At 33.8% G+C, this 97,993-nt stretch carries 82 protein-coding genes, 2 rRNA genes and 1 riboswitch (1 of these 85 cut by a window edge); of the genes, 53 read left to right on the top strand and 31 right to left on the bottom strand.

Annotated elements, in window-relative coordinates:
• The 6 genes from DR980_RS03910 to DR980_RS03880 all read left to right on the top strand — a co-directional run.
• Positions 1-131 (top strand): 23S ribosomal RNA (locus DR980_RS03910); the annotation flags it as partial.
• Between the two features lie 151 nt (positions 132-282).
• Positions 283-392, top strand: a 5S ribosomal RNA gene (gene rrf, locus DR980_RS03905).
• 287 nt (positions 393-679) lie between these two features.
• Entirely contained in the window at positions 680-1,432 is a 753-nt protein-coding gene (locus DR980_RS03900; RefSeq protein WP_113633939.1) for a LytR/AlgR family response regulator transcription factor, read from the top strand.
• A 43-nt stretch (positions 1,433-1,475) separates the two neighbouring features.
• A complete protein-coding gene (locus tag DR980_RS03895; protein WP_244199250.1) occupies positions 1,476-4,412 on the top strand; it encodes a sensor histidine kinase in 2,937 nt (978 codons plus the stop codon).
• 471 nt (positions 4,413-4,883) lie between these two features.
• Entirely contained in the window at positions 4,884-5,435 is a 552-nt protein-coding gene (locus DR980_RS03885; RefSeq protein WP_113633936.1) for a hypothetical protein, read from the top strand.
• Positions 5,436-5,575: 140 nt separating this feature from the next.
• Positions 5,576-7,201, top strand: coding sequence for an amidase (locus tag DR980_RS03880; RefSeq protein ID WP_113633935.1), 1,626 nt, complete (start codon positions 5,576-5,578; stop codon positions 7,199-7,201).
• Positions 7,202-7,237: 36 nt separating this feature from the next.
• On the opposite strand, the gene DR980_RS03875 is transcribed toward DR980_RS03880, so the two are convergent.
• From DR980_RS03875 to DR980_RS03865, 3 genes are read right to left on the bottom strand one after another with little or no spacing between them, the layout of a single operon-like run.
• Positions 7,238-7,885 carry an endonuclease III domain-containing protein gene (locus tag DR980_RS03875; RefSeq protein ID WP_244199249.1) on the bottom strand — a complete coding sequence of 216 codons (648 nt, stop codon included), beginning with the start codon at positions 7,883-7,885 and terminating at the stop codon, positions 7,238-7,240.
• A 1-nt stretch (position 7,886) separates the two neighbouring features.
• The gene (msrB, locus tag DR980_RS03870; RefSeq protein ID WP_113633934.1) at positions 7,887-8,276 is read right to left on the bottom strand and encodes a peptide-methionine (R)-S-oxide reductase MsrB; all 390 of its coding nucleotides are present in this window, start codon (positions 8,274-8,276) and stop codon (positions 7,887-7,889) included.
• A gap of 36 nt (positions 8,277-8,312) precedes the next feature.
• Entirely contained in the window at positions 8,313-9,179 is an 867-nt protein-coding gene (locus DR980_RS03865; RefSeq protein ID WP_113633933.1) for an alpha/beta fold hydrolase, read from the bottom strand.
• Positions 9,180-9,348: 169 nt separating this feature from the next.
• Here DR980_RS03865 and DR980_RS03860 point away from each other — a divergent pair, with 169 nt between their 5' ends.
• From DR980_RS03860 to DR980_RS03830, 7 genes are all read left to right on the top strand, one after another.
• Complete coding sequence (locus DR980_RS03860) at positions 9,349-10,770, top strand: glycogen synthase (RefSeq protein ID WP_113633932.1); 1,422 nt, start codon at positions 9,349-9,351, stop codon at positions 10,768-10,770.
• On the top strand, positions 10,767-12,047 hold the full coding sequence (locus DR980_RS03855; protein ID WP_113633931.1) for a glucose-1-phosphate adenylyltransferase: 1,281 nt from the start codon (positions 10,767-10,769) through the stop codon (positions 12,045-12,047). Before DR980_RS03860 ends, DR980_RS03855 begins: the two co-directional genes overlap by 4 nt.
• 72 nt (positions 12,048-12,119) lie before the next feature.
• Positions 12,120-14,027 (top strand): 1,4-alpha-glucan branching protein GlgB, encoded by a 1,908-nt coding sequence (glgB, locus tag DR980_RS03850; RefSeq protein ID WP_113633930.1) that lies wholly within the window; start codon positions 12,120-12,122, stop codon positions 14,025-14,027.
• A gap of 195 nt (positions 14,028-14,222) precedes the next feature.
• Positions 14,223-14,630 (top strand): GxxExxY protein, encoded by a 408-nt coding sequence (locus DR980_RS03845; protein ID WP_113633929.1) that lies wholly within the window; start codon positions 14,223-14,225, stop codon positions 14,628-14,630.
• Positions 14,631-14,848: 218 nt separating this feature from the next.
• Positions 14,849-17,248, top strand: a complete 2,400-nt coding sequence (locus tag DR980_RS03840; protein WP_113633928.1) for a glycoside hydrolase family 31 protein — start codon at positions 14,849-14,851, stop codon at positions 17,246-17,248.
• Between the two features lie 88 nt (positions 17,249-17,336).
• Positions 17,337-18,152 (top strand): M48 family metallopeptidase, encoded by an 816-nt coding sequence (locus DR980_RS03835; protein WP_113633927.1) that lies wholly within the window; start codon positions 17,337-17,339, stop codon positions 18,150-18,152.
• 195 nt (positions 18,153-18,347) lie between these two features.
• Entirely contained in the window at positions 18,348-19,673 is a 1,326-nt protein-coding gene (locus DR980_RS03830) for an MFS transporter (RefSeq protein ID WP_113633926.1), read from the top strand.
• Positions 19,674-19,707: 34 nt separating this feature from the next.
• On the opposite strand, the gene DR980_RS03825 is transcribed toward DR980_RS03830, so the two are convergent.
• The 4 genes from DR980_RS03825 to DR980_RS03810 are packed head-to-tail and all read right to left on the bottom strand — an operon-like array spanning position 19,708 to position 22,591.
• Positions 19,708-20,442 (bottom strand): head GIN domain-containing protein, encoded by a 735-nt coding sequence (locus DR980_RS03825; RefSeq protein WP_113633925.1) that lies wholly within the window; start codon positions 20,440-20,442, stop codon positions 19,708-19,710.
• 16 nt (positions 20,443-20,458) lie between these two features.
• Positions 20,459-21,520 (bottom strand): hypothetical protein, encoded by a 1,062-nt coding sequence (locus tag DR980_RS03820; RefSeq protein WP_113633924.1) that lies wholly within the window; start codon positions 21,518-21,520, stop codon positions 20,459-20,461.
• Positions 21,504-22,040 (bottom strand): anti-sigma factor, encoded by a 537-nt coding sequence (locus tag DR980_RS03815; RefSeq protein ID WP_113633923.1) that lies wholly within the window; start codon positions 22,038-22,040, stop codon positions 21,504-21,506. The genes DR980_RS03820 and DR980_RS03815 overlap by 17 nt, the downstream gene beginning before the upstream one ends.
• Entirely contained in the window at positions 22,037-22,591 is a 555-nt protein-coding gene (locus DR980_RS03810) for an RNA polymerase sigma factor (protein ID WP_113633922.1), read from the bottom strand. Before DR980_RS03810 ends, DR980_RS03815 begins: the two co-directional genes overlap by 4 nt.
• 308 nt (positions 22,592-22,899) lie before the next feature.
• Between DR980_RS03810 and lon the strand changes: the two genes are divergently transcribed.
• The 6 genes from lon (at position 22,900) to DR980_RS03780 (ending at position 31,642) form a co-directional block, all read left to right on the top strand.
• A complete protein-coding gene (gene lon / locus DR980_RS03805; RefSeq protein ID WP_113633921.1) occupies positions 22,900-25,350 on the top strand; it encodes an endopeptidase La in 2,451 nt (816 codons plus the stop codon).
• 169 nt (positions 25,351-25,519) lie between these two features.
• On the top strand, positions 25,520-26,539 hold the full coding sequence (gene porQ, locus DR980_RS03800) for a type IX secretion system protein PorQ (protein WP_113633920.1): 1,020 nt from the start codon (positions 25,520-25,522) through the stop codon (positions 26,537-26,539).
• Positions 26,540-26,576: 37 nt separating this feature from the next.
• Positions 26,577-27,272 carry a (d)CMP kinase gene (cmk, locus tag DR980_RS03795; protein ID WP_113633919.1) on the top strand — a complete coding sequence of 232 codons (696 nt, stop codon included), beginning with the start codon at positions 26,577-26,579 and terminating at the stop codon, positions 27,270-27,272.
• A 74-nt stretch (positions 27,273-27,346) separates the two neighbouring features.
• A complete protein-coding gene (locus DR980_RS03790) occupies positions 27,347-28,723 on the top strand; it encodes a nucleoside permease (protein WP_113633918.1) in 1,377 nt (458 codons plus the stop codon).
• Positions 28,724-29,082: 359 nt separating this feature from the next.
• The gene (rpsA, locus tag DR980_RS03785) at positions 29,083-30,861 is read left to right on the top strand and encodes a 30S ribosomal protein S1 (RefSeq protein WP_113633917.1); all 1,779 of its coding nucleotides are present in this window, start codon (positions 29,083-29,085) and stop codon (positions 30,859-30,861) included.
• A 226-nt stretch (positions 30,862-31,087) separates the two neighbouring features.
• Entirely contained in the window at positions 31,088-31,642 is a 555-nt protein-coding gene (locus DR980_RS03780) for a fasciclin domain-containing protein (protein WP_113633916.1), read from the top strand.
• A gap of 127 nt (positions 31,643-31,769) precedes the next feature.
• Here the strand turns inward: DR980_RS03780 and pheT are convergent, their stop codons facing one another.
• Positions 31,770-34,190, bottom strand: coding sequence for a phenylalanine--tRNA ligase subunit beta (gene pheT, locus DR980_RS03775; protein WP_113633915.1), 2,421 nt, complete (start codon positions 34,188-34,190; stop codon positions 31,770-31,772).
• 266 nt (positions 34,191-34,456) lie between these two features.
• Between pheT and DR980_RS03770 the strand changes: the two genes are divergently transcribed.
• The 3 genes from DR980_RS03770 (at position 34,457) to DR980_RS03760 (ending at position 37,550) form a co-directional block, all read left to right on the top strand.
• Complete coding sequence (locus DR980_RS03770) at positions 34,457-35,962, top strand: aldehyde dehydrogenase family protein (protein WP_113633914.1); 1,506 nt, start codon at positions 34,457-34,459, stop codon at positions 35,960-35,962.
• Positions 35,963-36,028: 66 nt separating this feature from the next.
• Positions 36,029-37,096 carry a 2,3-butanediol dehydrogenase gene (locus tag DR980_RS03765; protein ID WP_113633913.1) on the top strand — a complete coding sequence of 356 codons (1,068 nt, stop codon included), beginning with the start codon at positions 36,029-36,031 and terminating at the stop codon, positions 37,094-37,096.
• Between the two features lie 79 nt (positions 37,097-37,175).
• Positions 37,176-37,550 (top strand): DUF779 domain-containing protein, encoded by a 375-nt coding sequence (locus DR980_RS03760; protein WP_113633912.1) that lies wholly within the window; start codon positions 37,176-37,178, stop codon positions 37,548-37,550.
• A 2-nt stretch (positions 37,551-37,552) separates the two neighbouring features.
• Here DR980_RS03760 and DR980_RS03755 read toward each other — a convergent pair whose 3' ends face one another.
• The 6 genes from DR980_RS03755 to recG all read right to left on the bottom strand — a co-directional run bounded on the left by DR980_RS03755 (position 37,553) and on the right by recG (position 47,445).
• Entirely contained in the window at positions 37,553-38,479 is a 927-nt protein-coding gene (locus tag DR980_RS03755; RefSeq protein WP_113633911.1) for an AraC family transcriptional regulator, read from the bottom strand.
• Between the two features lie 76 nt (positions 38,480-38,555).
• On the bottom strand, positions 38,556-39,419 hold the full coding sequence (locus DR980_RS03750) for a bestrophin family protein (RefSeq protein WP_113633910.1): 864 nt from the start codon (positions 39,417-39,419) through the stop codon (positions 38,556-38,558).
• A 28-nt stretch (positions 39,420-39,447) separates the two neighbouring features.
• Complete coding sequence (locus tag DR980_RS03745) at positions 39,448-40,761, bottom strand: TolC family protein (protein ID WP_113633909.1); 1,314 nt, start codon at positions 40,759-40,761, stop codon at positions 39,448-39,450.
• A 65-nt stretch (positions 40,762-40,826) separates the two neighbouring features.
• Entirely contained in the window at positions 40,827-43,922 is a 3,096-nt protein-coding gene (locus DR980_RS03740) for an efflux RND transporter permease subunit (protein WP_113633908.1), read from the bottom strand.
• A gap of 68 nt (positions 43,923-43,990) precedes the next feature.
• Entirely contained in the window at positions 43,991-45,049 is a 1,059-nt protein-coding gene (locus tag DR980_RS03735; RefSeq protein ID WP_113633907.1) for an efflux RND transporter periplasmic adaptor subunit, read from the bottom strand.
• Between the two features lie 290 nt (positions 45,050-45,339).
• Positions 45,340-47,445, bottom strand: a complete 2,106-nt coding sequence (gene recG, locus DR980_RS03730; RefSeq protein ID WP_113633906.1) for an ATP-dependent DNA helicase RecG — start codon at positions 47,443-47,445, stop codon at positions 45,340-45,342.
• Positions 47,446-47,946: 501 nt separating this feature from the next.
• Here recG and DR980_RS03725 point away from each other — a divergent pair.
• The 3 genes from DR980_RS03725 to DR980_RS03715 all read left to right on the top strand — a co-directional run bounded on the left by DR980_RS03725 (position 47,947) and on the right by DR980_RS03715 (position 49,873).
• Complete coding sequence (locus tag DR980_RS03725; RefSeq protein ID WP_113633905.1) at positions 47,947-48,459, top strand: DUF2971 domain-containing protein; 513 nt, start codon at positions 47,947-47,949, stop codon at positions 48,457-48,459.
• A 100-nt stretch (positions 48,460-48,559) separates the two neighbouring features.
• Positions 48,560-49,213, top strand: a complete 654-nt coding sequence (locus DR980_RS03720; RefSeq protein ID WP_113633904.1) for a Yip1 family protein — start codon at positions 48,560-48,562, stop codon at positions 49,211-49,213.
• Positions 49,214-49,327: 114 nt separating this feature from the next.
• Complete coding sequence (locus DR980_RS03715; RefSeq protein WP_113633903.1) at positions 49,328-49,873, top strand: DUF1697 domain-containing protein; 546 nt, start codon at positions 49,328-49,330, stop codon at positions 49,871-49,873.
• Positions 49,874-50,294: 421 nt separating this feature from the next.
• On the opposite strand, the gene DR980_RS03710 is transcribed toward DR980_RS03715, so the two are convergent.
• Positions 50,295-51,032 (bottom strand): Dph6-related ATP pyrophosphatase, encoded by a 738-nt coding sequence (locus tag DR980_RS03710; protein WP_113633962.1) that lies wholly within the window; start codon positions 51,030-51,032, stop codon positions 50,295-50,297.
• A gap of 103 nt (positions 51,033-51,135) precedes the next feature.
• On the opposite strand from DR980_RS03710, the gene DR980_RS03705 reads away from it, so the two are divergent.
• Positions 51,136-53,199, top strand: coding sequence for a M1 family metallopeptidase (locus tag DR980_RS03705; protein WP_113633902.1), 2,064 nt, complete (start codon positions 51,136-51,138; stop codon positions 53,197-53,199).
• A gap of 36 nt (positions 53,200-53,235) precedes the next feature.
• Here DR980_RS03705 and DR980_RS03700 read toward each other — a convergent pair whose 3' ends face one another.
• On the bottom strand, positions 53,236-53,757 hold the full coding sequence (locus DR980_RS03700) for a DUF7935 family protein (protein ID WP_113633901.1): 522 nt from the start codon (positions 53,755-53,757) through the stop codon (positions 53,236-53,238).
• A gap of 131 nt (positions 53,758-53,888) precedes the next feature.
• Here DR980_RS03700 and DR980_RS03695 point away from each other — a divergent pair, with 131 nt between their 5' ends.
• The 3 genes from DR980_RS03695 to DR980_RS03685 all read left to right on the top strand — a co-directional run bounded on the left by DR980_RS03695 (position 53,889) and on the right by DR980_RS03685 (position 58,024).
• On the top strand, positions 53,889-54,656 hold the full coding sequence (locus DR980_RS03695) for a sulfite exporter TauE/SafE family protein (RefSeq protein ID WP_113633900.1): 768 nt from the start codon (positions 53,889-53,891) through the stop codon (positions 54,654-54,656).
• 327 nt (positions 54,657-54,983) lie between these two features.
• The gene (locus DR980_RS03690; protein WP_113633961.1) at positions 54,984-57,320 is read left to right on the top strand and encodes an ATP-dependent helicase; all 2,337 of its coding nucleotides are present in this window, start codon (positions 54,984-54,986) and stop codon (positions 57,318-57,320) included.
• A gap of 83 nt (positions 57,321-57,403) precedes the next feature.
• On the top strand, positions 57,404-58,024 hold the full coding sequence (locus DR980_RS03685) for an L-threonylcarbamoyladenylate synthase (RefSeq protein WP_113633899.1): 621 nt from the start codon (positions 57,404-57,406) through the stop codon (positions 58,022-58,024).
• A gap of 277 nt (positions 58,025-58,301) precedes the next feature.
• On the opposite strand, the gene DR980_RS03680 is transcribed toward DR980_RS03685, so the two are convergent.
• From DR980_RS03680 to DR980_RS03670, 3 genes are all read right to left on the bottom strand, one after another.
• Complete coding sequence (locus DR980_RS03680; RefSeq protein WP_113633898.1) at positions 58,302-59,135, bottom strand: OmpA/MotB family protein; 834 nt, start codon at positions 59,133-59,135, stop codon at positions 58,302-58,304.
• 52 nt (positions 59,136-59,187) lie between these two features.
• Positions 59,188-60,189, bottom strand: a complete 1,002-nt coding sequence (locus tag DR980_RS03675; RefSeq protein WP_113633897.1) for a glycosyltransferase family 2 protein — start codon at positions 60,187-60,189, stop codon at positions 59,188-59,190.
• A gap of 66 nt (positions 60,190-60,255) precedes the next feature.
• Positions 60,256-60,702: a type I restriction enzyme HsdR N-terminal domain-containing protein gene (locus DR980_RS03670; protein ID WP_113633896.1), complete on the bottom strand. Its 447-nt coding sequence runs from the start codon at positions 60,700-60,702 to the stop codon at positions 60,256-60,258.
• A 91-nt stretch (positions 60,703-60,793) separates the two neighbouring features.
• Here DR980_RS03670 and holA point away from each other — a divergent pair, with 91 nt between their 5' ends.
• From holA to ettA, 3 genes are all read left to right on the top strand, one after another.
• On the top strand, positions 60,794-61,798 hold the full coding sequence (gene holA, locus DR980_RS03665) for a DNA polymerase III subunit delta (protein WP_113633895.1): 1,005 nt from the start codon (positions 60,794-60,796) through the stop codon (positions 61,796-61,798).
• Between the two features lie 75 nt (positions 61,799-61,873).
• Positions 61,874-62,056: a CAL67264 family membrane protein gene (locus tag DR980_RS03660; RefSeq protein ID WP_113633894.1), complete on the top strand. Its 183-nt coding sequence runs from the start codon at positions 61,874-61,876 to the stop codon at positions 62,054-62,056.
• Between the two features lie 86 nt (positions 62,057-62,142).
• On the top strand, positions 62,143-63,837 hold the full coding sequence (gene ettA / locus DR980_RS03655; protein WP_113633893.1) for an energy-dependent translational throttle protein EttA: 1,695 nt from the start codon (positions 62,143-62,145) through the stop codon (positions 63,835-63,837).
• A gap of 64 nt (positions 63,838-63,901) precedes the next feature.
• Here ettA and DR980_RS16600 read toward each other — a convergent pair whose 3' ends face one another.
• From DR980_RS16600 to DR980_RS03645, 3 genes are all read right to left on the bottom strand, one after another.
• A complete protein-coding gene (locus DR980_RS16600; RefSeq protein WP_256371164.1) occupies positions 63,902-64,027 on the bottom strand; it encodes a hypothetical protein in 126 nt (41 codons plus the stop codon).
• Between the two features lie 79 nt (positions 64,028-64,106).
• Positions 64,107-64,523, bottom strand: coding sequence for a thiol-disulfide oxidoreductase DCC family protein (locus tag DR980_RS03650; protein WP_113633892.1), 417 nt, complete (start codon positions 64,521-64,523; stop codon positions 64,107-64,109).
• A gap of 104 nt (positions 64,524-64,627) precedes the next feature.
• A complete protein-coding gene (locus DR980_RS03645; protein ID WP_113633891.1) occupies positions 64,628-66,793 on the bottom strand; it encodes an endonuclease MutS2 in 2,166 nt (721 codons plus the stop codon).
• 146 nt (positions 66,794-66,939) lie between these two features.
• Between DR980_RS03645 and ung the strand changes: the two genes are divergently transcribed.
• The gene (gene ung / locus DR980_RS03640) at positions 66,940-67,620 is read left to right on the top strand and encodes a uracil-DNA glycosylase (RefSeq protein ID WP_113633890.1); all 681 of its coding nucleotides are present in this window, start codon (positions 66,940-66,942) and stop codon (positions 67,618-67,620) included.
• Positions 67,621-67,840: 220 nt separating this feature from the next.
• Here the strand turns inward: ung and DR980_RS03635 are convergent, their stop codons facing one another.
• From DR980_RS03635 to porX, 5 genes are all read right to left on the bottom strand, one after another.
• The gene (locus DR980_RS03635) at positions 67,841-68,215 is read right to left on the bottom strand and encodes a DUF4258 domain-containing protein (RefSeq protein WP_113633889.1); all 375 of its coding nucleotides are present in this window, start codon (positions 68,213-68,215) and stop codon (positions 67,841-67,843) included.
• Positions 68,216-68,251: 36 nt separating this feature from the next.
• On the bottom strand, positions 68,252-69,451 hold the full coding sequence (locus tag DR980_RS03630; protein WP_165151261.1) for an alanine dehydrogenase: 1,200 nt from the start codon (positions 69,449-69,451) through the stop codon (positions 68,252-68,254).
• A 94-nt stretch (positions 69,452-69,545) separates the two neighbouring features.
• A complete protein-coding gene (locus tag DR980_RS03625) occupies positions 69,546-70,019 on the bottom strand; it encodes a GNAT family N-acetyltransferase (RefSeq protein WP_113633888.1) in 474 nt (157 codons plus the stop codon).
• Positions 70,020-70,027: 8 nt separating this feature from the next.
• The gene (gene tsaE / locus DR980_RS03620) at positions 70,028-70,435 is read right to left on the bottom strand and encodes a tRNA (adenosine(37)-N6)-threonylcarbamoyltransferase complex ATPase subunit type 1 TsaE (protein WP_113633887.1); all 408 of its coding nucleotides are present in this window, start codon (positions 70,433-70,435) and stop codon (positions 70,028-70,030) included.
• A gap of 72 nt (positions 70,436-70,507) precedes the next feature.
• Entirely contained in the window at positions 70,508-72,061 is a 1,554-nt protein-coding gene (gene porX, locus DR980_RS03615) for a T9SS response regulator signal transducer PorX (RefSeq protein ID WP_113633886.1), read from the bottom strand.
• Positions 72,062-72,485: 424 nt separating this feature from the next.
• Here porX and DR980_RS03610 point away from each other — a divergent pair, with 424 nt between their 5' ends.
• The 5 genes from DR980_RS03610 to DR980_RS03590 all read left to right on the top strand — a co-directional run bounded on the left by DR980_RS03610 (position 72,486) and on the right by DR980_RS03590 (position 76,048).
• Positions 72,486-73,517 (top strand): hypothetical protein, encoded by a 1,032-nt coding sequence (locus tag DR980_RS03610; protein ID WP_113633885.1) that lies wholly within the window; start codon positions 72,486-72,488, stop codon positions 73,515-73,517.
• A 57-nt stretch (positions 73,518-73,574) separates the two neighbouring features.
• Positions 73,575-73,913, top strand: coding sequence for a hypothetical protein (locus DR980_RS03605; protein WP_146779212.1), 339 nt, complete (start codon positions 73,575-73,577; stop codon positions 73,911-73,913).
• Between the two features lie 258 nt (positions 73,914-74,171).
• Entirely contained in the window at positions 74,172-74,948 is a 777-nt protein-coding gene (locus tag DR980_RS03600; protein ID WP_317047918.1) for an alpha/beta hydrolase, read from the top strand.
• Positions 74,949-74,997: 49 nt separating this feature from the next.
• Complete coding sequence (locus DR980_RS03595) at positions 74,998-75,537, top strand: GNAT family N-acetyltransferase (protein WP_113633883.1); 540 nt, start codon at positions 74,998-75,000, stop codon at positions 75,535-75,537.
• A 31-nt stretch (positions 75,538-75,568) separates the two neighbouring features.
• Positions 75,569-76,048 (top strand): GyrI-like domain-containing protein, encoded by a 480-nt coding sequence (locus DR980_RS03590; RefSeq protein ID WP_113633882.1) that lies wholly within the window; start codon positions 75,569-75,571, stop codon positions 76,046-76,048.
• Between the two features lie 115 nt (positions 76,049-76,163).
• Here DR980_RS03590 and DR980_RS03585 read toward each other — a convergent pair whose 3' ends face one another.
• From DR980_RS03585 to DR980_RS03570, 4 genes are read right to left on the bottom strand one after another with little or no spacing between them, the layout of a single operon-like run.
• On the bottom strand, positions 76,164-77,564 hold the full coding sequence (locus DR980_RS03585; RefSeq protein ID WP_113633881.1) for an efflux transporter outer membrane subunit: 1,401 nt from the start codon (positions 77,562-77,564) through the stop codon (positions 76,164-76,166).
• Entirely contained in the window at positions 77,554-80,724 is a 3,171-nt protein-coding gene (locus tag DR980_RS03580) for an efflux RND transporter permease subunit (protein WP_113633880.1), read from the bottom strand. The genes DR980_RS03585 and DR980_RS03580 overlap by 11 nt, the downstream gene beginning before the upstream one ends.
• A 33-nt stretch (positions 80,725-80,757) precedes the next feature.
• The gene (locus DR980_RS03575; RefSeq protein WP_113633879.1) at positions 80,758-81,864 is read right to left on the bottom strand and encodes an efflux RND transporter periplasmic adaptor subunit; all 1,107 of its coding nucleotides are present in this window, start codon (positions 81,862-81,864) and stop codon (positions 80,758-80,760) included.
• Between the two features lie 22 nt (positions 81,865-81,886).
• Positions 81,887-82,384 carry a GbsR/MarR family transcriptional regulator gene (locus DR980_RS03570; protein ID WP_113633878.1) on the bottom strand — a complete coding sequence of 166 codons (498 nt, stop codon included), beginning with the start codon at positions 82,382-82,384 and terminating at the stop codon, positions 81,887-81,889.
• Between the two features lie 241 nt (positions 82,385-82,625).
• Here DR980_RS03570 and DR980_RS03565 point away from each other — a divergent pair, with 241 nt between their 5' ends.
• The 15 genes from DR980_RS03565 to DR980_RS03495 all read left to right on the top strand — a co-directional run.
• Positions 82,626-83,420 carry a 3-keto-disaccharide hydrolase gene (locus tag DR980_RS03565; protein WP_113633959.1) on the top strand — a complete coding sequence of 265 codons (795 nt, stop codon included), beginning with the start codon at positions 82,626-82,628 and terminating at the stop codon, positions 83,418-83,420.
• A 120-nt stretch (positions 83,421-83,540) separates the two neighbouring features.
• Positions 83,541-84,770, top strand: a complete 1,230-nt coding sequence (locus tag DR980_RS03560; protein ID WP_113633958.1) for an HD domain-containing protein — start codon at positions 83,541-83,543, stop codon at positions 84,768-84,770.
• Positions 84,771-84,810: 40 nt separating this feature from the next.
• Positions 84,811-85,854: a UDP-3-O-(3-hydroxymyristoyl)glucosamine N-acyltransferase gene (gene lpxD / locus DR980_RS03555; RefSeq protein WP_113633877.1), complete on the top strand. Its 1,044-nt coding sequence runs from the start codon at positions 84,811-84,813 to the stop codon at positions 85,852-85,854.
• Positions 85,847-87,235, top strand: a complete 1,389-nt coding sequence (locus DR980_RS03550; RefSeq protein WP_113633957.1) for a bifunctional UDP-3-O-[3-hydroxymyristoyl] N-acetylglucosamine deacetylase/3-hydroxyacyl-ACP dehydratase — start codon at positions 85,847-85,849, stop codon at positions 87,233-87,235. Before lpxD ends, DR980_RS03550 begins: the two co-directional genes overlap by 8 nt.
• An 85-nt stretch (positions 87,236-87,320) precedes the next feature.
• Complete coding sequence (gene lpxA, locus DR980_RS03545; protein ID WP_113633876.1) at positions 87,321-88,106, top strand: acyl-ACP--UDP-N-acetylglucosamine O-acyltransferase; 786 nt, start codon at positions 87,321-87,323, stop codon at positions 88,104-88,106.
• Positions 88,107-88,279: 173 nt separating this feature from the next.
• Positions 88,280-88,846, top strand: a complete 567-nt coding sequence (gene efp / locus DR980_RS03540; protein ID WP_113633875.1) for an elongation factor P — start codon at positions 88,280-88,282, stop codon at positions 88,844-88,846.
• A 68-nt stretch (positions 88,847-88,914) separates the two neighbouring features.
• The gene (locus DR980_RS03535) at positions 88,915-89,844 is read left to right on the top strand and encodes a UDP-3-O-(3-hydroxymyristoyl)glucosamine N-acyltransferase (protein WP_113633956.1); all 930 of its coding nucleotides are present in this window, start codon (positions 88,915-88,917) and stop codon (positions 89,842-89,844) included.
• 1 nt (position 89,845) lies between these two features.
• A complete protein-coding gene (locus DR980_RS03530; RefSeq protein WP_113633874.1) occupies positions 89,846-90,208 on the top strand; it encodes a nuclear transport factor 2 family protein in 363 nt (120 codons plus the stop codon).
• A 94-nt stretch (positions 90,209-90,302) separates the two neighbouring features.
• A complete protein-coding gene (sucD, locus tag DR980_RS03525; protein WP_035672307.1) occupies positions 90,303-91,175 on the top strand; it encodes a succinate--CoA ligase subunit alpha in 873 nt (290 codons plus the stop codon).
• Between the two features lie 217 nt (positions 91,176-91,392).
• A complete protein-coding gene (locus DR980_RS03520) occupies positions 91,393-91,815 on the top strand; it encodes a hypothetical protein (RefSeq protein ID WP_113633873.1) in 423 nt (140 codons plus the stop codon).
• 123 nt (positions 91,816-91,938) lie between these two features.
• Positions 91,939-92,035, top strand: a riboswitch (SAM-I-IV-variant riboswitch).
• A gap of 54 nt (positions 92,036-92,089) precedes the next feature.
• Positions 92,090-93,412 (top strand): Na+/H+ antiporter NhaC family protein, encoded by a 1,323-nt coding sequence (locus DR980_RS03515; RefSeq protein ID WP_113633872.1) that lies wholly within the window; start codon positions 92,090-92,092, stop codon positions 93,410-93,412.
• Between the two features lie 182 nt (positions 93,413-93,594).
• Positions 93,595-94,341 (top strand): 3-oxoacyl-[acyl-carrier-protein] reductase, encoded by a 747-nt coding sequence (gene fabG, locus DR980_RS03510; protein WP_113633871.1) that lies wholly within the window; start codon positions 93,595-93,597, stop codon positions 94,339-94,341.
• A gap of 101 nt (positions 94,342-94,442) precedes the next feature.
• Positions 94,443-96,470, top strand: a complete 2,028-nt coding sequence (locus tag DR980_RS03505) for a hypothetical protein (RefSeq protein ID WP_113633870.1) — start codon at positions 94,443-94,445, stop codon at positions 96,468-96,470.
• A 14-nt stretch (positions 96,471-96,484) separates the two neighbouring features.
• Positions 96,485-97,381 (top strand): LysR family transcriptional regulator, encoded by an 897-nt coding sequence (locus DR980_RS03500; RefSeq protein WP_113633955.1) that lies wholly within the window; start codon positions 96,485-96,487, stop codon positions 97,379-97,381.
• Between the two features lie 75 nt (positions 97,382-97,456).
• Positions 97,457-97,993, top strand: partial view of a YeiH family protein gene (locus DR980_RS03495; protein ID WP_167400535.1) — the 5' portion only. 441 nt of this gene lie beyond the right edge of the window; the window shows 537 of its 978 coding nt (coding positions 1-537); its start codon is at positions 97,457-97,459; the stop codon falls past the right edge of the window.

The following is a 97,993-nucleotide window of genomic DNA, read 5'->3' as shown; positions in this document are numbered from 1 at the left end:
ATAAGCGCGAAACCCACCACAAGATGAGATTTCTTTTAAGGGTCGTGGGAGATGACCACGTTGATAGGCTATAGATGTAAAGGCAGTAATGTCATAGTCGAGTAGTACTAATAACCCGTAAGCTTATGTACGCTTTTCTCCCGTCTTTCGGGACGGGAGAAGAAACTTTCTCAAAACTTTTTATTTTCTTTATCTCAGTATGTTAAGATATTATTGCAATTTTTAATTTTTAATTGAAAATTTTTAATTGCAAAATAATTGCCCAAAGCAATTATAACCTCTTAAGGTGGTTATTGCGGCGGGGCTCACCTCTTCCCATCCCGAACAGAGTAGTTAAGCCCGCCTGCGCAGATGGTACTGCAGTTATGTGGGAGAGTATGTCGTCGCCTTTCTTTAATTTGAACTAGTTTCAGATTCTATTAAATCCTCATCATTCATTTGATGAGGATTTTTTGTTTTATAACTTTCCGAAGTGTTCGGAAAACGCCTCGGCTGGTCGCCTTTCTTTAATTTGAACTAGTTTCAGATTCTATTAAATCCTCATCATTTATTTGATGAGGATTTTTTTGTATAATGAAAACGTAGTTTTCATCCTTTTTTCATTAATTGTATTTTTTAAAATTAATAATGATAGATTTGCTGTTGAATATGTAGTATTTTAGCTTAAATTTCCCATTTAATGAAACTAAAAGTAATTATAGTTGACGATGAATCTCATGCACGTAGTTTTTTAAAGAAATTATGTCTGCATTTATACAATGATCTAATAGAAATTGTTGATGAATGTGACTCTGTTAAAAAAGCAGTTACTTCCATTAAAAAATATAATCCAGATATAGTTTTCTTAGATATTCAAATGCCGGAAGAAAATGGGTTTGAACTTTTTAAGTATTTTGAAACGATTACATTTGAAATTATTTTTACAACAGCGCATAAAGAATATGCTGTAAATGCGATTAAAAATAGTGCTTTAGATTATCTCATTAAACCGATAAACATTTCCGATTTTCAATTGGCTATTGCTCGTGTTGTAAAAGCGAAATCTCATAAAACTGATTTTGATCGTTATAAATTATTAGCGGAAAATATAAACAATCAAAATACGGGAAAAGAGAGAATAGTTTTTCCTTCAAAAACTGGTTTTGAAGTAGTTCAAGTCAATACAATTGTTTTTTGTAAATCAGATGGTGCTTACACATCAGTTCATACTTTGGATAAAAAATATTTTACTTCCAAATCTTTTAAAGAAACTTGCGAATTACTTCATTTATCAAATTTTTTGAGAGTTCACAGAAGTTTTCTAATTAATATCAATTTTGTAGTTAGTTTCAAGTCTGATGAGTTTATCTTGGAAATGATCACTGGTGATAAAATTCCCGTTTCAGATAAATCATTTACTAAAAAAGAATTGATTGATGCGATTTCTAAATAAGTTAATCCTTTTTTTCAGCCTTCTGTTTTTCCCAAATCTTATTTTGGGACAATATTTTCCTTCCAAGAATTATTCTACTACAGATGGATTACCTAATAATGCTGTTCGTTCTTTGTTTTTGGATTCAAAAAATATTTTGTGGATTGGAACTGAAAATGGTGTTTCCAGGATGGAGAATGGTTCATTTTCTAATCTAGATGAAACTGATGGTTTGGGACACAACAGCTGTTGGGATATTAATCAAGATAGAAATGGAAGCATGTGGTTTGCCAGTTATGGTGGAGGAATCAGTAAATATGATGGTAAAAAGTTTACTGTTTTCACAACAAAAAATGGTTTATTAGCGGATAAAACCCGAAAAGTATTTCCTTTTAAAAATAAAATGTACGTAGGTACAGAACAAGGAGTTTCGATTATTGATATTAATACTAATAAAGTAGTCACTCCAAAAGTTCCACCTCACAAAGAGGATTTTATTAGTATTTCTTTTTTCGAATATAAAGACGAAGTTTACTTTGCCACTATTTTTGACGGTTTGTTTAAAATTGACGAATCAGGCTCATCTCCAAAAAATATCCCTATTTTTTTGCATAAAAACACTTATGAATTAACACTTTATGGATCAACGCTTTATAGCAGTAATGAAGGGTTTATAGATAAATTTTTTATTAATGATATTTTAAAAGGCAAGTCATCCTCAGTTAAATTTGGTAAATCGATGGTTTGGCAATATGCAAAAGATAAGAGAAACTCAATTTTTGCAGCTGCTTGGGGAGTTTACAAGCCAGATGGCGGACTTTATAAAGTTGAGAATGACAAAATGCTTGATGTTTCGGAATTTTATGGAATAGATTCTAAAGTTTTGCTAAATGTAGTGTATGATAAATCCAAGGATATATTATATGTAGGTTCTAATGATAAAGGAATTTATGAAGTTCGCTTAGACAAAATAATTGATTACAATTTATTTGATTCTAAAGCAGTTATAGATTTTGAAAATTTAGAGAAACAGAAATTAATTTTGCACAATAAAGGTTTGACTATTTTAGATTCAAATAAGAAAATTTCAAAAATAATTTCACTTGTGGATTTTAAGAATTTCGAAGTAAATTTTTTAAATAAAGCGAACAAAGTTGGAACTAAACAAGGAATTGAATCGAGAGATTTTGAATTAGATTTTACTATCCCGGCCAGCGGTATTGAATTTTATGAAATTGTAAAAAAAAATAATTCTTTTTGGATAGGAAGTAATATAGGAATATTTGAAATCAATAGTTTAGGAAATATTATAAATTACTTGCCTAAACACAGTTTGAAAATTGGTTTTACATACAACGGTAAATTCATAGAAACAATAACTTATGCAGGTACTAGACTATATGACAATGTTCATAGTCTGGTAAATAAACATTTTTCAAAGTTTAAAAAAAACACTCCTCAGTATATTGTTAAGATTCTTACTAACAAAGATAAAACGTATTTACTTTCTGTTTTTAATGGATTGTATGTCTATAAAAATAATCAGTTTCATTCTTATTTGGCCGAAGGGATTTGGAAAGAGAAAAAGTTTAAACATATTGCAATTAACAATAAAGGACAACTTATTTTGGCTGCAGAATTTGGAAATGTTTTTATTGTTGATGATTCAAAAGCTTTTAAAATTTTAAAAACTATTTCTAAAAAAGAGATTGTAGGTAACACGATTTTGTTTTTAGAATCGTACAAAAATTTTATTCTCATCGGAACCGAAAAAGGAATTAACCTCTATAAAGATGGAGTCGTCCGATTGATAGACAAGGAACAAGGGCTAAAAGATGCAACGGTTACCACTTCAAGAATTTTTGACAATCAACTGTGGTTAGGGACCAAAAAAGGATATTATACCATTAATTTAAATCGATTAACAGCGCCGCAAATGACCGTGTCGGAGATTGCAGTTTCATCCATTGCAGTCAATAATATACCCATCAGTTCAAGTAATTATAAATGGTTTCGTTTTAATTCCAAAGAATTAATTTGTGACTATAAAGACAATTCTTTTTCTATTGATTTTATCCCAAAAGGACATGCTTTTTCTAATAAATTAAAATTTCGATATCGTCTAAAAAGTACTAATCGATGGAGTCCATATAGTGAAAAAACAAACTTATTTTTACCTTACTTACCTTATGGCACCTACAATTTAGAAGTAGAAGTTTTTGATTCCAATGCAGGAAAAGCCACTATTTTTAAATTATTAAAAATTCAAATTAAATCTCCATTTTGGATGACCTGGTGGTTTATTGCTTTAATTATTCTAGTTGTGTTTAATGTTTTAGTGTATTTGATTTTTAAATCTAAAAAGAAATCCAGAGAAAAGGCTGTGATACAAAAACGTATTGCAGAAACTAAACTGGAAGCGTTGTTAAGTCAGATGAATCCTCATTTTACCTTTAATGCGATGAATGCTATTCAGGATTATATTATCAGTAATGACATTGATAACTCGTTAAAATATATAGGAGAGTTTTCACAGTTAATTCGGAAAACATTGGAAAATTCTTCTAAACAAACGATAACTATTGAAGAAGAAGTGGAGTATTTGAAGTCTTATATCAGTATTGAAAACATGCGTTTTGATAACCGAATTGTAACGGAATTCAATATCGATAATAATGTGGATGTTTATCATTCAAAAATACCAACCATGTTGCTGCAGCCTTTTGTTGAAAATGTTTTTGTTCACGCCTTTAACGCTTTACATCCTGCTCCAAAACTGACAATCTCTTTTGAAATGTTTTCTAAAAACGTTATGGAATGTAAAATTATCGATAACGGAATGAGCTTAAAAGCTTTAGAAAAAAGTAAAATACATCAGTCGAAAGGCATTCAGTTAACAAAAGAAAGACTTTCACTGTTGCAAAATTCTAATGTAAATCCGATAGATATTCAATTTACAGAAAATAATGGAACGACCGTTACCATAAGACTGACGGTATAATACTTATAAATGAATACCCACTAAGACTCTTATCCAATTTTGGATAGGAGTCTTTTGCGTTTACAAACCAATTGAGCGCTTTCATAGCCTTAAAAGCACCTTTAATAAGACGTCTTTATTGTACTTATATTAATCCTATATTTTTGTTTCAAAGTAGATAAATTAAAGTCTAAATAGCATGCAAAAGTATTATTGTGAAAATTGTGGTTCCAAAAGTAATAGTATTTTAAGTCTTACAGAAAAGTCCTGTTATCGACATCCACTTGGAAGCGGTAATGGTAAACATGTAGTTTATCAAGGTTCTGAAAAGGCGCAGTACTCTTGTAAATACTGTGGTGGAACATCTTCTTCGATTTTTAGTTTGACAAGCTTTCCGTGTCCGCAACATCCTAATGGGAATAATGAGGGCAGGCATTTGCCTCTCTTTTAAAAAATTACTCCATTGTAAATTGAAATATAACAATTGTAATTATGGATTCTATTTTTTTGCATCTGCAAAATTTCACTCTTGTTTCTTATATCACTTTTGGACTGGTTGTGGCAAGTTTTTTTGTTGAAACAAAATCTAATTCACCCTACAAATCGCTATTACTTTCTAATATTGGATTTGTAATATACAATTTTACCTTAGCGAATGGAGCTGATATAGATTTTCCAATTTATTTTATATTGCTCAGTTTTTTGATTTGTTCTTGGTTTTTTGTTTTAAAAAATATCGAAGAGGAAGAAGATGAAGATAGAGGCTATTTGAGTATAGATTATAGCATTTATAGAGATAGTTTTGCTACTCTTCAAGATGAAAATAAAGATGAAATTTCATCAATGAAAAAAGGTTTCTTTTATATTTTTCCAAATATCTTACGTACTTTATTTGCAAAAATGTTTGAAAACAAAACGATGTTGTTTGTTAGAGATCTTCTAAAAAATGACACTGTTCACTACGAACATCCCCAACGAAAGTTTGTATATGTTTCTACGTATCTAATTTTGATTTCCATTTTAGTTTCGTTTTTCTATGTTTAGGAATTTTAATTTTTATTACCACTCAGCGCACAAACTAAACTTTAACATTTGTTCCAATTAACAGCGTGTTGTATTTAGCGAAAAAAAACTAATTTAGGACATTATTATGCGAATTTTTAGCCAAATAAATGATTTAACCTATGAAAAGAAGATCTTTTTTAACCACTGCAACACTTGCCTCAGCAGGTTTAACCACACTTTTGATTACAGGTTGTACTTCAAATACAAAGAAAAAGGATGAAGAAACAGTATCAGTCGAAGAGACTAATGAAGCCTTTGAACTGGATGAAGAAACAATCGGGAGTTTAAGAGAGAAATTAACTTCTGGAAAATATACTTCGGAACAATTAGTTCAGTTGTACTTGAAACGCATCGAAGCTATTGATGCTTCTAGACCACAATTGAATTCGGTAATCGAAATCAATCCTGATGCAGTTGCTATTGCAGTGGCAATGGATAATGAGTTGAAGGCAGGCAAGAGTAGAGGACCTTTACATGGAATTCCTGTTTTAATAAAAGACAATATAGACACAGCCGATAAAATGCAAACAACAGCTGGTTCTCTTGCAATGGAAGGGAATATTGCGTCAAAAGATGCCTTTGTGGTAAAAAAGCTCAGAGAAGCTGGAGCTATAATCATTGGGAAAACAAATTTGAGCGAATGGGCTAATTTTCGTTCTACACAGTCATGTTCCGGATGGAGCAGCAGAGGTGGCCAAACTAAAAATCCTTATATTTTAGATCACAATCCTTGTGGTTCTAGTGCTGGATCAGGAACTGCAGTTTCAGCGAATCTTTGTGTAGCTGCTGTTGGAACCGAAACCGACGGTTCTATTGTGTGTCCAGCATCGGTAAACGGAATTGTGGGTATTAAACCAACAGTAGGTTTGGTTAGTCGCTCTGGAATTATTCCAATATCAAAAACGCAAGATACGGCAGGTCCAATGGCGAGAACGGTAACTGATGCAGCTATTTTACTAGCAGCAATAACGGCGATTGACGAAGATGATTCAGTAACTCTCGAAAGTAAAGGAAAATCACAGACGGATTACACAAGGTTTTTAGATGCAAATGCTTTGAAAGGCAAACGCATTGGTATTGAGAAAAAACCACAAGGAAATAATAAATATATTAACGCACTTTTAACTGATGCCATAAAGCTTCTTAAAAAGCAAGGTGCAACAATTGTTGAAATCGATTATTTAGATAAAATTAATGCTGCAGGTCAGGCTGAATTTGAAGTTTTGCAATATGAATTTAAAGATGGTTTGAATAGCTACTTGGCTACAGCCAATGCAAAAGTGAAAAATTTAAAAGAAGTTATTGATTTTAATATTACTAATGAAGATAAAGCAATGCCATATTTTAAACAAGAAACATTGGAGAGTTCTAATGCAAAAAAAGGACTTAATGATAAAAAATATACAGAAGCATTGACTGCGAGTTTTGAAGGAAGTAAAGCTATTTTAAATGCTGTTTTTAAAACAAATAAATTAGATGCTATTTGCGGAATAACTATGGGGCCTTCTTGTAGTATTGATATGATTTACGGCGATCGTTGGGGCAGTTACTCATTGACTTCGCCAGCTGCGGCAAGTGGTTATCCGCATATTACAGTTCCTTGCGGAATGGCTTATGATTTGCCTGTTGGGTTGTCATTTTTTGGAACCCCATATACAGAAGGGGAATTAATAGGATTAGGATTTGCTTATGAACAAGCTTCTAAAAAGCGTTTAAAACCTAACTTTAAGCCTTCTTTTTTATAATAAAACATTTTAAAAGGGTAATAAGTGATTCACTTTTTACCCTTTTATTTTTTTATAATACTCACAAATCGAGTTAATAGGACATTCAGGACATTTAGGTTGTGGGCGGCAAATTTCTCTTCCCAAAAATGAAATAGCCATCCCAATTTCGCTCCAAATTTCTTTTGGGAGCAATTGCATCAACTGTTTTTCGGCTTTAATTCCGTCTTTGGTTTCTGAGATTAATCCAATTCTGGGTGCAACTCTGATAACATGTAAATCGGCTATAATTCCTTCTGCTGGAATTTGTGCTTCTCGCATAATTACGTTGGCTGATTTTCTTCCAATTCCTTTTAATGCAACTAAACCTTCGATTGTGAGTGGAATATTTACATCATTTTGGATGGTTTTCGCTATTTCCAAAAGCCATTTTGCTTTGGTTCCAAAATTCCTCACTTTAGAAATATACGGAAATAATGCTTCCTCATTAGCAACGGCTAAACTTTCCATATTTGGATATGCATCAAATAAAGCAGGAGTAATTTTATTGATATTAGCATCAGAATCCTGAGCAGAAAGTACCACCATTACCATAAGTTGGTATAAATTATGGTAGTCCAGCGGATGTTTTCGTCCTTTATATTTCTTTACAATAGGTTTTAGTTTTTCAGCCCAATCAGTAGAATTCCCAAATAAATCCATCATATTATTCTTTAAAATCTACGGATAAAGAGTTTACGCAATAGCGTTGTCCGGTTTTAGTAGGTCCGTCATCAAATACATGTCCTAAATGGCTGCCGCAATTAGCGCACAAAATTTCAGTACGTTTCATCCCATGAGAAACATCTGAAATGTATTTTACTTTTCCAGGAATGGATTCATCAAATGAAGGCCAACCGCAATGTGCATCAAATTTTGAATTACTTTCAAATAAAGGTTCTCCGCACGCACCACAACAATAAGTTCCTTTTTCGTAATGCAAATTATAAGTTCCCGTATGAGGATATTCTGTACCCTTTTGTCTAAGAATTCGGTAACGTTCTTCTCCCAATTGTTCTTTCCATTCTTGTTCTGTTTTTTCTAAAGGATATTTCATGATCTATTTTTTTAACTAATTATAAAATGTTAAGTTCTATTTATTTTGAATGAATTGAACCGTTTTTTCAATTACTTTAGAATTGCCAAGAATTTTGCGATGCCCTAAACCATCGGTTAATAGTAGCTCCCCATTTTTTAGATACTTATGAATATGAATTCCCGCTTTTACAGGAACTTCAGGGTCATTATTATCATGAATTACTAAAATTGGAATCGCTGTTTCTTTTGCCGCTAAAAAAGCAGAATAACTGTTCATTTTCTCTCCATATTTTTTTTCGAAATGCAAACGCAAAAGAGTGCTCACAGTTGGTTTGAGACCTAATTTTGTTACAAAATCATCTATGATATCTTCAACGATATCACCACTGCCGATAACTACGGCATGATTCACTTTTAAACCTTTTTTTATTGCATTTAAAACTGACATTCCACCTAATGAATGACCAATTGCAGCTTCGAAGGGACCAAATTGTTTCTCTATTTCTAAAATTGTAGCGATAAAATCGACCATGATAGTATCTTTTCCCGGTGATTTCCCGTGGGCTGGAGCATCAAAACTAACGGTTGAATAACCTGCTTTAAGCAATTCATCGGCTATTTTGAATAATTGTGTTCCGCGACCTGACCATCCGTGTACTAATAAAACTTTCTTCTCGCTTTTGCCATATTCGTATACAACAACTTCTTTGCCAATTGCAGGAATCAAAACTAATTTTTGGAGACTGTTTCTATCCATTTCTAATTCTCGTTTTGGAATTTTATGTTTTATAGGTGTCGTAAACAGTTTAGCAGCAAATAATGTAATTAATTTTGGCGAAATAAAAGAGATTAATTTACTGGTTAATAAAATAATCTTAGGAATTTTCAATGATTGGGTATGATTAGCAGATTTTTTTGTCATTTCAATAAATTTTCAAGCGGGTTATTATATTATAATTTTTTTAGTAAATTTAGAAAAACATAAAAGTAGTATTTTTTATAAAGTTTTTATGGGTATTAACATAAAAGACGGAAATATTAAAAATTAATCGAGTAGTATTACAATACTCAAAAACATCAAAATTTCATACATGGAAATATTTCATATCAGTGCAGAGTGTTATCCCGTTGCAAAAGTAGGAGGTTTAGCAGATGTAGTTGGCGCGTTACCAAAATATCAAAATAATGCAGGACACCTTGTAAGAGTCGTAATGCCGTGTTATGACACCAAATTCAAAAAAGACAATGATTTTGAATGTGTTCATTGGGGTCATGTAAAATTGGGTAATTTTAATTTTCCTTTCAATATTTTAAAAGAAAAAACGGACCACCTTGGATTTGAATTGTATTTGGTCGAAATTCCAGAATTGTTTGATAGAAAAGATGTTTATGGATATAAAGATGATATTGAACGATTTTTGTCTTTCCAAATTGCCGCTTTGGATTGGATAATTGGTAGAAAAGACATTCCAGATGTTATCAATTGTCACGATCATCACACAGGTTTGATTCCATTTATGATGTTGTACTGCCATAAATATGAAAAACTGCGCAATACACCGTCTATGATTACAATTCATAATGGTTTGTACCAAGGTCAGTTTGGATTTGATAAATTGTATTATTTGCCCGAATTTGATTTAGCGCACGTAAAAGTTTTAGAATGGGATAATTGTATTAATTCATTGGCAGTAGCCGTAAAATGCGCTTGGGCTGTAACTACTGTTTCGCCAAGTTATCTAAACGAAATTAATTATTCTTCAAATGGATTGGAATCCTTATTTAATTTGGTACGCTATAAATCCAAAGGAATTCTAAACGGAATCGATATTGAGGTTTGGGATCCGGCCAAGGATATGATGTTAGAAAAAAATTATTCGATTACAAATTTTGAAAAAGGAAAACAAGAAAATAAAGATAAATTGTGCAACCTTTTTAATTTAGATCCAACAAAACCACTTTTTAGTTTCATTGGAAGATTATTAGAAGAAAAAGGAGGAGATTTATTGCCACACGCAGCAGCTCTAGCCTTATCAGAGAATTATCAGCAAATAAATATTTTGATTTTAGGCTCAGGAAATACTGCCATAGAAAATCAATTGAATAGTTTGTTACAAGATTACAAAGGGAATTACAACACATTTATAGGTTATAATGAAGAACTAGCGCACTTAATTTATGCTGGTTCTGATTTTTTACTAATGCCTTCCAGAGTGGAACCTTGTGGTTTGAACCAAATGTATTCCTTTCGTTACGGGACCATTCCCATTGTCCGTAGAACGGGCGGATTACGAGATACGGTAATTGATTTTGGCGATGATGGAAATGGTATTTGTCATGATCAAGCCACAGTTGGTGATATTTGTTATTCGATTCAGAGAGCAGTCGATTTATACGATGATAAAAAACATCTGAATAAAATTAGAAAAATAGGAATGAACACGGACCATTCTTGGGAGCGTGTTTGTCAAGAATATATAGAAATGTACAAACTAATAATTAACAAGAAATGAAAGCCAAAAAGAAAAATGTAATTGCAATTATTTTAGGTGGAGGACAAGGTTCCAGATTATATCCTTTGACAGAATCAAGATCAAAACCGGCTGTACCAATAGGAGGAAAATACAGATTGGTGGACATTCCGATATCAAATTGTATGAATTCAGATATTTACAGAATGTTTGTATTGACACAATTTAATTCGGCTTCCCTAAATGCGCATATAAAAAACACCTATAACTTTAGTATTTTTAGCCATGCTTTTGTTGATATTCTTGCTGCTGAACAAACTCCTGATAACCCAACTTGGTTTCAAGGAACTGCTGATGCGGTAAGACAATGTATGCCTCATTTCTTGAATCATGATTTTGATTATGCTTTGATACTTTCAGGAGATCAGTTGTACCAAATGGATTTTAACGATATGGTAGAAGAACATATCAAGAGAGAAGCTGATATTACCATTGCGACATTACCCGTAAATGCAAAAGATGCACCTGAATTTGGAATTTTGAAAACAAACTCCGAAAGTTGTATTGAATCTTTCATTGAAAAACCAGCGAAGGAATTATTGCCAGACTGGGAATCAGATGTAAGTGAACAAATGAAAAGCGAAGGCAAACATTATTTGGCTTCAATGGGAATCTATATTTTCAATAGAAAATTGTTAGTGGATATCATGTCTAACAAAGAAACCAAAGATTTTGGTAAAGAAATTATTCCGCAGGCTGTAGGAAACAAAAAGATTTTAAGTTATCAATATGAAGGATATTGGACAGATATTGGTAATATTGATTCCTTTTTTGAAGCTAATATTGGGTTAACTGATGACTTACCTAAATTTAATTTATTCGACAACGATAATAAAATTTTCACCAGACCTAGATTGCTTCCACCATCTAAATTCCAAAAAACAATGATTGATAAATCATTGATTTCAGAAGGTTGTATTTTGAACGCAAAAGAAATAAATCGCTCCGTTATTGGGATCCGATCCAGAATAGGCGAGGGAACCATTATTCAGAATTGTTATGTCATGGGGAATGATTTCTATCAGAATATTGATGACATGAATGAAGATCTTAAAACCGGGAGACAACTAGTGGGAATTGGAGAAAGATGTTTTATAAGCAATGCTCTCGTGGATAAAAACTGTCGAATTGGGAATGATGTTTACATTAACGGAGGCAGTCATTTAGAAGATTTCTCGAATGAGTTGTATGCCATAAAAGATGGAATTGTTGTCATTAAAAAAGGAGCAACTATACCGGATAATTACATCATAAAATAAATTTTTAAACTGTTTTTTCTTAAAAATAATATTCTATTCTGTTTCTAAAAAGTAGAATTATACAATTGTTATATGAGTAAAGTTATTACGCATTCTCTTTTTACCGATTTCGATATCGATTTATTTAAAGCTGGGAAACATTTCCGACTGTACGAAAAACTTGGGGCACATCTTATTTCAGTTGATGGAGTAGACGGCGTTTATTTTGCAGTTTGGGCTCCTACGGCACATTCGGTATCAGTGGTTGGGGATTTCAACTTTTGGACACAAGGCGAACATTTGTTAGAAGTTCGTTGGGATTCATCCGGAATTTGGGAAGGTTTTATTCCAAATGTCAAAAAAGGTACAACCTACAAATATAAAATACAATCTAATAATGGTGGAATTGTAACTGAGAAAGCAGATCCTTTTGCTTTTTACTGTGAAAAACCTCCTCATACGGCGTCAGTTGTTTGGGATTTAGATTATAAGTGGAAAGACAAAAAGTGGATGGAAACACGTCAAAATCATAATGGTTTAGACAAACCTTATTCCGTTTATGAAGTCCATTTAGGGTCATGGAAACGGCATACAAATGAAAATCGTTTTTTGACGTATCTGGAATTCGCAGAAGATTTAGTAAACTATATAAAAGAAACCGGATTTACGCATGTTGAGTTTATGCCTATTATGGAATATCCTTACGATCCGTCTTGGGGATATCAATTAGTGGGATATTTTGCGCCAACCTCCCGTTTTGGGAATCCGCAAGAATTTATGCATTTAGTAGACAAATTACACGAAGCCGGAATTGGAGTAATTCTCGACTGGGTTCCTTCTCATTTTCCTGACGATGCTCATGGTTTAGGATTTTTTGACGGATCGAATCTTTTTGAACATCCGGATCGCAGAAAAGGATATCATCCCGATTGGAAAAGTTTAGTTTTTAATTATGGTCGAAATGAAGTACGTTCCTTTTTAATAAGTAATGCTTTGTTTTGGTTACATCATTATCACGCCGATGCATTACGCGTAGATGCTGTTGCTTCGATGTTGTATTTGGATTATTCCAGAAATGATGGTGAATGGGAACCTAATATTTACGGTGGAAGAGAAAATTTGGACACGATAAGTTTTCTGAAAGAATTTAATGAAGCTGTTTATTCTAATTATGAAGGCGTACAAACCATCGCCGAAGAAAGTACATCTTTCCCAATGGTCTCCAGACCTACATCCATTGGTGGTTTGGGTTTTGGAATGAAGTGGATGATGGGTTGGATGCACGATACGTTAGAATATTTTCAGAAAGATACCGTATATAGAAAATACCATCAAAATGATTTGACTTTCTCGATGACATACACTTTTTCTGAAAATTTTATGTTACCGCTTTCTCACGATGAAGTGGTTTACGGAAAAAAATCCATTGCGGGAAGAATGCCCGGAGATGAATGGCAAAAATTCGCGAATCTACGATTACTCTATGGCTATATGTTTATGCATCCCGGAACAAAATTGTTGTTTATGGGAAGTGAATTTGGACAAAGTAGCGAGTGGAATTTTGAAGGAAGTTTAGATTGGCATCTTTTGCAATATCCGTTTCATGCTGGAGTCAAAAAATTAATTACTGATTTGAACAAATTATATAAAACCCAGCCTGCCTTGCATGAAAAACAATTCAGTGCAGATGGTTTTGAATGGATTAATTATTCAGATCATCAAAACGCTGTAATGTCCTTTATCCGAAAAGGAAATGATCCAAAAAATGATGTCATTATTGTGTGCAATTTTACACAAATAGTACGATCTAATTATCGTATTGGTTTACCCAAAAAAGGAAAATTGACAGAAATTTTTAATAGTGACGCTTCAAATTATGGAGGAAGCGGAGTTTCAAACGCAAAAAAAATTGCAATTGAAGCCATGCCTTATGATGGAAGAGATTATTCAACAGAATTACTTTTGCCACCTTTAAGTGTTACTGTTTTTAAAATCGGATAATTTTTACAAAGAGATTTAGAGGTCAAGAGAAGTTATGACTACAAAAAATTAGAGATATTTGGTAAGGAATTTAATTATTCGGACTCATTACTCCTAATCTCTAATTCTCTTTGTTTTAAAAAAGATTATAACTTAGTTTGAAAAAGTTGAATTTAACAAATATTCTTTTGAAGAGAACAGAAAAACAATAATCATATGGTTACAAAACAATTTGTAGATGATTTGAGTTATGAAATTTTTTCTTCAATTATTGAAGTTCATAAAAATTTAGGGCCAGGTATGATAGAAAGTATTTACCATAAATGCTTGGCTCATGAATTAAAATTGAGAAATATTAAGTTTACTTCAGAAGCTTTATTTGATTTCAGCTACAAAGATTTAAATTTAACCACAGATTTTAGATGTGATCTATTTGTAGAAGATTGTGTTATGCTAGAATTAAAAGCAGTTCAGGAGGTTATTCCATATTTTAAAGCAAAATTAATCAGCCAAATGAAAATCGCAAAAGTACCAAAAGGAATTCTTATAAATTTTAATGTTAAAAATATAATGTCAGAAGGAAAATTTGTATTTCTAAATGAGCATTACAACCAATTGCCCTGAATGAATTGATTATTATTAACTGTTAAACAATACTGTTTAAAAAGTTACATATAAAATTTTTCCATTTTACAATAAGTAAATCAATAACTCTTAATCTCTAAATCTCATTGTAAAATTACTACAACGTTATCGTGAATAAAACTCACATATTTAACGGTTTACAAAGTAATTTTGTAAGTTTGAATTTTAGATAAAGATTAAAGTAAATACCATAAAATATGATTACAAATACAGAATTAGAATATAAAGGAGATTTATACCCTACCAAAATAGTCTCTTTTGAGCATGAAGTTGATTCCATAAGTTTCCATACTGATAATAGTGTCATATTAAAAGTAACCGTATTGAGAGATAGTTTAATTCGGTTTAGATTTACTACAAAAGGATATTTCAGTAACGATTTTTCTTATGCTGTAGATAAAAATCATTCCCATGGATATAACCACCTAGAAGTTTCAGAAGTTGAGGATTATTATCAGATAAAAACCAGTAAAGTAAAGTGCAGGATCCAAAAAAATGACATGCGGTTGTCAATTTATGATTTAGAGGACACTATTATTTTAGAAGATGAGTTGGGATTTCATTGGGAAGAAAGCTATGAATACGGTGGAAATATCGTAAAAATGAGTAAATCTTCTAAGGATGGAGAATGTTTTTACGGACTTGGCGATAAAGCAACCCAAATGAATCTTAAAGGTAAGAGATTAGAAAATTTTGCCACAGATCAATATGCTTTTCAAAAAGACCAAGAACCTTTGTACAAAGTAGTTCCGTTTTATATTGGATTACAAAACAAACAATCTTACGGTATTTTCTTTGATAATACTTTTAGAACCTATTTTGATTTTTGTCACGAACGAAGAAATGTAACCAGTTTTTGGGCTGAAGGAGGAGAAATGAATTATTACTTCATTTACGGTCCTGAAATGCAGGATGTCGTTACAACCTATACACATTTGACGGGTAAACCGGAGCTACCGCCGCTTTGGGCACTTGGATATCACCAATGTAAATGGAGCTATTATCCGGAAAGTAATCTAAAAGAAGTTGCTGCAAAATTCAGAGAATTGAAAATCCCTTGTGATGCTTTGTATTTGGATATTGATTACATGGAAGGTTTTCGATGTTTCACTTGGAACAAAGAATATTTCCCCGATCCTAAAAGAATGGTGGCTGAATTAGCCGAGGACGGTTTTAAAACTGTGGTAATTATTGATCCGGGAATCAAGATTGATAAAGAATATTCAATTTATAAAGAAGCTTTAGAGAAAGATTATTTCTGTAAAAGAGCTGATGGTCCTTACATGAAAGGGAAAGTTTGGCCGGGAGAATGTAACTTCCCGGATTATACAAATCCTGCTGTAAGAGAGTGGTGGGCAGGATTATTCAAGGAATTAATATCAGATATTGGGGTAAAAGGAGTGTGGAACGATATGAACGAACCAGCTGTTATGGAGGTTCCTAATAAAACGTTTCCTATGGATGTACGTCACGATTACGATGGAAATCCTTGCAGTCATAGAAAAGCGCACAATATTTACGGAACACAAATGGCCAGAGCAACGTATCACGGTGTGAAACGTTTTGCGTATCCAAAAAGACCTTTTGTAATAACGAGGTCAGCGTATGCAGGCGCGCAACGCTACACATCATCTTGGACTGGAGATAATGTCGCCACTTGGGAACATTTGTGGATAGCAAATATTCAGGTTCAACGCATGTCTATTTCAGGAATGGGTTTCACAGGATCTGATATTGGTGGATTTGCAGAGCAACCTTCAGGCGAGTTATATGCACGCTGGATTCAATTGGGCGTTTTTCATCCATTTTGCAGAACACACTCATCCGGAGATCACGGAGATCAGGAGCCATGGGCTTTTGACGAAGAAGTTATCGATATCACTAGAAAATTTGTCAATTTGAGATATCAATTATTACCTTACTTATATACCATGTTTTGGCAGTATATTGAGGAAGGAATTCCTATGCTCAAACCATTGGTTTATTATGATCAAGAAGATATTCAAACGCATTACAGAAATGATGAATTTGTTTTTGGAAATCAAATATTAGTTTGTCCTATTTTAGAACCAAATTCTTTGGGACGACGAATGTATATTCCTCGTGGACAATGGTATAATTATTGGACGAATGAAGAAGTAAAAGGCGGTAAAGAAATTTGGGTGGACACTAAATTTGATCAGATTCCAATTTTTGTAAAAGCGGGAGCAATTATTCCTAAATATCCAGTGCAACAATATGTAGGTGAGTTGGAATTTGATGAACTGACTTTAGATATTTATTATAAAGAAGGTAAAGAAAAATCAGTAGTGTATGAGGATGCTCAAGATGGTTATGACTATAAAAAAGGACGTTATAGCTTTTTATCATTTCAAGCAACCGGTAGAGAAAACGAACTAATCATTCAATTGCATAAAGAAGGAAAATACGATACGAATTATTCTAAGTACAAAATAAATCTTATTGGATTACCATTTAAGGTAAAAACAATCGAAATCGATAATGTAGAAGTCCCGTTTGACAGCATTACTTTAGAAAATGACAACTATTTAATTGTTGATAAGGAGTTTACAGCATTGCATATCATTGGAGAATAACAATAAAGTTGAAACTTTTATATTTAATTATGTAAATATTAAACTTTAGAATACGTGTATTTTTGTTAAATATTTAATATTTAAAATTATGAAAAAGCATTTATTAATAGGGATTTTTGCGGCAGGATTGGTTTATTCTTGTGCTACTAATCCAATAACAGGGAAAAAAAGTTTAAATTTTGTTTCTAACAGTGAACTGTTTCCAACATCTTTTCAACAATACGGTACTTTTTTAAAGGAAAATAAAGTAATTACCGGAACTGCAGATGCTAGAAAAGTGGAAGCAGTTGGGATGCGAATTAAGGCTGCTGCAGAAAAATATTTAATTTATTTAGGGCAATCACAATATTTAGCGGACTACCGTTGGGAATATAAATTAATTGATAATAAAGAAGTGAATGCTTGGTGTATGCCAGGAGGGAAAATTGTTGTTTATTCAGGAATTTTGCCAATTACTAAAGATGATGCAGGTTTAGCTACTGTAATGGGACATGAAGTTTCTCACGCCTTAGCAAATCACGGTGCGCAACGTATGAGTGCATCTCAATTGCAACAATTAGGTGCTGTAGGAGTAGCAGTAGCCACTGGAGGTAAAAGTGAACAAACACAACAAATATGGAGTCAAGCATATGGCATTGGTTCTCAAGGCTTAGGTATACTTCCTTTTAGTAGAGGTCATGAAACGGAAGCGGATAAAATTGGTCTTACTCTAATGGCAATTGCAGGATATAATCCAGAACAATCAATTACCTTCTGGCAAAGAATGTCTGCGCAATCTTCAGGTCAAGCACCGCCAGAATTTATGAGTACACACCCTTCTGATGCAACAAGAATTGCAAATTTGAAAGCATTAATTCCAGAAGCTAAAGCTTTAGCTGCTAAAGTTGGAGTTATTTACAAATAACAATTTGAAATTATAATGTTCTTTTTCGAACATTTAGAAAGGCTATTCTCATGTGAGAGTAGCCTTTTTTGTTATACTATTTTGCGACTTTTAAATACATTGCAATTATGACGCAATTTGTTAATATGAAATAAAGCTGTTTTTTGGATTTTATCAATAAAAATTAAATAAATTCGCAACATAAATAAAATAAACATGGCTGATTTACCTAAAGGAAGTAAAAAATTATTGAATGCTTGGGCTTTTTATGATTGGGCAAATTCCGTTTATACACTTACTATTGCATCTGCAGTATTTCCAATTTTTTATGAAGCTTTGTTTTCTGAACGAGATCATTACATTGATGTTTTTGGCTTACATCTCAAAAATTCAGCTTTAATTAGTTTTGTTACCGCTTTTGCATTTTTATTGGTGGCTTTTATTTCTCCATTATTGTCTGGTATTGCTGATTATGTGGGAGATAAAAAATCATTTATGAAATTCTTTTGTTATTTGGGAGCTTTGTCCTGCATGGGATTGTATTGGTTCAATCTTGACAATATATACGTTGGTTTAGCATTTTATTTTCTAGGATTGATTGGATATTGGGGCAGTTTAGTTTTTTATAATTCTTATCTACCAGATATTGCTTTTGTAGAGCAACAAGATAAAATTAGTGCCAAAGGATATTCCTTAGGATATATAGGAAGTGTAATTTTATTAATTATCAATTTAGCGATGATTATGAAACCAAAGCTTTTTGGGATTTCTGGGACTGATGGTGAAGCAGCTATGAAAGCCATGCGATATTCCTTTGTAATGGTAGGTGTTTGGTGGGTTTTATTCAGTCAGTACACGTATTATTTTTTACCAAAAGGAAATAAAAACGCAAACAGTAAAGTAACGCACCATGTTGTATTGAATGGTTTTAAAGAGTTAAAAAAAGTATGGTTTTTATTAAAAAAAAATATTGCATTGAAACGATATTTAGGAGGTTTTTTTGTTTCTAGTATGGCAGTGCAAACTGTAATGCTTGTCGCCACTTACTTTGGTGCACAAGAAATTGCTTGGTCTTCTAAAGCAGAGAGTACAACGGGTTTAATTATTTGTATTTTAATCATTCAATTAGTTGCCGTTCTTGGTGCAGTTCTAACTTCCAGAGCCTCAGAAAAATTTGGTAATATTCCAACTTTGATTTTTATTAATTGTATTTGGGCAGTTTTTTGTGCACTTGCATTTTTTATCGCTTTACCAATACATTTTTATGCTATGGCAGGAATTGCAGGACTTGTAATGGGAGGGATTCAAGCTTTATCACGTTCAACTTATTCTAAATTATTGCCAGAAACGCAGGATACAGCTTCTTTTTTTAGTTTTTATGATGTTGCAGAAAAAATTGGAATCGTAATAGGAATGTTAGTGTACGGAATTATTGATCAGATTACTGGCAGTCCTAGACTTGCCATTGTATTTCTGGGAGTATTTTTTGTGATAGCTGTTATTTTGTTGAAACGAGTACCAAAAAAAGGCGTTTTAAATTAATAAAACACCTTATTATATAATGTTAAATTCGAAGTTAAGACTTTGAAATATTACCTGAACCAGTAACCTTGGTATCTTTTTTCTTAGGATCGCCTTTATATTCAATATCTCCTGAACCTGAAACTCTGGCATGAAGGCTCTCACTGCAGAAAACTGTATTATCTCCTGATCCAGAAACGGTCGCTGTTACGTTTTTAGCTTTTAAATTTGCTGCATCTATATCGCCTGATCCGTTTAAATTACTGTTTAAATTTACTGTTGTTCCGGTTAATTTTAAGTCTCCGGAACCGCTTAAATTAGCGTCAAGATCATCTGTTTCTACTTCTAAATTCATGTCGCCGGAGCCAATTAGTTTAGCTGAAAATGATTTTGATTGGATACGATTTTTAGTCAATACATCTCCGGAACCGGTCAAAGAAACTTGATTAATACTTTCGAAAGGAACAGTTATAATAATTTGTTTTCCTTTACTGCTGCTAAAGTATTTGTTCTTTTCTGAATAAATTTTCAAAACTTGATTCACAACTTCAATTTTGATGTAAGGCAGTAAATTTTCTTCTCCTTTTACAGTTATGTTTCCTTCATTTCCCGAAACTAATTCCACATCAAAAAAGCCTATTACAGCAATTTCATTATAAGAAGATGTTGTTCTTTTTTCAGACACAACAGTTCCATTACCAGTTATTTTAGCTTTATTGGACCATTGTGCTTGAGCCAACGACGTGATTAATACTGCGCAACTGACAAATAATTGAATTGATTTTTTCATAAGTTTTGTTTTTAGGTTATTGGTTTTTAGTTAATGTTACGTTTCCATAATCTGAAATTATATTCAAATTATTAAGTCCTTTTTTCTTGTGAAAACCGCTGTATTTTTTAGAATTTGATACTTCTTCTTTAGAATCAATTTCTAAATCAGAGTCATATTTAAAGGTAGCGTATTTTAAAAGAACATTAAAATCAAAAGCAAAATTAGTCTGGTAACCAATATTGATTCCGGTATATCCGGCAACTACAGTAACCGAATTTGCCTTTGCATTAATCGATTGAACGGCTAAAGAACTGTATTTTGTGTTCAGTTTTAAATAATCAAACACTTCTCCGATTTTTATCGTCAAATAATTTCCTGATGCGTCTAAGGTTTTTACATTTTGAATTCTGATTTTCCCATATTTACTGTTGTATTTAATGGCATCACTTTGCTCAATTTCGATATCCGTGTAATCCGAAATTAAATCTAACTTAGTTGTTTCGCCAATTTTTAGATTCGAATATTTGGCTGTTACCATTCCATTTTTTAGAAATACAATACTCGAGTTGGAGCAATATTCCATTTGAATACTGCTGTTTCCAGACAATCTCCCCAAGGTTATTTTTCCATATTTACATTTGATATCCGCTTCTGCAAATAAATCAGAGGTGCTGATATTGCCGTATTTGTTATTGAGTTTTACACTTCCATTCTTTGGAATTTTGAGCGTATAATTTATCTCAAAACTATTGTTTTTACCTTGACCTTTATAACTGGAATTTCCCAGAATTGTTTTGGCAGAAATCATTCCTTTCAAAGCGACTATATCAACAGCAATGGTTTCAATGCGCTGGTTGACCCAATTCTCATTATCACCGCTAACTTTGATACTTATGTCAAGTTCAATTTTGTCTTCGTTCCAAGTTGTTACTGAAATAGTACCGTACGAATTGTCAATCGAAAGCGTTGCGTCAGGATTTACATAATATGCTTTTTTAATATTTTTTTCTTTGGAATGCAGGAAATCATTGTCAATTGCATGTCCAAAAAATGGAATTAAAATAAATAAAATCAGTATTTTACATTGTTTTTTCATCAGTTATGTTTATTTTTTGTTCCTTATTTTCAATATGTTGCAGTACACTTTGCAAAAAAGAAATCCGCGTCTGAAGATTGCTGATCATTGCATAAATAATCTGTTTACTTTCTCCATTGATTTCGAGTTCCTTAATTATTTTGTCGTAGTCATTGTCCAATATTCGCATTTGTTTGAGTGCATCAGCGATGATTTTTTCGTTTTCAGGTGATTTTTTTTCTTTTATTTTTTCTAATTCCTTTTCGATTAAAATAGTAAAAATCGAATCTGTTTGTTTCGTTTCTTTTGATGCAAATTGTAATTCCTCAGTTTTTTTAGGAGTAGTATTGAAAATTGAAAGTCCTAATATAAGTACTATAGAAGCAGCGATTCCAATAGAAACAAAACGTTTCCAATTCGATTTCTTAGATTTTAATTTTTGTACAAATCGTTGCTCATGATTACTTTCTAGTAACTCGACATCCCATTGATTTTCAAATTTTTCAAATAATTGGTCTAGTTTTTTATTTTCCTTTTTCATATTTCCTCTAGTTTTTTTCGCAAACAATCTTTGGCTCTGCTCAGTGTAGTTCTGCAATTGGCATAACTGATATTCAAAATTTCGCTAATTTCTTCCTGGTCGTATCCTTCAATGAAAAATAGTGTTAAAACCATTCTGTAATTGTATTTCAATGAAGTGATGGTGTCTAAAATTTGTTTTACTTTTAAATCTTTGAAAGAAGTGCTTTCTAAAATGCCATTTTCTGTTTCTTCGATTTTATAAAGTGTCGCATCAAAATCTTCTGGTTTGAATTGGTTGTTCTTTTTATAAAAATCAATACTGCAATTCACCACAATTCTTTTTAGCCAAGCGCCAAAAGCAACTTCTTGCTTGTAATCATCTATTCGCGTGAATGCTTTTAAGAAACTTTCCTGCATTACATCCTCTGCAAAATGGCTGTCTTTTACGATTCGTTGCGAGACATTATACATGGCTTTTGCATAGCGATTGTAAATTTCGCATTGTGCTTTTTGATTTTTTTGCTTGCAGAGCAAAATCAATTCTTCGATATTATGTTGATTTACATTCAAACAGCTGCTAGTAATTTAATAGTAAGGACTTGTTAATTTTTTCTTTGTTACACTTTTATAAAAATAAAACTAAAATTTTCATTTGATTGCTCCTGCAGTGATTAATTTGTTGCTGTTTTCATGGTCTGTATTTTTACTTTCTGATGAAAAATAGGATAAAGATAGTTTCTTTTGGCACAAAGATTGACTCTTTTACCGTTATGCAAATTTTGAGGATTAAACATCGCTTTTATATAAAAAGACTATTTTGAAACCTTATATTTGCTTAAAGAATGAATTTTTTAATGACAAAAAGACTTAAATAATATATGTCAAATCATAAAATACTTACTATTGACAATCTGTCACTTCAGGAATTTGATTCGGAAGCAGATTTAATTCCACTTTTGACTCCCGAGGACGAGGAGGAAATGAATAATGAGGCTTTACCGGAATTATTGGCGATTTTACCTTTGCGAAATATGGTTTTATTTCCAGGAGTTGTAATACCAATTACTGCGGGACGTGATAAATCAATTAAATTGATTAATGACGCCAATGCCGCTGGAAAAACGATTGGAGTTGTTGCTCAAATCAATGAAGAGGATGAAGATCCAACCAAAGATGATATTCATAAAATAGGTACTGTTGCTCGTATTTTGCGCGTGCTAAAAATGCCTGATGGGAATGTAACGGTAATTCTTCAAGGTAAAAAGCGTTTCGAAATTGATGCTGTTATTGATGAAACGCCCTATATCACTGCGAAAATCAAGGAAGTTCCTGAAAAAAGACCAAAGAAAAATGATACTGAATTTGTAGCGATTCTGGATTCAATCAAAGAATTAGCGATTCAAATTATTAAAGAAAGTCCAAACATTCCCAGTGAAGCTACTTTTGCCATTAAGAATATTGAAAGCCAATCATTTTTAGTCAATTTTGTGACTTCTAATATGAATCTTTCTGTTAAAGAGAAACAAGACTTGTTGGCTATTAATGAATTGAAAGAAAGAGCTTTAGAGACGCTTCGTTATATGAATATTGAGTTGCAAAAACTCGAATTGAAAAATGATATTCAGTCCAAAGTTCGTTTCGATTTAGACCAACAACAACGTGAATATTTCTTGCACCAACAAATGAAAACCATTCAAGAAGAATTGGGTGGTGTTTCTCAGGAAGAGGAAATGGACGAAATGTTGCAAAAGTCTTTGACCAAAAAATGGGATGAGAAAACCAAAAAACATTTCGAAAAAGAATTGTCTAAAATGCGCCGCATGAATCCACAAGCGCCTGATTTTGGAATTCAAAGAAATTACTTAGAGTTGTTCTTGGAATTGCCTTGGAACGAATATTCTAAAGATAATTTCGATTTAAAAAGAGCTCAGAAAATATTGGACAGAGATCATTTTGGTCTTGAAGATGTGAAGAAAAGAATGATAGAACATTTGGCAGTTTTAAAATTGCGAAATGATATGAAGTCGCCAATTATTTGTTTGACAGGTCCTCCTGGAGTTGGTAAAACTTCAATTGGACGCTCCATTGCAGAAGCATTAGGTAGAAAATATGTTAGAATTTCTCTTGGTGGATTGCGTGATGAAGCGGAAATTCGCGGACACAGAAAAACCTATATTGGTGCCATGCCGGGAAGAATTATTCAAAGTTTGAAAAAAGCGGGAACTTCGAATCCAGTTTTTGTTTTGGATGAAATCGATAAACTATCTAACAGTAATCAAGGTGATCCTTCATCTGCATTATTGGAGGTTTTAGATCCGGAACAAAACAATTCGTTTTATGATAACTTCCTTGAAATGGGATATGATTTATCTAAAGTGATGTTTATTGCCACTTCTAATAATATGGCTGCCATCCAACCTGCGTTGAAAGACAGAATGGAAATCATCAAAATGTCAGGCTATACGATTGAAGAAAAGGTAGAGATTGCGCGTCAGCATTTGTTTCCAAGACAATTGAAAGAGCATGGTTTGACAACTAAAGATTTGACCATTGGAAAAAAACAATTGGAGAAAATTGTTGAAGGATATACACGTGAATCTGGAGTTCGTGGTTTAGAAGCTAAAATTGCTCAAGTTATCCGTAACGCAGCCAAATCAGTTGCGATGGAAGAGGAGTATAACAAAAAAGTAACGGACGAAGATATCATAAAAACTCTTGGTGTTCCCAGATTAGAAAGAGATAAATACGAGAACAACGATGTTGCCGGAGTGGTAACTGGTTTGGCTTGGACCTCTGTTGGTGGTGATATTCTGTTTATAGAATCGTTGCTTTCTCCTGGAAAGGGAACCATGACTATTACTGGAAATTTAGGTACGGTCATGAAAGAATCTGCAACAATTGCTTTAGAATATATCAAGGCCAATGCAAAACTTTTAGGATTGGATTCTGAGATTCTTTCTAAATACAATATTCACTTGCACGTTCCGGAGGGAGCTACTCCAAAAGACGGTCCAAGTGCAGGGATTGCAATGCTAACTTCGTTGGTTTCTTTGTTTACACAAAAACGAGTGAAGAAAAATTTGGCGATGACAGGAGAAATCACGTTGCGTGGAAAAGTGTTGCCAGTAGGTGGAATCAAAGAAAAAATTCTGGCTGCAAAGAGAGCGAATATCAAAGAAATTATTCTGTGTCATGAAAATAAGAGTGATATTGATGAAATAAAACCGGAATATTTGGAAGGACTTTCTTTTCACTATGTAAAAGAAATGAGCGAAGTATTAAAATATGCTTTGACTGATCAGAAAGTAAAAAATGCCAAGGATTTGTAGTAAATAACAAATTATAAATATCAAAAATCCAAATTTCAAAACTTGATTTTCAAGAGATGAAATTTGGATTTTTTATTTGCAATTACGAGTTTTAAAGTTGCAATTTATTGTATTTATAATTTTATCTTCGCAGTTGCGTTTTTATTTTACACCAACTGCAATTTAAAGCATGTTAAAAAAACTTCTACTATACTGTTTCCTTATTATTTGTGCTGTTTCTTACAGTCAAATAGGAGGGAAGTATACCTATCAGTTTTTGAATTTGGTGACTTCGCCAAGACAGGCAGCTTTGGGAGGAAAAGTAATCACGATTTATGATGATGACGTCAATCAGGTTCATTTTAATCCGGCAACAATAAATGCTGAAATGGACAACCATTTGGCTTTAAATTATGGCAGTTATTATAAAGAAGTAACTTATGGAACGGCTTCCTACGCCTATACTTACGACCGGCATTTGCAAACTTTTCAGGCCGGAGTAAATTATGTTAACTATGGTAATTTTGAAGGTTTTGACGAAAACGGCCAACCTACATCTGAATTTACAGGAAGCGAAATAGCCCTTTCTTTTGGGTATGCTTATAATATTCCCTACACTGATATTCATATAGGAGCGAGTGCAAAACTGATTTCTTCCACTTTGGAAACCTATCATTCTTTTGGCGGAGCGCTTGATATTGGGGCTTTATTTATTGATGAAAGAAACGATGTAAATTGGGCGTTGGCTATTCGAAATATTGGAACTCAGTTTTCAACTTATAATGGTACAAATGAGAAACTGCCGCTTGAAATCATTGCGGGAGTTTCACAGGAATTGGAAAACGTTCCTATTCGGTGGCATCTTACATTAGAAAATTTACAACAATGGAATATTGCCTTTTCAAATCCAGCCAGAGCAGAATCTTCTTTTGATGGTGAATCCACCGAAGAAAAAGTGTCCTTTGTGAATAATGCTTTGCGGCACGTAATTGTGGGTGTAGAACTTTTTCCGAAAAAAGCATTTAATCTGCGAGTAGGATATAACTTTAGAAGAGCAGAGGAATTACGCCTTGAAGAACAAAGGAATTTTTCCGGAGTTTCATTAGGTTTCGGACTCAAATTAAATAAACTGAAATTCAATTATTCGTATTCCAGATACACATTAGCCGGAAATACCAGTCTATTTGGACTGACAGTTAATTTCCAGTAATAATTTTGATATAACATAGAACTTTAAATTTTACATTTTGAATAAAAAAATTACTATCGCCATTGACGGTTTCTCTTCTACAGGAAAAAGTACTTTAGCAAAACAACTCGCCAATCATTTGGGATATGTTTATGTAGATACGGGAGCGATGTATCGTGCCGTGACGTTTTTTGCCATGCAAAACGGTTACATAAATGCGGAATCTTTTGATAAACAAACCTTGATTAATAGTTTGCCAAATATAAAATTGCAATTCAAATTCAACGCGGATTTGGGCTTTGGCGAAATGTATTTAAATGATGTGAATGTTGAAACCGAAATCAGAACGATTGAAGTTTCCAGTTTTGTGAGTAAAGTTGCCGAAGTTTCTGAGGTTCGTGCCAAATTAGTTGAACAGCAAAAAGAAATGGGAAAAGACAAAGGAATTGTAATGGATGGCAGAGATATTGGTACTGTTGTTTTTCCGAATGCGGAACTTAAAATATTTATGACTGCAAGTGCAACCACTAGAGCACAAAGACGTTATGACGAATTGGTCGCAAAAGGTAACACTGTAACATTTGAAGAAGTTTTGGCAAATGTAGAAGAGCGCGATTACATTGATACGCACCGTGAAGATTCTCCTTTAGTCATGGCTGAAGATGCTATAGAAATAGATAATTCACATTTGAATCGTGAGGAACAATTCAAGCTTGTTTTAGAATTGGTAAATGAAATTACTAAAACGATATAATTATTTGCAGATCTCATTTTTAATAGTAGATTTACGCCCTGTTAATTTTTAAAAAATAAATAACAATTCATCTCATGGGAATTAAAAATAGATTGGTAATAATGAGCTTTCTTCAGTTTTTTGTTTGGGGAGCTTGGTTGATTACCATTGCGAATTACTGGTTTGGCACCAAGAATTGGGAGGGAACTCAGTTTGGGTTGGTTTTTGGAACAATGGGAATTGCTTCTTTATTTATGCCAACACTGACCGGAATTATCGCTGACAGATGGGTAAATGCTGAAAAACTATACGGAATTCTTCATATTTTATATGCTGGGGTTCTATTCTATATTCCACAAGTTTCCACGCCGGAAACCTTTATTTACATTATGCTTTTGGCAATGTGTTTTTACATGCCAACGATTGCCTTGAGTAATTCAATATCCTATACAGCTTTAAAATTAAACAATAAAGATGTGATCAAGAATTTCCCGCCTATTAGGGTTTGGGGAACAATCGGTTTTATTGTTGCAATGTGGATTACCAATTTAACTGGAAATAAAGCAACTGAATATCAGTTTTATATTGCCGGTTTAGCGGCAATTGTTCTGGGAATTTATTCTTTTACTTTACCAAAATGTAAACCGCAACGTTTATCTAAAGAGAATGCATCTGTAATGGAAACGTTAGGATTAGAGTCTTTCAAGTTATTTGCCGATTACAAAATGGCTTTGTTTTTTGTTTTTTCTATGTTTTTGGGAGGCGCTTTACAACTGACAAATGCTTACGGAGATGTTTTCTTGGATGAATTTAAACATTTTCCAAAATATGCGGATTCGTTCGTGGTTGAATATTCAACGATTATCATGTCAATTTCTCAAATATCGGAGACTTTATTTATTCTTGCAATTCCTTTCTTTTTAAGACGTTTTGGAATCAAACAGGTTATGTTGATTAGTATGTTGGCTTGGGTATTGCGTTTTGGATTATTTGCTTACGGAAATCCAACAAGCGGATTATGGATGATTATTATGTCTTGCGTGGTATACGGAATGGCATTTGATTTCTTTAATATATCAGGATCATTATTTGTGGAAACGAATACAGATCCAAAAAATCGTTCTTCAGCACAAGGTTTGTTTATGATGATGACCAATGGTTTTGGAGCGGTTTTGGGAAGTTTTACTTCCGGATGGGCAATTGATAAATATTTTACAAAATCATTTAACAATACCACTGAGTTAGCTGGTTTTTTGGAAACAGAAACGACAAATTCAAAAATGTTAGAATTTGTTACTGGTCAAGGGAATTCAATAGGAGCTGATGGATTGTTCAGCAAAGTGGTTTTAATGAAAGACTGGCATACGATTTGGCTGGCTTTTGCAATATATGCGTTGATAATTGCGGTTGCATTTGCGGTACTTTTCAAACACAAACACAACCCTTTGGATGTTGAAAATATAAGTCATTAAAAAGCAACAGAAAAATAAATAGAACCCGATAACTGAAAAATAGCTATCGGGTTTTTTTATGTTGAAAAACCAATTGAAGTTAATTAGCCCCGATTGAAGCGGCATCCCACGCTTTTGGGCGTGGATACAGCGGAAAGCGGGAGCAGAGTTTATAAAAACCCCAAAATGTTCTGCTCCTAATAATCAATCGATTATGGCAACATAAATATTTTGTTATTTAATATAAAAGTGTTACTTTTGCAGTCCTTTTGGTGAATAAGAGTTTCCTTTGGGGTTCAATTAATTATACAAACAACTTCTGCTGTTTTCTGGCACATTAAGAAACTCGAGAGAATACAGAATACAAATTTTTAATCAGCATGTCTGAACAAGTAAAATCACAAGAAGAGTTTTTAGCAAATTTTAACTGGCACAATTTCGAAGAAGGTATTGATGCTGTTGATGAGAAAAACTTATTAGAATTCGAAGAACTAGTTTCGAAAACATTTATCGCTACTGATCAAGAAGAAGTGGTTGATGGTACAGTTGTTAGAATTACAGATAGAGACGTTATTGTTGATATCAACGCAAAATCGGAAGGTGTTATTTCATTGAACGAATTCCGTTACAACCCAAACTTAAAAGTAGGTGATACTGTTGAAGTATTAATTGACATCCGTGAGGACAAAACTGGTCAATTAGTTTTATCTCACAGAAAAGCACGTACTATCAAATCATGGGATAGAGTTATTTCGGCTAACGAAACAGGAGAAATCGTTAATGGTTTTGTAAAATGCAGAACTAAAGGTGGTATGATCGTTGACGTTTTCGGAATTGAAGCTTTCTTACCAGGATCTCAAATTGATGTTAAACCAATTAGAGACTACGATGTATATGTAAACAAAATGATGGAATTCAAAGTGGTAAAAATTAACCACGAATTCAAAAATGTTGTTGTTTCTCATAAAGCGCTTATTGAAGCGGATATCGAAATCCAGAAAAAAGAAATCATCGGTCAATTACAAAAAGGACAAGTATTAGAAGGTGTTGTTAAAAACATTACTTCTTATGGTGTCTTTATTGACTTAGGTGGAGTTGATGGATTGATTCACATTACTGACCTTTCTTGGTCAAGAATCAACCACCCATCTGAAGTTCTTGAATTAGATCAAAAATTAAATGTTGTAATCCTTGATTTCGATGACGAAAAAACAAGAATACAATTAGGATTGAAACAATTAAACGCTCACCCTTGGGATGCTCTAGATGCTAAATTAGCTATTGGAGACAAAGTAAAAGGCAAAGTAGTTGTAATCGCTGACTACGGTGCTTTCATCGAAGTTGCTGAAGGTGTTGAAGGTTTGATCCACGTTTCTGAAATGTCTTGGTCTACTCATTTACGTTCTGCTCAAGATTTCGTAAAAGTAGGTGATGTTGTTGAAGCAGTTATCTTAACTTTAGACAGAGATGACCGTAAAATGTCATTAGGTATCAAACAATTGTCTCAAGATCCTTGGACTGATATCACTTCTAAATATCCTGTAGGTTCTAAACATTCAGGTATCGTTAGAAACTTTACAAACTTTGGTATTTTCGTAGAATTAGAAGAAGGAATTGATGGATTAATTTACATCTCTGACTTATCTTGGACTAAGAAAATCAAACACCCATCTGAATTTGTAAATGTTGGTGAAAAATTAGACGTAGTAGTATTAGAATTAGATGTTGATGGACGTAAATTATCTTTAGGTCACAAACAAACTACTGCTAATCCTTGGGATCAATATGAAGATTCTTTCGCAGTTGGAACTATCCACACAGGTGAAATTTCTGAAATCGTTGACAAAGGAGCTACTGTAGAATTTGGAGATGATATCGTTGCTTTCATTCCTACTCGTCACCTTGAAAAAGAAGACGGAAAGAAATTGAAAAAAGGTGATTCAGCTGATTTCAAAGTAATCGAATTCAACAAAGAATTCAAAAGAGTAGTTGCATCTCACACTGCTATCTTCCGTGAAGAAGAAGAGAAAAATGTGAAAACAGCTACTGAAAATACTTCATCTAACTCATCTACAAATGCACCAGCTGCAACTTTAGGTGACAACAATGATATGTTAGCTGCATTGAAAGCTAAAATGGAAAAATCAGAGAAAAAATAATTTCTTGAAATTTTTTGAATATAGAAAGCCTCGCAATTTGCGAGGCTTTTTTTGTTTAAAAGTTTTAGCAGCAGAACATTTTTACTTCATCTCATTTTCACAATAGTAAAAAAAATAGCTTTCAAATAGTTTAAAATCAGTATTTTAAAAAATATTTTAATTTTTTTAAAACCAAAAGTTCTTATTGTGCGTAAATGCTTTTATATAACTTAAAAAAACAGATTTTATGAAAACTAGAAAATTTTTATCAATTGCATTTATGGCATTAGTATTCGGAGCAACTTCTTTCGCTCAAAAAACAGTAATGGTTGGAGGAGCTGCTATGTATCCGTCTAAAAACATTGTTGAGAACGCAGTAAATTCTAAAGATCATACTACTTTAGTTGCAGCAGTAAAAGCAGCTGGATTAGTTGAAACATTACAAAGTAAAGGACCATTCACCGTTTTTGCCCCAACAAATGCCGCGTTCGATAAATTACCTGCAGGAACTGTAACTACATTGCTAAAACCAGAAAACTTAAAAATGTTACAAACTATACTTACGTATCATGTTGTTGCAGGAAAAATGAATGCTTCGGATATTGCAAAAGCAATTAAAATGGGCAACGGAAAAGCTACAATGAAAACAGTTAGCGGTGGAACTTTGACAGCTTGGATGAAAGGTAAAGATTTATATATTACTGATGAAAATGGTGGGAAATCTAAAGTAACAATTGCTGATGTGAACCAATCGAATGGTGTGATTCATGTTGTTGATACAGTTGTTTTACCTAAACAATAATTTTTGATAAGAGGTTGATATTTTGTTAGTCTTAAGAGCCCTGCTATTTGCAGGGTTCTTTTGTTATAAAAAAATCCCGATACTAAATTTTTTTAGTATCGGGATTATATTTTAGATAAAATTGCACTTATCTCAAAGTAGCTCCGAGTTCAGTTACAAAATTATTTTGCAGTTTGCCCATAATTTTATCAATTTGTGCATCCGTCAGTGTTTTAGAACTGTCTTGAATTGTAAAACTTAAAGCGTACGATTTTTTACCTTCAGGAAGATTTTCTCCTTCATAAACATCGAATAAATTAATATCTTTCAAAAGTGCTTTCTCAGTTTGACGAGCAATGTTGTAAATACTGTCATACGTTATACTTTTATCAATTAACAACGCTAAATCCCTGCGAACTTCAGGATATTTAGGAATTTCAATATATTTGATTTTTGTGGAGATTTTCTTTAGAATCGTATCCCAATCAAAATCAGCATAAAAAACTTCTTGTTTGATTCCAAAATGTTTTAGAATAGATTTTTTTACAACTCCAAATTCTAAAATAGTTTCATTTCCAATCGAAATAGCTATTCCTTCAGAAAAAACATCTGAAGTTACCGGAGTGTTTTGTGTTTTTTCTAAACCTAATCTTGAAAGTATTCCTAAAATATATCCTTTGAACAGAAAGAAATCAGATGGCTTATGCGTAGCGGTCCAGTTTTCTTGATTTCTATTACCGGTAAGGAATAAACTCAAATGTTTTTTCTCTTCGTAACCGGCAAGGTAATTATGATAGGTTTTGCCAAATTCAAATAATTTTAAATCTGCATTCTTACGATTGATGTTATACGATACAGCTTCCAGTCCTGAAAATAATAAAGATTGACGCATTGTGGATAAATCAGCACTCAAAGGATTAAGCATCGTCACATTGTGTGCAACATTCAATTCATCTGAAAGCGCAGCATAAGCAGCAGTAGTCAATGAATTTGCCATCATTTCATGAAAACCTTGAGAATTCAATTGTGTAGCAATCGTATTTTGAATTTTATAATCTTCGTTTCTAGGTGAATTCGAAACCGTAGCATTTAATTTTTTTGAAAAATTAATGTTGTTGTATCCGTATACTCTCAATATTTCCTCAATTACATCAATTTCTCTTTGTACATCCACACGATAAGAAGGAATAGTTAATCCTAATCCTGCATCTGAAACACTATTCACTTTAATATCTAATGAAACTAATATTTTCTTAATCGTATCTTTTGGAATTTCCTGACCAATAATTTTTGCGACTTTACTAAAGTTTAAAAAAACAGAAAAATCTTCAATTTTCTTAGGATACATATTCATAACATCAGATGTTATTTCGCCTCCAGCAACTTCTTGAATTAATAAAGCAGCACGTTTCAATGCATATTCTGTAATAGTTGGGTCAATTCCTCTTTCAAAACGGAAAGAAGCATCCGTATTTAGTTGATGTCTTTTGGCTGTTTTGCGAATACTTATCGGATTGAAATAAGCGCTTTCTAAAAATATAGAATTGGTGCTTTCTGAAACTCCTGATTTTTTCCCGCCAAAAACTCCTGCAATACACAAAGGTCCTTTTTCGTCACAAATCATTAAATCTTCTTCATGTAATGTTCTTTCCACATCATCCAGAGTAGTAAATTTGGTTCCAGCAGGAAGAGTTTGAACTATTATTTTACCGTTAATTTTTGAAGCATCAAAGGCGTGAAGTGGTTGACCTAATTCATGTAAAACATAATTAGTCACATCAACAATATTATTTTTTGGATTTAATCCAATCGCTTTTAATCTATTTTGTAACCAAGCTGGAGATGGTTTTACTTCAATTCCAGAAATAGTCACACCACAATATCTAGGAGCAAGTTTCGATTCTTTTACATCGATGTCAATTTTTAGAGTTCTTTTGTCGACTCTAAAATTACTTACAGATGGCGTGATCAACTCTACGTTGACACCACTTTGCAGCATTCCGGCTCTTAAATCACGAGCAGTTCCTAAATGGCTCATTGCATCAGCACGATTGGGTGTTAGTCCAATTTCGAAAACCTCGTCATTTTCAATTTTGAAAACCGTTGCCGCTGGAGTTCCAGGTAATAAGGCATCATCCAATATCATAATTCCGTCATGACTTTCACCAAGACCTAATTCGTCTTCGGCACAAATCATTCCGTGACTTTCCTGTCCGCGAATTTTTCCTTTTTTTATTGAAAAAGCGGCTCCTTCTTTGTCATATAATGTTGTTCCAATGGTAGCTACGGGAACTTTTTGTCCTGCAGCAACATTACTGGCACCACATACAATTTGAACAGGAACACCATTTCCTAAATCAACGGTAGTTATTTTTAGTCGGTCAGCATCCGGATGTTGAATACAAGTAAGTACATGTCCCACAACAATGCCTTCTAATCCGCCTTTTACCGATTGGTATTTGTCAACAATCTCTACTTCCAGACCTAAATCAGTCAGTAATGCTGCAGTTTCCTCGGATTTCCAGTCTATTTTAATGAATTGTTTTAACCAGTTGTAAGATATTTTCATCTGTTAATTTTAATGAGACTGCAAATATAAGGATTGCAGGTTGGAGTAAGAAACAATTTTTTTGGTTTTTTTGCGTCAGATTTGGTCTAAACTACATCGGAATAAAATGTTAATATTATAGTAGAAAACATAATTAAATGTGAATTAAACAATAAAATTAGGTTAAAAAAAAATATATGAAAATTTAATGCTATTAGTTGAATGAATTGTGCTATAAAAAGAAGAATTAGGAAACTAACTTTGAGAAAATATAAAAATTTAACAATATGGATAACGTAGTAAAAAGACCTGAATTTAAGGCTAAATATGATAATTATATAGGTGGAAAATTTGTTGCACCAGTAAATGGTAACTATTTTGATGTAGTTTCTCCTATTGATGGAAAAGTATTTACACAAGCGGCGCATTCTAGTAAAGAAGATTTAGAGCTGGCTGTTGATAAAGCACACGAAGCTTTTCAAACTTGGGGAAAAACATCTGTAACGGAACGTAGTAACTTATTGAATAAAATTGCTCAGGTTATTGAAGATAACTTGGAATACCTTGCAACTGTTGAGACGATTGATAACGGAAAAGCAATTCGGGAGACATTAGCAGCAGATATGCCTTTAGCAATTGATCACTTCCGCTACTTTGCTGGAGTTATTCGTGCGGAGGAAAGTTCGATTACCGAATTGGATTCACAAACTGTTTCTATCGCTTTGAGCGAGCCTTTAGGTGTAATTGCTCAAATTATTCCTTGGAATTTCCCAATTTTAATGGCTGTTTGGAAACTTGCTCCGGCATTAGCAGCTGGAAATACTGTAGTTTTAAAACCAGCAGAAAGTACCCCAATTTCTATTTTAGTTTTAATGGAATTAATTGGCGATATCCTTCCTCCTGGAGTTATAAATATTGTTAATGGTTTTGGATCTGAACTTGGAAGAGCTTTGGTAACGAACAAAAAAGTGTCGAAAGCAGCTTTTACCGGTTCTACGCCAACAGGTCGTTTAGTAATGCAATATGCTACCGAAAATATTATTCCAGTAACCTTAGAATTAGGTGGAAAATCTCCAAATATTTTCATGAAATCAGTATGTGATGCTGATGATGATTTCTTCGATAAAGCAATTGAAGGAGCGGTAATGTTTGCTTTAAACCAAGGTGAAATTTGTACTTGTCCTTCACGTTTATTAGTTCACGAGGATATTTATGATAAATTTATTGCCCGAGTAATTGAAAGAACCGAAGCGATAAAAATGGGAAATCCTTTGGACAGAACAACAATGATGGGTGCGCAAACTTCTTTGGTTCAAAAAGAGAAAATTCTATCGTATATAAAATTAGGAAAAGAAGAGGGTGCAGAAGTTCTAACGGGTGGTGAAGAAAATCATCTAGAAGGGAATTTAGCGGAAGGATATTATATCAAACCGACACTTTTCAAAGGGCATAACAAAATGCGTATTTTTCAGGAAGAAATTTTTGGACCCGTTTTAGCTGTTACTACTTTCAAAACAACTGAAGAAGCGATTGCTATTGCAAATGATACGATGTATGGTTTAGGAGCTGGACTTTGGACACGTGATGCACATGAAATTTATCAGGTTCCAAGAGCGATTCAGTCAGGTCGTGTTTGGATTAATCAATACCATTCTTATCCTGCAGGAGCACCTTTTGGTGGATACAAACAATCTGGAATTGGTCGTGAAAATCATAAAATGATGTTAGGTCATTACCGCCAAACAAAAAATATGCTGATTTCTTATGATAAAAAGAGATTAGGTTTCTTTTAGAGATGAAATAAAAATTAAAAAAAGGTAAGTTATAAAGCTTACCTTTTTTTTATAAATCAAAATACTATGTCACCAAAAACAATGAAAGCTGCCCGCTGGCATGCTGCAAAAGATATTAGAGTAGAAGAAACAGAAATCCCAACAACAGGTTCAAACCAAGTTAAAATTGAAGTTCAATTTGCAGGAATTTGTGGTTCAGATCTTCACGAATACACACATGGTCCCATGCTGATTCCAGTTGAAAAACCGTATCCTTTAAACGGTCATCAAGGCACAACTACTTTAGGACACGAATTTGCAGGAATAATTTGTGAACTTGGGGAAGATGTAAAACATTTAAAAATAGGAGACAGAGTGGTGGTAGAACCGCTTTTCAAAAACCCCGATAGTCCATTCATTACTAATGGAGAATATAATCTGTCTGAACCACTTGGTTTTATTGGGTTGACTTCTAATGGTGGTTTTGCAAAATATACGGTTGTAGAGGATTATATGGTCCACAAAATACCGGATTCAATGAGTTTTGAACAAGGTGCTTTGGTAGAACCTGCTGCAGTTGCCGTGTATGCTGTTTTGCAAAGTGGTTTAAAAATGGGACAATCTTGTTTGATTTATGGTGCTGGACCAATTGGACTTTTATGTGTTCAGGCTGCTATTGCTGCCGGAGCAGCAGAAATTATTGTTGTTGATATCGCTGAAAAACGTTTGGAAAAAGCCAAAGAAATTGGCGCAACAACTATCATCAACGGTAAAAGTGAAAATATTCCGCAACAAATTAAAGACTTGATTGCTGGTGGTGTTGATATTTTTCTTGATGCTGCAGGTGTTCAAGCCTCATATGATGGAGGAATTGCCAGTTTAAAAAATGGTGGAACTGCTGTTTTAGTTGCTTTATTTGGAAAACCGGTAACTCACGATGCTTTTGATCAGGTAGTTCGCGAAATTACAATCAAAGGGATTATTGCCTACAGAAATATATTTCCTCAAGTTATAAAATTAATTGACCTTGGACGTATGCCGGTTGAAAAATTAGTAACTAAAAGAATTACATTAGATGAAATTGTTACGGAAGGATTTGAAGTATTGGTTTCGAATCCTTCTCAAGTTAAAATTTTGATTGATATTAACGGATAGAATGAATCCGTTATTAATTTAATAAAATTATACAGCCATAATTTTCAATAATTATGGTTGTATTTTTAAATCACAAACTATGATAAAAAGAATTGATGCCACAGATAAAGCAATAGAATTAATCAAAATTTTAAAGGAAAAGCATGGAGATTTGATGTTTTACCAGGCTGGAGGTTGTTGTGAAGGAACGCAACCGCAATGTTTTGAAAAAGGAGGTTTCTATCAAAGATTGGGTGATGTTTGTATTGGTACAATCGAAAATACGGAGTTCTGGGTAGACAAGGATTTATTCGAATACTGGAAACACGCTCATTTTACTTTGGATGTGATTGATGCATTTGGGGTTGGAGGATTTTCATTGGAAACACCTTTGAAAAAAACATTCCGAATCGAATATAGAATTTTCACTCCTGAAGAAGAATTATCGCTTGAACCCGTAACGTATATTGAATAAATCTAATTGATTACGTACAATAATTGGTATTGTTTGGGAGTAATTCCTTCGTGTTTTTTAAACAAACGAATAAAGTAATTGGAATCTTCAAATCCGGATAAGTAGCAAACTTCATTAATTTGTATTGTAGGATTTTTAAGTAACTGTTTGGCGCATCTTATTTTCTCGCCAATGACAAATTCGATAGGACTCATACCTAATTCTCTTTTGAAAAGTCTATAGAACGAAGTAGAGCTCATACATGCTTTTTCGCTCAGATTTTTCATGCTGATATTTTCCTTTAAATTCAAGCGGATAAATTCTACCACTTGTGTAATGGGATTTTTTGGGTCGGCAAATAAACCATCATCTATTGCTTTTGCAGTTTGAGTTTGAATAATCCGAATCAGTAATTCCTGCAAAGTCAAATCGGCCAAGGCATCTTTTGTAATCGAAGTACTCATGCATTCTTTGATTAACTTATTTATCGTCGTGGCTAATTCCACATTATTATAAAAGAAATAATTTTGGTAATCCAATTGCCAGAATTGGTTTTTCCCTTCTTTTGGATAACGTTCATTCAAAAACTGTAATGTATCGGTAATTTTAGTTTGGTCTATCGCCAAAGCCAAACACTGCGTAGGATTATTTTTTGAAGCTTCCGGAAAATCTATTTTCATTTCCACATTTGAAGGAATCACAACGGTTTCTCCCGGTAAATAAACAAAACCAGGATCGTCAAAAAGATGCATTACTTTTTTGCCTCGTAACATGCTGGTGACCACAAAGTCATTAAATTTCAAAGGAACTAATGCCGTAGATTCATAAGTTTCAAAAAGATTCAGCTCGCAATGATTCAACGAGTAAACTGTTCTATTTTCAACTAATGTTTTTAATGATTTCTCGTTAGATAAAAGAGGTGGATTTATAAACGCGCGGTTACTATTCATATATTTTAAACTTTAAAAAAGGCAAAGCTTAAATTTAATAAAAAATAATTAGAATCAGAGCACGGTTTAACAAAATTTAAAGTAACTCTTCGACATGTTTTTTGATGTTCTCCGCAATTTTATGTGTAGGTAAATCATTTTCGTCAGCTCCAAAAGGATCTTCAATTTCCTCAGCAATTAACTCTAAACTCGCTAAAACATAAAAAATGAATACTACAACAGGAACTACATAATACCCAAGGCTAAAAGCATATCCAAAAGGTAAAGTCATCACATAAAAGAAAATAAATTTCTTCAAAAAAGCGCTGTAAGAGTAGGGAATAGGAGTGTTTTTTATTCTTTCACAAGCTCCGCAAATATCGGTAAAGGATTTTACTTCTTCGTTTAAAATAATCAGTTGATCACCCGTTATTTTTTTGGAATCGTATAAATCATTGATCTTTTGAAACAACATTTTTGCAACCTGATTCGGCTTGTGTTTGTGATGATCAATTTCTAAATCAACATCGTCAAATAGCTGTTTACTGGTTTCCTCATCTTTTAAATGTTTGTTTAAAATAGAAGCATAGCTGGGAATTAATTTTCTGAAATAAGCTAAGTCTTTTTCATCTGTTAAAATCACAGAAAGTTTAATGGCAAAATTTCGGCTGTTATTCACTAAAGCGCCCCACATTTTTCGTCCTTCCCACCAACGGTCGTAAGCAGTATTAGTTCTGAAAACCAGCAATAATGAAATCACAAAACCAAGCATTCCATGCATGATTGTAATATTCTTTACATAACTGTTATCCGCTAATTTCCAATATTCAACTTCTAAATAACCTATAATTCCGGAATATAGCCCAATAGCCAACATTATTGGCAATAATGTTCTAAAAGTGTCCGCTTTGTGAAAGCGAAATATGAAAGTGAACCAGTCTTTTGTATTGTATGAAACCATTTAAGATGCTTTTTTTAACAAAAGTAAATTAAAAAATAAGATTTCCAGCCAATTCTCGTAATGCGATTTCAGATAATTTTCCTTGAAATTGTGCATTGCTATAACGAACTTTGGCATTCACATAATTCAATTGTGCAGTTCTGAATTCTAAAGTAGTTATGGTTCCAATGCGGAATTTGTCTAAAGTTATGTTCAAATTTTGCTTGGCAATTGATTCATTTTTTTCTTCCAAAGCAATCAATTCTAAATTCGTCAAATAGGTTTGATAAGAAGTTGCCAATTGTGAGTTTAAAGCTAAATTTTGCTGATCAATATTTAATTTGGAATTTTCAATTTGAATCTTGGCGATTTTCTCATTTCGGTTTTGTGCAAAACCATCAAATAAATTTAATGAAGCACTAAAACCATAATTAAAACCTCTCGATTGTGATTGTGCGACAAAACCAAGGCTAGATTGACTTTCTGAAAAATTGTAGGCAGTATTTACGCGAAGAGTAGGATAACGTGCCGCTTTTATTTGCTTTAATTCTAATTCGGCCACTCTTTTATTAATAATTTGAGTTTCTAATTGCGGATTTTGTTTTTCGGCTAAAGCTTTAAGTTCCGGCAATAATAGTAAGGAATCTACTTCAAGCTGATCAATTACTTTGAAATCTGTAGAAACATCTCTGGCCATCAATTGATTTAATAAAATTTTACTGTTAGCGTACAATTCCTTTTGTCTTAATAATGCAACCTGATCCGTATTCAAATCCACTTGGGCATTCAAAACTTCTAATTTTGAAGCTTTTCCAATCGTAAATCTGTTTTGTGCCAAAGTCAATCGCTGGTTTGAAATAACGATTGTCGTATCCAATGCCGCTAATTGTTGTTGTTGCTGAACCAAATCATAATACGCAGCATTCACGTCACTGATTCTTGTAATTACGGTCAACTTTAATTGTGCTTCACCCAGTTTTTGCAATTCTTTCAACTGATTCATTCGTGCAAACATGCGCATACCATCAAAAATGGTCCAATCCAGTCCAACGCCATAGGTCAAACTATTGTTTTTGGCATTGTCTAATTCAGTTTCTGTCCCGTCCTGACGCGTTTGTGAACTATTTTGAATACTGTTATTATCAACTACATTAGCAGTAACAGTAGGCAACATTCCAGCGTTTCCGATAGCAACATTTGTTTTTTGAATGGTCAAATTATTGGTAGCAATCTTTATTTCGTAATTGTTCTCCAAAGCTATTTTAACAGCGCTTTCTAAAGTTAGCACTTCCTGAGCACTAGCTGTTTCAACGCAGAACAAGATTAGTATAAAGCTTTGAAAAAGTATTTTAGTATGTGTCATAGTTGTATTTTTTTGATTCGGATTAAAGAATCTCTTTAATCTCAATCATCAACGTTCCTTTAAAATTAGTTGAAATCTTTTTCATATTCTTCGATATGATCAAATTCAGGATAGTGTTTTCTGGCTTTGGACCACATCAAGTACATTGCTGGAATAACGAATAATGTTAATACCAATGAGAAAATAGTTCCTCCTACAATTACAACTCCCATCCCAATTCTACTCGTTGATGCCGCTCCAAGAGACATTGCAATTGGCAAAGCTCCTAGTGAAATCGCCAAACTCGTCATTAAAATTGGGCGTAATCGTGCTTCCGAAGCTTCTAATATGGCTTCTAATTTTGGTTTGCCTTGTTCCCGCAGCTGGTTCGCAAACTCAACAATCAGAATTCCGTTTTTGGTTACCAAACCAATAAGCATTACAGTCCCAATTTGGCTGAAAATATTCCACGTTTGGTCAAACAACCACAAGGAGAACAAAGCTCCTGCAACAGCCATTGGCACTGTCAGAATAATAATGAAAGGATCGATGAAACTTTCAAATTGTGCCGCCAAAATTAAAAATATCAACAGTAAAGCCAAACCAAATGCAAAAGCAGTATTCGAACTACTTTCAACAAAATCCCTGGATTCTCCACCTAAATCAGTGGTAAACGTATCGTCAAGAACTTTGGCTTTTATTTCGTTCATTGCATCAATTCCATCGCTGATACTTTTGCCCGGAGCAAGACCAGCAGAAACAGTTGCCGCCATATAGCGATTGTTGTGGTACAATTGTGGCGGATTACTTTTTTCTTCAATCGTTACAACATTATCCATTTGGATTAATTGTCCCATATTATTTTTAACAAACATAGAGGTTAAATCCAGTGGTTTTGAACGGTCTTTTTGGTCAAATTGTCCAATAACCTGATACTGTTTTCCATTTCTCATGAAATAACCAAAACGTTGTCCGCTTAATGAAAGTTGTAACGTTTGTGCAATATCAATCACTGAAATTCCTAGACTTTCCGCTTTTTCTCGGTCAATGGTTACATTAACTTCTGGTTTATTGAATTTTAAATTCACATCACTAACCGCAAAAGTGGGGTTTTTAGCAACTTCATCCATGAAAACAGGAATTTTTTCTTCCAGTTTTTTAAAGTTTGGAGCTTGAATAATGTATTGAATCGGCAATCCACCGCGTCGGTTTACGGCGATAGTTGGTTGCTCAATTACGGATGTTTTTGCGTCGGGATATTGCTTCGTCCATTTGGTCAGTTTCTCTGCAATTTCTTTTTGGGAATCGGTTCTTTCATTTGGTTGTACCAATGAAACCCGAATAAAACCACTGTTTACTGATGAAGATCCAAAACCAGGAGATGTAATTACCAAGGCTACTTTTTTGCCCGGAATCGAATCATCAACTAATTTTGACACTTCCTGCATGAAGCGATCCGTATATTCATAGGAGGAACCTTCAGGTGTTGTCATTCTTAAAACAAAACCACTTCGGTCATCATAAGGTGCTGTTTCTTTTTGCAAAAGGTTGAAAAACAAATAAATTAATCCAAAACAAGCAATTAAGATAGGGAAACTCAACCATTTTTTCTTCATAAAACGACTTAATGCACTAGCATAGCCACTATTTAATTGTTGAAAGTAAGGTTCCGTTCGAATGTAGAATTTTGATTTTTTTTGTTCGCCGCCTTTCATTAAATAAGCGTTCAACATTGGGGTTAATGTCAACGATACAAATGCCGAAATCAGTACAGCTGCGCCAATGACGACGCCAAATTCCCTAAACAGTCGCCCGACAAATCCTTCGAGGAAAATTACAGGAAGAAATACCGCTGCTAAGGTGATCGAAATCGAAATTACAGCAAAGAATATTTCGTTAGATCCTTTGATGGCTGCCTCGATAGGCGTCATGCCTTCTTCTACTTTTTTGAAAATATTCTCGGTGACCACAATTCCATCATCGACCACTAGTCCCGTTGCCAAAACGATTGCCAATAAAGTCAATACGTTTATAGAAAAACCAAAAAGCCACATGATAAAGAAAGTAGCGATTAACGAAACAGGAATATCAATCAACGGTCTAAAAGCAATCGCCCAATCCCGGAAGAATAAATAGATAATCAAGATTACCAGAACAATTGAAATTCCTAATGTTTCCGCTACTTCAATAACCGATTTTTTTACAAAAATAGTATTGTCAATGGCGATATTCAGTTTAATATCTTTAGGTAAATCCTTTTTTAATTTTTCGAATTCCTTATAAAAAGCTGTAGAAATATCTAAATAATTAGCTCCTGGAAGTGGCACAATGGCGACACCAACTAATGGCGTTCCAGATTGTGTCATTTTGGTTTCTGTGTTTTCTGGTCCAAGGCTCGCTAATCCTACATCGCTGAAACGTACTACTTTTTCACCTTCAGTACGGATAATGATATTGTTAAATTCTTCAGCAGTAGAAAGGTTTCCAACTGTTTTTACCGTCAATTCGGTATTGTCACCAGTTAGTTTTCCTGAAGGTAACTCTACATTTTGCTTATTCAACGCATCTCTCACTTCCGATACGGTACATCCATAAGAAGCCAGTTTAACCGGATCAATCCACAAACGCATCGCGTATCTTTTTTGTCCCCAAATTTGGACACCACTTACGCCAGGAATAGTCTCCAAACGTTGTGAAATTACATTTTCGGCATAATCACTCAGTTCTAATGCATTTCTCGTATCACTTTGTACGGTCATCGAAATGATGGCATCGCCATTCGCATCCGCTTTAGAAACTACTGGCGGAGAATCGATATCCTGAGGCAGGTTTCTTACCGCTTGCGATACTTTATCACGGACATCATTTGCTGCATCTTCCAGATTTTTATCCAGATTAAATTCGATAGTTATATTACTGCTTCCTTGCGCACTGGAAGAAGTTACATTTCTAATTCCGTCAATGGAATTGATTGCTTTTTCAAGCGGTTCTGTAATTTGAGATTCGATGATATCAGCATTTGCACCGGCATAATTCGTACGAATAGACACTTGAGCGGGATCAATCGATGGAAATTCTCGAACTCCCAGAAAAGTGTAACCAATTAAGCCAAACAAAACGATGGCTAAATTGATTACTATGGTAAATACGGGTCTTCTAATACTTGTTGTGGATAAACTCATTTAGATTTTAGATTTTTGATTGCTAATTTTAGATTTTTGATTGCTAGGAACGAATCTAATATCTCAATCTATTTTATTAGAACTTTTACAGGAGTTTCGTTTTTTAATGACATAACACCACTTGTAATCACTGTATCACCTGCTTTCAAACCAGAAAGTACAAGTATAGAAGCATCAGTTCTTGTAGCAGTTTCTATCATCACTTCTTTAGCTTGACCATTACTGGAAACGAAAACTTTTTTACCGTTTTGAACTGGAATAATGGCTTCAGTAGGAACAATAATAGCATCTTTTATGATATCCAAAGGCAATTCGACATCAGCAAAAGTTCCTGGTAATAATTTTCCGTTTTTGTTTTCCGCAATCGCTCGAACTTGTAATGTTCTGGTAGCAACAGCCACTTCCGGTTCAATTGCATATACTTTAGCAGTGTATTTTTCATCAGAACCAGCGACTTTAAATGTTAAGGTTGTATTTGTTTTTACCTGACTGGCGTATTTTTCAGGAATAGAAAAAGTAATTTTTAATTTTCCGGTGTTCACTAATTTTGCCACTAAAATGGCTGGTGTGATGTAGGTTCCCGGTGAAATAGAACGCAATCCTATTCTTCCTGAGAATGGCGCTCTAACAGATGTTTTTGCGATTTGCGCTTTTATCAATTGACTTTGGGCTTGTGCTGATTTTAAATCGGCTCTGGCCAAATCATATTCTTCCTGGCTTATAGCTTCTTTTTGCAGTAATAATTTGGCTCTTCTTTCGTTTTCCGAAGCCAATCCTTCTCTGGTTGAAGTTTGTCTCAATTGGGCTCTTAACTCTAAATCATTGACTTTAAAAAGCACTTGACCTTTACTCACATTACTACCTTCCTGAAAATAAATACCTTCTACAATTCCGGAAACTTCACTGCGAATTTCTACTTGTTCATTCGCTTCAATAGAACCGGAAAGAGACAAGTTATTATCAAAAGTTTGATATTCAACTACGATTCCGTTTACGCTCATCGATTTGCCTTTTCCTTTTGGGTCTTTTGAATCTTCATTTTTACTTTTGTTTTCTGAGATTCTGTAACCGATAAATCCAATGATTCCAATTGTTAGCACGGCATAAACTAGGTATTTAATTTTCATGGGTTTAATATAAAGTAGGATTAGTTTTCAATAATTTTAGTTAAAACAAATTTAGGTTTTAGAAACGGAAATTGTGATGTTGTTAATTTTTATTTAACGTTTGTACATACAAATATTAACATAAAAAAATGTATATGTTATAAATAGATGCATTCCATTACAAATAATAAAAATTAGGACTCCTAAAAATGCAAATGGTTTAATCAAGAATTGAAAAAAAAGAGCTTTTTTTAAGAAAATAAATTTGGTAGCGTAATTTTAAACAGATAAAAAAACATTTATAATGACACTTAACTAATGTAATTCCAGATGTTTTTCTTTTTGGTCATTTCGATAAAAACAGCTCTCAAAGCTGCGTGTTCAGGTTTTTGCATTCCTGCATCTTCTTTAAGAAGTTTTAAAGCATAATTTCTGGCTAATGCCAAAGTATCTCTGTCCCGAACTAAATCGGCAATTTGTAGATTAAGTACGCCGCTTTGTTGCGTTCCCATTAAATCTCCCGGACCACGAAGCTTCAAGTCGACTTCGGCAATTTCGAAACCATCATTCGTTTGTACCATCGTTTCCATTCGGGTTTTACTGTCGGAACTCAATTTATGGCTCGTCATCAGGATACAATAACTTTGTTCTGCACCACGACCCACGCGACCGCGTAGTTGATGGAGTTGCGATAATCCAAAACGTTCCGCACTTTCGATAATCATTACACTGGCGTTAGGAACATTCACTCCAACTTCAATTACGGTTGTGGCCACCATAATATTGGTTTTTCCTTCCGAAAAACGTTTCATTTCGGCATCTTTTTCCGCTGGTTTCATCTTTCCGTGAAGTATGGAAATTGAATACTGTGGCAACGGAAAATCTCTGGAAACACTTTCGTAACCATCCATTAAATCCTTGAAATCCATTTTTTCCGATTCTTGAATCAACGGATACACAATATATATTTGGCGACCCAAAGCGATTTCATCCCGAAGGAATTTCCAAACTTTCAATCGGTTGCTGTCAAAACGATGTACGGTCTGAATTGGTTTTCGTCCCGGAGGCAGTTCATCAATCACCGAAATGTCTAAATCGCCATACAAACTCATCGCCAAAGTTCGCGGAATAGGCGTGGCGGTCATTACCAAAACGTGTGGCGGAATCACATTTTTCTTCCACAATTTAGAGCGTTGTTCTACGCCAAAACGATGTTGTTCATCAATTACAGCGAGTCCTAAATTCTTGAATTTTACTTTGTCTTCGAGTAAAGCATGCGTTCCGATGAGGATGTGTAACGTTCCGTTTTCCAGTTCTTCATGGATAATTCTGCGCTGTGCTATTTTGGTGGAACCCGATAGGATTCTGATATTTATATTTAAGGTTTCGGCTAATTCAGATAAACCGATAAAATGCTGGTTTGCCAAGATTTCCGTAGGCGCCATCAAACACGCTTGGAAACCATTATCAAGTGCCAAAAGCATGCTCATAAAAGCTACAATAGTTTTCCCGGAACCCACATCACCTTGCAGTAATCGGTTCATTTGGGCGTTGCTGCCCATGTCGGTTCGGATTTCTTTGATGACTCTTTTTTGGGCATTGGTCAGTTGAAAAGGCAAATGATGCTGATAAAAATCATTGAAATTTTCGCCTACCGTTGCAAACGGATGTCCTTTTATTTTATGTTTCCGAATAAGATTCTTCGTGATTAATTGCAATTGAATAAAGAACAATTCTTCGAAGATTAATCGGAATTTGGCTTTCGCCAAAACTTCGGTGCTTTTTGGAAAATGGATGTTGAATAAAGCCGCTTTTTTAGGAATCAGTTTCAATTCGTTGATTAAATAATCTGGCAAAGTTTCCGTAAACAACGCTTGCGTTTCCAGGAACAATTGTTGCATCAGTTTATTAATCACCCGGTTTGAAATCCCACGATTTGTCAAGGTTTCTGTCGAAGGATACACGGGTTGCATGGCTGAACGCAGACTTTTTTCATGCTCGCTCAGCAATTCAATTTCCGGATGCGCCATATTGAATGTACTTCCAAAAGACGTGCATTTCCCAAAAATCACACACATTTCATTCAGTTTTAAACTCTCCCGAATCCATTTGTGACCTTGAAACCAAACGAGTTCCATTTGGCCCGTATCATCTACAAAAGTCGCGACCAATCGTTTTTGGTTTCTGCCAAATTCCACAGTTTTGATGTTGATGATTTTACCGATAATCTGAACCTCGGCAATGTTGTTTTGCAGTTCATTAATCTTGTAATAGCGTGTTCTATCAATGTATCTGTTTGGAAAAAAATTAACTAAATCCACATACTTATGAATTCCCAATTCCTTTCGAAGCAATTCGCCCCGATTGGGACCAACGCCTTTGAGGTATTCAATGGGAGTGAGTAGTAGGTTGCTCATTTAGTTTTTTTTGGACACGGATGAAACGGATTTGTTTCTCTCGACTTCGCTCGAGATGGCAAAAACGCAGATTAAAACGGATTTTAATTTGATGGAGCGAAGATAGTTTTTTGTTTGGAAATTTGGAAATGAGATTGTTTGGAAATGGAGTAGGAAAATATGTATATTTGAAAAACAACTATTTCTATTCGGAGATTATAGTAAAAAAAATTATCTATCACTTAAAAAGAAAAAAATGCCAATATTAGAGTTTAATCAATATTCAGCTCCAGTGATATATCCAAAAGAGAATATAAAGTTTATAAGTATTTTGATATCATAAAATTCATTTCGTTATTACAGCGTAAATCGCTTTTCTTTTGTCGTTTAGATAAGCTCGAGGATAAATTTGAAGGTTCTTCACCAAAACTTAATATTGAGTACAGAAAAAAATATTATGAGCAAATTCACAACGAATTACTTTCAATAAATTCAAAAATAGAAGTTTCTTTAGAAAAAGATTTGAAAGTTCGTCAAGGTTTCGAAGAAGAATTTAAAAAACTAAATTGTGTATGTTGTTGGAATAAAAGTAAATCTGAATCTTATGCTCTTTGGAAAATATATTCTGAAATGAATAAAGGTATCATGGTGACATCACAAATTGACAAATTAATCAATTCATTAAAAAATAATTTGACGGATGATATTCAAATTAGTGAAATTAAATATATTGATTTTGAAACTGAAATGATTCCTGATGGAAATTTAAATTATCAAATAATACATAAACATAAGGCATACTCTTATGAAGATGAATTAAGATTAATCTACAAAGTTCCTGAAGTGAAGCGTATAGATTTTGATTGGGAAAAAGAAGATAATAATTCAGGAATAAACATAAAATTAGATTTGAATATATTGATTGATGATATAGTTTTGAGCCCATATTCTCCTGAATGGTTCACGGAATTAGTTCAAGACTTAATGTTCAAATATGGTTTAAATAAACAAATAAGAAAATCAATTATTAAATAAATTGGTTTAGTAGCGTTTCTTATGTAAATTATTTTTTAATTACTAAATCTTAAAAAAATCTATAATAATATCCAAAACATACACATATATCTTAATAAAAATGAATGAATTAGAACATCCACTTGAAAGGACTCAAATCTCTGAGAAAGATATTTTTATAAAATTATTGACATCTCCAAGAGAAGCTTTTAAATTTATAAATGATTACAAATATGAGAAACATTTGTACATTTTATTATTTCTTGCCGGTATGGATAGAACTTTTGATAGAGCTTCCACGAAAAATATGGGTGACAACTATTCCATTTGGACGATAATAGCAATTTGTGTGATTTTCGGAGGATTTTTTGGATGGATTACTTATTATATCTATTCTGCTTTGATAAGTTGGACTGGTAGTTGGATGAATGGAAAGGGAAATACGCAATCCGTATTAAGAGTTTTTGCTTATGCTTTTTTTCCTTCGATTTTTATTTTAATATTACTGATACCTCAAATAGCAATTTATGGCAATGAACTATTTAAATCAGATAATGACTTGTACAGTTTAGCTTCGATGGAAAGTATTGTATTATATGTTATACTTTTTGTTGAGTTTGCACTTGGAATTTGGTCGCTTATATTGTGCGTAATTGGAATATCAGAAGTACAGAAATTATCTATCGGTAAATCAATTTTAAACTTATTATTACCTGCAATTTTATTTGTTTTTATGATTTTGGTTTTAGTTTTACTATTTCAAGTTATAGATTAGGTAACTCAGTTTTATTTAAAACCAGAAATTTTTAGACAAAGTATTTATATTAAGTAAGAATTCCAAAAAAGTTCCTCCAAACACAATACCTTCGCAAAATAAAAAGCTTAAAAAATGACAACTCATCTCGCATTGCTTCGTGGCATCAATGTTTCCGGTCACAGTATGATAAAAATGGAAGCACTAAAAACGACTTTGGAAGCTATTGGTTTTCAAAATGTGCAAACCTATATTCAATCCGGGAATGTTTTTGTGGATACCGAGGAGGAAAATCCTGCGGCTGTTGGTTTCAAAATAAAGCAGGAGATTTTCAAGGCTTTTGGTCATGAAGTGCCTGTTGTGGTGATTTGTTCTGCAGATTTAGAAGCGTGTTTCAAGAACAATCCTTTCTTGAAGGAAAAAGATATTGATACTAAGAAGTTATATGTGGCTTTTATTTCTACCACGTTGCAAAGTACCAGTATGAATGATTTGAAAATTAGCCAATTCAAACCGGATGAAGCGAGTATTGATGGCAACAGAATTTTTATAAAATATGCTGTTGGCGTCGGAAAGACCAGATTCGACCAAAAATACATTGAGAAAAAACTGAATGTTATTGCAACAATCCGCAATTGGAATACAGTTACGCAACTGCTTAAAATGTACGAGGAAAGATAAGTTTAACTCTTCACAATTGAAAATTTTAGCCACGGATTCACAGATTTTTAAATCAGTGAATCCGTGGCTATTTAATTATTTATAATTGTAAAACGTTTGAGATTATCGGTTTAACAATGTTTATTCTTTAGAAAAAAAAACATTTATAACTTGACGCAACCTTTTTAAAGAAGTAGCATCTTAAGGATGTATGCATAAAAAATGATATACTATTTTTAGTTTTTAGTAATTAAGTTAATTATAAGTGCTTATTGAACATTTTCATAAGGTTTAGTTTTGGTTAATTTTAGGATTATGAAGCACTTTAGCTAAAGAGTACTCAGAAGTTGAAAAACTTTTGATGCTCTTTTTCTATTTTCAAACCCTAATTAAAAAAATTAAGACAATCCTAAAGTGTAGAGCTTATTAACTATTAAATTAATTATTTCCCAACCAAATCACAATACCAAAATCCATAATCAAAAGCATCAGAAGCGCTCGTATCGCAGGCGGTATCTGAGGAATCTTCTTTTTCTGGTTTTTCATATTTTCGATACACAACTTCACCAATTTCAAAATTAATTGGTTTCGAAAAAATAGGACCGTCAAAAGTGAAGGTGTGAAATTCACCGTTTTCGCCACAAACATCTACATTTTCAGGTAAATCATTGATGAAATTTTGGTCAATCACACGACCAACAAAGCTTTTATCCAAGAATCGTTCGTTTACGCAAACTACAATTGTTTTAAAACCTAAAGCTAGGAATTCTTGAATGATTTCGTGAGTTGGGATTTTCCAAAGCGGAAAAATCCCTTCAAAACCCATTTCGGCTAATTTATCTTCACGGTATTTACGTAAATCTTCCAGAAAAATATCACCAAAAATAGAATGGGTTACACCTTTGTTTTTTAGTTTGGCCAATGTTTCTCGCATAACGTTTTCATAGGCTTCCATGGTTGGCATTTCAGGAATTTGCATGATTTCAAGTGGTAATCCAATGCTTTCGGCTTGTTGTTGCAATAATTCAACTCTTACACCATGCATAGAAATACGCTGATGTTGTTGGTTTACACTGGTTAATAAACAGACAATTTCAATTTCGGGATTTTGGAGGCTTTTATATAAGGCCAGCGCAGAATCTTTTCCGCTGCTCCAATTAAATAAGGCTTTCTTTTTCAAAGTAATTATCTTCTGATTTTCTGGAGGTAAACTTACAAAATTAGTCTGATTAGTTAGGGAAACCTTTGTAACTTTGGAAATTACAGCATTAAATGCCTTCCTAATGAAATACCTATTCTTTTTTATTTCCACGTTCACATTTGCCCAACAAACCCAATTTGTAGATTTTAAATCGGTTTTAGGAAAAATTGTAGTAAATCCAAGTGAAAAAACAGTTTATGGAGATGTCGATTATGATTTTGACGTTTTTAAATCAATTGATACCATTAAAATTGATGCACAAAATATGGAATTTTCAGATTTGAAATTGAACGGGAAATCCATTAAATTTCTCAATACACAAAAACAACTACAAATTGTATTTCCGTTTAAAAAAGGAAAAAATAATCTGACTTTTCAGTATTTAGCTAAGCCAAAACAAACGATGTATTTCGTTGGTTCAGAAGCAAATGACAATGTACAAATTTGGACACAGGGACAAGGAAAATATACCAGTCATTGGTTTCCAAGTTTTGATGATGTGAATGAAAAAGTGGTTTTCAATTTGAATATTGTATGCAATAAAGAGTATCAGGTAATTTCAAATGGAATATTGAAATTTAAATCAACACTTGATGGACTTTCGGTTTGGCAATACCAAATGCAAAAACCGATGAGTTCTTATTTATTGATGCTTACCATTGGTAAATTCGAAAAAAACATACAAAAATCAAATTCGGGAATTCCTTTAGAAATGTATTTGGAACCAAAAGACGTTTCCAAGTTTGCACCTACCTATCGCCATTCTAAAATGATGTTTGATTTCTTAGAAAAGGAAATAGGAGTAAAGTATCCTTGGGAAATTTATAAACAAGCGCCTGTTCGAGATTTCTTGTACGCCGGAATGGAAAATACATCAGCAACGCTTTTCAACACGCGTTATGTGGTCGATTCTACAGGTTTTGAGGACAGAAGTTACACAAATGTCAATGCACATGAATTAGCGCATCAGTGGTTTGGGAATTTAATCACTGCCGAAAGTGGAAAACATCATTGGTTGCAGGAAGGTTTTGCAACGTATTATGCATTACTGGCCGAAAAGGAAATATATGGAGAAGATTATTTTTATTCCAAATTATATGAGTCGGCATCACAGTTAAAATACGCTTCCCGAACGGATACCATTCCTGTTTTGAATGCCAAAGCCAGTTCGTTGACTTTCTATCAAAAAGGCGCTTGGTCACTTTTTGTTTTACATGAAGAAATAGGGGATAAGGCGTTTAAAAAAGCGGTAAAAAACTATTTGAAAAAACATGCGTTTCAGAGTGTGAATACACAAGATTTCTTTGCTGAAATCAAAAAAGTATCAAGTTATGATTTAGATAGTTTTAGTAAAGTATGGCTTGAAACTACGGTTTTCAATGCACAACAAGCCAATAATTTATTGCTTAAAAATAAAGCAATTCAGACGCTGTTTGAAGTTGATAAATTAAAAAATAAACCGTTGTCAGAGAAAAGAGATTTTTTGGAAAAAACAATGCAATCTGAGGTTTATTTTTCGGTAAAAGAAGCGGTTCTGAATCAATTGAAAAATGAAAAATGGGAAGATAAAAAGAGTCTTTTTATTTTAGCTTTAGAAACTAAAAATGTACAATTACACCAAACAGTTGCTGCAGCATTGAATGAAATTCCGGAGAGTTTCAGAACGCAATATGAAACTTTATTAGAGGATAAATCATATCAAACACAAGAACTTGCGCTCTATAATTTATGGAATAATTTTCCAGAGCAACGCATTCAATATTTGAATAAATCAAAATCGTGGATGGGTTTCAATGATTACAATTTGAGGACTTTGTGGCTGACTTTAGCACTTTCAACACCAAATTATCCTATTGACAAACAAGCTTTGGAAACCGAATTAATGCAATATTCATCAATTGATTATGAAGCGAATACCAGACAAAATGCTTTAGAAAAATTACTTGCTTTCAAAATAATTAATGATATTGTTTTGAAAAATCTCGTAAATGCTACCACGCATCACATGTGGCAATTCTCAAAGTTTGGTAGAGACAATATAAGAAAATTATTGAAAGCTCCTGAGATGAGAGCCTCATTGGAACGAATAGTTCCAAATTTAAATGAAGCCGAACAATTTCAGCTGAACCGATTATTGAAAGAATAAGTTTTGAATCAAAAGGGATTTAACAACCTTATATGTTTACCACATTTGGCTCACTTCGTTTTTGATGTAAGCTAAAGCTGCATTACTAGGAGATTGCTTTTCCATTAAATCACTTAAAAGCACTTCTCGCAATTTATCGGCATTGTCAACACGATCACTCATATTCGCTTTTCGAATCATTTGAATAGTACTATTTTTTGCTGTGACAATGATCGTCCAGCATTCGTCTGACATGTATATTTGCTGCGTCAAATTATGCTCATATTCCTGTTCGATTTGTGCAATTATCAAATTTTCATAATCGTTTTTATCATTAGAAATAGGAGCAATCCGAATCAATAATTTAGTGGGATTGATGCGTTCCATAAATAAAACCATACGCTCGTAGGCCTGTAAACGCAGTGGTAAAGCTTCTTTTTGAGCATCTTTTTGTAATAACCAGCGTCTTGTATTTTGTTGGTCTTTAAAATAAGAGTTGAACAAATGATAAGCTACTCCTCCGGTAATTAGTGAAGGTATAGTATAAGCCAGAATTTCTATGATTTTTGTTGAGTCCATTTTGTTGTAAAAATTTAAAAAGCAAAAATATACTTTTTTGAGTACAAATCAATTTCTATTTAATAGCAATAAATGAAACCGAATAGTATTTTTGCTCCTTGTAACAGCACTATTTAAAATTGAATATCATAATGGAGACCTATGTTCTGGTTTTACTTTGTTTAGCGGCCTTTGCTGCCGGATTTATTGACGCAATTGTGGGCGGTGGCGGATTGATTCAAACACCAATGGGATTGATTTTGTTACCTAATCTTCCTGTTTCAACCGTAATTGGAACTTTGAAAGTTCCTGCTTTTAGTGGTACTTCCTTTGCAGCATATCAATATCTGAAAAAGGTAGATATGAACTGGAAACTATTGTCGATTATGATGCTTTTGGCCTTTCCATCGGCATTTTTAGGTTCTACTTTATTGACGTATGTCAGTAACGATTTCATGAAACCGTTATTGTTGGTCGTTCTTTCATTTTTAGTGGTTTACACCTACGCAAAGAAAAATTTTGGACAACACATTGAAAAAACACATTCTCCAAGAACTCAAATCCTTAATGCGATTGCAATCAGTTTTGTAGTTGGTTTGTACGATGGATTTATTGGTCCGGGAACAGGCAGCTTTTTGGTGGTTGCATTTATTGCCATTATGGGATTTGATTTTTTGCACGCTTCCGCAAATGCTAAAATGGTGAATCTTTCGACAAATTTTGGTTCTATATGTTTGTTTATTTTAAAAGGAAAAATCATTTGGGCAATAGCACTTCCTATGGCTGCCAGTAATGCTTTGGGCGGTTGGATTGGTGCAAAACTGGCTATTAACAAAGGAAACAGCTTCATTCGGGTTTTCTTTTTGGTTGTAGTTGTGGGGACTTTAATCCGTTTTGCGTATGATGTGTTTTTTAAATGAGTACAGTTGTTAAACATATAAGTCAGATAAGTTTTTAATTTGAATGTAGATTAGAAATTCTAGTAGTTTATTGTGACAAAACAACCCTTTACAAAGAGCGATTTAGCTTACATTACCAATAAAATCAATTATTTAAAAATTAGTTTCTCTAACTTACATGACTTATATGTTGAAAATCAAATTTGGTTTTTTATAAAATATAGTCCTAAAACGTATTGCTATTTCTTATCTGGTTCAAGAAATAAAGAATGGTTTTTTAGCTTCATATAAAATTACACTTTTACATCTTTAATGCTTATTTTTGCATACAATACTATAAAAATTTCCATGCACAAATATATCGATCAACTTAATGAAGCCCAACGCGAACCCGTTCTCCAAAAAGACGGACCCATGATAATTATTGCGGGTGCAGGTTCCGGTAAAACGCGGGTGTTGACTATTAGAATTGCTTATTTGATGAGTCAGGGTATCGATGCGTTCAGTATCCTATCGCTTACATTTACCAACAAGGCGGCCCGAGAAATGAAAAAACGTATCTCGGATATTGTAGGTGCTGGTGAGGCAAAAAATCTTTGGATGGGAACATTTCATTCCGTTTTTGCTCGAATTTTACGCTCGGAAGCGGAACATCTTGGCTATCCTTCTAACTTTACCATATATGATTCTCAGGATTCATTGCGTGCCATTTCCGGTATCATCAAAGAAATGCAATTGGATCGCGATGTGTACAAACCAAAACAGGTTTTAGGGCGTATTTCGAATTTTAAGAATAGTTTGATTACCGTAAAAGCGTATTTCAACAATCCAGATCTACAAGAAGCGGATGCGATGTCCAAAAAGCCTCGAATGGGTGAAATATATCAAAATTATGTGGACCGCTGTTTCAAAGCAGGCGCCATGGATTTTGATGATTTACTTTTAAAAACTAACGAATTACTGACTCGTTTTCCAGAAGTTTTGGCCAAATATCAAAACCGTTTTCGTTATATTTTGGTGGATGAGTACCAAGATACGAATCACTCACAGTATTTAATCGTGCGGGCTTTGTCTGATAAATTTCAGAATATTTGTGTGGTAGGCGATGATGCGCAAAGTATCTATGCCTTTCGTGGTGCAAACATCAATAATATCCTAAATTTCCAGAAAGATTATGAAGGAGTGAAAACCTTTAGATTGGAACAAAACTATCGCTCCACAAAAAATATTGTCGAAGCAGCAAATACCATTATTGACAAAAATAAAGTAAAACTGGATAAAATCGTGTGGACCGCGAATGATTTTGGTCCAAAGATAAAAGTACACCGCAGTTTAACGGATAATGAAGAAGGCCGTTTTGTGGCAAGTACTATTTGGGAACAAAAAATGCAAAATCAGTTGCCTAATGGCGCTTTTGCTATTTTGTACCGTACCAATGCACAATCCCGCGCAATGGAAGACGCACTTAGGAAAAGAGATATTCCGTACCGAATTTATGGCGGACTTTCTTTTTACCAAAGAAAAGAGGTGAAGGATGTTTTGTGCTATTTGCGATTGGTTATCAATCCAAAAGATGAAGAAGCGTTGGTTCGTGTGATTAATTATCCGGCACGTGGAATTGGTAATACAACGATCGAAAAACTGACTATTGCAGCCAATCACTACAAGCGATCGATTTTTGAAGTGATGCAAAACATAGAACGAATCGACTTGAAACTGAATTCGGGAACCAAGCAAAAACTACTCGATTTTGTTACGATGATTCAGAGTTTTCAGGCTATAAATGAAAACCAGGATGCGTTCTATCTTGCTGATCATGTTGCCAAAAAAACAGGATTGATTCAGGAATTAAAAAAAGATGCTACTCCGGAAGGAATGGCTAAAATTCAGAATATTGAGGAATTATTAAACGGAATCAAAGATTTCACCGATGGCCAAAAAGAAGTGGATGGAGCTCGTGGCGCTTTGTCTGAATTTATGGAAGATGTAGCTCTGGCAACTGATTTAGATAAAGATACCAGTGATGAAGATCGTGTGGCGTTGATGACCATTCACTTGGCAAAAGGATTAGAGTTTCCTCATGTTTTTGTGGTAGGAATGGAAGAAGATTTGTTCCCAAGCGCCATGAGTATGAGTACAAGAAGCGAACTCGAGGAAGAACGTCGTTTGTTTTATGTAGCTTTGACCCGAGCAGAGCACCAAGCGTATTTGACTTACGCACAATCACGATACCGTTGGGGGAAATTGACCGACAGTGAACCTTCCCGTTTTATTGAAGAAATCGACAGTCAATATCTGGAATATATGACACCTCCTGAAAATAATTACAGGTACAAACCGATGATTGACAGTGATATTTTTGGAGATGTGGATAAGTCTAAATTGCGTCTGGCAAAACCTGCGAATGGAACTCCGCCAACCAAATATAGTTCAGATAATGAACCCAAATTAGAGATAAATATTCGTAAATTGAAGCCTGTCAGCAATAATGCTGCTTCAGGAAGTGCTAATTTATTTGACAACAAACTCGTTGCCGGGAATATTGTAATGCACGAACGTTTTGGAAAAGGCGAAGTTTTAAACCTTGAAGGAGTGGGAGCAGATAAAAAAGCCGAAATCAAATTTGAAGTTGGCGGAATCAAAAAATTACTGTTGCGTTTTGCGAAACTGGATATTATAGGGTAAAAATTTGTTTCAAGTTTAAGGTTTAAAGTTGTCAGTTAAAAGAACTTTAAGCCTTAAACATTTTAAACTTTAAACTAAAAAAAATGGCTCAATTTATAAAAATATACGAAGACAAACCCAATGAAGCGGCAATTGCCAAAGTGGTTAAGGTTTTAAAAGAAGGTGGTTTGGTAATTTATCCAACTGATACAGTGTACGGTTTGGGTTGTGATATTACCAATACCAAAGCTTTGGAACGCATTGCAAAGATCAAAGGAGTGAAGCTCGACAAAGCTAATTTTTCCTTCGTTTGCCATGATTTGAGCAATATCTCTGATTATGTGAGACAAATTGACACAACGACTTTTAAAATCTTAAAAAGAGCATTACCGGGACCATATACCTTTATTTTACCGGGAAATAATAACTTACCTAAGGAATTCAAAAAGAAAACGACTGTCGGAATCAGGGTTCCTGATAATGCGATTGCTTTAGAAATTGTAAAGTTGCTAGGGAATCCTATTGTTTCTACCTCAATTCATGATGATGATGATGTGATCGAATACACCACTGATCCGGAACTTATTTTTGAGAAATGGCAAAACTTGGTTGATTTGGTAATTGACGGTGGTTATGGTGATAATGTTGGATCTACTATTATAGATTTATCGGGTGATGAACCAATTGTAGTAAGAGAAGGAAAAGGAAGTTTAGATATTTTGTAAAATTTAAATTTTTGGCAAAATATTTGCTTATATTTTATAAATTTTTATATTTACCTAGAATTTACATTATATCGCTTACATAATATTAGCATGTTATTCTTAATTATATTTAATTGGTTGTTAAAGAAAAATTGAGGATACATAAAGGCAGGTCTTTGGACCTGCTTTTTTCGTTTATATATTGGTCGAATTTAAACAATTGGTTAATTTAAATAAACTTAAGCATAAAAAAAACGCCTCAATTTTGAGGCGTTTGCATTTAAATATAAAGACAAAATTACGGTCTTTGTTTTTTCATTTCTTTTTCAATCATTTCGTAGAATTGATCAATTTTAGGTAAAACTACGATACGAGTTCTTCTGTTGCGAGATCTGTTTTCAGCAGAATCATTTGCTACTAAAGGAATGTAAGAACTTCTTCCTGCAGCGATTAATTGCTCTGGTTTAACACCTAATTGATTCGTTAATACACGAATGATAGAAGTAGAACGTTTCACACTTAAATCCCAGTTGTCTAATAAAACACCTGTACCATTGTAAGGAACGTTATCTGTATGTCCTTCAACCATACATTCAAAATCAGGTTTATCATTCACTACTTTTGCAACTTTCGCCAAAACCATTTTAGCTCTGTCTGTTACCTCGTAGCTTCCGCTTTTGAATAATAATTTATCAGCAATAGAGATAAAAACAACTCCTTTTTCAACATTTATTTCGATATCCGGATCAGAAATTCCTACTGAACTTTTTAAACTAGTTACTAATGCAAGTGTTACACTGTCTTTTTTAGTTAAAGCATCCTGCATTCTGCTTATTTTTAAATCTTTCTCTTTGATAGACTCTAAAGCTTTTTCAATGTTTTGAGCACCCTTAGTTGACAATACAGTCATGTCTTTCGAAACGCTGATTAAACCTTGATTTTGCTCTTTTAAAGTAGCCGCTGTTGCTGCAAGACCTGCTTTTTCTTCTAAGCAAGTATTTAATTTTACAGTTGCTGTATTTAGTAAATCTTGAGTTTCTTTGTTTCTAGCTTCTAATTCAGTGTATTTCTTTTTAGAAACACATGAAGTTAAAAGGGCCATTACTGATAAGGCAATTACGATTTTTTTCATAAATTTTTTAAATTTAGATTAAAGGTTAAGGACAAATTTAGCTTTTTAAAATTTATTTGATTCTAAATAAATCGTTAAAAACTTTTAATTTTCTAATGAAGTATAAGTAAACGATACTTTTAACGGTATAGTATGCTGATTCTTGAAATTCATCTCTTTTTTTATAATTATCAGAAAAATGGCTATAAAAAGACCCATGTGCTTTCAATATTGCCCAAAAATGTTTGAACTTTCCTTGGGTTAAAAACTGAATTCCTGCAATTCCGTCCAAAATCATTCTGCTTAAAAGTATCTTGTATAGTTGCTCTTTCGGAAGATTTTTGGTCAGCATCAATAAAGAGTTTCTAAAATTCAAAAACGTTTTCATTGGATGGCCTTGCTGCAAAGTCGCACCACCTACATGATAAACCACTGATTCCGATGTGTATTTTATTTTGTAACCCTTATTAATGGCGCGCCAACATAAGTCAATTTCTTCCTGATGCGCAAAAAAATCATCATCAAAACCGTTTAGAGTCTTAAAAACAGAACTTCGGATAAAAAAACAAGCTCCTGATGCCCAAAATATTTCACGAGTATCATCATATTGACCGTTATCTTTTTCTAAAGTATCAAAAATACGGCCCCGACAAAAAGGATAACCATATTCGTCAATAAATCCACCAGCAGCACCAGCATATTCAAAGTATTCTTTACGTTTATAATCTAATATTTTGGGTTGAATAATAGCAGTTTTTGGTTCGTTCTCGAAAGTATCAAGAATAGGTTGCAGCCAATTCTCGGTCACTTCGATATCCGAGTTTACTAATGCATATATTTCAGCATCAATATGTTTTAAAGCTTCATTGTAGCCACTTGCAAAACCAAGGTTACTTTCGTTTTTTATAATTTGTACTGATGGAAAAAAAGCCTTGATGTAGGAAATAGAATCATCTGTAGAAGCATTATCAGCAACATAAATTGAAGCTTGTGGAGAATAATTAACTACAGATGGAAGAAACTTTTCAAGCAATAAAATTCCATTCCAATTTAGTATGACAACAGCTATATTCATTTTTGTTTTTATATTTTCAGATTTTAGACTTTATAGATTTTAAAATTTCAAGAAGTCTAAAGTAAGCTAATTATTATAATTTGGCAGATTCTCTAGAAATGCATATTTCTCGTTTTCAAAATCCATTTGGCAAAAGTAATGATTCAATCCATTGGTTACCATTAGGAATTGGGCTTTCATCGTCATGTTATAACGGGCAATTTGGTCGAAAGTAGCTTGTGCAATTTTGATTTCTGGAGCTTTGCATTCAATTAAGATGAAAATAGAACCATCGGGATTGAAAACCACGACATCGTATCTTTTGCGCAAGCCATTGACTTTTAAAACTTTCTCGACATTAATCAATGATTTTGGATATTTTTTTTCTTCCAATAAAAACTGAACTACATGTTGACGAACCCATTCTTCGGGAGTAAGAATGATAAATTTTTTCCTGATTTCATCAAAAATGGATACTTTATTTTCGCTATTTTTGAACCGAAAGTTATAAAGTTGAAAATTTAGTTTTTGCATAAAGCAAAAGTATTAAATAAGTTTAAAATTTAAAGTTTAAAGTTTCATCCGAAGCAACAATCTTTAAACTTCAAACTTAAAACAAAAAGGAATGGACGAGGTTTTAAAAATTGTAAATGATATAAAAAGCGGCAACATCAAACCAATCTATTTTTTGATGGGCGAAGAACCGTATTATATTGATAAACTATCAGATTATATTGAAGAAAAAGTCTTATCCGAAGAGGAAAAAGGTTTCAATCAAACGGTTTTATACGGAAGAGACGTCACTATCGAAGATATTATTTCGACAGCCAAACGCTATCCAATGATGGCAGAACGTCAAGTAGTCATCGTAAAAGAAGCTCAGGATTTAATCCGGACCATCGATAAACTGGAAAGTTATGCAGACAATCCGATGCTTACCACCGTTTTGGTTTTTTGCTATAAATACAAAACGTTGGATAAACGCAAAAAAGTAACCAAGTTATTAGCGAAAAACGGTGTCGTTTATGAAAGTAAAAAACTATATGAGAACCAAGTAGGAGATTGGATCAAACGTGTTTTGTCAGGCAAAAAATATTTAATTGAGCCTAAAGCAAATGCGATGCTGGTGGAATTTCTTGGGACAGATTTGAGTAAAATAAACAATGAACTGGAAAAATTACAAATTATTTTGCCAGTTGGAAGTACGATAACTCCCAAACACATTGAGGAAAATATAGGGTTTAGCAAAGATTTTAATGTGTTTGAATTGCGAAAAGCACTTGGCGAACGCAATCAATTAAAAGCCTATACTATTGCTGAAAATTTTGCGCAAAATCCAAAAGATAATCCAATGGTAGTAACGACGAGTCTAGTTTTTAGTTTCTTTATTCAATTATTGAAATACCATGGTTTGAAAGACAAAAATCCCAAGAATGTAGCAGCAGTTATTGGTGTAAATCCATTCTTTTTGAAAGAGTATGATGTGGCTTTGAAAAATTATCCAATGAAAAAAGTCAGTCAAATTGTAGGTGCTTTAAGAGACATTGATGTCAAAAGTAAAGGAGTTGGCGCAAATGCGATGTCCCAATCTGATTTATTAAGAGAAATCCTTTATAAAATATTTAATTAAAAGGACAAAAAATCCGATATTTGCACTCCCGTTCCGAGGCTTCGGAATTGGATCATTAAAATAAATTCCACAATTATGTCAATGAATAAAAATACGATTCTGGGTTGGGCCACTCTGATAATGATAACCATGGGCTTATTGCTTATTGCATTAGGTGCTTTTAGATATGATGATGTAGCAGGATGGGGCTTTGCAGCAGTAGGTGTTGGCTTTTTAGCTAATGCGTGGGTGTTTAGTTCACTCAAGGGAAGACTTTAGTTAATCAAAAATTACGAATTTAAAATTGAAAAAATTAGATAAGAACTAATTATCTAAAAGTATAATAATCAGAAAATCTATAAAAAATGGCAGACGATAAAAAAGTGATATTCTCAATGTCAAAATTGAGCAAGACCTATCAAGGAGCAGATAAACCAGTACTTAAAAACATCTATTTGAGTTTCTTTTACGGGGCTAAGATTGGTATTTTGGGATTAAATGGTTCTGGAAAATCTTCCTTATTAAAAATTATTGCAGGTGTTGATAAAAACTACCAAGGTGATGTAGTATTTGCACCAGGTTATACAGTAGGTTATTTAGAACAAGAACCTATTTTAGATGATAGTAAAACGGTTATTGAAATTGTAAGAGAAGGTGTCGCTGAAACGATGGCAGTTCTTGATGAATTCAATAAAATCAACGATAGTTTTGGTTTACCTGAAGTCTATGAAAATGCTGATAAAATGGAGCAATTGATGGATCGTCAAGCGCTTTTGCAAGATAAAATTGATGCATTGGGAGCTTGGGAAATTGATACCAAACTCGAAATCGCCATGGATGCGTTGCGTACTCCGGAAGGTGACACGCCAATCAAAAATTTATCTGGTGGAGAACGTCGTCGTGTAGCTTTATGTCGTTTGTTGTTGCAACAACCTGATGTATTGCTTTTGGATGAGCCTACGAATCACTTGGATGCCGAAAGTGTACTTTGGTTAGAACAACATTTAGCACAATATGCCGGAACTGTAATTGCAGTAACGCACGATAGATATTTCTTGGATAATGTTGCCGGTTGGATTTTAGAATTGGACAGAGGTGAAGGTATTCCTTGGAAAGGGAATTATTCTTCTTGGTTGGACCAAAAATCAAGCCGTATGGCATTAGAAGAAAAAGTAGCTTCTAAACGTAGAAAAAACTTAGAACGTGAGTTGGACTGGGTTCGTCAAGGTGCCAAAGGACGTCAAACGAAACAAAAAGCGCGTTTGCAGAACTACGATAAATTATTGAATGAAGACCAAAAACAATTGGATGAAAATCTGGAAATTTATATTCCAAATGGTCCACGTTTAGGAACGAATGTAATTGAAGCTAAAAATGTTGCTAAAGCATTTGGGGATAAATTACTGTATGATAATTTAAATTTCACGTTGCCACAAGCAGGAATTGTTGGGATTATTGGACCAAACGGTGCTGGTAAATCAACTATTTTCAAAATGATAATGGGTGAAGAAAAGCCAGATTCAGGTGAGTTCTCAATAGGAGATACTGTAAAAATCGCTTATGTAGATCAAGCACACTCAAACATAGATCCTAATAAATCAATTTGGGAAAACTTCGCTGACGGTCAGGAATTGATTATGATGGGTGGAAAGCAAGTAAATTCAAGAGCTTATTTGTCACGATTTAATTTTGGTGGCGGAGAACAAAACAAGAAAGTTTCTATGCTTTCCGGTGGAGAACGTAACCGTTTGCACCTTGCGATGACTTTGAAAGAAGAAGGAAACGTACTTTTGCTTGATGAGCCTACGAATGATTTGGATATCAATACACTTCGTGCATTAGAAGAAGGTTTGGAGAGTTTTGCAGGTTGTGCTGTAGTTATTTCTCACGACAGATGGTTCTTAGACAGAATTTGTACGCACATTCTAGCTTTTGAAGGTAACTCTGAGGTGTATTGTTTTGAAGGTGGTTTTTCTGAATATGAAGAAAATAAAAAGAAACGTTTGGGTGGTGATTTAACACCAAAACGATTGAAATACAGAAAATTAATCAGAAGTTAGTTTTTCTAATTATAGATAATAGCAGCAAGAGGATGTCCATAAAGGCATCCTCTTTTTTATGCTGTTATTTTTTTCTGTCGGAATTCATCATAATGAAAACTGCTGAAATAATTCCTACGATGACTAATCCGAATACGACAACCATTATAAAGGTTCCGTTATCCCAAGAAAAAAGTGTGGTGTCTTTCATGATCCATTTATTTTTTAAGATTGTTCAAATATATTATTCCTGCAAAATAAAAGGTATGATAATTATCATGATTGGGTGTTTAATCTAAAAATTTGGCTTGTAGCTCCTTTGTGGGAATCAGGCAAGTTTCCTTTTTTCCATACCATTTGTACCTATTCTTAGCGATATAATCATAAATATAGTTACTGAAAGAAGTGGGTAATATTGAAAATAGTGAAGCAAAATAAAATATACCTCCTAAATTTTTAGCAATTTCTAAGGCAGCTTCGGATTTATAATAGTATGCAAAACCCGGCTGATACAAAATAATACTATCTGTTTTTTGTGTGTCAATACCCAAGTGTTTGATTATTTTTTGACCTAAATCAGATTGCAAAGCTACAAATCGGAAAACATCTTTAGTATCATGCTTAATAATCGTTTGCACCGCGGAATCACACAGATTGCAAACGCCATCAAAGAGGATAATTTTTTTGTCTTTAGGAATATTGAGCATTTTTTTGTTTTGTTATGTCATTTTGAGGAACGAAGCAATCGCATTTAGTTGCTCAACTTATATCTTGTTAGTGCGATTGCTTCGTTACTCGTAATGACTTTAGTTTACTTCTTCCCGGCTTCCACAAATTCCAGTGCTTCCAGACTCACTTTTGAAGTGAATACACCATAGTTTACGGTTGCTTTATTTTTTTCAATAGAATCAATCGTTCCCACCGCTTTTCCATCAAACATTCGCACGCGATCGCCCACTTTTAGAACTGGTTTTGGTTTTTCAACCACGACTTTCAATTTCTTCTCTTTCTTTTCTTTTCTTATTTCCTCCACCTGAACAGTCACTTCTTGAATGACTTCTTTCTTCTTTTCAATCAGCGCTTTCGACTCTTTGGTTGTAGCTTTCTTGCGCTTTGAATTTTCGATTTCAATTATTTTCAAAAATTCACCAAGTAGCTCTTTCTTATTCTTATTGTTGAAATATTTCTCCGAAATGTCTTCAATTTTTTGTCCAATGTAAATCGTTTTTTGGTTGCTGTCGTACAATTCTTGATAGCTTTCCAGTTTTTGTTTGATTTTTACATTAATAGTTTCCATTTTCTTGCCTTCTTCACGCGCTTTTGTTTCCTCTTCTTTAAGCGTTTGCGAAGTTTTCTCCATTTTAGAACGTTCTTTCTGAAGGGTAGCAATAGTTTTATCAAAACGTACTTTTCCGACTTCAATTTTCTTTTTGGCTCGATTTATTAAGCTGAAAGGAATTCCGTTTTTCAAAGCCACTTCAAACGTAAAGGAACTTCCGGCTTGACCTAGAGCTAATTTGTACATTGGTTCCAATGATTTTTCATCAAAGAGCATGTTGGCATTAGTGGCAAAAGGTAATTCGTTAGCCAAAATTTTTAGATTTGAATAATGCGTTGTAATAATCCCGAAAGCTTCCCGATGGTAGAATTCTTCCAAGAAAATTTCGGCTAAAGCGCCTCCTAATTCTGGATCAGAACCGGTACCAAATTCATCAATAAGGAACATGGTTTTTCTATTGCACTTCTTTAGAAAGTAGTTCATGTTCTTTAATCGGTAACTGTATGTACTTAGATGATTTTCAATAGATTGATTATCACCAATATCTGTTAAAATTCTATCGAATAAAAACGTTTCACTGCGTTCGTGCACCGGAATCAACATTCCGGATTGCAACATTAATTGCAGTAGTCCTACGGTTTTTAATGAAATAGTTTTCCCTCCGGCATTAGGTCCTGAAATCACTATGATTCTACTTTCCTGGCTTAATTCAATAGTTTGCGGATGCGTAATTTCGTTTTTCTGTTTGTTGTTCAAATACAGAATAGGATGGAAGGCATCTCTAAAATAAAGACGGCGTTCTTCTGTAATTGTTGGTAAAATTCCATTGATTTTATTGGCATATTTTGCTTTCGCAGCAATTACATCAATATCACTAAGAAAATCCTGGTATTTGATTAAAAGCGGTAAATATGGGCGAATATAATTGGATAACTGTTTTAAAATTCGGGTAATTTCTTCTTTCTCTTCGTATTCAAGATTACTCAATTCACGGGAATATTGTAAAGTAGCTTCGGGTTCAATATAAGCAATACTTCCTGTTTTGGAACTGCCTAAAATAGATCCTTTTACTTTACGACGATACATCGCTAAAACTGCTAAGACGCGTCGATTTTGAACAAAACTTTCTTTAATATCGTCTAGATATCCCAATGAATTGTATTGCGTTAGTGCAGTACCAAAACTTTGATTGACTTTTCCGCGAACAGCGTTCATACTGCGACGAATGTTCAATAAATCCGGGGAGGCATTGTCTTTAATTTCGCCATATTTATCGACTACTTCGTCCACCATTGTGATGATTTCTTTGGTCAGTTCGACTTGGTTTGCTCTTGCATTTATATTTGGATAATAATCCTCGAATTTTCTCAAAAAACTCAACAAGAAATTTACCGTTGAAGAAATTGTAGCAATTTTTCTAAAACTGCCCACTTCTAAGAAACTGTCTTCGATGGCCAGGAATTTTATCTCATGCGTGATAGCATCAAAACCATGATTGGGAATGGCATTATTATTTTGGAAAGACGAAACATATTCCGAGGTTTGCATTAATGCTTGCATCAATGTTTCCTTGTCTTTAAAAGGGGTTATTTCTAATGCTTTTTGTTTTCCAATGTCAGTATTACAAATGGTCGAAATGGTTTCGAGAACCGTTGGAAATTGTAAATCTTGTAATGTTTTTTCAGTGATGGATATCATTTATAGTATAATTCTTTTCAACACAAAAATAGCTAATAGTTAAGACTATTTAACAGACTTTCACAAAGAATTAATGAATGTTTATTATCCTTTTTATGTTTCAAAAAAAATATTCTCTCTGTATCTTTGCGTTCTAATATTTAATTATGCAGATCAATCTCAATACCACTTGGCAATCCATTTTATCAGATGAAATCCAGAAACCCTATTTTCAGGAATTAATGGAAACGGTTGAGGAGGAGTACAAAAATCATACCTGTTATCCTCCAAAAGAATTGATTTTTGCTGCATTTAACTATTGCAGTTTCAAAGATGTAAAAGTGGTTATCATTGGTCAAGACCCGTATCATGGGAAAGGCGAAGCGAATGGTTTGTGTTTCTCTGTGAATGATGGAGTGCGAATTCCGCCCTCGTTACGCAATATTTTCCGCGAAATGAGTGAGGATTTGGAAACTATTTTCATGCCCACTTCCGGTAATTTAGAAGCTTGGGCAAAGCAGGGCGTTTTGTTGTTGAATGCCTCGCTGACCGTGAGAGAAGACAATGCGAATAGTCATAAACACTTAAAATGGAATGTTTTCACTGATGCTGTAATCCAGAAAATTTCGGAAGAAAAAGAGCATGTTGTTTTCTTGCTTTGGGGAAATTTTGCTCATAAAAAAGGACTCAAAATTGACCGAAACAAACATTTGGTTTTAGAATCCGGGCATCCTTCGCCTATGAGCGCCAATCAAGGAAAATGGTTCGGGAATAAACATTTTAGTAAGACGAATGCGTATTTAAAACAAAACGGATTGGAATTAATTAATTGGATTTCAGTAGATTAATTGTGTTTTTTGAAAACGTAAATAGGTATTTTACCTGCTTTGCGTGAGTGATGGAAGTGGAGCTCTTTTTTGAGAGGCGTTTCAGCCTCCAAAAAATGCGGGAACGTACAGCACGACCCGAAGTTGCGAGGAGGAACGACTAAGCAATCTGCAGGGTCACGCCCAAATTAAAATAGTGTTATTGAAAAAATTCAACCACAAATAAGACTAATTAAAGCGCCTATTTTTTTATTATATCTTCTAAAACAGCTTTATCAGCGTAATTAATGACTTTCAAAGTTACCTCTTGGTTTTTGATTGTTTTTCCTTCGATGATATATAGCTTTCCTTTTTTAAGTTCGATATTACTGTTGTCAAAATCTACGTCACCAAATTGCAATGTGTTTTTAATATCGGCAGTGTCAATCCATTTTTCAGCCAAAATCATTGAAGCTTTATCCGAATAATAAAACGGTTTGTTTCTCAAATCATTTAAAACTCTTGCATTTGGAAAATAGTTACAACGGGTATCTTTACCACTAAAAACTAAGGCTACAAAAAATAATCCGATAACTAAACCTACTAGATAATAAGCAAAACGATGTATAAACTTCATGAATTAAATTTTTGGCAAAGGTAGAAGAAAGTTTTCTTAAAAAACAATTAAATTGATGTCGTTATAAGGCAAATCAAACCATTCGCCTATGGATGTATTAGTGAGGATTCCGTGGTACATATAAACGCCATTTTTCAACCCTTTATCGCAACGAATAGCACTTTCAATGCCGCCATCTTCAGCAATTTTCATCAGGTAAGGGGAAATTATGTTGCTTATAGAAAGTGATGCCGTTTTAGAATATCGGGAAGGTATATTCGGCACGCAATAATGCAAAACATTGTTTTTTATAAACGTTGGTTTCTCATGTGACGTCACTTCTGAAGTCTCAAAACAACCGCCGGTATCAATACTTACATCCACAATTACGGCTCCATTTTTCATGTGCTCCACCATCGTTTCTGTAACTATAACAGGACAACGTTCTTTGCCTCGCATGGCGCCAATGGCTACATCACAACGTCTTAACGCTTTTAGTAACGCTTTTGGTTGTATCGTGGAAGTGAAAATACGTTGGTTTAAATTATTTTGTAAACGCCGCAATTTGGTAATAGAATTATCAAAAACTTTCACACTGGCGCCTAAACCAATTGCGGTTTTAGCAGCAAATTCCCCAACGGTTCCTGCGCCCAAAATAACCACATCAGTAGGAGGGACGCCGGTAATGTTCCCGAATAATAATCCTTTTCCAAATTCGTTGGTAATCATCAACTCAGCAGCGATAAGAATGGATGCTGTTCCGGCAATTTCGCTCAAGGATTTCACCGCAGGATACGTTCCGTCTTCGTCCTTGATGTATTCAAAAGCTAAAGCAGTAATTTTCTTTTTCGTTAACGCCTCAAAATATGTTTTCTTTCGGGTTTTCAATTGAATGGCGGACAGCAGAATTGTCTGCGGGTTCATCATTTCAATTTCGGCAAGTGTAGCTGGTTCCACTTTCAAAATCATGGGGCAACTGAATACTTTTTTGGTGTCATTAGTAATTTCGGCACCTGCATCAGAATATTCTTTGTCGGTATAACTCGAACTCAATCCCGCTCCCGCTTCAATCATCACGCGATGGCCATGATAGGTAAGCGAGTTAACAGCATCTGGGGTAAGACAAATTCGGCGTTCCTGATAACTCGTTTCTTTTGGAATCCCAATAAAAAGTTCGCTTTTTTGTCTTGCAATTTCCAGTTTTTCCTCCTGTGGTAAAAGCTGTTGTTTTGTGAATGGCGTTATAGTTATTGACATTGATGTTGTTAAATTAAGGGTACAATTTACGTAAAAAGTTTTATAAACAGTACAAATTCAATCTTCTTAAATTCATTTGTAATGCTGCTAAATCTCAGCGAATAATTCTTTCCATTTTTATATCGGCTCGTTCATAAACGCCATCTTCCAACGGTACTTCTACGAAACCAAATTTTTCATACAAATGAATAGCCGACAGTAATTTCCGGTTCGAATATAAAATCACTTTCTCCATTCCTTTTGCTTCAGCAACAGCAAGACAATGCAACATTAGTTTCTTGCCAATTCCTAATCCTTGTACACCATCTGTAACTGCCATTTTACTCAGTTCGAAAGTCGTATCGTCAATTTTTATTAAGGAAACCGTTCCTACGATTTCATCTTTGTATTTCGCGTAAAAAATCATTCCTCCTTTGTCTATTATCTGACCTTGCGGATCCGAAAGCACAAGTTCATCTTTGGGTTCAACCTTAAAATGTTTTTGCAACCATTCCAGATTTAAAGTTTTTATAGCTTCTTTATATGTCGGAGAAAAAGGTATAATTTCAATAGTATTGTCTACACTCATGTTTACTTTCAGCTTAAAGTTAAAGAACGTTTCCCATCAGCGAGCAGCGAAATATTGATAACCGAATGTACCTCGGGAATCAAATTTGGAATCTTCTCCGCCCATTCTATAAAGCACCAATTACCGGAATATAAATAATCATCAATACCCATATCCATAGCTTCTTCCTCTTTGTTTAATCGATAAAAATCAAAATGATAAACCAGCTGATTATCATCGGCTTCATATTCGTTAACTAAAGAAAAAGTTGGACTGCTCGTTGCTCCGGTTACGCCAAGTGTTTTACACAATTGCTTTATTAATGTCGTTTTTCCAACGCCCATTTCACCGTGAAAAAGAATCACTTTTTTAGGTTTATTGGCAATAATTTGCTGCGCCACTTCTTCGAGCTGGTCTATAGAAAAAATGATATTCATTCTTATAAAATTGTTTAAAGTTTAAAGTTTAAGGTTCTTGCCGTAAGCTGAAAACTGAGACTGACTACTTTTTTATTTCGGGTTAAAAACTAAAAACGGAATAATCATTTCTTCCAATGAAATTCCACCGTGCTGATACGTGTTTTTGTAATAACTCACATAATGATTGTAATTGTTGACATAGGCCAAGAACAAATCATTTTTTGCAAAAATATAAGAACTACTCATATTTATGGTAGGCAAACCAATATTTTTCGGTTCTTTAACCGCATAAACATCTTTGTGTTCGTACGTCAAACTGCGTCCGGTTTTATAACGTAAATTCAAACTCGTGTTTTTGTCACCTACCACTTTCGATGGATTTTTTACATTTATTGTACCGTGATCAGTGGTTAAAATCAATTTGAAACCCATTTTTTGGGCCTGTTGAATAATTTCTAAAAGTGGGGAATTCTTAAACCAACTCAACGTCAGCGAGCGATACGCTTTATCATCTGAGGCCAGTTCTTTTACCACATCCATCTCCGTTTTGGCATGCGAAAGCATATCTACAAAGTTGTATACCACGGTCACTAAATCATTATCTTTTAAGGCTTTGAAGCTTTCGGCTAATTTTTTTCCGCCGGCAAGACTGGTAATTTTAAAATAATCTTCCTTTATATTCAAGCCCAATCGTTTCAATTGCGCCGTCAAAAATTCTGCTTCAAAAAGGTTTTTTCCGCCTTCTTCCGGGTCATTTTTCCAGTATTGCGGAAACTGTTTCTCCATTTCCAGTGGCGTTAAACCAGAGAAAATGGCGTTTCTTGCATATTGCGTCGCCGTAGGAAGAATAGAGTAGTATGGCACCTCTTTTTCCAGTTTATAATAATTTCCCACTACACTTTCAAAGGTTTTCCATTGGTCGTAACGAAGGTTGTCAATCACGACAAACAAAATGGGCTTGTCTTTTTTCTTTAGTTCAGGAAGTACTAATTCTTTGAATAATGTGTGCGATTGAACCGGTTTATCGGCTTTTGGTGCAAACCAATCCTCGTAATTGCGCTCAATGAATTTTCCAAATTGGGAATTGGCTTCTGTTTTTTGAGATTCCAAAATTTCAATCATGCTCTGGTCATCGATATTTTCCAATTCCAGTTCCCAAAAAATCAATTTCTTGTACAACTCAATCCAGTCTTCATAGGAATTCACCATCGCCATTTCCATGGTAATTTTTCTAAATTCCTTCTGATAATCCAGCGTAGTTTTTTGCGAAATCAATCGGGAATGATCCAGATTTTTCTTCAAACTCAACAAAATCTGGTTCGGATTCACGGGTTTAATCAAATAATCGGCAATTTTAGAACCTATGGCTTCCTCCATAATGTATTCTTCCTCACTTTTCGTAATCATAATCATAGGAACCGAAGATTTTTTCTCCTTCATTTCTGACAGCGTTTCCAAGCCGCTCATTCCGGGCATATTTTCATCCAAAAAAACAATATCAAAATTATTTTCCTCAAAAATTCCAATGGCGTCAAGTCCGTTGTTACAGGTTGTTACTTCGTAATTTTTCTTTTCCAGAAATAATATATGTGGTTTCAAAAGGTCGATTTCATCATCTACCCAAAGTATTTTTATTTTATCCATAATTGTATCAACAAGAGTTCTAACGTACTAAATTAAAGTGCCAAATTACATTTTTTTGTAACGGCTACCTGCTAATATTATGATAATTTTTTAACACACTTTCGCTGCATTTTACAAAATTAGGATTCGCTTTCGGTTTGTTTTAGATTTGTTTCTGGGCGTGCCCCATCCTAGGAAAACTCCGTCCGGGTCGGGCTGTACGCTGTATCTTTCCTTTTTAAAGAAAAAAGGAAAGGATGCCGCTTCCATCCCTCACGCACTTGAAAGAATTGTTGGGTTTTACAAGAACTTTTGAGAAGATGAGTTTTTGGTAATATAAAATACATTTGATTATTTGTAGTTTTTATTTTATATTTTCGTTTAAAAATAATGATAGATGTTTAATAGACAAAGCCGCACATATAAATAAGTTAGCAGACATTTAATGAAACCCAATTGGCAACAAAAATTTAAAGATTTTCCTGAAATTCCTCCAAAAAAAAGATGGCAGGAGAACTTGCATATGTCACCTGAACAAGAAATTGCGATGAAATTCATAAATCAGCAACCTGTTTCTAAAAAGGAAGAGGAAACTTTTAAAGAATTTCTCGAATTTTATAAAGTTCTAAACGAGAGATTAGAAAGTTTAGATTATTCATCTTTATCGGATGTTGAAAGAGAATTATTTAAAGAATATATTTTATATGCATTTAATTATCTACCAATTGTTTCAAACAATCTAACGATTTTTTCAACTTATCGCATGGTAATAAATGAGTCAGTTTTAGGTGAAAATGAAAGAATTACTAACGCAAAATATTTAAAACACCCTACATTAGAAATTGTCCAAAAGATAGGACGTTATAATAGAGCAAATTCAATAAATACAACTGTTTTTTATTCATCTGAGTCAATTGATACAAACCTTAAGGAGTTAAGACCTCCTCTTAATAAACCTATAACAATAGGAGTTTGGCGTCCAAAAATTAATCGTAAATTCCTATCATATGCGATTTCGCATGGAAAAGAAGCGATTAAAAATAATGTGGGTGTTGCTAAAGCAACTAAAGCATTTGAAGAACTTAAATCATATAATTCTCCTCTATTTATCGAATACATTGAAAATTATTTTAATTTACTTGGTAGAGAATTTTCGAAAACCGTTTCTCACCATTCAGAATATTTAATGAGTTCAATTATGTCAGAACTAATACTTCATGGGAAGGGAAGTGATACTAATTTTGAATGCATAATCTATCCTAGTGTCGGCAATAATTTCAAAACTGATAATATTGCTATGCGTACAGATGTATTTGAGAACGACTTTTATTTGGAGAAAGTAATTGAATTCGAGGTAACAGAAGCATTTTATGATGATCCATCCATTGCTGACGAAGCTGATGAGATTACAATAGCAGATGTCACAAAAGTTTCTATTTCAACTGAAATTGATAAAGATGGCAATATTAAATGGTAGGAGAACGTAGTGGCAAGCAACCTGAAATTGAGAGAAAATTTAATAATTAAAATATACGTGAAGAAAATAATAAAATATTTGCTCAATTTTACTGCATTAAGTTTTATGATTTTTTATTCTTATTTCTCTTATGCAATAATAGTTAGAGTTCCAAATATTGATAGGCTTATGAATTTAATTTATAGTCAAGTAGAAAAGCTCACACTAGTTTCAATTGCATTTATTATAATTATAACTTTTATAAATTATGTTTTTGAAAGAAAAATTGAGAAAAGAAAAACTTCATATGAATTTACTTGGCTATTGCTCATTCACATTATCATTTTAATTTTAGCTATTGCTTATTATTCAAATGATTTTTATAAACAATTTATAAAACATCCAGAATATTTTTAAAACTGAAGCCAGCCACTAAAAGCGACACAACTCAAAACAGTAATATATAAAGGCTAGTGCAAGCGTCCCGCTCCAGACCACAAACGAAATTGATTAGAATAATAAAAAAATGAACCATATAGAAGAATGTCAAACACATTCGAATAAAAAAAAAGAAGAAAAATAAAATGATGAAACCAATATTGATTTTAATACTGCTCTTTTTTACAACAGTTTCTAATTCGCAAAATAGTAAGTCAAAAGAGAATAGTAAACCTTTTGTTCTGGGAAGCATCGAAGAAATACATTCAAAAGTATTATCCGAAAAAAAGAATACTAAACATTTGTTTACCAGAAGGATATCAACAAAATGATACCATCACTTATCCGGTAATCTATTTACTAGATGGTTCTGCAGACGAAGATTTTATTCACGTTGTTGGGCTTTTTCAATTCAACAGCTTTTCTTGGATAAATAGAGTTCCAAAATCAATTGTTGTGGGAATTGCAAATGTGGATCGTAAAAGAGATTTTACATATCAAAGCACTATCGAAGCGGACCAAAAAAGATATGCAACTGCGGGGAAATCGGCAAATTTCATTTCATTTTTAGAAAAAGAATTACAGCCGTATATTGAAAAGAAATACAAAACAAACGATTCAAAAACCATTATTGGACAATCATTAGGCGGACTTTTGGCTACTGAAATTTTACTTCAGAAACCCAATTTATTCAATAAATACATCATCATAAGTCCAAGTTTGTGGTGGGATAATGGCTCTTTATTGCGTCAAAATTCAGTTATTTATCAAGAAAATTTTAATAAAAAAATTGATATTTACATAGGAGTTGGCAAAGAAGGACTTGCACCAAGTGAGATTCCGCATGTTATGGAAGTAGATGCAAATCTCTTAACAGAAAAATTAAAATCTACAAAGTCTAAAACAATACAAGTCAATTTTGACTATTTGCCGCATGAAGACCACGCCACGATAACGCATCAAGCTATTTTTAACGCTTTGAGAATTTTGTATCCGATGAGCACGGAAAAGTAAAAGATACTTTTATAATTGGACTGACTGTATTAATTTAAAAAAACAAAAAATGAACATCGTAATTCTCAAAACAGAACGATTGATTTTACGACCAATTACTGTAATGGATTTGGATTATATTCACGAATTGCATTCTTTGAAAGAAACAGATGAATTCAATACGTTAGGAATTCCGGCAAATATCGAAGAAACAAAACTTCTGTTAGAAAAGTGGATTTCTGAAAACAATAAAGAACCTACGACCCATTTTACTTTTGCGGTCGAATTAAAAACCGGAAACCAAATTATAGGATTAATTGGAATCAATTTGGGGAAAGTGAAATATAAAAATGCTGAAGTTTGGTTCAAATTTCACAAAGACCATTGGAACAAAGGCTACGCTACAGAATCTTTAAAAGAAATTCTCCGTTTTGGTTTCAATGAACTGAATTTGCATCGGATTGAAGCAGGTTGTGCCGCAGGAAATATAGGTTCTATTAGTGTTTTGGAGAAATCTGAAATGACAAGAGAAGCCCACACGCGAAAATTATTACCATTGTCATCCGGTTGGTCTGATAATTACGGCTATGCTATTTTAGCAACCGATTAGTCATTTGTTCAATCTAAAGAAGCAACGTTGTATGAATCCCAGAATTGAAATATTACCAGAGAAACAATTAATTGGCAAAAGAATTACACTTTCATTATCCAATAATAAAACGGCTGAACTGTGGAAAAGTTTTATGCCCAGACGAAAGGAATTTCAAAATAGTATTGGAACCGATTTGTATTCTATGCAAAAATATGATATGTCCTATTTTAAAACTTTTAATCCCAATACTGAATTCGAAAAATGGGCCGCCATTGCTGTAACGGATTTTGATGAAATCCCAGAAGGAATGGAACCAATTATTTTGGCTGGAGGATTGTATGCAGTTTTTATTCATAAAGGAGATGTGACGATTGCTTCAAAAACATTTGAGTATATTTTCGGAACTTGGTTGCCCAACTCTGAATACGTTCTTGATGATAGAATGCATTTTGAATTATTAGGAGAAAAGTACAAGAACAATGATCCAGATTCCGAAGAGGAAATTTGGATTCCAATCCAACTGAAATAAAAATTTTGATTAATTATCAAAAGAACAATTGCTATAAAAGACAAAACCACTGCCGGTACAAAGAGCAGTGGTTTTGAAGAAACAGGAATCAATAATAATTAGTCAAGCAACCTCATTATTGCCAGCCACCACCGAGGGCTCTGTACAATTGAATTATCGCTTTGTATTGTTGAAATTTATTGTCTATCAAGCTTAGTTCAGCATTCAAAGCATTGTCTTTTACCGTCAAAACTTCTAAATAATTGGCTAAACCGTACGTCAATAATTCATCCGAATAATCGGTGGCTTTATTCAACGCATCGACTTGTTTTTCTCTAACTGTAAGTTTATACGTCTCATTATTGTATTGTGCCAAAGCATCCGAAACTTCTTTTCCAGCAGTCAATAATGACTGTTCAAATTGAAGATAGGCTTTTTCCTGATTGGCTTTTGCAATTTCAAACCTCGTTTTAATTTGGCGTTGATTGAAAATAGGTTGTGTCAATCCCGTAATTACATTGGCGAAAATTGAATTGGCACTAAACCATTCTTTCAAATCGATACTCTGAAGTCCGCCAGTTGCAGTAACTTTCAATGTTGGATAAAAATTACTTTTGGCAACATTAGTCTGTTCAAAGTTTGAAATTAAATTGTATTCAGCTGCAATTACGTCAGGTCTGTTTCGTAGTAAAGTTGCAGGAACCCCAAGTGTAATTGTAGGTTGCATGGATTGAGACTCGAATGTGCTTCTTTCAATTTTTGCAGGACCTTCACCCATAAGAATACTGATGGTGTTTTCAAGAATAATGATGCTATTTTTTAAATCGGCAATGATGATTTGAGTAGCATATTTCTGTGCTTCGGTTTGTTTAACGCCAACTTCGGTTACATTTCCCGCTTTTTTCAATGCTACAATAGTTTCAACACTTTTGTCTCTGTTTACCAAGGTTTTCTCCGCTAATTTTATTTGCGCATCAACCGAAAGCAATTGATAATAAGTAGCGGCAATGTTAGCAATCAACTGAGTTTTTACGGCTTGATTGGCAGTAGTTGTTTGCAAATATGCAGCGTTTGCAGCGCGCTTGTTGCTTCTTATTTTTCCCCAAATATCAGCTTCCCAAGAAAGATTTCCTGTTAGCTGATATTGATTGGTACTTCTGTCTTGCAACAATGCACCAAACTGACTATTCCTAGAAAGTTCCTGATGCGTCCAATCGGCACCGGCAGAAAGAGTAGGGAAGTACCCTGCTTTTCCTTGCTTCATCGATGCTTCTGCCGCTGCAATATTTTGCATGGCAATTTTGATATCCAAATTATTTTCTAATCCTTTCTTGATATATTCCTGCAAAAGCGGATCCGTGAAAACGTTCTCCCAGGCAACATTTGCAAGTGAAATGGTATCGGTTGAAACAATTTCGTTTCGGTATAAATTTTCCGTTTTTAATTCCGGTCGTTCGTATTCTTTGGCAACAAAGCACGATTGCATTACAGTTGCGGTTACAACAAGTACTGCTATTTTGGCTAACTTATTCTTCATTTTCTTTGTTTAAAAGTGCGACATCTGAATCCTGATTTTCTACAGGAAGTGGTTTTGTAGAAATTTTTTCCTGTAAGGTTTGGAAAACAATAAACAATACCGGTATAACAAAAACTCCAAAAATAGTTCCTATTAACATTCCACCAATAGCCCCAGTTCCAATAGCATTGTTTCCAATAGCTCCAGCACCTTTAGCTAACATTAAAGGCAATAATCCAAAGATAAATGCAAATGATGTCATTAATATTGGACGCAAACGCGCAACTGCTCCATGAATAGCAGCTTGTGTAATACTCATTCCTTTTTTTCTGGAATCTACAGAAAACTCGACAATCAAAATGGCGTTCTTAGCGAGTAATCCAATAAGCATAATAAGTGTTATTTGTAAGTAAATATTATTACTCACATCGAATAAATAAGCAAATAAGTACGCTCCTGCTAAACCAATTGGTAATGAAATTAATACGGCAAAAGGCAACATATAACTCTCGTATTGAGCGGCTAATAAGAAATATACAAATACCAAACACAATAGGAAAATATACAAGGTTTGACCACCTGCACTTATTTCCTCTCGGGTCATTCCTGAAAACTCATAACCATAACCAATAGGTAAGTTTTGACTTGCCACTTCCTCGACTGCTTTGATGGCATCACCAGAACTGAAACCTTCGTTTGGTGCACCAGTGATTTTTACAGAAGTAAACAAATTGAAACGCTCTATAGCTTGAGGACCAAATACTTTTACTAACGTCACAAATTGTGAAATAGGAGCCATCTGACCGTTTTTATTTCTGACCAATACTTGATTTAGTGATTCGGGATTACTTCTAAATTCGGGTTCAGATTGGTAAACTACACGAAATTGTTTTCCAAATTTGTTAAAATTAGATGCATAAACCCCACCATAATATCCTTGCATCGTTCCTAAAACATCGGTAACTGTTAAACCTGATTTTTTTATGGAAGCAACATTCAAATCAATTCGGTACTGCGGATAATTTGGAGAAAAAGAAGTAGTCGCATATTTGATTTCAGGACGACTGTTTAAAGCTGCTAAGAATTTATTATTTACTTCACTTAATTCCGAAATTGTTCCTCCTTTTTGATCTTGTAATTGAAATTCAAAACCATTGGTAAAACCAAAACCAACAAGTGTAGGACGAGCAAAATAAAGTACTTTTGCATCTTTTACGGAAGCGGTTCGCTTAAATAATTCCTGTACAACTGCATTTATTTCTTGATTTGATTCTTTACGTTCTTCCCAAGTTTTTAATTTCACGATTACCATTCCGTAGTTACTACCGGTACCACTTAGTAAACTTCGACCTGATATACGAAGCACTTCTTTTATTTCAGGAATGTCTTTAACTTTATTTTCAATTTGTAATAAAACCTCTTCTGTTCTTTCCAATGACGTTCCTGGCGGAAGGGAAACATCCGAAAGAATCGCACCTGTATCTTCACCTGGAACAAAAGCCTTTGGAGTAATATTTAACAATAAAATAAAAATCCCTGCAAAGATGGCAATTCCTAAAAATGCCAACCATTTTCGTTTTATAAAAAACTCAACAGACCTTTTGTATTTAGCGGTTGTAGTTTCAAATCCAACATTAAATGCGGTATAAAAACGTTCTGCAAAACCTTTTTTCTTGGCACTTTTATCGTGTTCTTTTAAGAAAATGGCACATAAAGCTGGGGAAAGCGTCAAGGCATTAATAGCTGATAATACAATTGAAACAGCTAAAGTTATTCCAAACTGCTTGTAGAAAACTCCCGCAGATCCACTGATAAACGAAACTGGAATAAATACCGCCGACATAACTAGCGTAATGGAAATAATTGCACTACTAATATCTTGCATGGCACTGTGAGCCGCTTTTTTGGGATCATGTTCCCCAGCTTCCATTTTGGCATGGACGGCCTCAACGACGACAATGGCATCATCGACAACAATTCCGACAGCGAGTACTAAGGCAAAAAGCGTTAGTAAATTTATGGTAAAGCCAAATAAACTTAGGAAAAAGAACGTTCCCACAATTGCAACAGGAACTGATATTGCAGGTATAAGAGTTGATCTCCAGTCTTGTAAGAAGATAAAAACTACGATGAATACTAATATAAAGGCCTCAATTAAGGTATGAATTACTTTAGTAATAGATTCGTCCAGGAAGTCGTTTGCATTAATTAAAGTGGCATATTTTACTCCTTTCGGGAAATTTACTTCCGCTTCATCCAATACTTTTAAGGAACCTTCAATTACTTCTTGTGCATTAGATCCTGCAGTTTGAGCAATTGCAATCGCAATGGATTTGTTTCCATTTGTGTAAGCATTACTGGCATAGTTTACAGCTCCCAATTCAATTTTTGCAACATCGCCTAACTTAAGGATTTCTCCATTTTCCGTTGAACGAACAATAATTTCTTCGAACTCTTTTACATTTTGTAAACGCCCTTTATATTTTAAAGCATATTGAAAAGATTGGTCTCCACTTTCACCTAATTGCCCTGGAGCGGCCTCAATATTCTGCTCAGCCAATAAAGCTGTAATGTCTGAAGGAACAAGTCCATAAGCTCCCATTACATCTGGCTTAAGCCAAATACGCATGGAGTAGTCTTTTTGTCCAAAAATCATTGCTTCTCCAACTCCAGCTACACGTTTTATTTTTGGTAAAATATTAATGTTAGCATAATTTTGAAGAAAAGTATCATCATAATCGGGGTTGTCACTATATAATGATAAAATCAAGATATTATCGCTCTGTCTCTTTGAAGTTGTTACACCAGCTCTTGTAACTTCTTGCGGTAACAAAGGTGTAGCACGTGAAACACGATTTTGCACATTTACAGCTGCTAAATCTGGATTTGTGCCTAATTTAAAGTAAATATTAATGGCTGCCGAACCATCATTATTTGATGTAGAAGTCATGTAAGTCATGTCTTCAACACCGTTAATTTGTTCTTCTAATGGAATTACCACCGAGCTCATTACCACTTCGGCACTGGCACCTTGATAATTTGCTGATACAGTTACCGTAGGTGGCGCTATTTCTGGATATTGTGAAACTGGAAGTGAGATTAACCCTAAAACTCCCAAAATTACGATGATAATAGAAATCACCGTTGACAATACCGGTCTGTCAATGAATTTTGAAAACATATTTTATTATTTATTCAATAGTTAGTGTGTGAATTATTTTTTTGTAGGATTGATTATGGTATTAAAATCAACTACTTCAGGTTTAATAAGGGTTCCTTCAGTTACAATTCCAACACCTTCAACAAGTATTTTATCATTTAAATTTAATCCGCTATCCACAACAAAAAATTTACCTCCAGGAATTGCGCGAACCACAATAGGAACTGCTTGCACTTTGTTATTTTTATCCACAACAAGTGCAATTCGCTTATCTTGTAATTCTAATGTCGCATTTTGTGGGACAATAATAACATCTTCTAAATTTGTTGGGATTTGTATCGTTCCACTTCCTCCAGAACGCAACAATTTGTTCCCATTTGCAAATCGTGCTCTTACATTAAACGACCCTGTTTGAGAATTAGCTTGTCCGCTAAAAGTTTCAATTTTTCCCTTTTGTTCATAAGACATACCATTGCTCAAAACCAAATTCACCGCTTCCATTTTGTTGATTTTTTCCTGAAATGACTTTCCTTCAGCATTCATCATGATATCCAATTGTTCTTTTTCATTCACTGAAAAATAAGCATAAATGGTACTCACATCTGAAATTCGGGTTAATGGTTCAACAGTTTGGCTACTGACATAACTTCCAAGTCTTAAGGGTAAATTCCCTACGATTCCGTTCACGGGACTTTTTATAGTAGCATAATTAATTCTGGCAACTATACTTTGATAGGTACTTCTAGCACTAGCTAAATTTGCTTTTGCAGTTTCTAATTGCACATCACTGATAATGTTACGTTCTACCAAAGGGATTAAACGATTAACCTCCACTTGAGCAGCAGCAACTTTTGCTTTTGCAGCACCAGCTTCTTGGGTTGCTGTTTGTGTCTCTAATTTAAAAAGTAATTGCCCTTTTTTAACCTCTTGACCTTCTTGTACATATATTTTTTCAATATAGCCATCTACTTTTGCACGAATGTCAATATCTGTAATACCTTCTAAACTTGCAGGATATTCCGCTAATAAAGTGGTATTAGAGGTTCCTATTTCGACCACTTTGTAGGACATAACTGGAGGAGCCGTTTGAGCAGTTTCTTTTTTGCAGGAGAGTAAGCTTATTGATAACAAAATTACACTTATAAAATATTTCTTTTTCATACGGACTATTTACTAAAATTGATTAATTATTTTTACTGTTATTGATTTCTATTTCTTTGAATTTTTCGATGGTTTTAATCAAAAGTTCCTCTACTTCGCAAACATGCGCTTTATAGGCTTTTACATTTTCCATATTGCATTGTTCCTCTTTACAAGAAATAGTCTGCTCTCTGTACGTGATTAATTTGTCTATTATTTTTTTTTCAAAATCAAGGATTTTGATATAATTAGAAAGTCTTTCGCTGAATGGAGACGGTTTAAAATATTTTTTACGATCACCACTTATTGTGTAGTAATTTATTTTATCCATCTTAAGAAGTAGATTTAAGTTTGTTGAAATAGAGCTTTTACTGGCACCCATTTTTTCTACTATCTCTTCAAATGTTAATCCGGTCTTGCAACCATCTACTATTAATAATCCAAGAATTCTGGAACCTAGTGGCGGTAAATTGTATAATAACTCAAAATGAATTCCGAACATTTCAATGAGTTCTTCTCTCTCTTTTTGGATTGTTGACATAATTTTTTTTGCAAAAGTAAAGTTAGTTCATAATTTACCGAACTAAACGAACTTAAAATTATGTTAATTTTTAAGAAAACGATTTCTTTAGAATTTACTTTCTTTCGAATAAAAATCTAAAGTTTAATCCTCAATTAGTTATATTTAAATTAAAAGTTAGTTCGTGAAAAAAAAATGCTTAATATTGAAAAGAGAACTATTACACACTATTTATATTTTTTTAAACCAAATGAATTTAACTATGAAATCTAAAAACTTTAAGAACTCTTTTCTAATGCTTGCCTTATTTTCTGCAACGGCAGCTATGGCGCAACACAAATATGTGAATACACCGCCGGAAGTTTCACCAATGCAAATGAAACCTGAAATGACTGAAATTTGGGAACCGGAAGTAAAAGTAATTACTCCCGCAAAAACCATTGGAAATGCTCCTTCGGATGCAATTATTTTATTTGACGGTAAAAATCTGGATCAATGGGTAAGTCAAAAAGATGTTAGTAAACCTGCAGCGTGGAAAATTGTTGACAAAGATTACATGGAAGTTGTTCCGGGTTCTGGAGCCATTCAAACCAAAATGGCTTTTGGTGATTGTCAGTTGCACTTGGAGTGGAGTGCGCCGGATGTTGTTTTAGATGGCGGACAGGCAAGAGGAAACAGCGGTGTCTTTTTTCAAAACAGATATGAATTGCAAATATTAGATTCCCACAATAACAGAACTTACAGCAATGGACAGGCGGGAAGCATCTATAAAGATCGTCCACCATTAGTTAACGCTGTGAAAACACCATTAGAGTGGAATGCTTATGATGTAATTTATACGGCACCTCGATTCAAAGCGGATGGCAGAATTGATGCTCCGGCTAGAATCACCGTATTTTTGAATGGGGTTTTAGTACAAAATAACACTACAATCAACGGATTGACACTTTATATTGGTTTACACAATTATCCATCGTCTCATGGTGAAGATGTTATTTCGCTTCAAGATCATGATTCTAAAAATCAATTCAGAAATATTTGGATTAGAAAACTTTAAAAAGTAAACTAACGGAGCGTAACAAACGCTCCGTTTTTTTTGCTCTAAATCAGAAGCAGGAACGTTTCTATTTTGAAATCTAAATTACTTATATTTGTTGACCTTAAAAACAAACTTATAGTGAGTCAAATCAATAAGCTGAAAATATTCAATGATCCCATTTATGGGTTTATTACCATTCCAAATGCCTTAATCTACGATTTAGTTCAGCATCCCTATTTTCAAAGATTGCGTCGAATTTCCCAAATGGGATTGTCATATTTAGTATATCCTGGTGCCAATCATACCCGTTTTCATCATGCTTTAGGTTGTATGCATTTAATGCAAAAAGCAGTCGATGTATTGCGTTTCAAAGGAGTTTCTATTTCTCCCGAAGAAGAAAATGCGTTGTATATTGCTATTTTATTGCATGATATCGGACATGGACCGTTTTCGCACGCTATGGAAAAAAGTATCGTTGAAGATGTGCATCATGAAGAAATATCGCTACTATTCATGAACCAATTGAATGTCGAATTTAACGGTCAGCTAAGTTTGGCTATTCAGGTTTTTAAAGGGGAATACAATAGAAAATTCATGTTGCAGTTGATTTCGAGTCAGTTGGATATGGATCGAATGGATTATTTGAAACGCGATAGTTTTTACTCGGGCGTGGCAGAAGGAAATGTCAACTCAGAACGACTGATTCAAATGATGAATGTGGTGGACGATTATTTGGTGATTGAAGAAAAAGGAATTTATTCTGTTGAGAAATTCTTAATGTCCAGACGCTTGATGTATTGGCAGGCATATTTGCACAAAACCAGTTTAGTGGCAGAGTTAATTTTGATGAAAATCTTAAAGCGCGCCAAAGAATTAACGTTAAAAGGAGTACAATTGCCATGCAGTGAACCGCTGCTGTTTTTCATGCAAAACAAGGTCACTATTGATACTTTTGATGCTGAAACCTTGGATTTATTTGCTCAATTAGATGATTTTGATATTATTGGAGCTTTGAAATCTTGGCAAAAACAGGATGATTTTATTCTGTCGTCTTTGAGTAAAATGATAGTAAACCGAGATTTATTAAAAATAAAATTAACGAGCGAAAAAGTAGCGATTGAAGAATTGCAGCCGCTGAAAGAACGTTTTGCAATAGAAAACAATATTTCATTATTAGAAACTAATTATTTTATTTTTAAAGGGAAAATAAAAAATCAAGCCTACAGCAAAGAAGCGGAACCGATACGGATTTTGAAAAAAGACAGCACAATTGAGGACGTCATAGAATCTTCTGACCAGCTGAATTTAAAATCGTTATCTAAATTAGTGACTAAGTATTATATCTGTTTCCCAAAACAACTGTTATAAAAACGTCATTTAAAATCTATTTTTTTATATTTTTGTCGGGATGAAATTTACAGCAGAACAAATAGCGGGGATTTTAGAAGGAGAAGTTGTTGGGAATCCCATGGCTGAAGTTTTTAGATTGTCAAAAATCGAAGAAGGGGCTGAGGGATCACTTACTTTTCTCTCAAATCCTAAATATCTTAATTATATATATTCTACAAAAGCCTCTGTAACAATTGTTAATGAAACTTTTGTTCCGGAATCACCTTTGACAACCACATTGATAAAAGTGCAAGATGCTTATGCGGCATTTTCTAAATTATTAGAATTTTACAATCAGGTGAAATTAAATAAAAGTGGTATAGAGCAGCCTTCTTTTCTTTCGCAGAGCGTAAAATACGGAGATAATTTATATCTTGGTAGTTTTAGTTATGTGGGACAAAATGTAGTTTTAGGTGAAAATGTAAAAATTTATCCTAATTGTTTTATTGGCGATAATGTGGTAATTGGCGATAATGTATTGTTATTCGCTGGTGCAAAAATATATTCGGAAACCGTAATAGGGAATAATTGTACGATACATTCCGGAGCAATTATCGGTGCTGATGGTTTTGGTTTTGCACCAAATCCAGACGGAACGTACACTAAAATCCCACAAATAGGCAATGTAATTATTGAAGACAATGTAGATATAGGTTCATGTACCACAATAGATAGAGCTACAATGGGTTCTACAATTATTAGAAAAGGAGTAAAGCTTGACAATCAAATTCAGATTGCCCATAATGTAGAAATTGGCGAAAATACCGTAATTGCCGCTCAAACAGGAGTTGCAGGTTCTACAAAAATTGGAAAAAATGGAATGATTGGAGGCCAAGTTGGAATATCAGGACATTTAAATATTGGGAATAATGTTAGAATCCAAGCTCAATCGGGTGTAGGTCGAAATATAAAAGATAATGAAATCTTGCAAGGAAGCCCTACATTTGGATACAATGATTTTAGTAAATCGTATGTTCATTTCAAGAATTTACCAAAAATTGTTGCAGAAATAGAAGAATTAAAAAAACAAATATTAAACCAAAAAAATGGAAACAATGGTTAAACAGAAGACCATCAAAACAGAAATTTCGCTAACTGGAGTTGGATTACACACAGGAAAAGAAGTAAAAATGACTTTTAAACCTGCTCCAGTGAATAATGGTTTTACTTTTGTTCGAGTAGATCTGGAAGGACAACCTATTATTGAAGCAGATGCAAATTATGTTGTAAACACGCAAAGAGGAACTAATTTAGAAAAATTAGGAGTAAAAATTCAGACACCTGAACATGTTTTAGCAGCATTAATTGGTTGTGATTTAGATAATGTCATTATCGAATTGAACGCCTCTGAACTTCCTATAATGGACGGTTCATCTAAATATTTTGTAGAAGCTCTTGAAAAAGCAGGTTTTGAAGAGCAAAATGCAAAAAGAAATGTATATGTGGTGAAAGAAGTGATTTCTTTTACTGACGAAGCATCAGGAAGTGAAATTCTAGTAATGCCAAGCGATCATTATTGTGTAACAGCGATGGTTGATTTCGGGACTAAAATTTTAGGAACCCAAAATGCAAACATGAAAAGCATTGCTGATTTCAAAACTGAAATTTCAGAGTCCAGAACTTTTAGTTTCTTGCATGAATTAGAATCTCTTTTAGAAAATGGATTGATAAAAGGTGGTGATTTAAATAATGCTATTGTTTATGTTGATAAAGAAATTTCAGCTTCTACAATGGAAAATTTAAAAGTTGCTTTTGGAAAAGACGAAATTACCGTTAAGCCAAATGGTATTTTAGATAATCTTACATTACATTATCCAAACGAAGCAGCAAGACACAAATTACTTGATGTAGTAGGTGATTTAGCTTTAATTGGAACAAGAATTCAAGGAAAGGTAATTGCGAATAAACCAGGACATTTTGTAAACACACAGTTTGCGAAAAAAATGGCGAAAATCATAAAAATTGAACAAAGAAATTATGTTCCTGTTTATGATTTGCACCAAGAACCATTGATGGATATTCATAAAATTATGGCGGTACTTCCTCACAGACCACCGTTTTTATTGATTGACCGAATCATTGAAATGTCTGAAACCCATGTTGTAGGGATGAAAAATGTAACGATGAATGAAAATTTCTTCGTTGGTCATTTTCCTGAAGCTCCGGTAATGCCGGGTGTTTTGATTGTTGAAGCAATGGCACAAACGGGTGGAATCCTTGTATTAAGCACTGTTCCTGATCCTGAAAATTATTTGACTTATTTTATGAAAATTGATAATGTTAAATTCAAACACAAAGTATTACCAGGTGACACTTTGATTTTTAAATGTGATTTAATTACGCCAATCAGAAGAGGAATTTGCCACATGCAAGCGAACGCTTATGCAAATGGAAAACTGGTTGCTGAAGCGGAATTAATGGCGCAAATTGCAAAAAAACAATAGATTTAGATTGAAAACGTTACAATTGAATCTCAACAAGAATCAATTAGATTTTTTTTCTAATAAATATAAAAATAAATAATAGCTGATGAATCAACCACTAGCCTATGTTCATCCAGGCGCCAAAATAGCCAAAAATGTTGTCATCGAGCCATTTACAACCATACACAATAATGTAATTATTGGAGATGGAACATGGATTGGTTCAAATGTCACCATCATGGAAGGGGCAAGAATTGGAAAAAATTGCAATATATTTCCGGGTGCTGTAATTTCAGCAGTGCCTCAGGATTTAAAATTTGGTGGAGAAGAATCTTTGGCAATAATTGGAGACAATTGTACTATTAGGGAGTGTGTCACCATCAACAGAGGAACGATTGCATCAGGTCAAACTACGTTAGGTAACAATTGTTTGGTAATGGCAACGGCACATATTGCGCACGATTGCCATATAGGAGATAACGCTATTATTGTCAACGGAGTCGCTTTGGCTGGTCATGTTACCGTTGGTAAATACGCCGTTATTGGTGGTTTGGCAGCAATTCATCAATTTATTCACATTGGCGATCACGCGATGATTTCTGGTGGATCTTTGGTACGAAAAGATGTTCCGCCTTTTACAAAAGCAGCAAAAGAGCCTTTATCTTATGTTGGAATTAATTCCGTAGGATTGAGAAGACGCGGTTTTACAACTGAAAAAATCAGAGAAATACAAGATATTTACAGAATTCTGTATCAAAAAAATTACAATACCACTCAGGCTTTAGGAATTATTGAGGCAGAGATGGAGGCTACGCCTGAAAGAGATGAAATCATTGATTTTATTCGAAATTCATCAAGAGGAGTAATGAAAGGATATTCTGGGAACTATTAATCCCCTCCCCAGCCCTCCCCGAAGGGGAGGGAGTCAAAAATTGAATTATATTGACAAAAAATGTATGGCGGTAAAAATTAAATAACAGAAAAAAAATAATTAAGTAACTAATTTCCATCCAGTCTCCCTCCCCTTCGGGGAGGGTCGGGGTGGGGAAAACAAAAAAAAATATAATGGCATCTACATCAGATATTAAAAACGGATTGTGTATCAAATACAACAACGATATTTACAAAATCATTGAATTTCTTCACGTAAAACCAGGAAAAGGTCCAGCTTTCGTTAGAACTAAATTAAGAAGTTTGACTAACGGAAAAGTTTTGGACAATACGTTTTCAGCGGGTCATAAAATCGAAGAAGTTCGAGTTGAAAATCATAAATTTCAGTTTTTATATCCAGAAGGTGATCAATTTCATTTTATGAATACAGAGACTTTCGAACAAATTACTTTGAACAAAAACATTCTTGATTCCCCGGATTTATTGAAAGAAGGAGAAAATGTAATGGTAAGTATCAATACAGAGACTGATTTACCTCTTTCTGTAGATATGCCGGCATCTGTAATTCTTGAAGTTACTTATGCGGAGCCAGGAATCAAAGGAAATACAGCTACAAATGCAACAAAATCAGCAACTGTTGAAACTGGGGCAACTGTAAATGTTCCTTTGTTTATTAATGAAGGAGATAAAATTAAAATTGATACTGCATCAGGTTCTTACATGGAACGTGTAAAAGAGTAGATTACAGTGTTCAGTATTCAGTTTGAAAATGAGCTGAATACTGAATATTGAAACCGAACATTAAATTTATGAAATTCCAAAAAGTTTACACTTTAGAAGAAATTGCTACTATCATCGACTGTGAATACGTTGGTGATAAAGATTTTCCAGTGACTGGAATGAATGAAATTCACGTTGTTGAATCTGGAGATATTGTTTTTGTGGATCATCCCAAGTATTATGACAAAGCATTAAATTCAGCAGCAACAATAGTTTTAATCAATAAAAACGTAGCTTGTCCGGATGGAAAAGCATTGTTGATTTCTGAAGATCCTTTTAGGGATTTTAATAAATTGACAAACTATTTCAAGCCATTTCAGTTTTCTAATGTTTCAATAGCTACTTCAGCTTCTATCGGTGAAGGAACTGTAATACAACCTAATACATTTATTGGAAATCATGTTGTTATTGGGGAAAATTGTTTAATTCATTCAAATGTTTCCATTTATGATTATACCGTTATTGGGGATAATGTAATCATTCATGCAGGAACTATTCTGGGTGCTGATGCATTTTATTACAAAAAACGTCCTGAAGGATATGATCAATTACTTTCTGGTGGTAGAGTGGTCATCAAAGATAATGTGGGAATAGGGGCGCTTTGTACTATTGACAAAGGAGTTACAGGCGATACCACTATTGGTGAAGGTACAAAAATTGACAATCAGGTACATGTTGGACACGACACTGTTATTGGGAAAAAATGTTTAATTGCTTCCCAAACCGGAATTGCAGGCTGCGTGATTATTGAAGACGAAGTTACTATTTGGGGACAAGTAGGAACAACCAGCGGAATAACAATAGGCGCTAAGGCAGTTATTATGGGACAAACTGGTGTCACAAAATCTGTCGAAGGTGGGAAATCCTATTTTGGTACACCAATAGAAGAATCAAGAGAAAAATTGAAACAACTGGCTAATATCAAGAAGATACCAGAAATTCTTAATAAACTAAAGTAATATGTCTGCTAAAGAAATCGTTCAGCAATTTTACAAATCAGATGCTCTCATTGATAGCGAGGTCATAAAAGATTTTTTGCATCCTGAAGTTATCGTTGAATGGAACAGTAGCAAAGGATTAGTTCAATTGAATTATGATTCTTTGGTAAGTTTATCCAATGATTTGAGCAAGGCGTATGTACGTTCTAAAGTTCGTATTAGTCATATTATTTCTGAAAATGATTTAATTTCAGTTCGGTATTCTCATTTTGTAAAAACGATTGAGAATCCAAGAGAAGAGATGTTATTAGCACATTTTATTGTTATTTGGCAAATAAAAGACAAGAAATTATTTCGAGGGTATCAAATGAGCCAATTATCCTAATTTAGTGTCAAAAAACTGAATGACGAAGATTGATTAGTGCTTACTATTTTATACTTTTGCATAACCATTTTAAAAACTACATAAAAAATATATCATGAGTGTTTTAGTTAATAAAGATTCCAAAATAATTGTTCAAGGTTTTACAGGAAGCGAAGGAACTTTCCATGCTTCTCAAATGATTGAGTACGGTACTAACGTTGTTGGTGGTGTAACTCCAGGAAAAGGTGGGACTACTCACTTAGATAGACCAGTTTTTAATACTGTAAAAGATGCTGTTGAACAAGCGGGTGCTGATACAACTATCATTTTTGTACCGCCGGCTTTTGCTGCAGATGCAATTATGGAAGCTGCAGATGCTGGTATAAAAGTAATTATTGCAATTACTGAAGGAATTCCTGTTGCTGACATGATAAAAGCAAATAGTTATGTTAAAGAAAGAAACGCAAGATTAATCGGTCCAAACTGTCCTGGAATTATTACTCCGGGTGAAGCTAAAGTTGGTATTATGCCAGGTTTTGTTTTTAAGAAAGGAACCGTTGGTATTGTTTCTAAATCTGGAACATTAACGTATGAAGCTGCTGACCAAGTTGTAAAACAAGGATTAGGAATCACTACTGCAATTGGTATTGGTGGAGATCCAATCATTGGAACTACTACAAAGGAAGCGGTTGAATTATTGATGAATGACCCAGAAACAGAATGTATCGTAATGATCGGTGAAATTGGTGGACAATTAGAAGCTGATGCTGCTCATTGGATTAAAGCTGATGGTAACCGTAAACCAGTTGTAGGTTTCATCGCAGGAGTTACGGCTCCTCCAGGACGTACAATGGGACATGCTGGTGCAATCGTTGGTGGATCTGATGATACTGCTGAAGCTAAGAAACAAATCATGAGAGAATGTGGAATTCACGTAGTAGATTCTCCAGCTGAAATTGGTAAAAAAGTAAAAGAAGTTTTAGGTTAATCTAAACTCCAATTAAATATTTTTAAAAGCCTCACAATTTGTGGGGCTTTTTTATTATTAATTGAATTAAAGAAATATCTTTGCACTTTATTAAATATTTCTGTTTTTGCAGATTCAATTGTAATAAGAACAAACATAAACGAATGGTTTCTTATGGACCTCACGATTTTGTGGGGTATTTTTTTGTCGAAACCAGTTCAAATAAAAATAAAATAATATGTACAAAGAGTTAAAAAATTTCAAAGTTACCAATCAGTTTTCATTTACTACAGAGGATAGTTTAGCAGAAGTTTGCAACGCATCAGAAGGTTCTGGAGTTTTTTTAGTGTATTCAGTAGGTGATGAAAAAGAACTAATTATGGTTGGTTCTACTGGAACTGTTCAAAATAATGGAACTTTGAAAATTAAAAATGGTGGTTTGAACGATAAAATCGTTGAAGGACACCAATTTGCAAAAACAGGAAGAAAATATTCTTGGCCAGCACAAATGAAAATTGAAGATATCAGCATGCTAGAAGTAGTTTGGTATGAGACATTCAACGATAAAACTAAAGTGATTCCAACATTCGTAGAAGGGCAAATTTTACAAAATTTCCTTGACGAAAATGGAAGATTACCAAAATGGAATGTAGCTTTCTAAAAGTTAACAACTGTTTTTCAGTATTTTATATTTAAGCGCTGCATTTTTATGTGGCGCTTTTTTTGTTTTATTATTTTTTTGAATGAAATTTAAAATATTTTATAATTAATTAATTACTTTTGCACCCGTTATCACGAATCCTGCAATAGGATAGCAACCTGCAACAACAAGCAAGGTGCTAAAACGATAAGCCAAATCCTTTGGAAAAAATGTTGTTTACATTCCCATATTTAGCTTTGTTTTTCGTCATAATTTTTAATTTAAAATTATTTTTATGACTTTATTTTCCAAAGACAAAGGAAATGCCTTTGCATTAATCCCTTTATTTGTTTTTATTTTTACTTTTTTGGGAGCGGGAATCATTTTGAATGATTTTTATGCTTTTCCATCACCGGTGGCTGTTTTAGTTGGTATAATCGCCGCTTTTTTATTATTCAAATCCTCAACTGAGGATAAAGTTGCTACACTAATCGCAGGTTGTGGCGAAAGTAAAATCATGACCATGTGTTTAATTTACTTGCTAGCGGGAGCGTTCGCAGTGGTAAGTAAAGCGATGGGCGGAGTTGATGCGGTTGTGAATCTTGGAATAAATACTATCGACGTTGCTTATTTTCCGTTAGGGATTTTCTTGATTGCTTCTTTTTTATCAACTGCTACAGGAACTTCAGTAGGTGCAATTGTAGCGATTGGTCCAATAGCTGTCGCATTAGCTGATAAAAGTGGCGCTTCATTACCGCTTATATCTGGCGCTTTATTAGGTGGTTCTATGCTTGGTGATAATCTTTCCATGATTTCTGACACTACTATTGCAGCAACTCAATCATTAGGATGTGATTTAAAAGATAAGTTTAAAATCAACTTGTTCATTGCCTTTCCTGCTGCAGTTTTTACTATTCTGGTTTTCTTTTATCTTGGTTTAAACTCGGATATTGTGACTGTTGCTATTGCAAAAAGTGATTTTTCCTGGATAGCAATTGTACCTTACATTTTAGTAATTGTATTAGCGGTTGTGGGTGTTAATGTATTTTCAACATTGCTTATTGGTACTTTATTAGCAGGTATAATTGGATATTTTAGTGGTTCATTTACGCTAATGGAGTTTACGCAAAAGATATATGAAGGCTTTACTAGTATGACTGATATTTTCTTGTTGTCTATGCTTACCGGAGGTTTAGCTGCCATGGTAGATAAAGCGGGTGGAATAACGTATTTATTAGTTCAGATTAAAAAAAGAATTAAAAGTAAAAAATCAGCTCAAGCGGGAATTGGCGCGATAGTAGGTTTTGCTAATTTAGCTATAGCGAATAATACGGTTTCTATTGTAATTACCGGACCGATTGCTAAAGAAATTAATGATGAGTACGAATTAAATCCTAAAAAAACAGCTGCAATTCTGGATATTTTCTCGTGTATAATTCAAGGGATTTTACCTTATGGTGCTCAAGTATTGCTTATATTGAGCTACGCTAACGGGAAATTAGATTTCTTTGACTTAATTAGTAATGCATGGTATCATCTATTTCTACTAGTTTTTACATTAGTGGCTATTTACAGTTCGTTTTGGGATAAATGGACAAAGCGTTTCTTTAAAATTTAAGAGTTGAATTTTGACTGTTATTGCTTTTGAATTTTTTTTAAAAAGGGAATTATTATATATTTGACGAGTATAAGATAGCCCTGATAGCAGTGAAAATCCTTTTATGTAAGCGATAGCGGTCATAAAAGATTGAAGCGAATAGCAGGAATAGCTCCAAATAAAATTTAAACTAATTTTTGAATATGAAATTACTAGAAGGAAAAGTTGCCATAATTACTGGTGCGAGTCGCGGAATTGGAAAAGGAATTGCGGAAGTTTTTGCAAAACATGGTGCAAACGTTGCCTTTACTTATAGTTCATCTGTAGAATCTGCTTTGGCTCTTGAAAATGAATTGAATGCTCTTGGAATTAAAGCCAAAGGGTACCAATCGAACGCAGCCGATTTTAATGAAGCGCAAACTCTTGTAGACGCAGTTATAGCTGAATTTGGAACGGTTGATATTCTAATAAACAATGCCGGAATTACTAAAGACAACCTATTGATGCGTATGTCTGAAGGCGATTTTGACCAAGTGATTGATGTTAACTTGAAATCGGTTTTTAATATGACTAAAGCCATTCAACGTACGTTTTTGAAGCAACGTTCTGGTTCAATTATCAATATGAGTTCTGTTGTGGGAGTAAAAGGCAATGCTGGACAAACGAATTATGCAGCTTCTAAAGCGGGAGTTATTGGTTTTTCTAAATCAGTAGCATTAGAATTAGGATCACGTAACATTCGTTGTAATGTAATTGCTCCGGGTTTTATAGAAACGGAAATGACGGCTAAATTGAACGAAGATGTTGTAAAAGGATGGAGAGACGGAATTCCATTGAAACGTGGCGGAACAACTGAAGATGTTGCTAATGCATGTCTTTTCTTTGCTTCGGATATGAGCGCTTACGTAACTGGACAGGTTATGAATGTTTGTGGGGGAATGCTTACCTAAAAATTAATTGAAAGATTGTAAAATTCAAAGATTTAAAGATTTTTGAACTATGTAATTAATTTTTTAATCATTAAATCCTTCAATCTTTTAATAAAGAATAAATGACAACAAACACGCTACTATTATTACTGCTTTCTTTACTAATAGCTGGCGGATTGTCGTTTTTTCAATACATCTACAAAGCCAAAAACAAATCGAAAATCGGTTGGTTTTTGGCTTTTTTGCGTTTTTTATCCATTTTTGGAATTTTATTGTTGTTGATTAATCCAATAATAACCAAAGATACGCTTGAAACGGTAAAAACGCCTTTGCCGATTGTTGTTGATAATTCAAGTTCTATTTCTTTTTTGAATGCCAATGAAAAAGCATTAGAATTGTATAAAAAAATACAATCAAACTCTGATTTACAAGAGAAATTTGATGTGCAATCGTATCATTTCTCTGATGACTTTGAACCTATAGAAGCATTTGATTTTAAAGGAGTCCAAACGAATATTGATGTTGTTGCCAAAAATCTAAAAAGCATTTATAAAAATACAACGTATCCAACGGTTTTGATTACGGATGGAAATCAAACTTCGGGTAATGATTATGTGTACAGTTTTGATGCTGTAAATAAAGTATATCCTGTGATTGTAGGCGATACAACCACTTTTTTAGATTTCAAAATCAATCAACTGAACGTTAATAAATACGCTTTTCATAAGAATAAATTTCCTATAGAAGCTTTTTTACAGTATTTAGGAACCAAAAGTGTAACAGCTGATTTTGTAATTTCGCAAGGAAATTCGGTATTTAGTAGACAATCGATTACTTTTTCTCCTTCCAAGAAAACAGCAACTGTAAACATACTTTTACCGGCTGATAAAATAGGATTACAGGTTTTTAAAGCTACAATATCATCAAAAGAAAAAGAAAAAAACACATATAATAACACTAAGAATTTTGCGGTTGAAGTTATTGACCAAAAAACAAATATTGCTATTATTTCAGCTATAAATCATCCTGATTTAGGCGCGATGAAAAGAGCAATTGAATCGAATGTACAGCGTAAAGTAACGATTGTTAAACCAAATGAAATCAAAACATTGCAAGATTATAATGTTTTGATTTTATATCAACCAACGACTGAGTTTAAAACTATTTTTGAGAATAATAAAGCTGCTGGAATTAATACATTTATCATTACTGGAAACAACACTGATTTTAATTTTCTGAATCAGCAGCAGGATAATTTGAACTTTAAAATGAGCGGGCAAAAAGAAGATTATTTGTCGGTTTTTAATGAGCAGTTTAATTTATTTGCAGCTGACAATATCGGCTTTGAAAATTTACCGCCTTTGCAAAATGCTTTTGGAACCGTAACTGCAAAAGGTGCTGTGTCTGTTTTGCTTTCGTCCAAAATCAGAACTATAGATACGAATGCGCCTTTGTTGGCTTTTGCCGAAAATCAGGGGAAACGAGCCGCTTATCTTTTAGGAGAAAACAGTTGGAAATGGCGTTTGCAAACCCATGTCAACAATCAATCCTTTGAAAAATATGATGTTTTCATCGATAAGATTATTCAATTTTTGGCTTCTAATAATTCTAAAAAATCACTGGTGGTTGAACATGAAAGTTTCTATAATTCAGGTGAAGCTATTGAAATAACCGCTCAATTTTTTAATAAAAATTATGAGTTTGATGAAAAAGCCCGTTTGACAATTGCGGTAACAAATACAAAAACCAAGCAAACGAAAAATTACGATTTATTAAAAGGAAATAATTCCTATAAAGTCAATCTTGACGGATTGAAAGCGGGTTCTTATGCGTTTACAGTAAAAGAATTGAATTCTAAAACGACTTATTCCAGTAGTTTTGAAATTCTTGATTTTGATATCGAAAAGCAATTCGTCAATCCCGATGTGGAGAAATTGACACAATTAGCCACGCAAACGCAAGGAAAAGCTTTTTTCCCTAACCAAGTTGATGTGTTGATTAAAACGCTTTTAGAAAATGAGGAATACAAAGCGATAGAGAAGAACATTGTTACTAAAACTCCTTTGATTGATTGGATTTGGTTATTGGTTTTAATTTCAATTTTGCTGGCAACCGAATGGTTTGTTCGAAAATACAACGGATTACTGTAATACAATTAAACAACATGGATTTTAGACTAAAAGTATTTTATACTGTTGCCAATCGTTTGAGTTTTACAAAAGCCGCAACGGAATTGTTCATTACGCAACCTGCGATTTCCAAACATATTCAAGAGTTAGAAGAGCAATATAAAATCAAACTGTTTGACAGGAATGGTTCCAAAATCGCATTGACACCTGCAGGTGAAGTGTTATTAAAACATACCAAAAACATTTTCGAACTTTATAGAGAAATCGATTTTGATATGAGCACTCTTATTAATCAGCGTTCCGGATTGTTGCGATTAGGCGCTAGTACAACGATTTCTCAGTATATAATTCCGCCACTTTTAGCTCGTTTCCACCAAAAATTACAAGATGTAAAAGTGAGTTTACTTAATGGAAACACCGAACAAATAGAAAATGCTTTACTAAACCAGGAAATTGAAATAGGAATTGTTGAAGGGCAATCAAAAAATAAATCTATTAAATATACCGAATTTTTAAAAGACGAATTGGTTTTAGTCTGTAAGAGTTCCAATCCATTAGTCAGTCTTGACGAAGTGAATCAGGAAGATCTTAAAAGGATGCATTTTTTAATGCGGGAACAAGGTTCAGGAACACTTGAAGTTATTGAACATGCGTTAAAACCATTTGAAATTAAACTATCAGAACTACAAATTGAAATGCAATTAGGAAGTACCGAAAGTATAAAATCCTATTTGATAAACTCTGATTGCGTGGCTTTTATATCCATTCATGCGATAAAAAAAGAACTTCAAAACAATGAATTGGCTATATTAGATATTAAAGATTTAGTTATAGAACGTTACTTTTACGTCATTACGTTACAAGGAAAAACGGATTCGCTATCGGATTTGTTTATCCAGAATATTTCCAATCATTATAATTTAAAGTTATAGCAGATTATAATTTGCGATTGGCTTAAATAGATTTATCGTTCCACCTTTGTACTGTAATAATTCAACAACTTTACATTGGAAACGCATCAAAAAACAATTCAAAAGGAATCTTTTATTTTTTTTAAAGTAAATGCCACATTGCAGCAACTTATTTTTGTTGTCTTGCTATTGTTTTGTACCACAATTTTTGTTTCTCCGCCGATTGCTTTAGTATTAGGATTGATTGTCGCCAACCTTTTTGGGCATCCTTTTTTAGAGTTGAATCACAAAGCGACCAATTATCTATTGCAGTTTTCAGTAGTTGGTTTAGGCTTTGGAATGAATGTTCACAGTGCTGTTTCTGCAGGAAAAGAAGGCTTTTTGTTTACCATTATTTCTATTGTGAGTACTTTAATTTTAGGAACTTTTTTAGGAAAATGGTTTAAAACGGATAAGAAAACATCTCATTTAATTTCTTGTGGCACTGCAATTTGTGGAGGAAGTGCCATTGCTGCGATTGCTCCAGTAATTAAATCGAATGAAAAACAAACGTCAGTTGCTTTAGGAGTGATATTCATTTTGAATTCGGTGGCGCTGTTTTTATTTCCTGCCGTGGGTCATTGGTTAGATTTA

Source organism: Flavobacterium psychrolimnae (assembly GCF_003312425.1).
Lineage (GTDB): Bacteria > Bacteroidota > Bacteroidia > Flavobacteriales > Flavobacteriaceae > Flavobacterium > Flavobacterium psychrolimnae.
Note: the sequence above shows the minus strand (reverse complement) of the source record. Positions and strands in the feature narration are given on the sequence as shown.

What these genes read in the sequence shown, in the direction of transcription:
- recG (WP_113633906.1), bottom strand. Translation starts at nt 47,445, where the DNA reads ATGAGCAACCTACTACTCACTCCCATTGAATACCTCAAAGGCGTTGGT.
- pheT (WP_113633915.1), bottom strand. Translation starts at nt 34,190, where the DNA reads ATGAAAATATCTTACAACTGGTTAAAACAATTCATTAAAATAGACTGG.
- DR980_RS03650 (WP_113633892.1), bottom strand. Translation starts at nt 64,523, where the DNA reads ATGCTCAATATTCCTAAAGACAAAAAAATTATCCTCTTTGATGGCGTT.
- fabG (WP_113633871.1), top strand. Translation starts at nt 93,595, where the DNA reads ATGAAATTACTAGAAGGAAAAGTTGCCATAATTACTGGTGCGAGTCGC.
- DR980_RS03590 (WP_113633882.1), top strand. Translation starts at nt 75,569, where the DNA reads ATGAATCCCAGAATTGAAATATTACCAGAGAAACAATTAATTGGCAAA.
- DR980_RS03830 (WP_113633926.1), top strand. Translation starts at nt 18,348, where the DNA reads ATGGCTGATTTACCTAAAGGAAGTAAAAAATTATTGAATGCTTGGGCT.
- DR980_RS03820 (WP_113633924.1), bottom strand. Translation starts at nt 21,520, where the DNA reads ATGAAAAAACAATGTAAAATACTGATTTTATTTATTTTAATTCCATTT.
- DR980_RS03585 (WP_113633881.1), bottom strand. Translation starts at nt 77,564, where the DNA reads ATGAAGAATAAGTTAGCCAAAATAGCAGTACTTGTTGTAACCGCAACT.
- lon (WP_113633921.1), top strand. Translation starts at nt 22,900, where the DNA reads ATGTCAAATCATAAAATACTTACTATTGACAATCTGTCACTTCAGGAA.
- DR980_RS03565 (WP_113633959.1), top strand. Translation starts at nt 82,626, where the DNA reads ATGAAATCTAAAAACTTTAAGAACTCTTTTCTAATGCTTGCCTTATTT.
- DR980_RS03745 (WP_113633909.1), bottom strand. Translation starts at nt 40,761, where the DNA reads ATGACACATACTAAAATACTTTTTCAAAGCTTTATACTAATCTTGTTC.
- DR980_RS03825 (WP_113633925.1), bottom strand. Translation starts at nt 20,442, where the DNA reads ATGAAAAAATCAATTCAATTATTTGTCAGTTGCGCAGTATTAATCACG.
- DR980_RS16600 (WP_256371164.1), bottom strand. Translation starts at nt 64,027, where the DNA reads ATGAAAGACACCACACTTTTTTCTTGGGATAACGGAACCTTTATAATG.
- DR980_RS03865 (WP_113633933.1), bottom strand. Translation starts at nt 9,179, where the DNA reads ATGACAAAAAAATCTGCTAATCATACCCAATCATTGAAAATTCCTAAG.
- porX (WP_113633886.1), bottom strand. Translation starts at nt 72,061, where the DNA reads ATGGATAAAATAAAAATACTTTGGGTAGATGATGAAATCGACCTTTTG.
- DR980_RS03705 (WP_113633902.1), top strand. Translation starts at nt 51,136, where the DNA reads ATGAAATACCTATTCTTTTTTATTTCCACGTTCACATTTGCCCAACAA.
- DR980_RS03630 (WP_165151261.1), bottom strand. Translation starts at nt 69,451, where the DNA reads ATGTCAATAACTATAACGCCATTCACAAAACAACAGCTTTTACCACAG.
- DR980_RS03885 (WP_113633936.1), top strand. Translation starts at nt 4,884, where the DNA reads ATGGATTCTATTTTTTTGCATCTGCAAAATTTCACTCTTGTTTCTTAT.
- glgB (WP_113633930.1), top strand. Translation starts at nt 12,120, where the DNA reads ATGAGTAAAGTTATTACGCATTCTCTTTTTACCGATTTCGATATCGAT.
- DR980_RS03845 (WP_113633929.1), top strand. Translation starts at nt 14,223, where the DNA reads ATGGTTACAAAACAATTTGTAGATGATTTGAGTTATGAAATTTTTTCT.
- DR980_RS03580 (WP_113633880.1), bottom strand. Translation starts at nt 80,724, where the DNA reads ATGTTTTCAAAATTCATTGACAGACCGGTATTGTCAACGGTGATTTCT.
- ettA (WP_113633893.1), top strand. Translation starts at nt 62,143, where the DNA reads ATGGCAGACGATAAAAAAGTGATATTCTCAATGTCAAAATTGAGCAAG.
- DR980_RS03670 (WP_113633896.1), bottom strand. Translation starts at nt 60,702, where the DNA reads ATGCAAAAACTAAATTTTCAACTTTATAACTTTCGGTTCAAAAATAGC.
- DR980_RS03760 (WP_113633912.1), top strand. Translation starts at nt 37,176, where the DNA reads ATGATAAAAAGAATTGATGCCACAGATAAAGCAATAGAATTAATCAAA.
- DR980_RS03645 (WP_113633891.1), bottom strand. Translation starts at nt 66,793, where the DNA reads ATGATATCCATCACTGAAAAAACATTACAAGATTTACAATTTCCAACG.
- DR980_RS03815 (WP_113633923.1), bottom strand. Translation starts at nt 22,040, where the DNA reads ATGAAAAAGGAAAATAAAAAACTAGACCAATTATTTGAAAAATTTGAA.
- rpsA (WP_113633917.1), top strand. Translation starts at nt 29,083, where the DNA reads ATGTCTGAACAAGTAAAATCACAAGAAGAGTTTTTAGCAAATTTTAAC.
- DR980_RS03765 (WP_113633913.1), top strand. Translation starts at nt 36,029, where the DNA reads ATGTCACCAAAAACAATGAAAGCTGCCCGCTGGCATGCTGCAAAAGAT.
- DR980_RS03900 (WP_113633939.1), top strand. Translation starts at nt 680, where the DNA reads ATGAAACTAAAAGTAATTATAGTTGACGATGAATCTCATGCACGTAGT.
- DR980_RS03500 (WP_113633955.1), top strand. Translation starts at nt 96,485, where the DNA reads ATGGATTTTAGACTAAAAGTATTTTATACTGTTGCCAATCGTTTGAGT.
- msrB (WP_113633934.1), bottom strand. Translation starts at nt 8,276, where the DNA reads ATGAAATATCCTTTAGAAAAAACAGAACAAGAATGGAAAGAACAATTG.
- porQ (WP_113633920.1), top strand. Translation starts at nt 25,520, where the DNA reads ATGTTAAAAAAACTTCTACTATACTGTTTCCTTATTATTTGTGCTGTT.
- DR980_RS03685 (WP_113633899.1), top strand. Translation starts at nt 57,404, where the DNA reads ATGGCTCAATTTATAAAAATATACGAAGACAAACCCAATGAAGCGGCA.
- DR980_RS03520 (WP_113633873.1), top strand. Translation starts at nt 91,393, where the DNA reads ATGTACAAAGAGTTAAAAAATTTCAAAGTTACCAATCAGTTTTCATTT.
- sucD (WP_035672307.1), top strand. Translation starts at nt 90,303, where the DNA reads ATGAGTGTTTTAGTTAATAAAGATTCCAAAATAATTGTTCAAGGTTTT.
- DR980_RS03610 (WP_113633885.1), top strand. Translation starts at nt 72,486, where the DNA reads ATGAAACCCAATTGGCAACAAAAATTTAAAGATTTTCCTGAAATTCCT.
- DR980_RS03875 (WP_244199249.1), bottom strand. Translation starts at nt 7,885, where the DNA reads ATGATGGATTTATTTGGGAATTCTACTGATTGGGCTGAAAAACTAAAA.
- DR980_RS03735 (WP_113633907.1), bottom strand. Translation starts at nt 45,049, where the DNA reads ATGAAAATTAAATACCTAGTTTATGCCGTGCTAACAATTGGAATCATT.
- DR980_RS03840 (WP_113633928.1), top strand. Translation starts at nt 14,849, where the DNA reads ATGATTACAAATACAGAATTAGAATATAAAGGAGATTTATACCCTACC.
- DR980_RS03530 (WP_113633874.1), top strand. Translation starts at nt 89,846, where the DNA reads ATGTCTGCTAAAGAAATCGTTCAGCAATTTTACAAATCAGATGCTCTC.
- DR980_RS03715 (WP_113633903.1), top strand. Translation starts at nt 49,328, where the DNA reads ATGACAACTCATCTCGCATTGCTTCGTGGCATCAATGTTTCCGGTCAC.
- DR980_RS03660 (WP_113633894.1), top strand. Translation starts at nt 61,874, where the DNA reads ATGTCAATGAATAAAAATACGATTCTGGGTTGGGCCACTCTGATAATG.
- DR980_RS03625 (WP_113633888.1), bottom strand. Translation starts at nt 70,019, where the DNA reads ATGAGTGTAGACAATACTATTGAAATTATACCTTTTTCTCCGACATAT.
- DR980_RS03750 (WP_113633910.1), bottom strand. Translation starts at nt 39,419, where the DNA reads ATGGTTTCATACAATACAAAAGACTGGTTCACTTTCATATTTCGCTTT.
- DR980_RS03770 (WP_113633914.1), top strand. Translation starts at nt 34,457, where the DNA reads ATGGATAACGTAGTAAAAAGACCTGAATTTAAGGCTAAATATGATAAT.
- DR980_RS03570 (WP_113633878.1), bottom strand. Translation starts at nt 82,384, where the DNA reads ATGTCAACAATCCAAAAAGAGAGAGAAGAACTCATTGAAATGTTCGGA.
- DR980_RS03675 (WP_113633897.1), bottom strand. Translation starts at nt 60,189, where the DNA reads ATGAATATAGCTGTTGTCATACTAAATTGGAATGGAATTTTATTGCTT.
- DR980_RS03860 (WP_113633932.1), top strand. Translation starts at nt 9,349, where the DNA reads ATGGAAATATTTCATATCAGTGCAGAGTGTTATCCCGTTGCAAAAGTA.
- DR980_RS03740 (WP_113633908.1), bottom strand. Translation starts at nt 43,922, where the DNA reads ATGAGTTTATCCACAACAAGTATTAGAAGACCCGTATTTACCATAGTA.
- DR980_RS03575 (WP_113633879.1), bottom strand. Translation starts at nt 81,864, where the DNA reads ATGAAAAAGAAATATTTTATAAGTGTAATTTTGTTATCAATAAGCTTA.
- lpxD (WP_113633877.1), top strand. Translation starts at nt 84,811, where the DNA reads ATGAAATTTACAGCAGAACAAATAGCGGGGATTTTAGAAGGAGAAGTT.
- DR980_RS03515 (WP_113633872.1), top strand. Translation starts at nt 92,090, where the DNA reads ATGACTTTATTTTCCAAAGACAAAGGAAATGCCTTTGCATTAATCCCT.
- DR980_RS03835 (WP_113633927.1), top strand. Translation starts at nt 17,337, where the DNA reads ATGAAAAAGCATTTATTAATAGGGATTTTTGCGGCAGGATTGGTTTAT.
- DR980_RS03505 (WP_113633870.1), top strand. Translation starts at nt 94,443, where the DNA reads ATGACAACAAACACGCTACTATTATTACTGCTTTCTTTACTAATAGCT.
- DR980_RS03635 (WP_113633889.1), bottom strand. Translation starts at nt 68,215, where the DNA reads ATGAAGTTTATACATCGTTTTGCTTATTATCTAGTAGGTTTAGTTATC.
- efp (WP_113633875.1), top strand. Translation starts at nt 88,280, where the DNA reads ATGGCATCTACATCAGATATTAAAAACGGATTGTGTATCAAATACAAC.
- DR980_RS03695 (WP_113633900.1), top strand. Translation starts at nt 53,889, where the DNA reads ATGGAGACCTATGTTCTGGTTTTACTTTGTTTAGCGGCCTTTGCTGCC.
- DR980_RS03550 (WP_113633957.1), top strand. Translation starts at nt 85,847, where the DNA reads ATGGTTAAACAGAAGACCATCAAAACAGAAATTTCGCTAACTGGAGTT.
- DR980_RS03690 (WP_113633961.1), top strand. Translation starts at nt 54,984, where the DNA reads ATGCACAAATATATCGATCAACTTAATGAAGCCCAACGCGAACCCGTT.
- tsaE (WP_113633887.1), bottom strand. Translation starts at nt 70,435, where the DNA reads ATGAATATCATTTTTTCTATAGACCAGCTCGAAGAAGTGGCGCAGCAA.
- DR980_RS03880 (WP_113633935.1), top strand. Translation starts at nt 5,576, where the DNA reads ATGAAAAGAAGATCTTTTTTAACCACTGCAACACTTGCCTCAGCAGGT.
- DR980_RS03780 (WP_113633916.1), top strand. Translation starts at nt 31,088, where the DNA reads ATGAAAACTAGAAAATTTTTATCAATTGCATTTATGGCATTAGTATTC.
- DR980_RS03720 (WP_113633904.1), top strand. Translation starts at nt 48,560, where the DNA reads ATGAATGAATTAGAACATCCACTTGAAAGGACTCAAATCTCTGAGAAA.
- ung (WP_113633890.1), top strand. Translation starts at nt 66,940, where the DNA reads ATGCAGATCAATCTCAATACCACTTGGCAATCCATTTTATCAGATGAA.
- holA (WP_113633895.1), top strand. Translation starts at nt 60,794, where the DNA reads ATGGACGAGGTTTTAAAAATTGTAAATGATATAAAAAGCGGCAACATC.
- DR980_RS03790 (WP_113633918.1), top strand. Translation starts at nt 27,347, where the DNA reads ATGGGAATTAAAAATAGATTGGTAATAATGAGCTTTCTTCAGTTTTTT.
- DR980_RS03755 (WP_113633911.1), bottom strand. Translation starts at nt 38,479, where the DNA reads ATGAATAGTAACCGCGCGTTTATAAATCCACCTCTTTTATCTAACGAG.
- DR980_RS03680 (WP_113633898.1), bottom strand. Translation starts at nt 59,135, where the DNA reads ATGAAAAAAATCGTAATTGCCTTATCAGTAATGGCCCTTTTAACTTCA.
- lpxA (WP_113633876.1), top strand. Translation starts at nt 87,321, where the DNA reads ATGAATCAACCACTAGCCTATGTTCATCCAGGCGCCAAAATAGCCAAA.
- DR980_RS03535 (WP_113633956.1), top strand. Translation starts at nt 88,915, where the DNA reads ATGAAATTCCAAAAAGTTTACACTTTAGAAGAAATTGCTACTATCATC.
- DR980_RS03700 (WP_113633901.1), bottom strand. Translation starts at nt 53,757, where the DNA reads ATGGACTCAACAAAAATCATAGAAATTCTGGCTTATACTATACCTTCA.
- DR980_RS03855 (WP_113633931.1), top strand. Translation starts at nt 10,767, where the DNA reads ATGAAAGCCAAAAAGAAAAATGTAATTGCAATTATTTTAGGTGGAGGA.
- DR980_RS03595 (WP_113633883.1), top strand. Translation starts at nt 74,998, where the DNA reads ATGAACATCGTAATTCTCAAAACAGAACGATTGATTTTACGACCAATT.